Raw genomic sequence first — 111,126 nt, 5'->3', positions numbered from 1 at the left:
TGTGGGCCCACCCGGGCAAGCAGTTGCTGTTCATGGGGCAGGAGTTCGCGCAGGGCGCGGAGTGGTCGGAGAAGCAGGGCCCCGAGTGGTGGCTGCTGGACGAGGGCTACCACTCGTCGGGCGACCACCGGGGCGTGCAGGACCTGGTGCGCGCCCTCAACACGCGCTACGGGCGGACCCCGGCCCTGTGGCAGCGCGACACCGACCCGGCCGGTTTCCGGTGGGTCGCCGTGGACGCGGCCGAGGACAACGTCTTCGCGTTCCTTCGGTTCGCCAAGGACGGCTCCCCGCTGCTGGCGGTGTCGAACTTCTCCCCGGTCGTGCGGCACGACTACGGGCTCGCCGTCGGCGACGACACCGGTGCCTGGCAGGAGGTCCTCAACACCGACGCCGAGGAGTACGGCGGCAGCGGCGTCACCAACCCGGACCCGGTCAAGACGGAGGACGGCTGCCTCCGGATCACGCTGCCTCCGCTGGCCACGGTGTGGCTGACGCCCTTCGGCAGGTGAGCCGCGAGGGCCCCGCCGGGTGTCCGGCGCTCTTCCGGGGGCAGTCGGGGTCCGACGGCCGGAACACCCCGGTCCGTCGCCCCGCAGTCCTCGGAAAGGCGGCATCAGGTGCGCACTGTCGGAGTGGAGGAGGAGCTCCTCCTGGTCGACCCGGAGAGCGGTGAGCCGCGGGCGCTGTCCGCTGCGGTGCTCGCCCGGGCCTCCCAGGAGGACGCCGGGCAGGAGGTCTTCGAGAAGGAACTGCACGAGCAGATGCTCGAGTTCGCCACGCATCCGCAGGCGGACATGGAACGCCTGCACGCGGAGATCGCCCGCTGCCGTGAGGAGGCCGGGAGGCACGCCGGGGGCATCGGCTGCGCCGTCGCCGCGCTCGCCACCTCCCCGCTGCCGGTCAGTCCCGCCGTCGGCATGAACCGCCGCTACCGGTGGATGGCCGAGCAGTACGGCGTCGTGGTGCAGGAGCAGCTCGTCCTCGGCTGTCATGTGCACGTGTCCGTGGAGTCGGACGAGGAGGGCGTCGCGGTGATCGACCGGGTGCGGCCCTGGCTGCCGGTGCTCACCGCCCTGAGTGCCAACTCGCCGCTGTGGCAGGGCAAGGACTCGGCGTACAGCAGTTACCGCAGCCGGGTCTGGCAGCGCTGGCCGTCGGCCGGCCCGACGGAGCTGTTCGGGTCGGCGGAGAACTACCACCGGCGGGTCGCGGACATGGTGGCCACCGGCACCCTCCTCGACGAGGGGATGATCTACTTCGACGTCCGGCTGTCCCGGCGGTACCCGACGGTCGAGTTCCGGGTCATGGACGTCTGTCTCGACGCGAGCACCGCCGTCCTGATCGCCGCCCTGGCCCGCGCGCTGGTCGAGACGGCCGCCCGGGAGTGGCGGGAGGGCGTGGAGCCGGCCGGGCACAGTGTGAGCCTGCTGCGGCTCGCCGCCTGGCGGGCCGCCCGGTCCGGGCTGACCGGGGAGCTGCTGCACCCCGCGACGATGCGGCGCATGCCGGCCGAGACGGTCGTACGGGCCCTGCTGGAGCACGTGCGGGAGGCGCTGGCCGACGCCGGCGACCTGGAGCGCGCCCGGGAACTGGCCGGCGGACTGCTGCGGCACGGCAACGGCGCCCGGGTGCAGCGCGAGCTGCTGGAGCGCACCGGCAGCCTGCGGGAGGTCGTCGCCGCGTGCGTGCGCCGCACCCAGGCGGCCTGAGCCGGCCCGTGACCGGCCGGGCCGGCCGCGTCCTCGTCGGCCTCGTCTCCGTCGCCGCTCAGAGCATCAGGGCCAGGGCGTAGGCGAGGAAACCGGCCGCGATCAGCACCACGAGGGCGAGGATCAGGGTCAGCGGCCCCTTGGCCCAGCCCTTCGTGGGGTTGTGCACCTCGCGCGGGCCCGCCTCGGGCAGGCTGCTCTCCGCGGGCGGGGTCTCGCCGGGAGGTACGCCGCCGCCCGGTTCCAGGCCGGTGGTGCGTTCGGGATCGGGATCGGGGTTCGTATAGCTCATGCCGACCGGGTCCCCCGATCCGCCGGGATCACCGGGCGGGATCACTTCTGCCGTCCCGGCCTCCCCGCCGGCGCGGCTCGGCTACATTCGAGCCGCGCCGACGACGGTGGCCGTCGGCGAAGCCACCCCCCGTACATGTCAGGAGCAGCGCATGCGCGACCTCGCTCTCGCTCCCCCGGCCGTCCCGCCGCCCCTGACCGGAGGGCTCGCCGACAGTCTCTTCGACACGGCGGCCCGCACCCCCGGTCTGCCGATGCTCGCGCGCCGTTCCGCCACGGCCCCGTCCGGGTGGGAGGAGGTGACGGCCGCCGGGTTCCGCGACCAGGTGGCCGGCCTGGCCGGGGGACTGATCGCGTGCGGGATCCGGCCGGGCGACCGGGTGGCGGTCCTGGCCCGCACCCGGTACGAGTGGACGGTCTTCTGCTACGCCCTGTGGACGGTGGGCGCCGAGGTCGTGCCGGTCTACCCGACGTCCTCGCGGGACCAGGTCGAGTGGATCCTGCGGGACGCGGGCTGTGTGGCCGTGGTCGTCGAGGACGAGCAGGGCGTGATGACCGTCGGCTCGGTGTGCGCGTCGCTGCCGGCGCTGCGCCACGTCTGGCAGCTGGACACGGGCGCGCTGGAGACGGTGACGGCACGCGGCGGGTCCGTCCCGTACGCCACGGTCGACTCGATGCGGCGCATCGTGCCGCCGGACGCCACCGCGGTCGTGGCCTACACCTCCGGGACCTCGGGCCGCGCGCTGGGCTGTGCGCTGAGCCACCGGAACCTGGCCAGTCCGTGCGACACGCTGCTCGCCGGCTGGGGCCACACGGTGGCGCCCGCAGGGGAACAGGGCGCGGTCCTCGCCTACCTGCCCTTCTCCCACGTGTACGGGCTGATGATCCAGACCCTGTGCGTCCGGGGCGGGCTGCTCATGGCGCACGAACCCGCGATGACCGAGGAGGCGCTGGGCGCGGCCCTGCGCTCCTTCCGGCCCACGTACTTCTACGCCGTGCCCTCGGTCCTGGAGAAGATCTACAAGGATTTCCTGCGCACCGCCCAGCAGGCGGGGCGCGGGGCGCTGTTCGAGCGGGCCGCCGCCACGGCCCGGGACTTCGCCGTGGCACTGGAACGCCGGCGGCTCGGCCGGGGGCCGGGACCCGGCCTCGACCTGCGGCTGCAGCACGCCCTGTACGAACGGACGGTGTACCGCCGGCTGCGGACGGCACTGGGCGGCCGGGTCCGGCGGGCGACCTGCGGCGGTTCGCCGCTCAGCCGGGAGCTGGCCCTCTTCTACGAGGGCATCGGCATCCCCGTGCACGACGGCTACGGTCTGACCGAGACCGGCGGCGGGCTGACGATGCAGCCGCTGGGCCGGGAGAAGTCCGGCACCGTCGGGCAGCCGCTGCCCGGCACGGATGTCCGGGTGGCCGACGACGGGGAGATCCTGGTGCGCGGTCCGTCGCTGTTCCAGGGATACGTCGGTGACGAGGCCGCCACCCGCGCCGTGCTGCGCGACGGCTGGCTGGCCACCGGGGACCTCGGGCATCTGGACGACGAGGGGTATCTGGCGATCACCGGCCGCAAGAAGGACGTCATCATCACCAGCGGCGGCAAGAGCGTGGCCCCGGCCGCCCTGGAGCAGCGGCTGCGCATGCATCCGCTGGTCCACCAGGCGGTCGTCGTGGGCGACAACCGGCCCTGCGTCGGTGCGCTGATCACTCTGGACCCGCAGTTCCTGACGCACTGGCGGGCGGGGCTCGCGCTGCAGGGCGACGCGTCGGTGCGCGAGGCGCGCGAGGAGAACGCGCTGCGGGAGGAGATCGGCCGGGCGGTCGCGGCGGCCAACAGCGCCGTCTCACGCTCGGAGTCCATCCGGGTCTTCCGCATCCTGCCGGAGCCGTTCGGCGTCGGCAACGGGCTGCTGACGCCGTCGATGAAACCGCGCCGGGACGAGATCGTGCGCGCCTACGCCGACGAGATCGACGCGATGTACGCGGCGCGTTCACGCCGTCGCCCCTCGGTCCCGGCGCCGGAGCCGGCCGGCTGGGAGGACTCGGACAACGTCTTCTTCCGGTGACCGGGAGCGCCGCCGGCGGTGCGGCGCGCCGTTACCCGGCACACACACGCGCGTAGCCTCCGCCGGCTCGGGAACTAACAACGGGAAGGGACACACGGAAAGGACGACGCCCGGTGGACGCCGGGCCGGGAAGGCGAAATGGCAGCCGAGCCGCGTTGGGACAGGACACTGGCTTCCGAGGAGATCACCAGCCGGACCGCGGGCTTCACCGGGGAGTTGCACAATGTGACCGGTGCTCGCCTCGTCGCGGAGGAGTTCCTCTACGACCTGGCGCGCCTGTCACCTCCCTCGGCGCCCGAGCACTGGGACGACATCCTGCTGGTGGTCACGGAGCTGGCGGCCAACGCGGTGCAGTACGCGCCGGGCCCCTTCGAGCTGCGGATGCGCCGGACCTTCGACGGCGTGCACGTGGTGATGCACGACACCAGCACCACGAAGCCCGCGCCGCGTCCCTTCCATCCGAGCACCGGCGGCGGCGGTATCGGCTGGCATCTGATCCACACCCTGTCCGACCAGGTGAGCGTCGTCACCGGTGAACGGGGCAAGGACATCCACGTCTTCCTGCCCTGGTGACCCGGCGGGCCGGCGCCCTGCTTGCGGCTCCGGCCACGGTGGGCGGTCCGGTCAGGCGCCGGCGGCCGGGCGCATCGGGACCAGCACGCCGATCGTCTTGCCGCCCTCGGGCCGGGGGGTGACGGAGATGTCCCGGGCGAGCCTGGCGACGAGCGGCCAGCCGTAGCCGCTGCCGTGATGCCGGGTGGGGAAGGCGTCCGCCGCCCGCGGGATCACCGGGCTGTGGTCGTGGACGGCGATCCACACACCCTCGTCCACGATCCGCACGTCGAAACCGGCCAGTCCGCCGCCGTGCCGGATCGCGTTGGTGACCAGCTCGGAGACGACGAGCAGCAGATCGATGACGTCCTCGTCGCGCACCGCGCGGCCGCTCCGCCCGCGCACCACCGCCTCCGCGAGGGCACGTGCCTCACCGGCGGTGGTCACGGTGCCCGTCGCCGGTGTCGCGGAGGGCGCGGCGCCGGACGCGGCCGGTGTCCCCGGAGGCACGGCGCCGGACGCGGCCGTGGCGGTCTGTTCGGTTCGTTCCATGTCTGTGGTGTCCCTGACGTCGGCCGTGCGGTCCCCCGGCACGGATCAGCCGGCCGCGGTCTCCCTCGGCGGCAGCCGGTGGTAGTACTCCCCCACGGCCGCCAGATAATCCCGGTCCATGGTCTCGCTGTCGGTCCGGAAGCGGGGCGCGGCCTTGATCTCCGCCCTGGTGCAGGCCAGGGTGACCGTGCGGGCCCCGGGGTCGATGCCCTGGACCATGCCGACCGGCACCAGCACGCTGCGGCCGAAGATCCAGACGCCGGTGTCGACGACCAGGTGCCGCATACCGAAGTGGTCGCCCTGCCGGTCCACGTGACCGACCGTGCCGTCGCTCGCGTGGACGGCGCAGCCCGTGAGGTCCTGCTCCTGCGCGTGGCCGCTGTCCGCCGCGTACGACCAGATGTTGTCCGTCGGCACGCTGTCCCTTCCTCCCGCATGGATCGGCGACTGACGGGCCGGGCGCGGACGAGGCGGTCCCGACCGGCTCCACAGCAGCGGATACCCGGCCCGGGCCGCCCCATTCGGGGCGGGTGCCCGGACGGCGGCACGAGCGCCCGCCGCGGCGCCCGCGCCCGGCGGGAACACGCCGTGCGCCCCCTGTCCGCGCCGCACGTCGCAGCGGGCGCCCCGCTTTGTCCGCCGCTGCACGCGTGCGTTAGCCTCTGACGTATTTTTCTCATCGAGCACTTCCGTGAACAGCGGAAACGCACACACGACAGGCCGGGCCGACCGACAGGTCCGGAAGGGGTTCCGAGTCCTCGGGTGCCGAGGGCTCCTGGGGAGCGGAACGAGGGTGCGCATGACCAGCGACAGCACCGGGACCGTGGACACGGTGCCGGGCGATCAGGAGTTGCGGCGCCTGCTGGCCGGTCTGACGGCCGTACGCGACGGCGACTTCGGCACGCGCCTGCCGGACGAGGCGGACGGCCTCATGGGGGACATCGCCAAGGTCTTCAACGGCATGGTGGACCAGCTGTCCGTGTTCACCTCCGAGGTCACCCGGGTGGCCCGTGAGGTCGGCACCGAGGGCACCCTCGGCGGACAGGCCAAGGTGCCGGGCGTCTCGGGCACCTGGGCCGATCTGACGGACTCGGTCAACGCCATGGCCGGGAACCTGACCACGCAGGTGCGCGACATCGCCCAGGTGGCCACGGCGGTGGCCGAGGGCGACCTGTCGCAGAAGATCGACGTGGACGCGCGCGGCGAGATCCTGGAGCTGAAGAACACCATCAACACGATGGTCGACCAGCTCTCCGCCTTCGCCGACGAGGTCACCCGCGTCGCCCGCGAGGTCGGCACCGACGGACGGCTCGGCGGCCAGGCCGACGTCCAGGGCGTCAAGGGGACCTGGCGCGACCTCACCGACTCGGTGAACTTCATGGCGGGCAACCTGACCAACCAGGTCCGCAACGTCGCCCAGGTGGCGACCGCCGTGGCCAAGGGCGACCTCTCCCAGAAGATCACCGTGGACGCGCGCGGCGAGATCCTGGAGCTCAAGAACACCATCAACACGATGGTCGACCAGCTCTCCGCCTTCGCCGACGAGGTCACCCGCGTCGCCCGCGAGGTCGGCACGGCCGGCAACCTGGGCGGACAGGCCCAGGTGCGCGGGGTGTCGGGCACCTGGAAGGACCTCACCGACAACGTCAACGTGATGGCGTCGAACCTGACGGGGCAGGTCCGCTCCATCGCCCAGGTCGCCACCGCGGTGGCCCGCGGTGACCTGTCGCAGCGGATCACCGTCAAGGCCGAGGGCGAGATCGCGGCCCTGGCCGAGGTCATCAACACGATGGTCGACACGCTCTCCGCGTTCGCCGACGAGGTGACCCGGGTGGCCCGCGAGGTCGGCACCGAGGGCCGGCTCGGCGGGCAGGCGCACGTGCCGAACGTGGCCGGGACCTGGAAGGACCTCACCGACAACGTCAACTCGATGGCCAACAACCTCACCGGCCAGGTGCGCAACATCGCGCTGGTGACGACGGCGGTGGCCCGGGGCGACCTGTCGAAGAAGATCGACGTGGACGCGCGCGGCGAGATCCTGGAGCTCAAGACGACCATCAACACGATGGTCGACCAGCTCTCCGCCTTCGCCGACGAGGTCACCCGGGTGGCCCGCGAGGTCGGCACCGAGGGCCGGCTCGGCGGCCAGGCCGAGGTGGAGGGCGTCTCGGGCACCTGGAAGCGGCTCACCGAGAACGTCAACGAGCTGGCGGGCAACCTCACCCGCCAGGTCCGCGCGATCGCCGAGGTGACCAGCGCGGTCGCCGAGGGCGACCTGACCCGCTCGATCAACGTGGAGGCGTCCGGCGAGGTCGCCGAGCTCAAGGACAACATCAACGCGATGGTGCAGTCCCTGCGCGAGACCACCCGGGCCAACCAGGAGCAGGACTGGCTCAAGACCAACCTCGCCCGTATCTCCGGCCTGATGCAGGGCCACCGGGACCTGCCCGTGGTCGCCGAGCTGATCATGGACGAGCTGGTGCCGCTGGTGTCGGCGCAGTACGGCGCCTTCTATCTGGCCGAGGACGGCGACGACGGCCCCGAGCTGCGGCTCGTCGGCTCCTACGGCTATCCCGAGGACGCGGACCGGCCCACCCGGATCGCCTTCGGCCGCACCCTGGTCGGCCAGGCCGCGCGCAGCCGGCGCACCATAGTGGTGGACGAGCTGCCGCCGGGCTACGTGACCATCTCCTCCGGGCTCGGCCAGGTGGTGCCCACCGCCCTGGTGCTGGTGCCGATCGTGGTCGAGGGCCAGGTGCTCGGCGTGATCGAGCTGGCGTCGGTCACCGCGTTCACGCAGATCCACCGGGACTTCCTGGAACAGCTGATGGAGACCATCGGCGTCAACGTCAACACCATCGTCGCCAACGCCCGCACCGACGAGCTGCTCGCCGAGTCCCAGCGCCTGACCGCCGAACTCCAGGCCCGTTCCACGGAGTTGCAGGTGCAGCAGGAGGAGCTGCAGCGCTCCAACGCCGAGCTGGAGGAGAAGGCGTCCCTGCTGGCCGCCCAGAACCGGGACATCGAGGCGAAGAACCTGCAGATCGAGCAGGCCCGGCAGGAGCTGGAGGCCCGCGCCCAGCAGCTGTCGCTGGCCTCGAAGTACAAGTCGGAGTTCCTGGCGAACATGAGCCACGAGCTGCGCACCCCGCTCAACAGCCTGCTGATCCTCGCCCAGTTGCTCGCCCAGAACCCGTCGCGCAACCTCACCCCGAAGCAGGTCGAGTACGCGGGGATCATCCACTCGGCGGGCTCGGACCTGCTCCAGCTGATCAACGACATCCTGGACCTGTCGAAGGTCGAGGCCGGGAAGATGGACGTCTCCCCGGAGCGGGTGACGCTGCGGCAGCTCATCGAGTACGTCGAGGCGACCTTCCGGCCCATGACGACGCAGAAGGGGCTGGAGTTCACGGTGACGACGGCGCCGGGCGCGCCGGCGGACCTGCTGACCGACGACTCCCGGCTGCGTCAGGTGCTGCGCAACCTGCTGTCCAACGCGGTGAAGTTCACCGAGCGGGGCGGGGTGGAGCTGGCCATCGAGCCGGCGCCGGACGACGAGGTACCCCGGGGCGTGGTCCGGGGCGGCGCGGTGGTGGCGTTCCGGGTGAAGGACACGGGCATCGGCATCCCGGAGCAGAACCTGGAGTCGATCTTCGGTGCGTTCCAGCAGGCGGACGGCACGACGAGCCGCAAGTACGGCGGCACCGGGCTCGGTCTGTCGATCACCCGGGAGATCGCCCAGCTGCTGGGCGGGGCCGTCTCGGTGGACAGCACGCCCGGCCGGGGCAGCACGTTCACGCTGTTCCTGCCGGTGGCCCGGCCCGACTTCGAGGAGCTGCTGGGCCGGGGCGGCGAACCGGCGCCGGCCGAGTCGCCCGCGGGCGCGCTCGCGCGTCCGGCCGCACCGTCCGAGCCGGTCCTCGGGCACCGGCAGCGTCCCCGGCGCCTGCTCGTGGTGGAGGAGCGGCCGCGCGGCCTGCTGACCCTGGTCGCGGAGAGCGTGGTCGCGGACCTGTCGCACGGCCGGGACGACGCGGGCGGCAGGCCCCCGCTGGACGTCATCACCGCCGTGGGGGCACAGGAGGCGGCGGGTGCGCTGGCGGCCGAGCCCTGCCACTGCGTCGTCCTGGAGCTGGGCATGCCGGACTCCGAGGCGTCCCGTTTCCTGGAGGCGCTGCGGGGCGACTCGGCGCTGGCGAGCGTGCCGGTGCTCGTGCACAGCGGTCACCGCGCGGACGCAGCGCTGGAGGAGAGGCTGCGCTCCGCCGCGGGCGGCGGGGCGCTGGAGTTCCTCTCCAGCCTCGACGAGCTGCGGGAGCGGATCGCGCTGCACCTGGCCGCCGAGGAGCCCGGCGACGTGCTCTCCCTGGTCCGTCCCGAGGAGCCGCAGCGCCTTGCGCCGCCGCCCCTGGAGGAGTCGCCGTCGGGCCGTACCGTCCTCGTCGTGGACGACGACGCGCGCAACCTCTTCGCGCTCAGCGGGATCCTGGAGCTGCACGGGTTCCGGGTGCTGCACGCGGAGAACGGGCGCCGGGGCATCGAGACCCTGATGGCCCACCCGGAGGTCGGCCTGGTCCTGATGGACGTGATGATGCCGGAGATGGACGGCTACACGGCGACCGCCGAGATCCGCCGGATGCCACAGTACGCCGAGCTGCCGATCATCGCGGTGACGGCGAAGGCGATGCCCGGCGACCGGGAGAAGAGCATCGCCTCGGGCGCCAGCGACTACGTCACCAAGCCGGTCGACACCCAGGACCTCATCGCCTGCGTCCGGCGCTGGCTGCCCGCATGAGCACGCCCGCTCCCGTCCCGTACACCGGAGGGCCGGGCGGCGCGCGGCGCGTCCCGCCGTGCGCCGTGACGGTCCCCAGCCGAGGAGTGACCCGACCGTGAGCATCTTCGAGCAGCCGCGCGAACCGGGCGCCGGCGAGCCGCCCCCGTCCCGCGCGGCCGGCGGCGCCGGCGGCGACCTGCGCGGCATGTCCCCGCAGTCGCCCGTGGGCAGGCTCGCGGCCACGGTGGAACGGCTCAGCCGCGAGGTGCGGGCCGCCCAGGCGGAGGCCGAGGGCCGGGCCCTGATCGAGCTGGCCAAGGGCATCCTGGTCGCCCGGCTGGGCTGCGGTCCGGCGCAGGCCGCCCGGCAGCTCGCCGAGCTGGCCGAGCAGTCCCAGGTGACGCCGCTGGAGTTCGCGGTCGACGTGATCAACCAGGCCGCCCGTGACCGGATGTCGGAGGTCACGGACGCGTTCCTCGCCGCCACCGCCGCCGAGGAGGCGGAGAAGACCGACGGGACCGACGGGCCGGAGGAGGCCGGACGGCCGCCGGCCGGGTCGGCGGCCGTGCGGCTGCGGGCCGCCGAGAGCGGCGCGCTGGCCGCGAACGACACCCAGGCGGTCGCGGACGCCCTGCTGGAGCAGGCGCTGCGCCCGCTCGGCGCGGTGGCCGTCGCCATCTGGGCGGCCGGCTCCGACGGGTCGCTGACGCTGGCGGGTTCCGCCGGTTTCCCACCCGCCGAGGCCGCCCGCTGGCGCTATGTGCCGCCGGACGTGTCGACGGTGGCACGGCGCGGCCTGACCGAACGCGCGGGCCAGTGGATCACGTCGCTGGACCGGACCGGGCTGCCCAGCGTGGGCCGGCACCAGTACCCCGAGGGCGGCCGTGCCGCCGTGCCCGCCGGCACCGGGGGCCGTGTCCACGGCGTGCTGGAGATCGCGTGGGCGCGGCCCCTGCCCCCGCAGCCGCCGCAGGTGGTGCGCCAGGTGGAGGCCCTGGCCGAACTGTGCGCGCACACGCTGGAGACGTACACGCCACCGCACGCGGCCGGGCTCGAGCCGCGGGTCATGCCGGACGCCGCGGAGTTGATGGACCTGGCCGACGGCCTGCACGACCCCGCGCTGGTCCTGGTGCCGCACCTGGACGCCGAGGGGCATCTGGCGGACTTCCGCATCCAGCACGTGAACAAACGCTTCATGGACCCCGCCGGGCGGCCGCGTGCCGTCGTGGGCGGCGCGCTGCTGCTGGAGGCCTATCCGATGGCCGCCGGGGACAGCGAGCTGTTCCGGAGCGTGGAGCGGGTGTACGCGACGGGGGAGCCGTTCCGGGCCCGGCGGATGAACCTGACGGCCCTGGTCGACCAGGTCCCGCTGTCGGCCGTCGCGGACATCAGCATCAGCCGGCACGGCAACGCCGTGCTGCTGATCTGGCGCATCGAGGACGAGACCGCCCGGCTGGCCAGTCTCCTGCAGCACGCCCAGCGGCTCGGCCGCATCGGCGGTTTCGAGGAGAACCTGCTCACGGGCGAGATCACCTGGAACGGGCAGCTGTTCGACCTGTACGGGCGGCCGCAGACGAGCACCCCGGTGCCGCTGGAGGAGCTGACGGCCCACGCCCACCCGGACGACGCCGTGCCCATCGGCCGGTTCCTGCGCACGCTGCTGCACCACCGCAGGCCGGCGTCGGCGGCCTTCCGGCTGCAGCGGCCGGACGGCGTGACCCGGCATGTGCGGGTGGTGGCCGAACCGGTCCTGGACACCGACGACCGCCTGCTCGTCGTACGCGGCGCCTACCAGGACATCTCGGCGCAGCACTGGACGGAGGTGGCGCTCGCCGCGACCCGCGACCAGCTGGCGCACACCGAGCAGCAGGCCATCGAGCGCAACCGGCTGACGCTCCAGCTGCAGCACGCGATCATGCCGCCCGCCCACACCCCGCTCACGGTGCCGGATCTCCAGGTGGCCGTCCGCTACCGGCCGGCGGAGACGGAGCAGCTGGTGGGCGGTGACTGGTACGACGCGGTGCTGCTGCCCAACGGGATGGTGCTGCTGTGCGTGGGGGACGTGGCAGGGCACGGCATAGAGGCCGCGACCAGCATGGTCGTCCTGCGCAACGCGCTGCGCGGGCTCGCGGTGACGGGCGCGGGCCCGGGCCAGCTGCTGTCGTGGCTGAACATCGTGGCGCACCACCTGACGGGCGGGGTCACGGCGACGGCGGTGTGCGGTCTGTACGACCCGGCCCGGCGCACCCTGCGCTGGGCGCGGGCCGGACATCTGCCGCCGGTGCTGGTGCGGGGGCCCGAGGCGGAGCCCCTGCCGCTGGTGCGGGGCATGCTGCTGGGCGCGGTGGCGGAGGCCGCCTACGAGGAGGACGAGATCCAGCTGGCCGCCGAGGACACGCTGCTGATGTACACCGACGGCCTGATCGAGCGCCGTGACCGCCCGGTGGAGGAGTCGCTGAAGCATCTGCTGGGCACCGCCCGGCCCTCCCCCGCCTCGCTCGACCAGCACCTGGACCGTCTGCTCACCTACAGCCGGTCGGACACGGACGACGACACGTGTCTGGTGGGCATCCGGGTCGGGTGACGTGTGCGGAGCCGGATCGGGGGTATGCGCCGGGCGCGGTGAGGGTGTCCGCGGACGGAGGGCACGGCGGCGGTGGGACATCGGTCACCGTCCGTGCCCTCCGTCCGCGGGCTCCCCGCCGTTCGCGGGGGTGGACCGGCCCCTGGCTGTCAGGATCGTTGGAGGTACACGTGCCCATTGCCCCGAACCCGCTGTCCGTCGAGGTGACGCTGCCCCGTGAGGACGTCGCGCTGCTCAAGGTGAAGGGTTATCTGGACGTCGACACCGCGACCGAGTTCCAGCACCACCTGGCCAACCAGCTCCACCACGGCCGGCGGCACTTCCTGCTGGACCTCTCGGACGTCCCGTTCATGGACTCCTCCGGGATGAACATCGTCCTGCGGGTCTACCAGGAGGCCCGCGAGCTGCCGGGCAGCGTGCACATCATCTCGCCCACCCCCGCGGTGCTGCGCATATTGGACCTCACCGGTGTGAGCATCACGGTGCCGGTCTCGGACACCGTCGAGGAGGCGCTGGCCCGCGTCGACGGGCAGCCGCAGGGGCCCGGGGTGCCGGGGGCCTGAGCCGGCCCCGCACCCGACGCTCCTTCGGACCGCGCGTACGGGAGCAGGTGTCGTACGAGGTCGACGGGTGGTTACAGTTGTCGCCCGGCAGAGTCACGTCGCCGTCACGTCGCCCCAGGGGCCGGTGCGGCGCAACGCGGATGAGGAGTGGAACAGGTGCCGGAACAGGCGGAGGGTACGGCCGGATCGGCGACGCAGGAGGTCAGGGAGTTCCTGCGGCGCCGCCGGGAGCAGATCGCCCAGCGGTGGGCGGACGAACCTCTGTTCAGGGCGGTGTTCACGGTTTCGCGCGACGAGGCCGTCGAGGCCGGCAAGTCCGTGGTGGACGCGCTGGCCCAAGTCGCGGACGCGGCCCGCGTGGAGGACCCGGACGCCGCGGGATTCACCACGGTGCGCGAGCAGTTGGCGCGGATGGGCGCGGCCCGTTCCCGGGCCGGTCTGAGCACCGCCCAGGTGTCGAGCGAGCTGGCGGCCCTGCGGCCGCCGGTGGAGAAACTGCTGCTGTCCGATCTCCCGGACGCCTCGGCGGACCACGCCCGGGACTGTGTCACCACGCTGAGCGTGCTGATGGGCACCCTGCGGGTCGTGGTCATGCAGACGACGCTGAACGAGAACCAGGCCCTGATCGACCGTCAGCGGCTGCAGCTGCTGGAGGTGGCCACGCCCGTCATCAAGCTGTGGGACGGCATCGTGGCGGTGCCGCTGATCGGGACGCTGGACAGCGCCCGCAGCCAGGTGGTGATGGAGACCCTGCTGGAGTCCATCGTCGAGCAGCAGGCGCGCTACGCGATCCTGGACATCACCGGGGTCCCGACGGTGGACTCGCTGGTGGCCCAGCACCTGATGAAGACGGTCGCGGCGGCCCGGCTGATGGGCGCCGAGTGCATCGTCTCCGGCATCCGGCCGGCGATCGCGCAGACGATGGTCCACCTCGGCCTGGACCTGGGCACGGTGGTGACCCGGGCGAGCCTCGCCGACGCGCTGGGCTACGTCCTGCACCAGCTCGGCGTCGGCATCGTGAACCCCGTGGCGAACGGTCCGGTCACGCGGTGAACGAGGCTTTCCCCGGACCCCGCCCGGGTCCCGTGTCAGGTCATGTACCGGTACTGCGGCTCGGTGACGTCCTCCTGGTCACCCTGCAGGGCGACCTGCACGACAGCACGGCGCAGCAGCTCCAGGAGGACCTCGCCGAGACCATCGTGCGCACCGGCGCCACCGGTGTGATCATCGACATCTCCGGTGTGGAGATCGTCGACTCCTTCCTGGGCCGGGTGCTGGCCGAGATCGCCGGGCAGACCGACCTGCTGGCCGCCCGTACCGTGGTGGTCGGCATGCGGCCGGCGGTCGCCATCACCCTGGTGGAGCTGGGTCTGACGCTGCCGCGGGTGCACACCGCGCTCAGCACCGAGGTGGCCATGGAGCTCCTCGCCCGGCATGCTCCGTCGTCCCGCTACGGCGGACTGCGCCAGGAGAGTCCGTGATGCACACTGCCGCGGGCGCTCAGGCCCGCCTGCCGATCCGTTCGGACATGGATCTGGTGTGGGTGCGACAGCATGTGCGGCAGGCCGCCGCCCAGCTCGGCTTCGGGCTGGTGGACCAGACGAAGCTGGTCACGGCCGCCAGTGAGCTGGCCCGCAACACCCTGGTGTACGGGGGCGGCGGCACCATGGACACCGAAGCCCTCACCGAGGGCGGGGTCCGGGGACTCCGGCTCACCTTCAGCGACGAGGGGCCCGGGATCCCGGACCTGGAGCAGGCGCTCAGCGACGGCTACACCTCGGGGGAGGGACTGGGCCTGGGGCTGGGCGGCGCCCGGCGCCTGGTGCACGAGTTCTCCATCGACAGCACCCCGGGCGCCGGCACCACCGTGCGGGTGACCTCCTGGGTGGGCCGTCCGCCGCGTCCGCGGGAGGAGCTCTGATGCCCCGCGTGTGGGACGTCCCCGTGCACGACTCGACCCGGGTGCGCGACGCCCGGGTGGCCGCGGAGCACGCGGCCGGCCTGGCCGGGCTGGACGACCAGTGCACGGCCTCGGCCGCGCTGGTGGCGACCGAGCTGGCCACCAACCTGCTCAAGCACGCCGACGGCGGCCAGGTCCTCATCGACGTAGTGTCCCCGCCCCTGCTGACCGCGGGCCGCGAGGAGGCCCGGGCCGTGCAGATCGTGACGGTCGACCACGGCCCGGGGATCCCCGACGTGTCCGCGGCCCTGAGCGACGGCTTCACGACGACGGGCTCGCTCGGCGCGGGCCTGGGCACCTGTGCGCGCCTCGCCGACGACTTCGACCTGCACAGCGTCCCGGGCCGGGGCACGGTGGTGCTGGCCCGGATCGGCGGCGCGCCCCGCGGCCGGGACGCGGGCACGGGCGCGGACCCGGTGTCCGGGGTGCGGGCCGGCGGCGTGAACGTGCCCTTCGGCGGCGCCGACTGCTCGGGCGACGCCTGGGCGTGGGTGCGGACCGGGGACCTGGTGACGCTCATGCTGGCCGACGGGCTGGGCCACGGCCCCGAGGCGGCCCGGGCCTCGTCGGCGGCGGTGGAGGCACTGCGCGGCGCGGCCCACCTGGCGCCCTCCGAGGTGGTGAAGCGGCTGGACGCGGCGCTGGCCCGCACCCGGGGCGCGGCCGTCGCCGTGGCGCAGGTCGACCCGCGCGCCGGACGGCTCAGGTTCGCCGGTGTCGGCAACATCGGGGCCCGGCTGTGCGCGGGCGGCACCTGGCGGACGCTGGTGTCCCAGCCGGGCATCGTCGGCACGCACCGGCCCACCACCGTGCGCGACGAGGAGCGCGAGTGGGCGCACGACCGGGTGCTGATCCTGCACAGCGACGGTCTGCCGAGCCGCTGGACCCCCACGCCCGACGCCTGCGCTCCGGGCGTCGACCCGGCGGTGACGGCCGCCGTGACGATCCGTGACGCCAGCAGTCCGGCCCGCCCCGTGCGGGACGACACCGCCGTGGCTGTTCTGTCCCCGACCCCGCCGGATGGCCCATGACCCGTACCTGGCAGATCACCGGTGTCACCGACGCCGCCCGGGCCCGTATCGCCACCGCCCGGCTGGCGGCGGCCTACGGTGTGCCGCCGCTGGAGCGCACCCGGCTGGCGGCGGCGCTGAGCGCGCGGCTGCGGCAGTGCCTGACCAAGGGCGGCACCTGGCGGCTGACCCTGGAGGCGTCCGCGGCGCCCGCCGGCACGCCGGAGGCGGGGCAGGGGGTGCTGCACGCCGTGGTGACGCCGGCCCTCGGGGCCGCGGCCGACGGTGAGCCTCCGTGGCGGATGACGGTGCCCTGCCCCGAGGCGTCCCCGGCCGCCGACGAGGGCGTCGTGACGGACGACCCGGCGTCGCTGGCGGAGGCGCTGCTGGGGGCCGACGAGGACACGGCGCTGGTGCTGGACCGGCTCGCCGAGCAGGAGGACCTGGTCGCCTTCCACCGGGAGGAACTGCACCAGACCAACCAGGGCGTCGTGGCGCTGCACGCCGAGCTGGACGCCGCCGGGCGGGCCCAGCGGGAGGCGTTCGCCGCCGAGCGCAGGGCGCGCACCGAGGCGGAGAACGCCCGCCGCAGGCTGACCTTCCTGGCGGACGCGAGCGCGGTGCTCACCGCGTCGCTGGACCATCACGAGATCGTGCGCCGCCTGCCGGACCTGCTGGTGCCCGAGTACGCCGGCAGCGTCGACGTCTGGATCTTCGACCAGGACGGCGACCGGAACCGGCCCCCGGTGCACGCCGCCGCGGCCGTCCTCGCGGCCCGCACCGGCAGGCCGCAGTACGCCGCCGAGCACCCGGGCGGGCTGCCCGGCGTCGACGACCAGCCGCCCTCGGCCCTGGCCCCGGACCGGCCGCTGCTGTGCATCCCGCTGCCGACCCGCGGGGCGCCGCTCGGGGTGCTGACGCTCACCCCGCCCGGGGAGCGCTGGGACCCGGACGACGCGGTGATGCTGATCGAGCTGACCCGGCGGGCCGCCATCGCGATCGACCACGCCCAGCGCTACCAGCACAACCGCGACATCGCCGAGACCCTGCAGCGCGCCCTGCTGACCGAGCTGCCGGCACCGCCCGGTCTGAGCCTGGCCGCGCGTTACCTGCCGGCCACGCACGGGCTGAACATCGGCGGCGACTGGTACGACGCGTTCCGCCAGCCCGACGGCGGCGTGATCGTCGTGGTCGGCGACGTGACCGGGCACGGGCTGCGGGCGGCGGTGATGATGAGCCAGCTGCGGACCGCGCTGCGGGCCTACGCGGTCGACGGCGGCAGCCCCGGCCGGCTGCTGACCCGGCTGCACACGTTCCTGCACCACCTGCAGCCGGACCTGTTCGCCACCGCCGTCATCGCGCGGTTCCACCCGGACGACCCGACGATGACGTGGGCCGCCGCCGGGCACCCGCCACCCGTGCTGCGTACCCCGGACGGCCGAGTGCGGACCCTGGACGCCAGACCGGGGGCGATGCTCGGCATTCCGCTCGAGCAGGAGATCGCCGACCACACGGAGCTGCTCGCGCCGGGTTCGACGCTGGCGCTGTACACGGACGGTCTGGTGGAGCGGCGGGCCCGGGGCATAGACCCGGGCATCGAGCGGCTGGCCACGGCCCTCGGCTCGTTCACGCCCCGGCAGCTGGAGGAGGACCTGGAGGGTTCGGCGGACGGGATCCTGCGGCCTCTGCTCAGCGACTCGGAGCGCGACGACGACGTCTGCCTGCTGCTGTGCCACCTCGACGGCACCGGCTGACCGGTCTGCCGTACCGCTTCGGCGGCCCCGGCGGCCGGCCGGCCGTCGCCGCTCCCCGCCGGACGGTCCCCCGCCGTTCACGCCCGTCCGGTGCGCTTCGGCCCCGGGCGGGGCATGGTGGATCCCGGGGTGTGTAGCCCGCCCGGCACTCCCCGCTCGCCGGACCGCCGCGGACGCGGTGGGATCGACGAGGTGCGAAGCAGCGATCCAGGGGCAGGCGAATGGCGTTCGCGGCAGACCGCCTGGAGCAGAAAGGGATGAAGACCGTGACACGACCCAGGATCCTGGTGGTCGGCGCAGGTTTCGCCGGCGTGGAGTGCGTGCGCCGGCTCGAGCGCAGGCTCTCCCCCCACGAGGCCGACGTCACCCTGGTGGCGCCGTTCTCCTACCAGCTCTATCTGCCGTTGCTGCCCCAGGTGGCCTCGGGGGTGCTGACGCCGCAGTCGATCGCGCTGTCCCTGCGCCGCAGCAGCCGGTACCGCACGCGGATCATCCCGGGCGGGGCCATCGGCGTGGACCTCAAGGCGAAGGTCTGCGTGGTACGGACCATCACCGGCGAGATCGTCAACGAGCCGTACGACTACATCGTGCTGTCCCCCGGCAGCGTCACCCGCACGTTCGACATCCCGGGGCTCACCGATCACGCCTTCGGCATGAAGACGCTCGCGGAGGCCGCCTACATCCGCGATCACGTCATCTCGCAGCTCGACCTCGCCGACGCCAGCCAGGATCCGGCCGAGCGCGCCTCCCGGCTGCAGTTCGTGGTGGTCGGCGGCGGTTACGCGGGCACCGAGACCGCGGCCTGCCTGCAGCGGCTCACGCACGCGGCCGTCAAGCGCTATCCGCGGCTGGACCCGGCCCTGATCAAGTGGCATCTGATCGACATCGCGCCGAAGCTGATGCCCGAGCTGGGCGAGAAGCTCGGGCGCAGCGCCCAGGAGGTGCTGACGCGGCGGGGTATCGAGATCTCCCTGGGCGTGTCCATCGAGAAGGCCGGCCCCGAGGAGGTCACCTTCACGGACGGCCGGGTGGTGCCCACCCGCACGCTGATCTGGACCGCCGGCGTGGTCGCGAGCCCGCTGATCGCCACGCTGGGCGCGGAGACGGTCAAGGGGCGGCTCGCGGTCACCGCCGACATGTGCCTGCCGGGCCACGACGGGGTGTTCGCGCTCGGCGACGCGGCGGCCGTGCCCGACCTCGCCAAGGGCCAGGAGGGCGCCGTCTGCCCGCCCACCGCGCAGCACGCGATGCGCCAGGGCAAGCACGTCGCCGAGAACATCATCGCCACCCTGCGGGGCCAGGCGATGCGGCCGTACGTCCACAAGGACCTCGGTCTGGTCGTCGACCTCGGCGGCACCGACGCGGTGTCCAAGCCGCTCGGCGTCGAGCTGCACGGCCTGCCCGCCCAGGCCGTGGCCCGCGGCTACCACTGGTCGGCGCTGCGCACCGGCGTCGCCAAGGCGCGCGTGGCGGCCAACTGGATGCTGAACGCGGTCGCCGGCGACGATTTCGTGCGCACCGGTTTCCAGGCCCGCAAGCCGGCCAAGCTGAAGGACTTCGAGTACACCGACGCCTACCTGACGCCGGAGCAGGTCCGCGAGCAGGTCGAGGGGGCCGGCCGGGCGCAGTCGTGACCCGCCGCCCGGGGTCCGCTCGCGGCATGGCATGCTGGCAAGTGGATCTTTGCGTGAACCGGAGCTGAATCGGGAGAGTGTGCGGCGGCGTGAGGCAGGCGGGGCGCTCGGTGCGGACACGGCTGCGGGACCGCGCCGCCGCGTCCGATCCAGGTCTGCTGCGGCTGACGGCCGGCCTGCGGACGGTGGGCGCCATCGCCCTGGCGCTGGCCGTGCTGGCCCTCCTCGGCGCGGACGTCAAGCACCTGGTGGCGGGCGCCATGTCGGCGATGGTCGCCACCTTCGCGATCCGGGAGAAGCAGCCCGGCGCGCAGGCCGTCACCCTGGCGCTGGGTCTGCCGGTGGCGCTGGCGTCCGTGTCGGTGAGCGCGCTGCTCGCCCAGCGGGTCGTCGTCGGTGACGTCTTCTTCGTTGCCCTGATCTTCTGCGCCGTCTACAGCCGCCGGTTCGGCGACCGCGGCAACGCCCTGGGCCTGATCGGCTTCCAGGTCTACTTCGTGTCCCTGTTCGTGGGGGCGAAGACGTCGGGGCTGCCGTCGCTGTGGGCCGCGATCGCCGTGGCGTTCGCGTGCAGTGCCCTGGTGCGTTTCGCGATCGTGCCGGCGACGCCCGCACGCGTGCTGCGGCGGCTGCGCCAGGCCTTCCGGGCCCGGCTGGCGCAGCTGATCTCGGCGCAGCTCGAGCTGCTGGACGCCGGGCCGGACGAGATCGACAGGGCGCTCGGGCATCTGCGGGACGGCACGGCGCGGCTGCACGAGACGGCCCTGATGATCCAGTCCCGGCTGGAGGAGGGCACCCCGGACGCGTCCACGGCGCGGCTGGTGCAGCGCCGTATCGCGGACGCCGAGATCGCCGCCGAGCGTCTCGGCCTGCTGCTGCTGAGCGCGCGCAGCGCCGAGCGCGCGGACACCCTCACCCTGCATCTGCCGGGCGCGCCGGCGCCCTCGGTGGGGAGCACGCCCGCGCCCGGCGAGGCGACGGCGGTCCTGCGCCGGGACCTCGGCGCGCTGCGCGCGCTGGTGCTGCGTCCGCCCTCCGAGGCCCGCGGCACGGCGCTGTCGCACCTGCGCAACCGGCTGCTCGGCTACCGCGACGAGGAGAATCTGCCGGAGGCGACGCCGGCCGTGCAGGACGTCTTCCGCGGCATCGGTGAGACCGCCCGGGCCGTGATGGGCCTGAGGATCGCGCTGGACGGGCCGCAGGACGACTCGGACGACTCCCCCTCGACGGCGCGCTCGCGCGAGGAGCTGGACGCCGAGGACGCCGCCATCGACGCCGGCGAGGAGGAGTCGGCCCAGGAGGAGCCGACCGGGCTGCGGCGGCCCACCACCCGCGCGGCCGTGCAGGTGGCGGTGGGATCCTCGCTGGCCATCGTCGGCGGGGAGTTCCTGTCCTCGCAGCGCTGGTACTGGGCGGTCCTCACCTGCTGGATCGTCTTCCTCAACACCGCCTCCACCGGCGAGATCCTGGTCAAGGGCTACCGCCGGCTGCTGGGCACGATGCTGGGGGTGGTGGCCGGGATCGTGCTGGCCGGGCTGGTCGGCGGCCACACCTGGACCGCGTTCGGGCTGGTGCTGCTGTTCATCTTCGCGATGTTCTACACGGCGCCGCTCTCCTACACGCTGATGTCGTTCTTCGTGACGGCCATGCTCGGGCTGCTGTACACCCTGCTGCACACGTACAGCATGTCGGTGCTGCTGCTGCGGGTGGAGGAGACGGCGCTGGGCGCGGCCTGCGGGATCATCGCGGCGGCGCTGGTGCTGCCGATCCGCACGGACCGGCGTACGAACGAACTGCTGGGCACGGTGCTGGAGCGGCTGGTCGACGTCACCGAGGGTGCCGTGGACCAGCTCAGCGGCGGGCCGGCCGCCGATCTGCTGGACACGGCGCGGGACCTGGACCAGGCGCTGGGGGATCTGCGGGGCGCCACCCAGCCGCTCACCCATCCGATCACGCCGCTGCGGTCCCGCCGGAACACGGCCCAGTACGTGGTGGCGCTGCTGGAGACGTGCGCCTATCACGCGCGGTCGCTGGCGGCGACGGCCGAGCTGCTGCCCACCCATCCGTCGATCGCGGCCGATCCGAGGCTGCGCGGGGCGGTGCGGCGCACGGTGCGCAACATCGAGGCGATCGCCGCCCACGTCGCCGACGAGCACGCCGGCACGGAGGTGGAGACCGGGCCCAGCATCGCCTCGCTGCTGGAGCCGGGGGGCGCGGGGGTGTCGCGGTACGGACGTGTCACGGGGCGTGTGCTGCGGCATCTGGAGCGGCTGGACGAGGCCGTGGTGGGCCTCGCCCGGCCGCTGGGTGTTCCCGTCGCGGCGCCGAAGCGGTGACGGGCCCGGAAGGAAGCGGTGACGGGCCGGGGGCCGGGGTCAGAAGTCGCTGGGCATGCCGCTCGCCTCGGCTATGCCGCGCAGTTCCTCGTTCTGCCGGTGGCGTTCCTTGAGGTAGTCGGCTATCTCGCCGAGGCGCTCGGGGTCGCAGGCGGTGTCCGCGTCCGTGACGACGCGGACGGGGCCGGTCTCGTCGGTGCTGATCTCGACGACCTCGTTGTCGAGCCGGCCGGTGACGGCGGTGGCGATGACCAGGGCGGCCTCGTCCCGGATCTCCTGGGGCAGTGCTTCGGTGCTGTCGCCGTCCAGGGAGAAGTCGATGGTGGGCATCTGGTGCTCGTCGATCGCCTGGAGGACCGGTTCCACCACGCTGAGCAGCAGCTGGTAGTCGTCGGTCTCCATGCGCAGGCGCAGGAGGTCCAGGTAGACGTCCACGGGACGTCCGTCCGGCGGAGGAATCTCGTGTTCGTTCATCCGCCCCGTGTTCCCCGCGCCGGGCGGCTCAGACCTCGTTCACACCCTGCGCCAGCGGGCGAGGGCGAAGGAGAAGACGCCGAACAGCATCAGACCTGCGGCGACGCAGACCAGCAGCCACGGTCCGAGCGGGGTGCCGGCGAAGGCGCGCAGGGTGTCGTCCAGGCCCTTGGCCCGGTCCGGTTCGTAGTCGACGGCGGCGCGCACCGCGAAGGCGCCCGCCGCGGCGAAGACGACGCCGCGCGCCGTGCCGCCGCCGACGCCGGTGACGTCGACGAGCCGTCGCATCGGCCGGCTCAGCTCGCCGTGCTTGAGCTTCTTGTGGTAGCTGCGCCGCAGCGCCTGGACGGCGATGACCACTCCGGCGACCACGATCGCGGCCCCGGCAACGCCCACGGCCCACCGTCCGGCGGGCAGCTCCAGCACCTTGGCGGTGACGTCGCGGGACTGCCGGTCACCGGTTCCGCCGCCGCTGCCGCGGGAGCCGGCCGCGAAGGCCAGGACGGAGTAGGCGACGAACGCGTAGAAGACGCAGCGGGCGGCGGCGGGCAGCCGCTTCTTCGCGGTGCGGCCGTCCTCGCCCACGGTGCCGAAGAGCGCCTCGGAAAGGCGCCACAGGGCCATGCCGACGAGACCGGCGCCCAGCGCCCACAGCAGGACGGCGCCGAACGGCTTCTCCGCCAGTTCGGCGAGGGCGCCGCCGCGGTCGGCCTGCCGCTGTCCGTCGCCGAAGGCGATCCGCAGGGCCAGCAGGCCGACCAGCAGGTAGATGACGCCGCGGGCGGCCAGTCCGGCCCTGGCGGCCCCCTCGGCGGCCGTTCCGTCGGCCGCGCGCCGTACCCGGCCGTGGCCGGTGCGTGTCAGAACACTCATGCGAGCCTCCCCTCCGGGACTCCGCATGCCCCGCGTTCCTCCCCGCAATCCGCAGGGGGCGGGTGTGTCCCGGCCGACGGGACACGCCCGTGCGCCCCGTACGCCCGGTCAGGCGTACGGGGCGCACGGCATCACGCCTTCCCGCACCTCACGAGCCGGCCCGCGGCGGTCCCGGCGGCCGCCGGGACGGCGGACCGCGGTCCGGGCGGCGTCACCGCCCGGGGGGGCCGTCACGCCGTGGCGCGCCTGCGGCCCGGGCGCCGGCCCATCGCCTCGTCGCGCACCCGGGCGCAGCTGCGGCTGATGAGCCGGGAGACGTGCATCTGGGAAATGCCCAGGCAGTCCGCTATGCGGCTCTGCGTCATGTCCTCGAAGAAGCGCATGTAGAGGATGGCGCGCTCGCGTTCGGGCAGCCGGCGCAGGCCCTCCTTGGCGGACTCGCGGTCGATCACGGTGTCGTACGAGGTGTCCGCCGTGCCGAGGGTGTCCGCGAGGCTGTAACCGTCGTCGCCGGCGGACAGCTCGGCGTCCAGCGACAGGGTGCTGAAGCTCTCCAGCGCCTCCATGCCGGCACTGACCTCGTCCTCGGTGAGCCCGGTGTGGGCGGCCAGGGCGGCGACGGAGGGTTCGGGGCTGCCGGGGCTCTGGGTGAGCTCGCGGCGCGCGACCCGCACCTTGTTGCGCAGTTCCTGCACCCGGCGGGGCACCCGCAGTGCCCACATCCGGTCGCGGAAGTGCCGCTTGACCTCGCCGGTGATGGTGGGCACGGCGTAACTCTCGAAGGCACCCCGCTCCGGGTCGAAGCGGTCGATGGCCTTCACCAGCCCGAGCGCCGCGACCTGGCGCAGGTCCTCGATGGACTCGCCGCGGTCGCGGAAGCGGCCGGCGATCCGGTGGGCCATGGGCAGCCAGGCGGTGACGAGCTCGTCGCGGACGGCTTCCCGCTCGGGCCCGTCCTCCAGTTCCGCCAGCCGGCTGAAGAGGGCCACGGTGTCCGGTGCGTCGTCGTGCCGACGACGGGCCGTGGTGGTGGGACCGGCGTCGGGGGCGTTCGTGGCCTCGGGGGTTCCGGGACGGACGGTGGGCGTTTCGATGGGCATGCGGATTCGCTCCTGAACGGTGGTCTCAGGGGAACTTTCCGCGGAAGCGGCGCTGTCCGGGGCCGCTCGGAAGGGCCGAAGCAGCCATACCGCTCCCGCTGCTGCGCCTCCGGTCCGAAGCACGAACTTGCGACTGCCCTCACCCCGGTGGAACAAACTCCGCTTTTGCAAAAGTACTCGGAACGGCCGAACGACCGCGGTGCTGAGCTTGCCCTGCGGCGGAAGGCATGCCGTGTGCACGCCGGGCGCCGCCGGAGGGTTCCGGCCGGTTTCCGGCCGCGTTCCGGAACAGCGGTCCTCCGTGCGGGCCGGCGGGCCATCCGGGCGCCGTGCGGGGGTACGCGGAAGGCATGACGGATGTTGTGGACTCGGACGAACTGCTGCGCCGTATGCACCGCGCGAGGGCCTGCGCGCTGGAACAGGAGCGGACGTGGCGGACGCGGAGGGAAGAGCTGCGCTCGACCGACCCGGAGGGCTCCCGCGAGGCGGCCGTGCGGACGGTGGCGTACGAGGCCGTGCTGCGGGTGCTGGACGAGGTGCTGACGCCGGGGCGGCGCACGGAGCCAGGCTGACCGGCGGCCGCCGGGACGACGGATTGGCGGGGCGCGCACCGGGAAACCGGGTCGGCATGACAGCCGACCACACCCGCGCACCGGTCCTGGAAGCCCTCGCCGACTACCGCCGTGAGGGACGGTTGTCGTTCACGCCCCCCGGCCACAAACAGGCGCGCGGCGCCGATCCGGCCGTGCGCGAGGTGCTGGGGGACGCGGTCTTCCACAGCGACCTCCTGGTGACCGGCGGACTCGACGACCGGCTCACCCGCGGCCGGGTGCTGCAGCGCGCCCAGGAACTGATGGCCGACGCGGTCCACGCCGACCACACCTTCTTCTCGACCTGCGGGAGCAGTCTGTCGGTGAAGGCGGCGATGCTGGCCGTGGCGGGCCCGCACGAGAAGCTGCTCATCGGCCGGGACGCCCACAAGTCGGTCGTGTCGGGGCTGATCCTGTCCGGCATCGAACCGGTGTGGGTGGAGCCCCGCTGGGACGCCGGGCGGCATCTCGCCCACCCCCCGTCGGCCGAGGAGTACGAGCAGGCGTTCGCCGCCCATCCCGACGCGAAGGGCGCGCTGATCACCAGCCCCACGCCGTACGGGGCGAGCGCGGACCTGCGGGCCGTCGCCGAGGTCTGCCACCGGCGTTCGGCGCCGCTCGTCGTGGACGAGGCGTGGGGGGCGCACCTGCCCTTCCACCCCGATCTGCCCACCTGGGCGATGGACGCGGGCGCCGACATCTGCGTGACCAGCATCCACAAGATGGGCAGCGGTCTGGAGCAGGGTTCCGTCTTCCATCTGCGCGGCGACCTCGTCCCGCCGGAGCTGCTCGGCATGCGGGCCGATCTGCTGGGCACGACCAGCCCGTCGGCGCTGATCCTCGCCGGACTGGACGGCTGGCGCCGCCAGATGGCGCTGCGGGGACGGGAGGTGATGGGCGCGGCGCTGGAGCTGGCCGCCGAGGTCCGCGCGGCCGTCGAGGAGATCGACGGGATGCACGTCGACGACCGGGAGGACTTCTGCGGCCCGGGGGCGGCCCACGGCTTCGATCCGCTGCCCGTCGTCATCGACCTCGACGGTCTCGGCGTGTCCGGCTTCCGGGCGGCGGACTGGCTGCGCGAGAACCGCTCCGTCGTGGCACATCTGACCGACCACCGCCGTATCGGCGCGCAGATCACCCACGGTGACGACCGGGAGACCGCCGGCGAGCTGCTCGCCGCGCTCAAGGACCTGGCCCGGGCGGCGCCCACCCTGGCTCCCGCGCCGCGCGTCGAGGTGCCCTCGCCGGCCGGGCTGAGGATGCCGCAGGCGATGCTGCCCAGGGACGCGTTCTTCGGCCCGACCGAGGACGTGCCGGTGGAGCGGGCCGCCGGGCGGGTGGCCGCCGAGATGATCACGCCGTACCCGCCCGGCATCCCGGCCGTCCTGCCCGGTGAGCGGCTGTCCGAGCCCGTGCTCCGGTACCTGCGCACCGGCCTGGAGGCGGGGATGTACCTGCCGGACCCGAGCGACCCGTCGCTCGGCACGGTGAGGGTAGTCGCGGGTGATGCCGGGTGACGCTTCCTCACCGTGTGCGACGGGGCAGTGAAACAGGTCACGCGACCCGGTTTCCGGTTCCCCGGACACCGGGAGATGGTTTAGCGTTCACTCACACGTGGCGGCGGAGTCGACGACAGGTCCTCCGGACGTCACCGCTCACGGCCCTGGCTGGTTTCCCCCGTCCAGCCAGGGCTTTTTCATGCCCGGCGCCGGTGCCCGCCGGACCGGCACGGAATCCCCTCGGGAACCGTCGTCCGCCGAGGTGCCCGGGGCGCCGGCGGCGGCTGAAGATGGACGTAGGGAAAGCACCGGAACCGAACCGTCGGCGAGGAGCCCCACACCATGACCAAGGCGATCAAACTGCTCACCGCCCTCCCCCCGCCCCAGCGGGCCCGTCTCATGGAACTCGCCCAGGAGGTCTCCTTCCCGGAGGACGTCCGGATCTTCGAGGCGGGAGGCAGGGCCGACCGCTTCTGGGTCATCCGGTCCGGCGCGGTCTCCCTGACCCAGCAGGTGACGCCCCTGCAGCGGGTGACGGTCGCCAGCCTGGGCGCGGGCGACCTGCTCGGCTGGTCCTGGCTGTTCCCGCCCTACGAGTGGGACTTCGGCGCCGAGGCCTTCAGTCCGGTGCGCGCCTACGAGTTCGAGGCCGCGTCGGTCCTCGCGCTGTGCGAGCGGGATCCCCAGCTCGGCATCGTGCTGGTGCGGACGGTCGCCGAGATCCTCGCCCACCGGCTGGAGGCCACCCGCGGCCGCCTCATGGAACACGCCGCGCTGCACGGGCGCGGCGCGCTGTGAGGCGACCGCGCGCCGTGCCCGTGCCGCGCACCGGGTGACGGCCGCGCCTCGCCCCCGGTTCAGGCGCCTGCGACGAGGGTGAGACCGAGGGCGATCATGACGGCCGCGACCAGCCCGTCCAGGACGCGCCAGGCCGCGGGCCGGGTGAGGAACCGTCCGAGGTGGCGGGCGCCCAGACCGAGCGCGGCGAACCAGCACAGGCTGGCCAGGGCGGCCCCCAGGCCGAAGGTCCAGCGCAGCGGTCCGCGGTCGGCGGCCACGGAACCCAGCAGGAAGACGGTGTCGAGGTAGACGTGCGGGTTGAGCCAGGTCAGTGCCAGGCAGGTGAGCACCGCCCGCCGCCGCGAGCCCGCCGCCTCGCCCTGCGTCCGCAGCGCGCCGGCCGGGCGGAACACGCGCCGGGCGGCCAGGGCGCCGTAGCAGAGCAGGAAGGCGCCGCCGACCCAGCCGACGACCGTCAGCGCGTCCGGCCAGGCCACCACCACCGCGCCGACGCCCCCGACCCCGAGGGCGATGAGGACCGCGTCGGACAGCGCGCAGATGGCGACCACGGTGAGGACGGCGTCACGGCGGACGCCCTGCCGCAGGACGAAGGCGTTCTGGGCGCCGATGGCGACGATCAGTGAGAGGCCGGTGCCGAATCCGGCGGCCGCGGCGGTCAGGGCATTGCTCATGACCTCGAAGCTAGACGCGCGATCACCGCACGTACAGCTAAAGATTCTTACGTATCCTTAGACCTTCTGAAGAGATCTCCTGGAGAGATCTCCCGAGGACGGCGCCGGGACGACGGCGGAAGAGGGCGGGGCGGCAGTGACGACGGAACCGGCGGCGGCGTTCGCGGACCTTCCCCTGGACCAGGTGCGCACCCTGCTGACCGTGGTGGACGAGGGCACGTTCGAGGCGGCCGCCGCCGCGCTGCACGTGACGCCGTCCGCGGTCAGCCAGCGGGTGAAGGCGCTGGAGCAGCGCACCGGACGGGTCCTGCTGCTGCGCACCAAGCCGGTGCGGCCCACCGGGTCCGGGGCGGTGCTCGTGCGCCTCGCCCGTCAGGTGGCCCGGCTGGAGCGGGACGCGTACGCGGAGCTGGGGCTGAGCGGGGCCGGGGAACCGACGCGGGTGTCGGTGGCCGTCAACGCCGACTCGCTCGCGACCTGGTTCCTCGGCGCCCTCACACGGGTGCCGCAGGAGCCCCGGCTCTGTTTCGATCTGCGCCGCGAGGACGAGGACCACACGGCGGCGCTGCTGCGCGAGGGCGTGGTGATGGCCGCGGTGACCTCGTCCCCCGACCCCGTGCCGGGCTGCACCGTCCGGGCGCTCGGCCGCATGCGCTACCGGCCGTGCGCCGCGCCCGGGTTCGCCGGCCGGCACCTGGACGGGCGGCCCCTGCGGGAGTCGCTCGCCGAGGCGCCGGTGGTGTGCTTCGACCGGCGGGACGACTTCCAGGACGGCTTCGTGCGGCGGCTCGGGGCGGCCGGCGCCGGTGCCGCCCGGCATCACGTACCGACCCCGGAGGGCTTCGTGGACGCGGTGGCCGCGGGGCTGGGCTGGGGCATGGTGCCGCAGCCCCAGGCCGAGCCGCTGCTGCGCGCCGCCCGCCTCGTCGACCTGGCCCCGGACCTGACCGTCGACGTCCCGCTGTACTGGCAGCAGTGGAAGCTCGACTCCCCGGCGCTGGCGGCCGTGGCCGACGCGGTGGTGTCGGCGGCGGCCGAGGCGCTGCGGTGGTAGACGCGCACGGCGCCGTCGGTCACGGGCGGTTTCGCCCCGGTGCCGGCGGGTCACCCGGACGGAGCAATGCATTCACGAAGGCGCGAACGATTCGATCGCAGGTGACTTTGATGGACAACTGGCGAGAGCACGCCGCGTGCCGTACGGAGGACCCCGACCTGTTCTTCCCGATCGGCGCCACCGGCCCGGCCCTGTTGCAGACCGAGCAGGCGAAGGCGGTCTGCCGGCGCTGTCCGGTCCAGGAGCAGTGCCTGCAGTGGGCGCTCGACACGGGACAGACCCTCGGCGTGTGGGGCGGGACCAGTGAGACGGAGCGCCGGGCGCTGAAGCGGCGCGCGGCGGCACGGCGGCGGCACGGCTGACGGCCGCCGCCGGCAGGCCCGAGCGCGTCGGGGCCCGCTGCGCCGCACCGCCCCTCCTCAGCGGGCGGTGCGGCGCAGCGGGCCCCAGGGGCGTTCCTGGCGTGCCACCTCCGTGCGGGCCTCGTCGATGACGCCGGGCGCGATCCAGCACAGCGGCCGGACGTCGGCCACCAGCGGCTCGTTGTCCGGGCCGCGGCCCGTCTCCCGGCCGGTGAGCACCCAGGGCCGTACGCCGGGGCCCTTCTCGTGCGGCAGATGCGCGTAGTCGTGCAGCCGGCGCGCCGCCCACACCCGTACGGGCCGGTCCCCCCACCACTCCTCCACGTCCAGCGGGTTCGCGGACAGGCCCGGCATCGGTACGCCGGTGAGTTCGTCGGTGCTGGAGGTCCGGGCGAGATCGGCGCGGGGGCCGCGCGACCAGCGCACGTACAGGCACTGCCGGCGGGCGACCAGATCGGCGAGCCCGGCGAGTGTGCGTACGACCGGCAGGTCCTCCGGTGCGCCCATGCGCTGACCTCCCTCGTCGGCGGTCCGTCAGGCCGACGGAGTACCCGGGCGGCGCGCGGGGGAATCACGCCGGGAAGTCCCGTTCCCGGCGCCCCCCGGGCGGCGGTGCGCGGGTGCCGGCGGACCGGCTGTGGCCGAGGGGCGCGGCGGCCGGGCGGTTCAGGCGGTCTGCCGCGCCGCGGCCCGGCCCGCCGCCCGTCCGGAGAACAGGCAGCCGCCGAGGAAGGTGCCCTCCAGTGCGTTGTAGCCGTGCACCCCGCCGCCGCCGAAGCCGGCCACCTCACCGGCCGCGTACAGTCCTTCGACCGGTGTGCCGTCGGCGCCCAGGGCGCGGGAGTCCAGGTCGGTCTGGATGCCGCCGAGGGTCTTGCGGGTGAGGATGTGCAGCTTGACGCCGATCAGCGGGCCCGCCTCCGGGTCGAGGATGCGGTGCGGGCCGGCGACGCGGCCGAGGCGGTCGCCGAGGTAGCGGCGGGCGTTGCGGATGCCCTGGACCTGGGCGTCCTTGGCGTACGGGTTGGCCATCTGCAGGTCGCGGGCCTCGATCTGACGCCGGATCGAGGCGGCGTCCAGCAGCGGTTTGCCGGTGAGCCCGTTCATCCGGTCGACCAGCAGTTCCAGGGTGGGCGCGGTGACGAAGTCGGGGCCCTTGCGCAGGAAGGCGTCCACCGGGCCGGGGGCGCCCTTGCCGATGAGGCGTTCGCGCAGGAAGCCGGCGCGGTCCTTGGCGGTGATGTCGGGGTTCTGCTCGGAGCCGGAGAGCGCGAACTCCTTCTCGACGATCTTCCGGGTGAGGATGAACCAGGAGTGGTCGTGGCCCGCGAGACCGTCGGCGGTGCGCAGGTGCCGCAGGGTGCCGAGGGTGTCGTAGCCGGGCAGGTACGGCGAGGGCAGGCGGCGGCCGAGGGCGTCGAACCACATCGACGACGGCCCGGGCAGGATGCGGATGCCGTGGCCGGGCCAGACCGGGTCCCAGTTGCGCACCCCCTCGGTGTAGTGCCACATCCGGTCGCGGTTGACCAGGCGTGCGCCCGCCTCGGCGCTGATGTCGAGCATCCGTCCGTCGACGTGGGCGGGGACGCCGGTGACCATCTCGGCGGGCGGGGTGCCCAGGCGTGCGGGCCAGTGACGGCGCACGATGTCGTGGTCGGCGCCGATGCCGCCGGAGGTGACGATCACGGCCCGGGCGGTGAGGTGGAACTCGCCGACGGCGTCCCGGTTGGAGGCGACGCCCCGGGGCGAGGTGTCCTCGGCGAGGACCGTGCCGCGCACGCCGCGCGCGGTGCCGCCCTCGACGACCAGGTGGTCGACGCGGTGGCGGTGGTGGAAGGTGAGCAGCCCGTCGCGCGCGGCCTGCTTCGCGTACCGCACGAACGGTTCGACGACCCCGGTGCCGGTGCCCCAGGCGACGTGGAAGCGGGGCACCGAGTTGCCGTGCCCGCCGGCCGTGAGGTCGCCGCGCTCGGCCCAGCCGACGGTGGGCAGGAAGGTGATGCCGTGCCCGGCCAGCCAGGACCGCTTCTCCCCCGCCGCCCACTCGACGTACGCCCGCGCCCAGCGCACCGCCCAGGCGTCCTCGTCCTCGGTCCGGTCGAAGCCGGCGCTGCCCTGCCAGTCGCTCCAGGCCAGGTCGAAGGAGTCCTTGACGCCGAGGCGCCGCTGCTCGGGCGAGTCGACGAGGAACAGTCCGCCGAAGGACCAGAAGGCCTGTCCGCCGAGGTTGGCCGCGTTCTCCTGGTCGACCAGCGCGACCCTGCGGCCCCTGCTGGTCAGTTCGTGCGCCGCGACCAGGCCCGCGAGGCCCGCTCCGACCACGATGACGTCGGCGTCCATGGCGACCGTCCCTTTCCTCGTCCGTCCCGTCGGGTCGGGCGGCACCCCGGTGACGCGGACCGCGACGAGGGCGGTGCGTTCGCGGTGAAGAGCGAGGAACGGTCCCGTCGTGGCCGCCGGAACCGGAGAAAAGCATGTTCACGCCACCCGCCGCCGAGTACGGGAATGTATCGGATGCACCGGCGTGCCGGAAGGGCCGGGACGGATCCGGGGCCGTTCCCGGTCACGGGGGTGTGCCGGGCGTCGGGCACCCGTGCGCGTGCCGTTTCTGGTTGGGTGTCCCCGTCGGGCAGCCACCTGGGAATGCGAGGTCGTCGATGCGCGCGGACGTGCGGCAGGTCGCGGACGGCACCTATCTGGTGCACGGGAGCCACACCAACTGGGTCCTCCTGGCCGAGGGCGACGCGGTCACCCTCGTCGACACCGGTTACCCCGGCGACCGGGGGCTGCTGCTCGACTCCCTCGCGCGGATCGGGAGTTCGCCCGAGGCGGTGACGGCCGTGCTGATCACCCACGCCCACAACGACCACCTGGGCTCCGCCGAGCACCTGCGCGCCGCCCACGGCACCCCCGTACTGCTGCACGAGGCAGAAGTGCCGCACGCCCGGCGGGACTTCCTGCAGCAGGTGTCGGTCGGCACGGTCCTGCGCAACGGCTGGCGTCCGGGCGTGCTGCCGTGGGCGGTGCACGTGATCCGCCGCGGCGGCACCGAACACCACCCGGTGACCGCGCCCGCCCCCTTCCCCGCGGACGGCGCGCTCGACCTGCCCGGCCGGCCCGTGCCCGTGCACACCCCCGGGCACACCGACGGGCACTGCGCCTACCACCTGCCGGACGCCGGGGTGGTGATCTCCGGCGACGCGCTGGTCACCGGGCACGCCACCTCGCGGCTGCGGGGGCCCCAGCTGCTGCCCGGCATGTTCCACCACGACCGGGAACGCGCGGCGGCCTCGCTCGACGTCCTCGCGGAACTCGACGGCGACGTGCTGCTGCCCGGGCACGGCCCCCTCCACCGCGGGCCGGTGGGGGACGCCGCGCGACAGGCGCGGGAACGGACGTTCTAGAGTCGGGGCATGGCCTTGCAGATCAGTGCCACCAATCCGGAGCACCCCGCGCTCCTGCTCGAACTGCCGTGGCAGCTTCCGCTGGAGGAGTGGCCCGAGGAGTACCTCGTGCCGCTCCCCCGCGGCATCTCCCGTCACGTCGTCCGCTACGCCCGGGCCGGCGACGAGGTGATCGCCGTCAAGGAGCTGGCCGAACGGCCCGCGCTGCGCGAGTACGAGCTGCTGCGCGACCTGGACCGGCTCGCCATCCCCGCGGTGGACGCGCTGGGCGTGGTCACCGGCCGCACCGACGGAGCCGGCGAGCCGCTGGAGCCGGTGCTGATCACCCGGCACCTCGGCGGTTCCCTGCCGTACCGGTCGATGTTCGAGACGACACTGCGGCCGGCGACCATGCACCGTCTGATGGACGCCCTCGCCGTGCTGCTGGTCCGGCTGCACCTGGCGGGGTTCGCCTGGGGCGACTGCTCGCTGTCCAACACGCTCTTCCGGCGCGACGCGGGCGCCTACGCCGCCTACCTGGTGGACGCCGAGACCGGCGAGCTGCACCCGAGGCTGAGCGACGGGCAGCGCGACTACGACCTCGACCTGGCCCGGGTGAACATCAGCGGCGAACTGCTCGACCTGGAGGCGTCGGGGGCGCTGCACCCCTCCGTGGACCCGGTGGACTTCGGCAGGGAGATCTGCGCCCGCTACGGCCGCCTGTGGCAGGAGCTGACCCGCACCTCCGTCTACCCGGCCGGCAAGCACCACTACATCGAGCGCCGCATCCGGCGCCTCAACGACCTCGGTTTCGACGTGGCCGAGATGCAGATCGAGCACGCCTCCAACGGCGACACGGTCACCTTCGTGCCCAAGGTCGTCGACGCGGGCCACCACCAGCGCCAGCTGCTGCGCCTGACGGGTCTGGACGCCGAGGAGAACCAGGCCCGGCGGCTGCTGAACGACCTGGAGTCCTGGATGGCCACCCAGGACGACTACGCCCCGGGCGATCCCCTCGGCGCCCGCCCGGAGGTCCTCGCCCACCGCTGGGTGCGGGAGGTGTTCCGGCCGACGGTGCGGGCGGTGCCGGTGGAGCTGCGCGGCTCGATGGACCCGGCGGAGATCTACCACGAGCTGCTGGAGCACCGCTGGTACCTGTCCGAGCGGGCCCAGCACGACATCGGCCTGGACACCGCCGTCCAGGACTACATCACGAACATCCTGCCGAAGGCCCGGGAGACGCTCCAGCCCACGTCGGACTGAGCCGTCCCGCGGGCGGTTCAGCCGTGCGGGACCACCGCCACCGGGCAGTGCGCGTGGTGCAGCACGCCGTGCGCCACCGAGCCGATCCGGGCGCCGACGGCACTGCGGCGGGCACGGCGGCCGACGACCATCAGCTGGGCGCCGGGGGCGACCGACAGCAGGACCTGTCCCGCGCTGCCCATCTCCACGTGCTCGGTCACCGGGACGTCGGGGAAGCGCTCGCGCCACGGCCCGAGCGCCTCGCCGAGAGCCTTCCGCTCGTACTGCTCCAGGCCGCCGGCCTCGTCGGCGAGCCGCATCGAGCCCGGGCTGTAGGTGAACACCGTCGGCAGGGTCCAGGCCCGTACGGCGCGCACGGCGGCGCCGCGCGCGGCGGCGGTCTCGAAGGCGAAGCCGATCGCGTCGGCGCTGTCCTCCGGCTCCCCCTGCTGGCCGACGACGATCTCGCGGCCGGCGGCCTCCGACGCGGCCTCGTCCCCGGCCCGCACGAGGACGACGGGCCGGGTCGCCCCGGCGATCACCTGCCGGCCGACCGAGCCGAGCAGGAAGCCGACGACCGCTCCGTGGCCGCGCGAGCCGAGCACCAGCGTCCGGGCCTCGGCCGCGGCGGCGAGCAGTACGGCGACGGCGTCGTCGGCCTCGGTGACGTCCGTGGTCACCGTGAGCCGCGGGTGCCGTTCGGTGACGGTCCGGACCGACTCGGCGACCGCGTCGCGGATCCACCGCTCCTGCGTGTCCCTGTCCCCCGCGCCGGCCGTCTCCGGCCCCGCCCGCCAGGCGTGCACGACGTGCAGCGGGGCTCCCCGGCGGGCCGCCTCCCTGGCGGCCCAGGCCAGTGCGGCCAGGCTCTCCTCGGATCCGTCCAGCCCTGCCGTGATCGGGCGCGTCATGCGGGCCCCTCCCTGTGTCGCGGTCACGTCCATGGGGGCCAGTCTTCCCCGCACCGTGCGTGTGACCCCGTGAAGGGAGGGGAGGCGGGACGGACTTGGCGGAGGCGGGCGCTCCGGGACAGGATGCCCGCATGAAGGGTGATCTTTTCTCCAGCGAGTACGTGGTACAGCCCGCCGCAGCGCCGGGCATGTCCGTCGAGAACGCCAAGTGCCTGCGGTACGTGGTGGACGGCGAGATGCTCGCCCGGCAGGGGGCGATGATCGCCTACCGCGGCAGCCTGCAGTTCGAGCGCAGGAGCCAGGGCGTGGGCGGCATGCTCAAACGCGCGGTCACCGGCGAGGGACTGCCGCTGATGACGGTGCGCGGGCAGGGCGAGGCGTGGTTCGCGCAGGAGGCGCAGAACTGCTTCGTCGTGGAGGTGGAACCGGGCGACGAGTTCACCGTCAACGGCCGCAACGTCCTGTGCTTCGACGCGTCGTTGGCGTACCGCATCGCCACCGTGAAGGGCGCGGGCGTCACCGGCGGCGGGCTGTTCAACAGCGTCTTCACGGGCCACGGCAGGCTGGGGCTGGTGTGCGAGGGCAACCCGCTGGTCATCCCGGTGTCGCCGCAGTCCCCGGTGTACGTCGACACGGACGCGGTCGTCGGCTGGTCCGCGGGGCTGACCACCTCCCTGCACCGCTCGCAGTCGCTCGGCTCCATGCTGCGCGGGGGCTCCGGGGAGGCCGTGCAACTGGTGCTCCAGGGCGAGGGACACGTCGTCGTACGGCCGAGCGAGACGACGCCGCAGAAGCCCCAGCAGCACTGAGCCCCACCGGGCGGCCCGGGGACCCGTGCCTCACCGTCCTTGTCCCGGGGCCCGGTTGACCCGGGGCACGACGCGCGAAAGGCTGCCGGACGGCGTGGACCGCCTCCCGCGCCGGAAGGACGAACGCCTTGATCGGGATCGATCGGATCGAAGCCGCCGCCGAGCGGATCGCCAACCATGTCGTACGCACCCCGACCGTGCCGAGCCCGGGGCTGACCGCGCTGCTCGGCGTCCCGGTCACCGCCAAGCTGGAGCTGCTGCAGCGCACCGGGTCGTTCAAGGCGCGCGGCGCGACGGCGAAGCTGCTGTCGCTGACCGAGTCCGAACGGGCCGCCGGCGTCGTCGCGGTCAGCGGCGGCAACCACGGCGTCGCCGTCGCGGTGATGGCCGCCGCCCTCGACGTGAAGGCGACGGTGGTCATGCCGCGCACGGCGCCCGCGCGTTCGGTGGAGACCGCCGAGGCGGCGGGCGCGCTGGTGCGGCTCACCGACGACATGGACGGTGCCTTCGCTCTGGTGGCACGGCTGCGGGAGGAGGGGCTGACCCTCGTCCACCCCTTCGACGACCCGGTGGTGATCGCCGGGCAGGGGACGGTGGGACTGGAGTTCGCCGAGGACGCCGGGGAGCTCACGGACGTGCTGGTGAGCATCGGCGGCGGGGGCCTGATCGCCGGTGTGGCGGCCGCGCTGCGGGCCCGCCGGCCGGGCGTGCGGGTCTGGGGCGTGGAGACGGAGGGCGCGGAGGCCATGTCCCGGGCGCTGGCGGCGGGCGGCCCGCTGACGGTCCCGCTGTCGTCGGTCGTCACCACGCTCAGCGCCCCGGCCGTCTCGCGGTCGACGTACGACCATGTGTCGGAGCTGGTCACCGAGGTCCTGGTGGTGCCGGACCGGGAGGCCGTCCGGGGGTCGCTCGAGCTCGCCGAGCACGCCAAGGTGTGGACCGAGCCGGCCGCCGGCTGTCTGCTGCCCGCCGCCCGGCAGGTGGTGCGGCGGGTGGGGAACGGCGCCCGGATCGGGCTGGTGGTGTGCGGGGGCAACGCGACGACCGCCGACATGGCGGCGTGGGCGGACCGCTTCGGGCTGCGCTGACCCGCCCGGGCGGGCCGTGGACGTGCCCCGCGCCGTGGCCCGTTTTCGCTCCGCGCGGGCGGGGACTCGCCCCTCATGGTGCAGATCGGATACACGATGATGACCGAGCAGGCCGGTCCCCGTGAGCTCGTCGACCACGTGGTGCGCGCCGAGCAGGTGGGCTTCGACTTCTCGGTGACCTCGGACCACTACTTCCCGTGGCTGCGTTCGCAGGGGCACTCGCCCTACGCCTGGGCCGTGCTGGGCGCCGCGGCGCAGGCGACGTCCCGCATCCCGCTGATGACGTACGTGACGTGTCCGACCTTCCGCTACCACCCGGCGGTCGTGGCGCAGAAGGCGGCGACGCTGCAACTGCTGTCCGGGGGACGGTTCCGGCTGGGGCTCGGCTCGGGAGAGAACCTCAACGAGCACGTGGTGGGCGGCGGCTGGCCGACCGCCGACGTGCGCCACGAGATGCTCCTGGAGGCCGTGGAGATCATCAGGGCGCTCTTCGGGGGCCGGCACGTCAACCACCGCGGCACGCACTTCGACGTCGAGTCGGCCAGGCTGTGGGACCTGCCGGACGCCCCGCCGCCCATCGGCATCGCCGTCTCCGGGGAACGCTCGTGCAGACTGGCGGGCGAACACGCCGACCTGGTGATCGCCACGGAGCCGAAGGCGGACCTGCTGGAGGCGTTCGACCGGCACGGCGGCAAGGGCAAGCCGCGCGTCGGCCAGCTGCCGGTCTGCTACGACCCGGACCGGGACGCGGCGATCGAGCGCGCCCACTCCCAGTTCCGCTGGTTCGGCTGCGGCTGGAAGGTCAACTCGGAGCTGCCGCACCCGGACTCCTTCGACGCGGCGACCCGGTTCGTCACGCCCGACGACGTGGCGCGGTCGATCCCGTGCGGTGACGACCCGGACGCCTTCGTCGAGGCCGTACGCCCGTACGCGGAGGCCGGGTTCACCGAGATCGCGCTGGTGCAGATCGGCGGCGAGTCCCAGCCGGCGTTCCTGGACTGGTCGGAGAAGACGCTGCTGCCGGCGCTGCGCGACGCCCTGGGCGGCTCCTGACGCCGGGCGGCCGCGGATTTCACCCGGTTGCACGGGCATCTTGTGCGACAGCCGGGTATGAGAGGGCCCTACGTCCGCTCTCCCGGAGGCCTCCGCCATGAACTCGCTCGTGCACAAGACCGTGGTCGTGCAGCTCCAGACGGGTGACGCCGACCGTTTTCCGGTGCTCGCCCACCTGAGCTACGACCCCGCGGACCCGTTCGCGCTCACCGTGGTGTTCAGCCACGACGGCCGCGTGCTCGCCCGCTGGACGCTGGACCGGGAGATGGTGGGCGACGGGCTCACCCGCCCGGTCGGCATCGGCGACGTACGGCTGCGGCCGCAGGCGCGGGGTGTGTGCGAGGAACTGCGCATGGAGTTCCTCGGCGACACGCGGCCCGACGGGGGGCGTCATCGCGCCGTGGTCTTCGTGTGGGCGACGGCGGTCGCGGCGTTCCTGCGCGAGACGCACGCGGTGGTGCCGCCCGGCGAGGAGGAGGTGTGCGTCGACGACTTCCTGGCCGACCTCATGGCGGAGGGCTGAGCGGGCGGCACGGCCGGTCAGTCGGTGCGTGACGTGTGCCGGTACCGGGTCCACATCGGTATCCCGAACCAGCACAGCAGGTACCACAGCACCACGCCGGCCACGAGGTAGGGCACGAAGCCGTCGTGGGACGCGACGCGCAGGATCAGCAGGAGCGAGGCGGTCGTGGTGGCGAGCAGCAGCACCAGGCCGAGCAGGGTCAGCCTGGAGGCCCACCGCACCGCCTGGGGTTTCACCCGCCGTCCGGACACGAGCCGGTGCAGGGACACCGGCCCGATCAGGGCGCCGGTCGTCACGGCCCCGAGGACGACCGTCACCAGGTAGATCGTCCTGTCGGTGTCGGACAGGTCGTCGTACTTCGGGGTGAACACCACCGTGAGCAGGAAGCCGAAGAGGATCTGCACGCCCATCTGCGCGACGCGGACCTCCTGGATCAGCTCCGTCCACATCCGGTCGGCCCGCTCGTCCTCGGTCTCGTTGCGCCCCCTGCGCCGGTCCGGCCGGTTCGCCGTGCCCGTGTCCCTGCCCATGTCGGCCACTGTTCCTCCCGGGTCGCCGCTGCCTCGAGTCCTCTTCCCTGTTCCCGGGTTCCCCGCGGACAGACGCCGGGCCGGGGCGGCGTCCGGTTTGGGCGGTCGCGGGACGGTTACACGGGGCGGGTACCACACCGAGGCCGAGGAGGATGGCGAAGGATGTCCGACACTCAGCTCACCGTGACACTCGACGGTGGCGGCATCGACGACGCGCGGGCGGTCGTACGCGCGCTGGAGGGCGCCTTCGGGGCCCCCGACGATCTTCCGGCCGACGAGCGGGCGACGGTCCGCACCGCGACCTTCAGCTCCCCGCCCTCCCCGGAGGCGGATCCCGCGCCGCCGGAGGCGGGTGCCAAACTGTCGGCGCCGGTGACGGTCACCCTGCAGGGCACCCCGCAGGCCGTCGAGGCCGCGAGCAGGACGCTGACCAGCGCCTTCTCCGCGCGGGACGAGGGGGTCTCCTCCGGCGACCAGGAGCGGGAACGGCAGCTGCTCCTGGCGCCGTGAGGCGTGCGCGGCAAGCCCGGCCCGGCTACCAGCGGCTCTCCACCTGCGCCCTGATGCGCCGGTCGTAGAGGTCGCGGACCGCCGTGAGCGTCTCCTCGGACAGCTCCGGCAGCCGGGCCGCTTCCGCGTTGGCGCGGGCCTGTTCGGGAGAGCGGGCGCCGGGGATGACGGTGGTCACCCCGGGCTGCCGGACGATCCAGCGCAGCGCCAGCTGTGCCGGGGTGTATCCCTCGGGGGCGAGGGCGGCGAACTCGGCGGCGGCCTCCACGCCGGTGGCGAAGTCGACGCCGGAGAAGGTCTCGCCCCGGTCGAAGGCCTCGCCGTGCCGGTTGAAGGTGCGGTGGTCGTTGGCGGCGAAGACGGTGTCCCTGGTGTACTTGCCGGACAGCAGGCCGGAGGCGAGCGGCACCCGGGCGATGATGCCGACGCCCGCTTCCCGGGCGGCCGGCAGGACCTCGCGCAGGGGCTTGGTCCGGAACGGGTTGAGGATGATCTGCACGCTCGCCACGTTCGGCCGCGCGATGGCGGTGAGCGCCTCCTCGCACGTCTCGACGCTGACCCCGTACGCCTTGACGCGCTCCTCCTCCACCAGGGTGTCGAGCGCGTCGAAGACCTCGTCGCTGGAGTAGACCGGGGTGGGCGGGCAGTGCAGCTGTACGAGGTCGAGGACGTCGACGCCGAGATTGCGCCGGGAACGGTCGTTCCAGGCGCGGAAGTTGTCGAGGACGTAGTTCTGCGGGATCTGCTCGACGCGGCGGCCCATCTTGGTGGCGACCATGACGCGCAGGTCCGGCCTGCCGCGCAGGAAGGCGGCGATGGTCTCCTCGCTGCGGCCGTCGCCGTAGACGTCGGCGGTGTCGAAGAAGGTCACGCCGGACTCGGCGGCCGCCTCCAGCACCGCGAGGGCCTCCTTGTCGTCGACGTCTCCCCAGTCGGCTCCCAGTTGCCAGGTGCCGAGGCCGATCACCGAGGCACGCTGCCCCGACCTGTCGAAAGTGCGTTCGTCCATGTCGTCAGTGTGTCATCCGGCGCCCCGCGGCCGTGCCGGGACGGCCGGTCCACGGCTCACCGGGGGCGGGTGGCCTGTACCCGTGCCTGCACGCCGCGCGCGATCCTCGGTCCCAGCCAGCGCTTGAACCGGCGCAGCGGCTCGAGCTGCCCGGCCGCCCGGTCGAGCCGGTAGTACAGCTGGGGCGGGACGTAGGGCAGCAGCGGCGAGTGGCGCTGGCCGAGCAGGGCGAACATCCGCTCCGGGGGGAGGTGGATGTAGCGGGGGAGGTTCTCGTACCACTGGGCGCTGTGCCGGGCGGCGCTCTGCACCGGCAGCAGGGCGGCTCTGCGTTCGCTCTCGTAGCGGGCGAGGGCGTCGGGGAGGGCGGTGTGCTCGCGCAGGGCGGCGGACAGGGCCATGGCGTCCTGGAGGGCGAGGGTGGTGCCGGCGCCGATGGAGTAGTGGGTGGTGTGGGCGGCGTCGCCGAGCAGGACGAGGTTGCCGCGCGACCAGGTGCGGTTGGTGAGGGTGCGGAAGGTCAGCCAGGAGGCGGCGCCGGCGGCGGGGGTGGCCCTGCCGGACAGCGGGTGGCCGTCCAGGACGTCGGCGAAGAGCTTCTCCAGCAGGTTGAGCCCCTCCGCCTCGTCGGCCCGGTCCAGGCCGAGGCCGGTCCAGGTCTCGGGGGCGCACTCGACGACGCAGGTGCTGCCCTCGGGGCCGAAGGCGTAGCCGTACGCCCAGATCCAGCCGTGGTCGGTCTCGGTGAAGGCGAAGGTGAAGGCGTCGAAGACCTTGGTGGTGCCGAGCCAGATGTAGTGGTTGCGTCCGGCGCTGATCTCGGTGCCGAAGTGGCCGGCGTGGTGGGTGCGCAGGGCGCTGCGCACACCGTCGGCGGCGACCACGAGGTCGGCTTCGGGCGGGTCGTCGCCGGAGATCTCGTCCTCGTGGCGCAGGTGCACGCCCAGGGAGCGGGCGCGGGCGGCGAGGATCTCCAGCAGCCGGTGGCGGCCGATGCCGAAGCCCTCGTCGCCGCGGTGACGGGTGGTCATGTCGTGCACATGAGCGACGCCGTCCCGCCAGCGCACGGAGTGCTCCTCGACGGTGCGGGCCGACTCGGGGTCGTGCGCGTGGAGTTCGTCCAGCAGACCGCGCCAGTAGGTCACGCCCCAGCCGTAGGTGGAGCCCTCCGGGCTGCGTTCGTGGACGGTGATGTCGTGGGACGGGTCCTGCAGCTTGAGGAGGATCGAGAGATACAGACCGGCGGGCCCGCCGCCGACGCAAGCGACCTTCACACTCACCCCTGAAATGCACTCAAAACGGTCATGTGGCCCGCAGATTAACAAAACTGACGGATCATATTCCCGCCTCTCCGGGGCGGCGCGGGGTGATTCGCCGTCCGGCCGCCGGGTACCCGTGCGGCTCCGTCCGACGAAACGAAGGAGGAGTACAGCGTGTCGCAGGTTCAGGAAACCATCGAGGTCGGCGTCCCGGTCCGCACCGCCTACAACCAGTGGACCCAGTTCGAGTCGTTCCCCGAGTTCATGAACGGGGTGGAGCGCATCGAGCAGCGCGGCGACACCCTCACGCACTGGGTGACCAGCGTCGACGGCGTGCACCGCGAGTTCGACGCGGAGATCACGGAGCAGATCCCCGACGAGCGGGTCGCGTGGACCACGGTGTCGGGCGAGACGAAGCAGGCCGGTGTGGTCACCTTCCGCCCGCTGGACACGGGCCGCACCGAGGTGCGGCTGCGGATGGAGTTCCACCCGCAGGGCGTGACCGAGAAGATCGGCGACAAACTCGGTGTCGTCCAGCGGCAGACCAAGGGCGATCTGGAGCGGTTCAAGCGGTTCATCGAGAGCCGCGGCCGCGAGACCGGGCAGTGGCGCGGCACCGTCGTGTGACCCGGCCGGCCGAGGCCGCGGGCTATCCGGCCGCCGCCGTGCGGCACTCCGGGTGGCCCCAGCTCTGGCCGTTCCTGGCGATGGACTCCCCCGCCGCGTACGAACGGCCGCACGCGCAGCGTCCGGGGAACTTGGCCTTGATGGTCCGCGCGGAGGCGCCGGCGCTCCTGCGGGCGCCTCCGGCGGCCCGGCGCGGCGCCCTGCGGGCCGCCGGGGCGTCCGGCGCGGGCGGGGGTTCCGGTGAACCGAGGCCGCTGCCCGCGGGCTCCTGGACGGTCGCCGCCTGGCTGGCGGCGCGGTCGGCGAAGTCGTTGAGCCGGTCGCCGTCGACCTGGTGGGCGGGAACGTAGCGGAACTCGACCGAGCGGCCGGCGAGCAGCTCATCGATGCGCACGACCAGCTCCTGGTTGGCGACCGGCTTGCCGGCGGCGGTCTTCCAGCCGTTGCGCTTCCAGCCGGGCAGCCAGGTGGTGACGGCCTTCATGGCGTACTGGGAGTCCATGCGGACCTCCAGCGGCACCTGCGGGTCGGTCGACGCCAGCAGGCGCTCCAGGGCGGTGAGCTCGGCGACGTTGTTGGTGGCCCGGCCCAGCGGGCCCGCCTCCCAGCGGGCCGGGACCTCCGCGTCGTCGGCCACCACCCAGGCCCAGCCGGCCGGACCCGGGTTTCCCTTCGAAGCCCCGTCGCACGCGGCCACCACACGTTCACGCATGGCCCCGATCATGCCATGGGCCGGCCGTCCCCACGGCCCTCAGGTCACGGGCCGCAGCTTGGGCATGTCCCCCGCTGTCTTCGTGATGTCGATCACGGAGAAGACCGCGCCCTGCGGGTCGCCGAGCGCCGCGAAGCGGCCGAAGGGCGTGTCCATGGGCCCGAAGTGCAGCACACCCCCGAGCCGGGTGGCCCGGGCCACGGCGTCGTCGCAGTCGGGGACCGTGAAGTACACGTTGATGTAGGGCGGCACCTCGGGCGGGAAGTCCTCCGTCATCCGCATCCGGCCGAGGACGGGGCTGTCGCCCAGCTCGAAGAGGCGGAAGTCCACCTCCGCGTCCTCCATCTGCTTCGCCGTGTAGGGGAAGACCGCGGGGAAGAACGCGTCGGACTTCCCGGGCTCGCGGGTGAAGACCTCCGCCCAGCAGTACGCGCCGGGCTCGGCCGTCGCCTCGAAGCCCTCGTGGGTGCCGGCCTGCCAGACGCCGAACATGACGCCGCTCGGGTCGCGGGCCAGGCACATGGTGCCGAAGTCGTCGACCTGCATCGGTCCCATCAGCAGCTCGCCGCCGGCCTCGCGGACGCGGCCGGCGGTCGCGGCGGCGTCCCGGGAGGCGAAGTAGAGGCACCACTGGGGCCGGTCCTCCTGGCCGGGCGGCGGCGGCACCACCGCGGCGACCGCCTTGCCGTCGGAGTAGCACTGCGTGTAGCTGCCGTACTCCGACGGCAGCTCGTGGAAGGTCCAGCCGAGGACGTCGCCGTAGAAGCGCTTGGCCTCCTCGACGTCACCGAACATCGCGTCGGCCCAGCAAGGGGCTCCCTCGGGTTGCACGGCCATGTCTGCCGCCTCCGCTCACTGAATGTTCCGGATGGTGATGGTGGTGGGAGGGTGCGGGAAGGCCCGCTTCCTCGTGCTGTGCGTCCGGGCCCCGCTCCGTGCGCCGGGTGCGGCGCCGCGGCGGCCCGGACCGGTCCGCCGTCCCCGGCGGCGGCCGGCTCACTGTCCCGCGTACGCCTTCTCGAGCTCGGCGATGTCGAGCTTGCCCATCGACATCATCGCCTTGAAGGCACGCTCGGCCCTGGCCGGGTCCGCGTCGCGGAACATCTCGTCGATCCCGGCCGGTACGACCTGCCACGACACTCCGAACCGGTCCTTGAGCCAGCCGCAGGGGCCGTGCTCGCCGCCGCCCTCGACGAGCCTGGCCCAGTAGTGGTCGACCTCCTCCTGGTTCTCGCACATGACCTGGAAGGAGACCGCCTCGTTGAACGTGAACCGAGGTCCGCCGTTGAGGGCGACGAACTTCTGGCCGTTGGCCGTGAAGTCGACGGTCAGGACGGTGCCGGCGGCGCCGGGTGCTCCCTCCGGGGTGCGGGTGACGGAGCCGATGGCCGAGTTCTCGAAGACCGAGACGTAGAAGTCGGCGGCCTCCTCCGCCTGCCCGTCGAACCAGAGACACGTGACGAATCCGTCGGTGGTCATGAGTACCTCCCGGGAGCGGGCGTGGAACGCGGTCATCACTGTCGACCGGTGCGGGGCGCGGAACTCATCGGTCGTGGCGCCGGGAATCTCGGCGGGGCCGCGTGAGCGCTCTGCTCACGGCGAATCTGCCGCGGGCAGAGAAATCCCCGCGGGGGCCGTCCCCCGGCCGAGAGTGGAGGAACCGCGGCGGTCCGGCCGCTCGCGGCTCCCCCGACGACTCGACGAGGAGCGCCGATGTCTCCACTCATCGCCGGCCCGGCGCCGGCCGTGTTCCAGCCCCGCGCGGAGGAGGGTGACACCCCCGTCACCCGCTTCGACGACCACCTGGCCGCGCAGCTGCTCGCACAGCGCATTGTGCTGCTGGGCACCCAGGTCGACGAGGTCTCCGCGAACCGGGTCTGCGCGCAGCTGCTGATCCTGTCCGCGGAAGACCCGCGCACCGACATCAGCCTGTACATCAACAGCCCCGGCGGTTCCGTGCACGCGGGGCTCGCCGTCTACGACACGATGCGGCTGATCCCCAACGACGTCTCGACGCTCGCCATGGGCTTCGCCGCCAGCATGGGGCAGTTCCTGCTCAGCGTCGGCGCGGCGGGCAAGCGCTACGCCCTGCCGAACGCGCGGATCATGATGCACCAGCCGTCGGCGGGCATCGGCGGCACCACCGCCGACATCGAGATCCAGGCGGACAACCTGGAGTTCACCAAGCGGACCATCGAGCGGATCACCGCCGAACACACGGGCCAGAGCCCGGAGACCATCTCCCGGGACGGCGACCGCGACCGCTGGTTCACGGCCGAGCAGGCCAGGGAGTACGGCATGGTCGACCGGGTCGTGGAGTCCCTCGTGGACGTCCGTCCGGCCGCCTCGCGGCACAGGATGGGGCTGCGGTGATGGGGAGCTACACGATTCCGAACGTCGTCGAGCGCACCCCGCAGGGCGAACGCTCCTACGACGTGTTCAGCCGGCTGCTGTCGGAGCGGATCGTCTTCCTGGGCACCGAGATCGACGACGGCGTGGCGAACGTCGTCATCGCGCAGCTCCTGCACCTGGAGTCGGCGGCCCCGGAGAGCGAGATCGCGCTCTACATCAACTCCCCCGGCGGCTCGTTCACCTCGCTGATGGCGGTCTACGACACGATGACGTTCGTGCAGGCGCCGATCTCGACGTTCTGCGTCGGGCAGGCGGCCTCCACGGCGGCCGTGCTGCTGGCCGGCGGTGATCCCGGGCGGCGGTTCGTGCTGGAGCACTCGCGGGTGCTGCTCGGGCAGCCGGCCAGCGGCGGGCGCCAGGGCACGGTCTCCGATCTCGCGCTGCAGGCCAAGGAGATGGTGCGGATCCGCTCCCAGGTCGAGGAGGTGCTGTCCCGGCACACGGGGCACGACCCGGCGAGGCTGCGCGCGGACATGGACCGCGACAAGGTGTTCACCGCCGAGGAGGCCGTGGCCTACGGGCTGGCGGACGAGGTGCTCAGCCGGCGCCTGGCGAGGACGTGAGACACCGGTCCGGCGCCGCACGACGGGACACGCGTGCGGCGCCGGACCGTACGACCGCCGGACCGTACGGCGAAGAGCGTCCGTCAGGCCGCCAGGCACATCCCGTCGAACCGGGCACCGGAGGGCCGGGAGACGCGGCCGGCACCGGTGTGCCGCGCGGTGACGCGCACCAGCTCTCCCTGGACGCGGGCCAGCAGGCCGGCCAGGGAGATACCGAGGGCGTCCGCGGCCGCGGCCAGGACCTCCGACGACGCCTCCTTGCGGCCGCGCTCCACCTCCGACAGGTACGGCATGGAGATCCGGGCGGCCTGTGCCACGTCCTTCAGCGTCCGTTCCTGGGCGAGGCGTTCGCGTCGCAGGGCGTCACCGACCAGGTCGCGCCACAAGGGCTCTCCGGCGGCGGGGCGGCCGGGACGGACAGGGGCGTCGGGGCCGTCGGTGCGGCGGTCGGATCGCTCCCCCGGGCGCGCGGCGGGCGGGCGCAGGGCGATGACGCGGGCTTCGTTCGGCACATGGCTGGTCACCTCTCCAGCGTAGGAACGGAGCGGCGCGGGACAAGAGCACGGCGTTCCGCCCTCAGGGGAATCCCCCGCCGGGCGCCGCCGCCCACGGGCCGGCCGGCCCGTGGGCGGAACGTGCGCACACATGCCGGCCGGCCGCCGCGGGCATACCCTGGAAGAAGATGTGTCACCCCGTGCAGACGCCGCGGTCACCGATCCCGTGCCGCCCGGAGAACCGGGTGGCATGCATCGCCACGCCCCGGGTATCCGCCCGCAGGGAGAACCTGGGAAGACGTCCGACCGTGACTTTCGTGGGAGAGGCAATGGAGACCGCCGTGATCCGGCCGAAGGCGCAGATCGTCGAGAGGACGACCTCGAGCGGGACGGACGACGGGGCACTGCCGGGGGTCGCGGACCCCCGCGCCGTGGCCCCGCGGGACGCGCGGCAGCTGTCCCGCCAGTTCTTCCAGCGGCTGGCGGAACTCGAGGAGGGCACCCACGAGTACCAGTACGCGCGCAACACCCTGATCGAGATGAACATGTCCCTCGTGCGGTTCGCCGCCGGCCGGTTCCGCGGCCGCGGCGACGACATGGAGGACATCGTCCAGACCGGCATGATCGGCCTGATCAAGGCCATCGACCGGTTCGAGCTGTCGCGCGAGGTCGAGTTCACCTCCTTCGCGCTGCCGTACATCGTCGGCGAGATCAAGCGGTTCTTCCGGGACACCACCTGGGCGGTGCACGTGCCGCGGCGGCTGCAGGAGCTGCGGGTGGAACTGGCCAGGGCCCACGAGGAACTCTCCAGCCGCCTGGACCGCGAGCCCACCGTCGCCGAGCTCGCGACGCTGATGAACATCAGCGAACGCGAGGTGATCGAGGGGCAGATCGCGTCCAACGGCTACAACTCGTCCTCGCTGGACGCCGCGCTGACCGGGGACGGGCCCGAGACGGGCGAGTCCGTGCTGGCCGACTTCATCGGCGTGGAGGAGGAGGGGCTGCGGCTCGTCGAGGACTTCCACTCGCTCGCCCCGCTGATGGCCGAGCTCAGCGAGCGCGACCGGCAGATCATCCACATGCGGTTCGTGGAGGAGGCGACGCAGGCGGAGATCGGCGAACGGCTCGGCTGCTCGCAGATGCACGTCTCGCGGCTGATCAAGCGGATCATCACCCGGCTGCGTGAGGGCATGCTGGGCGAGCTGGGCTGCGCCTGACCGGGCACGGCACCGCCCCGGGACGCGGGTCCCCGGGGCGGTGCGTCGTTCAGCGGGTCATTCGGCGGTGAGGCTCAGCGTCGCGCGCACGCGCTTGCCGACCGGCACCCGCTCGACGACGACCGCGTCCGCCAGGGCGTGGACGATCTCCAGACCGTGCCGGCCGACGCGTTCGGGATCGCGGGGGAAACGCCGGGGCACCGCGCCGCTGCTGTCGTAGACGCTCACCGTCACGGAGGCGTCCGTGCCCTCCAGCTCCAGGATGTACGGCCCCTGGCTGTGCCGGTCGGCGTTGGTGACCAGTTCGCTCACCACCAGGAGCACCGCGCCGTCGGCCCGCCGGCCGATCGTGGCGCACCACTCGGTCCTGAGCTGTTCCAGGAAGAGCGACGCGAAAGCACGCGCCTCGGCGATGCTCCCGGGCTCCCCGGAGTAGTGCGCGGCCCGCCTCAGCGGTTCCACGGGTACGTCGAAGCCAGTCGGTATCACTGCCCCGTCCAGGTGTTCGGTCATACGTTTCTCTCTCGGAAGCCGGACTGGCCGGACGCCACTGCACCAGTCCTCGTACCCCGGGCCCGGCGGGGCAGTCCCCCTGTTCCGGCAGTGCGGACATTCTCACAGCCCGCCGGGGAACCCGGGACACGGGAAGGGTGTGCGATGAACGAACTGATGGGTGCACGCAGTCTCACCACCCGCCCGGTGGTCACCCTGGGCGGGGACGCCGTCGCCCACGTCAAGGACACCGTCCTCGACGCCGCGGTCGCGCGGATCACCGGTTTCACGCTGAGCGGACGGCGCCTGTGGAGCGGTCCGATGAAGGAGGCTCTCCCGTGGCCGGCGGTGTACGCGCTCGGCCACGACGCGGTGATGGTCCGCGACCGGCGGGACCTGGTGAGCGCCGCGGTCCTGACGGGGCAGCAGGAGACGCTGCGGGCCCGGCTGCTGGGGGCGCGGGTGGTGACGGACGCGGGCACCGAGATCGGTACCGTCCTCGACGTCGTGGTGGAGGGCGGCATCGGCGGCCGCGGCCGTGTCGTCGGCTTCCGGACGGTGGCGAGCAGGCGGTTCGCGCCCGGCCCGGCCCACCGCCGCAGGGTCTTCGTGCCCCGCGGGCAGACGCTGACGGTCGCGGGGCGGACGCTCGTCCTGCCCGAGGAGACCGTCCGGCACGTCACCGGCGACCTGCCGGGCTTCGCGACGCCGGCCGGTGTGCCCGGCGGCCGGCGCGGGGTGTGGCCGTGATGCTCTTCTCCGCGGTGCGGGGCCTGCCCGTGCTGCGTCTGGACGGGGACGGCAGGCTCGGCACCGTGTCGTCCCTGTCGGTGGACGTCCGCGCCGGGACGGTCAGCCACGTCCGGTTCCGCACCGGCCTCCTCCGGAGGGAGACGGTGCTGCCCTGGGAGGCGGTGCGGTCGGTCGGCCCGGGAGCCGTCCGGGTCGTCCCGGCGGCCCTCCCCGGCACGGCGCCGGCCGGGCACGCCCTGCTGGGACGTCTGGTGCTGACCGAGACGGGCACGGAGCACGGCACGGTGCTGGACGTGGCGTTCGATCCGCGGACCGGACGCGTCCTCGCGGTGTTCACCACGCGGGGCGAGGTGCCGGCCGGCCGCATGATGGGCCTCGGCGACCACGCGCTGGTCGTCGGCTCGGCCTGACGTGGGGCGTACGGGACGCCGGTCCGGGAAGCGGCACGCCCTTCCGGCGGTCCCGCCGGACGGCCCCGCCGGAAGGGCGTGCCCGGTGGCCGCTGCTTAGCGTGGCCGCGTGAGCGCGCGAACCCCCTCCCCCTCCGGCCGGACGGTGCCCCGCCACGGCTGGGCGCAGGCCCTCGGCACGGTACTGGCCGCACTGGTGGCCATGGGCGTGGTCGCCGCGGCCGGTCTGTGGGCGGCCGGCGCCACGGGCCTGCCGGACCGCGCCTTCCCCCGGGTCGTCACCGCGACCGTCGTCGCCGCCGTCGGCGGTGCGCTGGAGCTGACCGGAGAGGCCGGCGGGCTCGCCGGCACGGACGCGGGGCTGACCGTGATGCCGCTGTCCGTCACGCTGACGGGGGCACTGGTGATCGCGGCGGGGTTCCTGCGGCCGTTGCGCCACCGGGCGGTCGCGGGGATGCCGGAGCTGGCCGGCTGGGCCGGGCGGATCGCGGTGCTGTGGCTGCTCGCCCTCCTCGGGGCGGCCCTCGCCGCGCGGCAGACCTTCGAGGTGCCGCTCGGCGAGGGCGTCGTCGACGACCTCGCCGACCTGTTCGGCGTCACCCCGCGGATCGGCTTCACGGCGGACGTGCCGCTGACCGTCCTGTCCGGGCTGCTGTGGCTGGCGGGTGTGCTGGCGGTGGCCCTGCTGGTGGCGCGCGAGGCACCGCTGCCGGGGCGCCTGGCGGGGTTCCGGGCGTCGGCGCGGCCGGTGGCGTGCGCGATGGTGTCGCTGCTGCTCGCGTACGTCGTCATCGGTGTCGTCGTCGGCCTGGTCGTCGCCGGGACGCGGGGCCGGCCCGCGGACACCTTCGCCGTGCTGCTGCTCGGCCTGCCGAACCTCGTGTGGCCGGCGCTGACCATCGGCATGGGCGGTGCCTGGAACGGGCGGGTGGAGGGGCCGTTCGGGCTGCCGATGCCGCAGGTGCTCGACCGGGTGCTGCGCACGCCGGACGTGTCGACGGTGGATCTGGGCACGCTCACCGCGCAGGACGGGCGGATGTGGTGGCTGCTGGTCACGGCCGCGGTGCTGCTGCCGGCCGCCGGGTGGGCGGCCGCGGTCCTCTCACCGGTCCGGACGCCGGCCTGGCGGCACGCGCTGCACATGGCGGCCGCGCTGGCGCTCACGGCCCTGACGGTGTGTCTGGTCGGCCGGATCTCGGCGTTCTACGGGCTGTCGGTGCTCGGGATCGGGGATCTCGGCGGGGGTCTGTCCGGGCGGCTGTTCCTGCGTCCGCGGCTGTGGGGGGCGGTCGGTCTCGCCGTCGTGTGGGGTCTGGCCGCCGGGTTCCTCGGCGCGCTGCTCGCGCGTGCGGCGGGCGGCACCGGCCGACGACGACCCCGGTAGGGAGCCGCGCTCTCCGGCGGGCCGCTCAGCCGACGGGGACGACCAGTGACGGGGAGGCCCGCTGCATGCGCAGCGCGTCCACGGACTCCGCCAGCAGTTCGTACTCGGTGGTCTCGTCGCTGGTGGCGACGCGTATCAGGCGCCCCGCTGCCAGTTCTTCGGCGACTCGTTCCTGCTGGTCGCCGTCCGCGCACCAGGCGCGCAGGACGCGCGGTACGTCGGGAGCGTCGTCGGCGACCGGGGTGAGGGCGCCGCGCGGTAGGCGGGGGCTGTCGGGCTGGGGGTCCAGGCGCTCGGCGATCCAGGACGCGCGGTCGCGCAGCCACCACAGGGCGAGGGCCAGCGTGGGGGCGCGATAGGTCCCCAGGGGCACGCCGATGCGCCGGCCTTCGCAGACACCGTAGGCGGTGACGTGGCACAGGAATTCGTCGTGCACTGCTCCCCTCCCCGTCGCGCGGCCCGTCCGCCGGTGGGCGGGACGTCCGTGCGGCTCGCGTGCGGTGCGTGAGGGCGCTGTCGCGTGGTGTGAGAGGCCCCAGAGGTGAGTATGTTCACTGCTGAACCACTGTCACCATGGGTTTTTGGCCAGTCTCCTGGCATATTCGCGGCATTTTCCGGCCGGAAGCACTGGCGTCCCGGAGCCCCGGGGCCCGGAGGCCCGTGCACGCACCGGGGCTCCGGAGGCGGTGTGCCTCCGGAGCCCCGGGCGGGTGTCCTGCTCCGCCTGCCTGCTCCGCCTAGCCGGCGACGATCTTGTCGATCCGGGCCAGTTCCTCGGCGTCGAAGGCGAGGTTCTTGATGGCCGAGACGCTGTCCTCCAGCTGCTGCGGGCTGCTCGCACCGACCAGGGCGGAGGTCACCCGGCCCTCGCGCAGCACCCAGGCGAGGGCCATCTGGGCCAGCGACTGTCCGCGGGACGCGGCGATCCCGTCCAGCGCGCGGAGCTTGCCGACGAGTTCCCCGGTGACCGCGTCGGAGCTGAGGAAGGGGCTGTCGCCCGCGGCGCGCGAGTCCTCGGGGATGCCGTCGAGGTAGCGGGCGGTCAGCAGGCCCTGCTCCAGCGGGGAGTAGGCGATGGAACCCACCTTCAGCTCGTCGAGGGTGTCCAGGAGGCCGCTGGTCTCGGGGCGTCGGTCGAGCAGGGAGTAGCGCGGCTGGTGGATCAGCAGCGGGGTGCCCAGACCGGCGAGGATGCGGGCGGCCTCGCGGGTCTGCTCCGGCGAGTAGTTGGAGACGCCGACGTACAGCGCCTTGCCCTGCTGCACCGCCGAGTGCAGGGCGCCCATCGTCTCCTCCAGGGGAGTCTCCGGGTCGGGGCGGTGCGAGTAGAAGATGTCGACGTACTCCAGGCCCATCCGCTTCAGGCTCCGGTCGAGCGAGGAGAGCAGGTACTTGCGCGAGCCCCACTCGCCGTACGGGCCGGGCCACATGAGGTAGCCGGCCTTGGTGGAGATCACCAGCTCGTCGCGGTACGGCGCGAAGTCGGCCCTCAGGGCCTCGCCGAGCGCGGACTCGGCGGCGCCGGGCGGCGGGCCGTAGTTGTTGGCGAGGTCGAAGTGGGTGACGCCGAGGTCGAAGGCGCGGCGCAGGATGGCTCGCTGGGTCCCGACGGGGCGGTCGGGGCCGAAGTTGTGCCACAGGCCGAGCGAGAGCGCGGGGAGCTTCAGCCCGCTGCGTCCGGTGCGCCGGTAGGGCATGTCCGCGTAACGGTCGGGGTGTGCGGTGTACAACGCGACTCCAGAGAGGTCGATCCGGGGGGTGGCCCCCACTCTGTCGTGACCTGCGGGCAGAGGTCCAACAGAAGAATCCGATGGGATTGTGCGCCTACGCTTCTGAGTCATGGAACTGCGTCATCTCCAGCATTTCGTGGCGGTCGCCGAGGACCGGCACTTCACCCGGGCGGCGGAACGGCTGCTGGTGTCCCAGTCCGGTCTGTCGGCGTCGATCCGGGCCCTGGAGCGGGAGTTGCGGGCGCCGCTGTTCGTGCGCACGACGCGCCGTGTGACGCTGACCGAGGCCGGGCGGGCGCTGCTGGGCGAGGCGCGGCGCGTCCTGGCACAGGTGCGGGCGGCGCACGAGGCGGTCGCCGCGGTGCAGGGGGTGCTGCGCGGCACGCTGTCGCTGGGCAGCGAGCAGTGCATCGCCGGGGTACCGGTGGCGGGGCTGCTGGCCGCGTTCCGGCGCCGGCACCCGGACGTGGAGATCCGGCTGCGGCAGGCGGGTTCCGGGGAGCTGGCGGAGGAGGTCGCGGCCGGGCGGCTGGACCTCGCCTTCGCCTACCGGACGCGGGCCGACACCGACCAGCTGCGCTCGGTCTCGCTGGCCGGCGAGCCGATGACCGTCCTGTGTCACCCCGGCCACCGTCTCGCGAAGGGCGGCGCGGTGCCGAGCCCGCACGATCTCGCCGACGAGGTCTTCGTCGACTTCCACCCGGACTGGGGCCCGCGCCGCGTCACCGACGCGGCCTTCGCCGCGGCCGGCGTACGGCGGACCGTCGCGCTGGAGGTCAACGACGTGCACGGGCTGCTCGACCTGCTCGACGAGGACCTCGGCATCGCGGTCGTGCCGCGCCACTTCCGGCACAAGCGGGCCTCGCTCGCCTCGCTGCCGCTGAAGGGCTCCGACGGCACGGCGTACGAGACCGTCGCCCTGCTGCCGCCCGCCGAGGCCACCAGCCCCGCGGCCCGGGCGCTGATGGGACTGCTGGAGACGGGGAGCGCCTGAGGGAGGAGTGCGCGATGGTGGACCCATGCATGCGAAGGACATCCTCATCGAGGGCTACGGCCGCGTCCGGGAAGAGGTCCACGCCGCCGTCGAGGGGCTGGACCCCGACGGCCTGAACGCCCGCCCGTCCGGCGACGCCAACCCCGTCGCCTGGCTGGTCTGGCACCTCACCCGGGTACAGGACGACCACATCGCCGACGCCTTCGGGCTCGACCAGGTGTGGCGGTCCCAGGGCTGGGAGAAGCGGTTCGGGCTCGGCCTGCCGCCCGGCGACACCGGGTACGGGCACACCCCGGCGCAGGTCGCCGAGGTCCGGGTCGGTTCGGCCGGCCTGCTGACCGGCTACTACGACGCCGTCCACGAGCAGACGCTCGGCGCCCTGCGGTCCCTGACCGCGAAGGACCTGGAACGGGTCGTGGACGAGAACTGGGATCCGCCGGTGACGCTGGCCGTGCGCCTGGTCAGCGTCCTGTCCGACGACCTGCAGCACGTCGGGCAGGCCGCCTACGTGCGCGGGCTCGTCCGGAGCGCGGCCTCGTAGCCCGGCAGGACGACGTCCCGGATCAGGGCGTTGCGTTCGTCGAAGGGGATGAAGGCGCTCTTGAGGGCGTTCACCGTGACCGTGCGCAGGTCCTCGAGCGTCCAGCCGGCCTGCTCGACGAGGAGCGACATCTCACGGGTCATCGTCGTGCCGGAGACGAGGCGGTTGTCGGTGTTGAGGGTGACGCGGAAACCGAGGTCCTTGAGCGCGGTGATCGGGTGCTCGGCGATCGAGGCGGCGGCGCCGGTCTGGAGGTTGGAGGTCGGGCACATCTCCAGGGCGATGCGGCGGTCGCGGATCCAGGAGGCGAGGCGGCCGAGACGTCCGGCGGCGAGGTCGGGGATGTCGTCGGTGATGCGCACGCCGTGCCCGATGCGCTGGGCGCCGCACACCTGGAGGGCCTGGTGGATGCTGGGGAGCCCGTGGGCCTCGCCGGCGTGGATGGTGAAGGGCACGTTCTCGCGGCGCAGGTGGGCGAAGGCGTCGAGGTGGTCGGCGGGCGGGAAGCCGTCCTCGGCGCCGGCGATGTCGAAACCGACGACGCCCGCGTCCCGGAAGGCGACGGCGAGGTCGGCGGTGGCGCGGGTGCGGTCGAACATCCGCATGCCGCACAGCAGGGTCCCGACGCGGACCGGGGTGCCGTCCGCCGCCGCCTTGGCCATGCCGGCGGCCAGGCCCTCCTGGACGGTCTCGACGACCTCCGCGAGGCTCAGCCCGCCGTTCGTCATCAGCTCGGGGGCGTAGCGGACCTCGGCGTAGACGACTCCGTCGGCGGCGAGGTCGAGGACGTACTCCTCGGCGGCGCGCAGCAGGCCCTCGCGGTTCTGCATCACGGCGAGGGTGTGCTCGAAGGTGGCGATGTAGCGCACCAGGTCGCCGGAGTTGGCGGCCTCGTAGTACCAGGCGGCCAGCTCGTCGGGGTCGGTGGTGGGCAGGGGGTGGCCGACGCTCCTCGCCAGTTCGACCACGGTCGCGGGGCGCAGGCCGCCGTCGAGGTGGTCGTGGAGCACCGCCTTGGGGAGGCGGCGGAGGGTGTCGGCGTCTATGCGCGTAGATGTCATGTTCGGCGGTTCCTCGGCGGGTCGGTGCGGAAAGGGCGGGCGGATCAGGTGGCGGCGGGCTGCAGCAGGTCCCAGCGGTTGCCGTACAGGTCCTGGAAGACGGCGACCGATCCGTAGGGCTCGTGCCGGGGCTCCTCCAGGAAGGTCACGCCCGCGGCCGTCATGCGGGCGTGGTCGCGGACGAAGTCGTCGGTGTGCAGGAAGAAACCGACGCGTCCGCCCGTCTGGTCACCGATCCTGGCACGCTGCCCCTCGCCCTTGGCGCGGGCCAGCAGCAGGGCGGTGCCCTGCTCCGGGGCGCCGGGGGTTCCGGGCGGCTCGACGACGACCCAGCGGGAGCCGTCGGGCCTCGGCGCGTCCTCGGCGAGCCGGAATCCGAGGGCCTCGGTGTAGAAGCGGATCGCCTCGTCGTAGTCGTCGACGACGAGGGTGACCAGGGCGATGCGTGCCATCGGATCCTTCCGGGACGGGCGATTGACGGGAGAGGTTATACGTAAAACCCGTCGCGGCGCCAGTCTCCTGGCCCTACGTCCCGGCCCCGAGGTGCGGACGCGGCCCGTCCACTGCCGTCACGGCCGCGAGGATCACCGCACCGCCGCGCGAGCCCGGGCAGTGCGGGCAGTGCGGGCAGTGCGGGCAGTGCGGGCAGGACATGCTCGACCGCCTGGAACAGGAGAGGGGCATCCGGGGGGCCGCGGCGGATGCCGGCGGACCGCCGCGCACGGCCCCGCTGTGGTTCGTGCGGCGCAGGAAAACGGTCCGGCTGTGCACGCGGCTGACCGGTCCGGCCGGTCCCGGCCGGCCGCCGCCTCTGGGACGGCGGCCGGGGACGGCCGGCGCCGGGTCAGGCCAGCGGCTTGCTGAGGACCGCCTTGCGGTGGCTGAACGTCTCGAGGGAGTACCGGCCGTGGTAGTTGCCCATGCCGCTCTCCCCCACGCCGCCGAACGGCAGGTCGGAGACGGTGAGGTGGGCCAGCGGCAGCCCGTGGCCGAGTCCGCCGGAGGACGTCTCGGCGGCGAACCGCTCGCGGGTGGCCGCCGACTCGCTGAAGACGTAGAGGGCGAGCGGCTTGTCCCGGTCGTTGACGAAGCCGATGGCCTCGTCGATCCCGGCGACGGTGACGACGGGCAGGATCGGGCCGAAGATCTCCTCGGCCATCACCGGCGAGTCGGGCGCGACGTCGGCCAGGACGGTCGGCGCGATGTACTTCGCGGACCGGTCGGTGCGGCCGCCCACGACCACGCGGCCGGAGTCCAGCAGGGCCGCGAGCCGGTCGAAGTGGCGTTCGTTGACGATCCGGCCGAACTCGGGCGACCGGGACGGGTCCTCGCCGTACAGGGCTTCGACGGCCCGGACCAGCGCGGGCTCCAGGGCCGCGGCGGTCTCCGGGTCGGTCAGCACGTAGTCGGGGGCCACGCAGGTCTGCCCGGCGTTCAGGAACTTGCCGGCCGCCAGCCGGGCGGCGACGGCGTCGAGGTCGGTGCCGCGGTCGACGAACGCCGGGGACTTGCCGCCGAGTTCGAGGGTGACCGGGGTGAGGTGCTCGGCGGCGGCGCGCATCACGATGCGGCCGACGGTGCCGTTGCCGGTGTAGAAGATGTGGTCGAAGCGCTCGGCGAGCAGGGCGGTGGTCTCGGGGATCCCGCCCTCCACCACGGCGACGGCCTCGGTGTCGAGGTAGGCCGGCAGCAGCCGGGCCAGCGCGGCGGAGGTGGCGGGGGCCAGCTCGCTCGGTTTGGCGACCACCGCGTTGCCCGCGGCCAGGGCGCCGACCACCGGGGCGAGCAGCAGCTGCGCGGGGTAGTTCCAGGGCGCGATGACGAGGACGACGCCGAGGGGGTCGTACTGCGTCCAGGCCGTCGCGTCGGCGCCGAGGTGGGCCGGGACGGGGGCGGGCTCGGGGCGCAGCCAGTCGGTGAGGTGTTCCAGGGTGTGGTCGATCTCGCGCACGGTGAAGCCGATCTCGGTGCGCTGGGCCTCGGTGGCGCTCTTGCCCAGGTCGGCGTGGAGCGCGGCCTCCAGCTCCGGCCCGTTCTCCGTGAGCAGGGCGCGCAGCCGGCCGAGCTGCGCGGTGCGCCACTCGACGGGCTTGGTGCGGCCGGTACGGAAGGTGGCGCGCAGCCGGGCCACGACGTCGGCGGGCTGCTCGGGGGCGGGGTGGTTCACGGTGCCTCACTGTGGTCGACGGCCGGGTCGGCGACCGGGACGGCCACCGACTGGATGTATTTGCCAACCTTTCAGGCACCGAAATGTATTCCGGCGCGTCCCCGGCATGCCGCGACCGCTCTCCACCTGCACGCGACGCCCACCGCCCAGGCCCCCGCAGTGCCCGCCCCCGCTAGCCGGCCCGGCGGCCCGTCGGCTTCTCGCGGGTCGGGACGACCACCAGGAAGGCGTCCGTCACCAGGTCCATCACGACGGTGGCGGGCTCACCCTCGGCGCGGCGGCGTGCCGCGTACTCCTCCGCCGGCCACGACCCGCGCGGGGAACCCGCCGGGAACCTCTCCAGCACCTTCGCACCCGTCACGGCCGCCACCTCCACCGTTCCGCCGTGTCAGTCGATCGCTCCGTACGTCTGCGTCTGCCCCCGATCCGGGGGGACATGTGCGGCCCGCCCACCTCTACACATAAGAGAAAAATAAGAGCACAATTACCACAGGCGGCATTACCGCACCATTTCGGGCGCGGTCGGCCCGGCAAGTCGAAGGAGACGACTCATGGCCAACGTCTCGCACACCAGAGGTGACCTCAGCAGCCACCCCGACGCCCCGGAGATGCAGGCGCGCTACGCCCGCATGCTCGGTGGCCGTGACGTGGCACTCGTGGACGGGCCGGTGTTCCTGCTCGGCCTGTACTGTGCCGTGTCCCCGTGGATACTCCACTTCACCACGAGCCAGCCCTCGCTCGTCGCGCACAACCTGATCATCGGAATCGCGATCGGCCTGCTCGCCCTGGGCTTCACGCGAGCCCCCGAGCGCATGTACGGCCTCAGCTGGGCCATGTGCGCGCTGGGCGTGTGGATGATCATCTCACCGTGGATCGTCGGCACGAGCCCGGACGCCGGCGTCATCTGGAACAACATCGTCATCGGCGCCCTGGCCCTGGTCCTGGGCATGGTCTGCGCCGGTACGGCGGCGAAGAGCGTCCCCAGGCCGTAGCCACAGGGGGGCCGCCACCCGTTCCGGAGGGCGGCCGGACCGCTCCGAGCGGCGCGCCGGCGGGTTCCGGCGCGCCGCTCTCGTTCGCCCGCACCGGTGCGCCGGCCGGACCGGGTCCGGTGCCGGTGCGGTGGACGCGCCGGGACGGTGAGGCCCGGCCGTGGGGGGACGTAGGGTGCGGGGCGATGATCCCGTCGTGAGGAGGGCAGTACGCCATGGTCGTGAAGGACGCCGAGCTGCGGTACCTGCGCCGCTGTGTGGAGCTGGCGGCCGAGGCGCTGGAGGCCGGGGACGAGCCGTTCGGGTCGGTCCTGGTGGGCGCGGACGGCACGGTGCTGGCCGAGGACCGCAACCGGGTGGCCTCCGGCGACCTCACCCGGCACCCGGAGTTCGCGCTCGCGCGCTGGTCCGCCGGCAACCTGAGCCCGCGGGAGCGGGCCGGGGCGACGGTCTACACGTCGGGCGAGCACTGCCCGATGTGCGCGGCGGCGCACGCCTGGGTGGGGCTCGGGCGCATCGTCTACGTCGCCTCTTCGGAACAGCTCGGTTCCTGGCTCGCCGGGTGGGGGGTGCCTGCCCCGCCGGTGCGGACGCTGCCGGTCCACGAGGTCGCGCCCGGTGTGGCGGTGGACGGGCCGGTGCCGGAACTGACGGAGGAGATCCGCGCCCTGCACCGGCGGTTCCACGAAGGACGCGCGGCCTGACGCCGTCGCCGGCAGGACGGGCGGGGCGGGGCCGTGTCCGCGCCCGTGCGGCGAGGGGCTCCCCGGTCCAGGGCGGCTGCGCACGGTGCCGGCTTCGGCCGGGTGAGTTCCCCGCCGGGTACGGGGGGCTTCGGCTCCTCCGGGCCCCGCGGTTCCCCGGGGCGGTCGCCGGAGGTGTTCGCCGGCTCGTCGCCGAAGGCCGGGCCGCCGGTGCCGACCGCGTTCACGCTGTCGCCGCCGGTGTGCACCGGGAAGCCGGCCGGCGGCCGGGACATCCAGGGCGCCCGCGGGCCGGGGAAGAGCGCCCGGAGGCGGGCCGCCGATGCCCCGCTTATGGTGTTCGAGGGCGCCGACCACGGGTCCGCGACGGGGCGTCCGGGAGGCATCGATGCTGGCCAAGCTGTCGATTCGGCCGTCGGCCCGGGGGTGCGCGGTCACCGGTGCGCTGGGGCTGGCACTGCTGGGGGCGGGACTGCCCGCCGGGGCCGCACAGGACACCGAGCCCGATCTGAGCCGCTTCTACGACCAGAAGATCACATGGTCGGCGTGCAGAGGCATGGAGATGCCGAAGGACCTGCAGTGCGGCAAGGTCACCGTCCCCCTCGACTATGCCCGGCCCGAGGGCGGCACGCTCGATCTGGCCCTCGCCCGGTACCGGGCGACCGGCGACTCGCGGGGCTCGCTGCTGCTGAACTTCGGCGGGCCGGGCGGTTCGGGCGTCAGCGAACTCTCCGTCGGCGGCAAGCCCTTCATGCACCTGACCAACGGCTACGACGTGGTGTCCTTCGACCCCCGCGGCGTCGGCCGGTCCTCACCGGTCTCCTGCGGACCCGCCACGACGAAGATCATGGAGGCGACGGACGGGGACAAGGAGATCGAGGAGCCGCGGGCGGTGCTGCGGCGTCTGCGCGACGCGGCCGCCGAGTGCGCGAAGCACTCCGGTCCCGTGCTGCACCGCATGGGCACGGTCGACGTGGCCCGGGACATGGACGTGATGCGCGCGGCGCTCGGCGACGACCGGCTCAACTACCTCGGTTTCTCCTACGGGACCCGGCTCGGCGCGGTCTACGCCGCCCGGTTCCCCGACAAGGTGGGCCGGGTGGTGCTGGACGGCGTGGACACGCTCACGGAATCGCTGGCCGAGCAGGGGCTGGCCGGCGCGCGGGGGCAGCAGACGGCGCTGGAGAACTTCCTCGACTGGTGCGTCGAGGACATCGCCTGCCCGTTCGGGCAGGACGTCCGGGAGGCCCGGCGCGAGGTGGTGCGGCTCGTCGCCTCGCTCGACGCGGACCCGGTGCCCACCGCCTTCGGGGAGGCGTTCGACGGGCAGGACATGGTGGGCGCCATCGGTCAGGCGCTCTACAGCAGGGAGCTGTGGCCCTCGCTGGAGCGCGCGCTCGCGCAGCTGGTGGAGGACGGGGACACCCGGGGTCTGGAGAGCTTCTCGTCCGGCGGCGTGACCTTCCCGGTGCGCGAGGAGGACGGCGGTGGCGGCCTCGCCGGCGAGGAGGAGATCCCGATGGACAACCTGCCGGCCGCCCTGATGGCCGTCAACTGCGCGGACGACCCCGACCGTCCCACCGCCGAGCAGGTCACCCGGTCCCTGGGACGGCTGCGCGAGCGGTACGAGGAGGCCTCGCCGGTCTTCGGGCGGTACCGGCTCACCCAGGTGCTGATGTGCTACGGCCGCCCCAGGGGCACCGACTACATCCGCGAGGACGTGAAGGACGTCGACACGGCGAAGATGCTGCTGATCGGCACCCGCGGCGACCCGGCTACGCCGTACCGCTGGACCGAGGAGACGGCCCGGCGGCTCGGCCCCTCGGCCGTGGTGCTCGACAACAAGGGCGAGGGGCACACCGGTTACGCCTCCTCCGAGTGCGTGCACCGCAAGGCCGACGACTTCCTGCTGTACGGCTCCCTGCCGCCCGACGGCAGTTCCTGCGGCGCGGAGGACGAGGACGACTGAGCCGCCGGGGCGTGCCCGCCCGGCTCCCGCTCCCGTGACACCCTGTCCGCCGTACACGCACCCGCCCCGGGTGCGTGACCGGCAGGAAGGAGCGGTCGGAGCGTGAGCGGACTTCTGGGTGTGGCGGTGCTGGGCGCGGGACACATGGGCGCCGATCACGTACGGCGTCTGGACCGGGTGGTGAGCGGCGCCAGGGTCGCGGCCGTCGCCGACCCCGACGCCGAGCGGGCGAAGGAGGCGGCGGACGGGATCGACGGGGTCGTGGTGCACACGGACGCCGAGGCCGCGCTCGACGCGCCGGGCGTCGAGGCCGTTCTGATCGCCTCGCCCGGCGAGGCGCACGAGGAGGCGTTGCTCGCCGCCTTCGCGCGGGGGCTGCCGGTGCTCTGCGAGAAGCCGATGGTGCCCGGTTCGGCGGGCGCGCTGCGTGTGGTGGAGGCGGAGGCGCGGCTGGGCAGGCGGCTGGCGCAGATCGGGTTCATGCGGCGGTACGACCCCGAGTACCGGCGGCTGAAGTCGCTGCTGGACAGCGGCCGGCTGGGACGTCCCCTGATGCTGCACTGCGTGCACCGCAACGTCTCCTCCCCGCCGCACTTCACCTCCGCGATGCTCATCGACAGCTCCGTCTCGCACGAGATCGACGCGGCCCGCTGGCTGCTGGGCCAGGAACCGGCCGCGGTGACGGTGCTGCGGCCGCGGCCGTCGTCCGGGGCGCCCGAGGGGCTGCTCGACCCGCAGTTCGTGCTCTTCGAGACCGACCGGGGCGCGCTGGTCGACGTGGAGGTCTTCGTCAACTGCGGTTTCGGCTACGAGGTCCGCTGCGAGGCCGTCTGCGAGGCGGGCAGTGCCCGGATCGGCGAGGCGCGCTCCATGACGGTCACGGCGGCGGGCGCCGCCCGGGAGGAGGTGCCGCAGGACTACCTCGTGCGCTTCGCGGAGGCCTACGACCGCGAGGTGCAGGCATGGGTCGACGCCACCCGGCGGGGGCGGGTCACCGGCGCGAGCGCCTGGGACGGGTACGCCGCCTCCGTGGTCGCGGAGGCCGGCGTCCGGGCCCTGGAGACGGGTGCGCGGACCGCCGTCGTGCAGGCCCCCCGCCCGGCCCTCTACGACCCGTCCTAGAACAGGGGTGCGACGAACGCCCGGGCGACGACGGGCAGGGGTGCCGGGAGCCCTCAAGTCGCGTAGCTCTCCTACGACTTGACCGTTCACCCGCTTACGCCGTTCGGGTGCCGGAGTCGCTCGGGGAAGACTGTGGCATATGCCGGAAGCACCACCGTATCGTGTGTCGCCGAATCCCTTACGGGGCGTCGCGGGCTGTGCCACAGTCGTAACGGTCCTTCCGCCACCCCCTGGTTCGTATCGGCCGTACCGTCTGCACATCGGAGTGCGTCATGTCGTCCCCCCTCTCCGCGGACCACCCCGCCGCCCCGCCGCCCGCACGCGGTTCGGTCGAGTCGCTGATAACGCAGGCCCGGCGGCTCAGGGGTGACGTGGACGCCGTCCGGCGGGACAGCGGGCACGACGCGGCGGACCCGCGGGGGCGCTGGCAGCGCGCGCTGTACGACCTGGCGCTGCACCAGCTCAGCGATCTCGACGAGCACCTGGCCCAGCTGCGGGACGGCCCGGAGCCCGCCCCGCGGGCCGGATCGCTGCTCAGCCGGGTCGGCAGCGCCGAGTGGAATCTGCTGACCGACGAGGCCGAATGGTCCGGGGAACTCTTCCGGATCCTCGGTCTCGACCCTGCCACCGCCCCCCTCAGCCTCGACGAACTGCCGTCCCTGGTACTCGCCGGGGACCGGCCGAAGCTGACCGCGATGGTCACCGGCTGTCTCGTCGACGGCCGGCCCATCGACGGGGAGTTCCGCGTCGTGCGCCCCGACGGGGGCGTACGGACGGTGCACATGATGGGCGAGCCCGTGCTCGACGCCGACGGCAGCACCGCCTCGATGTGGGCGGTGCTGCGGGACGTCAGCGAACTGCGCCGCTGCCGGAGGGCGGTGAGCGAGACCCGTGACTCGCTCCACCGCCCCCCACCGGGCGCGGACACCGGGCAACGGGCCTCCACGGAACCGCGGGAGGGCGTGCCGCCCCGGCACGCCCTCCTGCGGTTCCCGGAGCGGGGCCGGTCCGGCCTGGACCTCGCCGCCGCGCACCTGCCGCCGGCCGGCGCCCCCGAGGGGACCGGCTGGTACGACGTGTGCGCCCTCGGCGACGACGGGACGCTGCTCGCCGCCGGCGACCTCGACGGCCCCGCACCCGAAGGGACGGGGAGCACGGAGCTGCTGACCGGTGCCCTGCGCGGACTGGCGGCGGCGGGCACGCCTCCCGGCCTGCTGCCCGCACTGCTGGCCCGCTCACTGCGGGACACCGCCCTGCCGCCCCTCGCCGGCACCCTGTGCTGCGGCTACCGCCCCGGCACCCGCACCCTGGAGTGGACGCGCACCGGGCGCCCCGTCCCGCTGCTGTTCCGCGACGGCACGGGGCACGCGCTGGACGGACGGACGACCGAGGAGACCCTCGAGAGCGGTGACCTCGTGCTCCTGCACACCGGCGGACTCGGGCCGGCGGCCGTGCACCGCCTCCTCGCCCTGGCCCCCCGGCTGACCGGGGAACGCCCGGTACAGGAGTGCCTGCGCATCGTGATGGAGGAGATGGGCGAACCGCCGCACCGGGAGGACACCTGCGTACTGGTGGCCCGGGTGACGACGCAGTAGGGCGTCGCTACGCCGGTGCGGTGGCGCCGCCCTTCCCCCCGCCCTTGGCCGGCTTGCCCTTGGGCAGCGCGAGTTCGATCTCCTCCCGCAGCTCCTGGATCTTCGGGTACCCGGCGTACTCGGCGGTGAGCCGGTACATCTGCCGCAGCCGGTCCCAGGTCCGCCGGGAGGAGTTGGAACCCATCGACACCAGGGCGAGACGCGCGTAACGGTCGGCCTGCTCCGGGTCGTCGGCGAGGAAACAGGCCGAGGCCATCGACAGATAGTCGAAGATCTTCGACCGCTGCCGGCCGTCGACCCTGAGGGCCAGGGCCTTCTCCGCGTAGTACTGCGCGTGCGCGGCGGCACCCGGCTCGAACTCGGCGAGCGTCCGGTAGGCCAGGGCCTGCATGCCGTACAGATCCTCCTCCTTGAAGGTCTGCATCCAGTCCGGCGGCGGGACGTCGGCCTTGTCGGAGACGAAGAGGTCCTCGGCGCGTCCCAGGGTGCGGCGCATCGCCTGGCCCTTGCCCATGGACGCCTGCGCCCAGGCCTCGATGGTGTACAGCATGGCCTTGGTGCGCGGCATCACCTGCTCGCCGGAGCCGGACTGGGCGAGCTTCATCAGATCCAGTGCCTCGTCGGGCCGGCCCAGGTGCACCATCTGCCGGGCCGCCCGGGAGAGCGCCTCGCCGGCCCGGGGCCGGTCGCCGCCCTCGCGCGCGGCGTGCGCGGCGATGACGAAGTACTTCTGCGCCGTGGGTTCCAGGCCCACGTCGTGCGACATCCAGCCCGCGAGGACGGCGAGGTTGGCCGCGACGCCCCACAGGCGCCGCTGGAGGTGGGGCGGGTGACGGTAGGCGAGCATGCCGCCCACCTCGTTGAGCTGGCCCACCACGGCCTTGCGCTGGAGCCCGCCGCCACGGGCGGCGTCCCAGGCGCGGAACACCTCCACCGAGCGCTCCAGTTCCTCGATCTCCTGGGACCCGACGGGTGCGGCCTCGTAACGGTCGAACCCGGCGGGGTCGGCGTGCAGGGAGTCGGTGGCGTGGGATGCGTCGGCAGCCAGAACAGGGTCGGTGTGCAGCCAGTCGTGCATGGCGCTGCTGAGTGCGGAGCCCGCGGCGAGCGCGGCGCCCGCGCCCACCAAGCCGCGTCGGTTGAGCATGAGGTCCATTCCCGTGAATTCGGTGAGGACCGCCGCGGTCCGCTCGGGCGCCCACGGCACTCCGTCGGGATGTTCCTCACTCCCGCCGCGCTGCCGTTTCCCCGCACGCCCGTGCCTGACCAGACCGAGGTCCTCGATGGTCACGACACGGCCGAGACGCTCGGTGAACAGGGCCGCCAGCACCCGCGGCACCGGATCGCGCGGGATCTCTCCCATGTCGATCCACCGCCGCACCCGCGAGGTGTCGGTCGCCAGCTGGGGGTGGCCCATGGCCGCCGCCTGCCGGTTGACCAGCCTCGCGAGTTCGCCCTTGGACCAGCCGGCGAGGCCGAACAGGTCCGCGAGACGGGTGTTGGGTTCTCTGCTCACGTCAAGCCCCCAGGTTCTCGGCTGAGTTGACAGTAGCTCCGTGCGGGTTGCCGGGCGACTATTCGCCACCGTTCGCCAGGGTGCGCCAGATGGTGTGCCACGGGCGGCCGGGTGTCAGGTAGGAAAGCGCCATCCCGACCCGGTCGCCGCGGGGTACTCCCCAGGGTGCCCCGGCGGCCGGGGCGGGTGGTGCGACGGCTTTCGGAGGGCGCGCCCGTTCCGGCGGGCGACGCCCCCCAGTCAGGCACAACAGGCACACGAAGGGATCTGTTCGCCCATGTACGCAGCATCGTCCTCCGTGTCCGCCCCCCAGCGATCGCTCCACCCCCGCCCGGCGGCGGGCGGCGGCCCCTACCTCGCCCCCGCGCGTCCGGCGGTCCCGGTGCCCGGGACGGGCAGGGTGCGGCGCGGCGCGGGAGCCGGCACACAACCGCTCAGCGGCAGGATCGACCTGTCCGGCGCCCAGGGCACCCAGCTGCGCACGGCGATCGCCGCCGTGCACCGGATCTGCCCGGAGTTCGCTCCCGTGCAGGTGCTGCGCCGCAGCGGGCGTTCCGTCCTCCTGGTCGGCACGACCGGACGCGCCACGGCGGTCGCCAAGTGTTTACTGGACCACTCCCCCGCCTGGTCGGAGCGGGTCCGGCACGAGATAGGGGCATACCGCTCGTTCGTCCGGCACCGCCCGCCGGTGCGGGTGCCGAGGCTGATCGCTGCGGACCCGGACAACGGCACCCTGGTGATCGAGCGGATGGCGGGACGGCCCGCGGCGCTGCAGCGGCACCCGGTGGAGGCGCCGCCGCGGGCGGACATCAGGGCGGTGCTCGGCGCGGTCTGCCGGCTCAACGCCTGGCGCCCGCCGGCCGGCACCTTCGACGCCCCGCTGGACTACGCGGCCCGGATCTCCCGCTACCACGAGCTCGGGCTGCTCACCGACCGGGACCTGGACGACCTGCAGAAGCTGCTGCACGGCATCGCCCTCGCGGCCGGGCGTCAGGGCATGGGCCAGTTCTGCCACGGCGACGCGCTGCTGTCCAACATGCTGATGTCACCGGCCGGTCCGGTGCTGGTGGACTGGGAGCACGCGGGCTGGTATCTGCCGGGCTACGACCTGGCGACGCTCTGGTCGGTGCTCGGTGACGCCCCGGAGGCACGCCGGCAGATCAGTCAGATCGCCCAGGCTCAGGGGCCCGCGGCGCGCGACGCGTTCCTGGTGAACCTGATGCTCGTGCTGACCCGGGAGATCCGTACCTACGAGACGGCCGTGCAGCGGTCGATGCACGAGGCGCCGTCGGTCCCGGCGGCGGTCCCCCCGGGTGCCGTGCCGTCCGGCGAGGAGCAGCGGCTGCTGCTGCGACGGCTGCACGACGACTGCCAGATGGCCCGGCGGGCCGTGCGCGCGGCGGTCGGCACGCGCTGACGAGGACGTGGACTCCGCGGTGTGCCCTCGAGGGCCGCACCGCGGATTTCGTGTGTCCGGGAGGCGTCCGCCGGGTCAGCCCTGCTGGAAGAGTTCCGCCGGGAGCGGCTTCAGCAGGGCGTACAGGTCGTCGGTGATGGGGCGGTCCCAGGCGGCGATGGTCACCAGGACGCCGTCGCTGCGGTCGAACTGCACGCAGGAGATCCGGCTCTCGGAGAGCTTGAGACGGCGCACGATCAGCAGGTTGTCACCCTGCATCACGGGGACGTCCTCGGTGCCGACGACGGTGATCTCCTCGTCGTTCTCCAGGGCGAGCAGCAGCTGTCCCACCTCGAAGGGGACCTCGCCCTCGGGGACCTCGCGGGCCGGGGAGCCCTCGGGGAGATTACCGATGATCATCGCGGGGCCGCGGCCGCCGAACAGGTCGTAGCGCAGGAAGACGCCCTGGCAGCTGCCGTCGGGTGCGGGCAGCAGACCGGCGCCGAGATTCCCGGGCCAGTCGCCCGGGTCCATGGCCAGTACGTCGAAGTCGGGCCCGGCGGGCGTGGCACTGCGGCGGCGGAGGAACGACATGCCGCCATGGTACGTGGCCTGGGCCCTCGAACGGCGTGCGGGCGGGCGGCCCGTTCGCGCGGTACCGGCCCCGGCGCGTCCCGGTGTCCGGCGGGCCGGACGTGCTCACGTCTCCGGTGGGGCGGGCGGCACCACCGCGACCGGGGACGCCGCGTGCAGGAGGACGGCGTGGGTGACCGAGCCCAGCATGCGGGCGGGTGCCAGCAGGCGCCGGCGGTGGCGGCCGACGACGACCAGTTCGGCGTCCCGCGAGGCGGCGACGAGGTGTCCCGCGGCGTCGCCGTCCATGACGTGCGTGTCGGCGCGGACCTCGGGGTGGCGGCTCCGCCAGGGGGCGAGGAAGCCGTCGGCCAGGGCCCGCGTCTCGCTCTCCACGGAAACCTCGTCGATCACCTGGGGCACCGTCTGGCCGGCGGCGGCCCAGGTCCGCACCGGCCACGGGTGGGCGGCGATCACCTGGAGGCGGGCGCCGCGCCGCGCGGCCTCGGTGAAGGCGAAGGACAGCACGCCGTCGTCGGGGCTGTCCACGTGCAGGCCGACGACCACCCGCGGGCCGGGTCCGGCCGGCGGCTCCCCGTGCACCTCGCGGCCGGGGCGGGGCACGACGACGACGGGGCACTCGGCGTCGCGGGCGGCGGCCAGCCCGTTGGAGCCGAGCAGCAGGCTCGTGAAGCCGCCGCGTCCCCGGGAACCGAGCACCAGCAGCTGGGCGTCGGCGCCCAGCTCCGGCAGCACGGCGCCCGGTACGCCCTCGACGGTGAGGTACTCCGTCTCCGGCGCGTCGGCGCGTTCCCGCAGGCGGGCGCGGGCCTCCTCGATCGCCGGGTCCTCGCCGGTGTCCGCCGGCCCCGCGACCAGCACGTCGGCCTGGGCCCAGACGGCGTACTGCCGCACGTGCGCCACCCGCAGCGGCGCCCCGCGTGCGCGGGCCGCGTCGGCGGCCCAGTCCAGGGCGCGCAGGCCGTCCTGCGAACCGTCGACCGCGGCGATGACCGGCAGGGTGCTCATGGGTTCCTCACCTTTGGAAGTACGACCTCCCCCTGGGGCGTCAGCCTCGCTCAGGCGTCGTGCCCGAGGGGGCGCTCATGGCCGTGTGTCCGGAGAAACGGGCGGAACACCCCCGGTTCGGCCGGACGGGACCGCCTCGGCGGGTCCGGCCTCCGGCGGGTCAGGTGAGGTCGAACTCCCCTTCCCGTGCCCCCGACACGAACGCGCCCCACTCCGCGGGGGTGAAGATGAGGGAGGGACTCTCCGGGCTGCCACTGTTGCGCATGGCGATGAATCCCTCGACGAAGGCGATCTGGACATCCCCCAGTCCCCGGCTGCTGGACTGCCACTGCGCGTTGCTGAGATCCAGCTCCGGCTTGTGCCAGCCCGTGAGCGGGCGCTGGTGGGTGGTGCTCTCGGCCACGTCCGTGCTCCTCCCGGTTGCGTCGTCCGCGGGCCAGCCTAGCGACCGGGCCAGGCCGCCGACAGGCCACGCGGCGACCCCCTTCCGGGAGCCCGGCGCCGCCCTCCGGGCATGCCCGCCGGTCCCCGGGGCCGCCCCGGCCGCTCAGCCGCGTCAGGTGCCGGTGAAGCGGTCGCGCAGTTCGCGCTTGAGGATCTTTCCGCCGGCGTTGCGGGGCAGGGCGTCCACGAACAGGACGCGCTCGGGGGCCTTGAAGGCGGGCAGCCTCTCGCGGGCGTGGGCGATCAGTCCGTCCTCGGTGACCTCGCCGCGGCGGACGACGACCGCCGTGACGGCCTCGGCGGAAGGCGGCCTCGGTCCCCTCCGGCCTGTCCCAGCAGCCCTCGCACAACTGCGGGGAGCGGTAGGCGACTTCGCCGGGGATGCCGTCGGGGACGTCCTTGCCGTCCTCGTCGACCACGCGCGCCTCGACGAACAGGACGGGCACGGGCATGACCGACGCGCCGTAGTAGGCCTTGCGCAGGCCGTCGAGGTCGCGGGTGGCGAAGTCGGCGGGTTGACAAGGCCGGTCCTCGGCCGGGGCGCGGGGCCGGTCGAGGGGCCGGTCAAGACGTGTGCGGGCGACATCCCGGCTCCTCCTGTCATGCCACTGACACGAGCACATACCGGCTGGTACGCTCTGCCGCTCCTTCCCCGAAGACGCCGGGAGGCACCATGCGCATCCGCCCGGGACGACTCGTCGTCACGGCCCTCGCCCTGCTCACCGCGGCGACCGCCCTGCCCGCGGCCGCCGCGGGCGGACGCCCGGGCGACGGGCCCGGACACCCGTCCCACGGCGGCCTGTCCGCCGTCGTCCGGTACACCGAGTACGGCATTCCGCACATCGTCGCGAAGGACTACGCGAACCTCGGCTTCGGCACCGGCTGGGCGCAGGCCGCCGACCAGGTCTGCACCCTGGCCGACGGCTTCGTGACCGTGCGCGGCGAACGCTCCCGCTTCTTCGGCCCGGACGCGGCGCCCGACCACTCCCTCTCCTCCGCCGCCACGAACCTCTCCAGCGACCTGTACTTCTCCGGGGTGCGCCGGGCGGGCACGGTGGAGAGGCTGCTCGCCCAGCCGGCGCCGCGCGGCCCCAGCCGGGACGCGAAGGAACTGATGCGGGGCTTCGCCGCGGGCTACAACGCCTGGCTGGCACAGAACCGGATCACCGACCCGGCGTGCCGGGACGCCGCCTGGGTGCGGCCGGTGACCACGCTGGACGTGGCCGCACGCGGCTTCGCCCTCGCCGTGCTCGGCGGACAGGGCAGGGCGGTGGACGGCATCACGGCCGCCCGGCCGCCGTCCGCACCGGCCGGGACCGGCACCGCGCAGGGCCCCGACGCCGAGGCGGCCGCCCGCGCCGCCCGGGAGCTCTTCGCCGCCGGCGACGCCGACATGGGCTCCAACGCGGTCGCCTTCGGCGGCACCACCACGGCGAACGGCCGCGGGCTGCTGCTCGGCAATCCGCACTACCCGTGGCAGGGCGGGCGCCGCTTCTGGCAGTCCCAGCAGACGATCCCCGGACGGCTGAACGTCGCCGGTGCCTCGCTGCTCGGCTCGTCGACCGTGTCCATCGGGCACAACGCGCACGTCGCCTGGAGCCACACCGTCGCCACGGGCGTCACCCTCAATCTGCACCAGCTGACGCTGGACCCGGCCGACCCGACGGCCTACCTGGTGGACGGCAGGCGCGAGCGGATGACGCAACGGTCCGTCACCGTCGCCGTGAAGAACGGCGCGCCGGTGACGCGGACGCAGTGGTGGACCCGGTACGGGCCGGTGGTGACCTCGCTCGGCGCCTCGCTGCCCCTGCCGTGGACGGCGACGACCGCGTACGCGCTGAACGACCCGAACGCCGCCAACCTGCGCGGCTCCGACACCGCTCTCGGGTTCGGCCGGGCCCGCGGCACGGACGACGTCCTGGACTCCCTGCGGCGCACGCAGGGGCTGCCGTGGGTGAACACGATCGCCGCCGACTCGCGCGGCCGCACCCTGTTCACCCAGTCCCAGGTGCTCCCCCGCATCACCGACGACCTGGCCGCGCGCTGCTCCACGCCGCTCGGCAGGGTGACGTACCCGTCCTCCGGGCTGGCGGTGCTGGACGGCTCGCGCGGCGACTGCGCGCCGGGCCGGGACCGGGACGCGGTCCAGCCGGGGATCTTCGGTCCGTCGAGCATGCCCACGCTGAAGGACGCGCCGTACGCGGAGAACTCCAACGACAGCGCCTGGCTGGCCAACGCGGACCGGCCGCTGACCGGTTACGAGCGGGTCTTCGGCACGGTCGGCACCCAGCGGTCGATGCGCACGCGGGGTGCGATCGAGGACGTGGCGGCGATGGCGGACCGGGGCGGTCTGACCGTGGCGGACCTGCAGCGGCAGCAGTTCGCCGACCGGGCGCCCGCCGGCGGCCTGGCCGCGGCCGACGCCGCGAGGGCCTGTGCCGCCCTGCCCGGTTCCTCCGCGACGGGCAGCGACGGCCGGGCCGTGGACGTGCGGGAGGCCTGCGACGTGCTCGCCGGCTGGGACCGCACCATGGACACCGGCAGCCGGGGAGCGCTGCTCTTCGACCGGTTCTGGCGGGCGCTCACCAGGACGGTGCCGGCGGGAGAGCTGTGGAAGGTGCCGTTCTCACCGGCGGACCCGGTCCGCACCCCGCACACGCTGAACACCGGGGCGAAGGGTTTCGCCACCGCCCTCGCGGACGCGGTCGGCGAGCTGCGGGCCGCGGGCATCCCGCTCGACGCGCCGCTCGGGAAGCACCAGTTCGTCGTCCGCGGCAGCGCCCGTATCCCGGTCGGCGGCGGCACCGAGTCGCTGGGCGTCTGGAACAAGATCGAGCCCGTCTGGGACCCGGCGCACGGCGGCTACACCGAGGTGACCACCGGCTCCAGCTACATCCAGGCCGTCGGCTGGGACGGCGGACCGTGCCCGGTGGCCCGTACGCTGCTGACCTACTCCCAGTCCTCCGACCCCGCCTCGCCGCACCACGCGGACCAGACCCGGCTGTTCTCCGGGGAGAGGTGGGTGACGTCCCGCTTCTGCGAGCGGGACGTCCTGGCGTCGCCCGCGCTGCGGATCGTCCGGGTGAGCCAGCGCTGAGCGGCACCGTCCCGCGGCCCGTCCGGTGGCACTCCGGGCGGGCCGCGGGACGTCGCTCCCGTGTCCACGGCCCGTCGCGGGTCCCGCACGCCCCATTGACACGGCCTGCCGCTGACAGGAAAGTTTCACTCCGCACGGCGGTCCGGGAAAGATATTTTCAGCGTCGGTGGCGGGAGGGTCTTCCATGGCCGGTCAGGGGATGAACGGATTCACCCGGCGGCGACTGGGCGCGGGAGTGCTCGCGCTGGGCGGCGCGCTGGCGATCGCGCCGTTCGCGGCCGGTCCCGCCGAGGCCGCCGCGGACAGGGCCGCCCGCCCGACCCTGAGACGCGGCTCGGCCGAACGCGCCGGACTGCTGCCCGGGCATCTGCGGCAACTGGTCGCCGACGCCGAGGCGTTCCTCGGCCCGTCCCCGAAGCACCCGTGGTACGCGGGCGCCGTGCTGCTCGCCGGGCGCGGGGGCACGGTGGTGCTGCACGAGCCGATCGGCATGGCGGTGCGCTACCGGGCGTACGACGAGAAGACCGACACCGGTGTCGAGTTCCCGGCCGGGGAGCAGATCCCGATGGCCGAGGACACGGTGTTCGACCTCGCGTCGATCTCCAAGCTGTTCACCTCGCTGCTCGCCGTGCAGCAGATCGAGCGGGGCGCGCTGGAGCTGGAGGCGCCGGTCGCCTCCTACCTGCCGGACTTCGGGCGGGCGGGCAAGCAGGGGGTGACGGTCCGGCAGCTGCTGACGCACACCTCCGGGTTCCGGGCGTGGATCCCGCTGTACAGCGTGCCGACGTACGAGGAGAAGGTCCGGCTGGTCTTCGACGAGGCGCCGGTCAGCCCGCCCGGCAGCGCCTATCTCTACTCGGACCTGAACATGATCTCGCTCCAGCTGGTGCTGGAGAAGGTCACGGGCCGGGCGCTGGACGTGCTGCTGCGCGAGGAGATCACCGCCCCGCTGGGCCTGCGCCGCACCCGCTACAACCCGCCCGCCTCCTGGCGGCCGAAGATCGCGGCCACGGAGGACGCCCGCCGGCCCTGGTCCGGCCTGGACCGGGGGCTGGTGTGGGGCGAGGTGCACGACGAGAACGCCTTCAGCCTGGGCGGCGTCGCCGGTCACGCGGGGGTGTTCTCCTGCGCGTGGGACCTCGCGGTGCTGGGCCGTACGCTCCTCAACGGCGGTTCCTACGGGCGGGCGCGGATCCTGCGGCCGGAGTCGGTGGAGCTGATGTTCACCGACTTCAACACCGCCTTCCCCGGCGACGAGCACGGCCTCGGCTTCGAGCTCTACCAGCACTGGTACATGGGCGCCATGGCCACCCCGCGCACCGCGGGGCACACCGGTTTCACCGGCACCTCCCTGGTGCTCGACCCGACGACCGACTCGTTCCTGGTGATGCTGGGCAACTCCGTGCATCCGGTGCGCGGCTGGCGGTCGGGGTCGGCTCCCCGGGTGGCGGCCGCCACGAATCTGGCGCGGGCGGTGCCCGTCCGCCCGGCGCACGGGCGTACCGCCTGGTTCTCGGGGACCGCGGGTTCCGCGTCGGCCACGCTGACGCTGCCGGCGCTGGACACGTCCGCCGGGGGCGCGCGGCTGCGCTGTGCGCTGTGGTGGGACACCGAGCCCGGATCGGACCCGCTGGTCCTGGAGGCCACCGCGGACGGCGGCGCCACCTGGCGGCCCGTCCCGTTCACGACCTCGCGCCGCGGGGCACGGGCGCAGGCGCATCCGGCGGGCTCGGTCAGCGGCTGGTCGGGCCGCGTGTGGCACCGGCTGACGGCGGACCTGCCGGCCGCGCGCGGGCTCGTCCTGCGCTGGCGGTACACCACCGACCGGCTGTACGTGGGCCGCGGGGCCTACGTCGACGGACTGCGGGCCGAAACGGCCGGCGGCGTCCTGTTCGACGAGGCGCGCCCGGCGGACGCGGCGCGGATCGAGGCGGTGGGCTGGACGCCGTCGGCCGACTAGAGCGGGTGCGGCCGGGCCCCGGACGGGGCCGCTAGCCGTTGAACACGGCCTTCTGCACCTCGTTCGGTCCGTCGAAGGTGTTCTCCTTCAGACCGTCGAGGCGGCTCACGACCTTGTCGTCGGCCTTGTTCTCGCGGGCGCGGTCGACGAGCGCCTTCTTGTCCGCCGGGTAGTCCACTCCGCTGAGGGCCTTCTGCAGGTCGATGGGGCTGAGGTCCGCCATGGCAGGCTCCTTGTCGTCGCGCGTACGGAATGTCCGTCATGTCGCGGTACCCCGTCCGTCCGCGCGCATGCGCCGTCGTTCCCGGGCGGTCAGGGGGCGACGGCCCGCCGGAGCACGGACACGCTGCGGTGCAGCTCCACCGCCTCCGGGCCGCGGCCGAGACGCTCCAGGCAGTGCGCCTCGTCGGCTCGGCCGGCGAGGGTGTCGGGATGGTCGGGGCCGAGGACCCGCTCGCGGGCGGCGGTGACCACGCGGTACTCGGCCAGAGCGGCCGACCAGCGGCCCAGCCAGCCCAGGCACACGGCGACCTCGCGGCGGCTGACCAGGGTGTCGGGGTGGTCGGCGCCGAGGACCCGCTCGCGGACCGCGCACACCTCGCGGGAGACGGCGAGCGCCTCCTCCCAGCGGCCGAGGCGGCCCAGGTTGACGCCCATGCCGTGCCGGGCCCGCAGGGTCTCGGGGTGCTCGGGGCCCTGGACGCGGGAGCGGTCCGCGACCAGCTCGCCGTACAGGGCCAGCGCCTCGGCGCTGCGGCCGAGGCGGCCCAGGCAGATGCCGGTCTCGTAGCGGGCGGCGAAGGTGTCGGGGTGGTCGGGGCCGAGGACACGGGCGCGGGCCTCGGCCACGTCCCGGTACGCCCCGAGCGCCTCCTGCCAGCGGCCGAGGCGGCCCAGCTCGTAGGCCACCTCGTAGCGGGTGACCAGGGTGTCGGGGTGGTCGGGGCCGAGGACGCGTGCACGGTCCTCGGCGACCTCGCGGGCCATGCGGTGGGCGTCCGCGGCGCGGCCGAGCCGGCCCAGGGTGAAGGCCAGGTTGTGACGGCAGCGCAGGGTGTCGGGATGACCGGCGCCCATGGTGCGTTCCCGGGCGGCGAGGACGGCCGTGTAGACCCGGTGCGCGTCGGCGTACCGGCCCAGCCTGCCCAGGACGTACGCCATCTCCTGCCGGGTGGCGAGGGTGTCGGGGTGGTCGGCGCCCAGCGCCCGGATCCGGGCCTCGGCCACTTTCTTGTACACGCGCAGGGCGTCCGCGGCGTGGCCGGTGCGGCTGAGGGCGAAGGCGAGTTCGTAGTGGGCGGCGAGGGTGTCGGGGTGGTCGGGGCCGAGGAGGTGTTCGCGTTCGCCGGCCACCGCGCGGTGCAGTTCCGCGGCCTCGGTCCAGTGGCCGAGGCGGCCGAGACGCAGCGCCGCCTCGTGCCGTCCGGCCGGCGCGGTCAGCGCCTCCGTCTCCGCCTCCCTCTCCGTGTCCGACGGCGCCGCCGGGGCGGCCTGTCCCCCGGTGTGCGGTGCCGTCGCCCCGTCGTCGGCGGACGGCCCGGCGGCGGGGCCGGGCGGCGAGGGGCGCGGCCCGGTGCCGGCCGCCCCGGGGCCGGTGTCCGTGTCCCGGCTCCAGGACGGCGGGGCCGTTCTCCCGCCGCCGACCGGTTCGGGCGCCCGCGCGGCCGCCGGGGACACCGCCAGGACCGGCACGTGCACCGGCGCCGCGCGGCCCGCGGCGAGCCGGCGGCCCAGGACGCGGGCGTCGGCGGGGCGCCGCGCGGGATCCTTGGCCAGCAGGTCCAGGATGATCCGCTCCAGGTGGGCGGGCAGGCCGGGGCGGTGCCGGCTCGGCGGCTCGGGTGCGGTGTCGCGGTGGCCGGCGAGGACGGCCCAGGCGTCGTCCAGGTCGAAGGGCGGGACGCCGGTGGCGATCTCGTAGAGCACACAGCCCAGCGAGTACAGGTCGCTGCGCCGGTCCACCTCGTCGCCGCCGATCTGTTCGGGGGACATGTAGTGGGGGGTGCCCAGGGCGATGCCGGTGCCGGTCAGGCGGCTGGTGAAGCCGACGTCGTGGCCGAGCCGGGCGATGCCGAAGTCGCAGATCTTCACGGTGCCGTCGGTCAGCCGCACGATGTTCGCCGGCTTCAGGTCGCGGTGCACGATGCCCTGTTCGTGGGTGTAGGCGAGGGCGGAGGCGACCTGTTCGGCGATGTCCTGGACGTCGGGGACCGGCAGCGGGTGGTGTCTGTTGTCCTCCAGGAGCCGGCTGAGGTCACGCCCTTCGAGCAGCTCCATCACGAGGAAGAGCACCCCGTCGCTCTCGCCGAAGTCGTGCACGACGGTCACCCCGCGGTGCTGGAGCGCGGCGGCCACCCGGGCCTCGCGCCGGAACCGCTCCCGCAGCACGCAGGTGAAGGACCGGTCGTGCTGTGTCCCCAGCGGCTTGAGGCACTTCACCGCGACGTGCCGGCCCAGCGACTCGTCCCGGGCCCGCCAGACCTCCCCCATGCCCCCGCGCCCTATCCGGTCGAGCAACCGGTACCGGCCCTGGATCAGCGCACTGTCCCCCGTCACCACGCCCACCCCCGTGAGTCTGTCCGCACCGCCCTCCCCTGGCCGGTCCAGTATGGCGGCTTATGGCCCGGATCTGTACGGTGCGTGCCCGGCGTCCGGACCCGTCGGTCGAAGGGTGTTTGGGCGAGGGTGCGGGGCGCGGACGTGCGCGGATCGCGGAGGGCGGGCCGCCGGAGCACGCGGTCCGCGGGGCACGGCGGCGGGGTACGGGGCCGCCTCGCCGTACTTCCCGTGGCCGCGCGGGCGCAGCGGCGGGTACGCCGGATGCTGCAGTCGCCGCCCCGCCGGAACGCGTGCCGGGACCGGGACGGTCCGGGGAGGAATTCCTCAGCGCAGCGTGGTGAGGAACTCGTCGCAGGCCCGGGCGCAGGCGCGGCACGTCTCGGCGTCGCCCTCGGCGCCCTGCTGCCCGTCGAAGACGTGCGCGGTCTCCAGGCACACCTGCCGGCACCACTCCACCTGGACGCGGATCGCGTTCTCGTCCACCTGGTTCTGCTCGGACAGCACCCGGCAGGTGGCGTCGCACACCTCCGCGCACATGATGCCCTTGCGCCGTACGAGTTCCTGGTGTTCCGTCCCGTCCGGATCCACGAGGCTCGCCCGCAGCGCGCACGCCCGCGCGCACTCGCTGCACGCCTGTGCACACGCGAAGCGGTCCTCGAGGAAGCGGAACAGTTCCTGCTGTGAGGTCTTCGTCGATGTCACACCGCGCGGGTTGCCGCCACGGCCGGCGCCAAACCCCGCACAGGCCCGTGTTCCCAAGGGGTGCGGCCGTTTTCTCCGGCGTGCCGACGGGCACCCGGTACGTCTCGCGGAGCGAGGACGCGACGACACGCGGAGGTGCACGACATGCCGGGACGTCAGGAACTGCCGTCGACCCTGGAGCGTTCCCCCGAGGAGGCGCAGCACACCTGGATCAGGGCCCACGACTCGGCCGTCGAGGAGTACGGCGAGGGCGAACGCGCCCACCGGGTGGCGTACGGGGCGCTCAAGCACACCTACGAGAAGGTCGGCGACCACTGGGAGCGCAAGGAGGGCGGCCGCAAGGGTCCTTCCGACCCGCGGTCGGCGCGGCCGCGGCAGCAGGGCGGACGCAGCGGCGAGGGCGTCGACGAGCAGGCGTCCAAGGAACACCTCTACGGCGTCGCCAAGCACCTCGGCGTGGCCGGGCGGTCACGGATGACCAAGGCGGAGCTGCTCTCCGCGATCCGGAAGGCCAACCGTTCGCGGACGCGAGCGGCCCGCTCGGGCTGAACAGGTTGGTCACGCGCGCCGGGGGTACCCGCGCTCCATGACTAGCGCATGGATGAACATGGCCGCGAGCTCCGGCACCGCCGGCACCGTCTGGCTGGTGGTGGCGGCCTTCGCCGTCGTGGTGGTGCTGATCGGCGCGTTCGCCTGGGGGAGCCGCCTCAGGCGCAAGGAGTCGCCGCCGCCGCTCCCGGAGGAGCAGCCGCGCATGCCGGACGGCGGGCCGGTCCGTGAGGTCCGCGAGAACCGGGAGCCCGAGGAGATGCCGCGGGGCGACGACCGGACGCTGCCGCACGAACTGCGGCACCAGGGCAGCCGTACCGCTCCCGGCCAGGAGCGGCCGCGCTGGGGCGAGGGCACCAGCGGTTCGTTCGGCGGTGGCGGTCCGGGCGGCGGACGCTGACCCCGTCGGCCGCCGCATCCGGCGGACCGTTCGGTGACCATGCGTGATCCCCGGTGACGCGGAGGTAGTTTCCGGCAGCGGCGCCGGGGAACCCATGGCGCGTGCTGTTGAAGAGGAGAAGGGCCCGCGCCGCCGCGCGGGCCCGTGACGCGGCCGGACGCGCCGTCGACCGGGCCGACGCGCGGCTGCCCGTGTACGAGGGCGGAGGGCTGCTGCGCAAGGCCTTCCCGGAGCACTGGTCGTTCCTGCTCGGCGAGATCGCCCTCTACAGCTTCGCCGTGCTGCTGCTGACCGGCGTGTGGCTGACCCTGTTCTTCCACCCGTCGATGACGCAGGTCGTCTACGACGGCTCCTACCGGCCGCTGTCCGGGGTGCGCATGTCGGAGGCGTACCGCTCGACGCTGGACATCGGTTTCGAACTGCGCGGCGGGCTGCTGATCCGGCAGATGCACCACTGGGCGGCCCTGGTGTTCCTGTCGGCCATCGGGGTGCATCTGCTGCGGGTCTTCTTCACGGGCGCGTTCCGCCGCCCCCGCGAGGTCAACTGGCTGATCGGTGTCACCCTGTTCGCACTGGCGCTCGCCGAGGGCTTCGCCGGCTACTCGCTCCCCGACGACCTGCTGTCCGGTACGGGGCTGCGCATCGCGCAGGGCGTCATGCTGTCCCTGCCGGTGGTGGGCACGTACATCGGCATGTTCGTGTTCGGCGGCGAGTATCCCGGCCACGACATCGTCCCCCGGCTGTACTCGGTGCACGTCCTGCTGCTGCCGGGGCTGCTGCTGGCGCTCGTCACGGCCCATCTGATCCTGGTCTTCCATCTGAAGCACACCCAGTGGGCGGGGCCTGGCCGCACCGGGCGCAACGTCGTCGGCAAGCCGATGTTCCCGCAGTTCGCGGCGGGCTCGGCGGGGCTGTTCCTCATGGTGTCCGGGCTCCTGTCGGTGCTCGCCGCGGTGGCGCAGATCAACCCGGTGTGGGTGTACGGCCCCTATCGGCCCGACGTCGTCTCGACGGGCTCGCAGCCGGACTGGTACGTCGGCTTCCTGGAGGGCTCGCTGCGCCTGATGCCGCCCTTCGAGACGACGGTCGCCGGGCACACCCTGATGTGGAACGTGCTGGTGCCGGCGGTGCTGCTGCCGCTCCTGCTCTTCGCCGTGCTGTACGCCTACCCGTTCTTCGAGCGGTGGGTGACGGGCGACCACGGGGAACACCATCTGTGCGACCGGCCCCGGGACAGGCCGGTACGGACCGGTCTCGGCGTCGCCGCGATCGTCTTCTACGCGGTGCTGCTCCTCGCGGGCGGCAACGACGTCCTCGCCCACACCTTCGACGTCTCGCTGAACCTGCTGACGTGGGTGTTCCGGGTCTGTCTGGTGGTGCTGCCGCCGGTGGCGTTCATGGTGACCAAGCGGGTCTGCCTGGCGCTGCGGGAGTCGGAGCGCGCGCGTCTGGCCGAGGGCGAGGAGACGGGCGAGCTGCGGCAGACCCTCGCGGGAGGCTACACCGAGAGCCATGAGCCGCTGAGCCCCGGCAAGCGGTACGTGCTGCGGTCGGGGAAGGAGCCCGAGCCGCTCGCGCGGACGGCGCCCGGTGAGGAGGCGCCGCGCGTCGGGCGGCTGCGGGCGACGCTGAGCCAGTGGTACTACGGCGACCGGGTCGACGCCGGCGAGGAGGCGGAGCCGGAGCCGTCCTCGGGCGGACTGGAGCGCTGAACGCCCCGGTCCGCGTACTGGAGGACCAGGCCGCCGACTCCGAGGGCGAGGACGCCGAAGCCGATCAGGGCGAGCCACAGGCCCCACACGACGCCGAGCGCGATCACCAGGGCGCCCAGCGCGGTCGTGATCGGCCAGGGGCTGTGCGGCGGGAAGAAGTCCAGCGGGCCGGCGGCGTCGGCGACCTCGGCGTCGTCGCGGTCCTGTGCCCGGAAGCCGCGTTTGTGGTGCTGGACGCGCAGGAAGAACGCGACGAGCGAGGCCATCAGGAAGGCGACGGTCAGGGCGGCGGTGCCGGCGGGCTCGGCCGACCACCAGCCGTACAGGACGGCGGTGGCGGCGAAGAAGGCGGCCACACCGGTGAACAGACGGGCTTCGGTCCTCACTGCACGTGCCTCTGGTCGTGTCGGGTGATGTCGGGGTGGTGCAGGTCGAACGCCGGGGACTCGGAGCGCACCCGGGGCAGCGACGTGAAGTTGTGGCGCGGCGGCGGGCAGGAGGTCGCCCATTCGAGGGAGCGGCCCCAGCCCCAGGGGTCGTCGTGCTCCACGCGGGTGCCGTACCGGCGGGTGCGCCACACGTTGTAGAGGAAGGGCAGCGTGGACAGGCCCAGCAGGAAGGCGCCGACGGAGCTGACGGTGTTGAGGACCGTGAAGCCGTCGGCGGCCAGGTAGTCGGCGTAGCGGCGGGGCATGCCCTGTTCGCCGAGCCAGTGCTGGACGAGGAACGTGGTCTGGAAGCCGGTGAAGAGCGTCCAGAAGTGGATCTTCCCGAGGCGTTCGTCGAGGAGCCTGCCGGTGAACTTGGGCCACCAGAAGTAGAAACCGGCGAACATCGCGAACACGACCGTGCCGAACAGCACGTAGTGCAGGTGGGCGACGATGAAGTACGAGTCCGTCAGGTGGAAGTCCAGCGGCGGCGAGGCGATGAGGACGCCGCTCATGCCGCCGAGCAGGAAGGTCACCAGGAAGCCGAGCGACCACAGCATGGGCGTCTCGAAGGACAGCGAGCCGTGGATCATGGTGCCGATCCAGTTGAAGAACTTCACTCCCGTCGGCACCGCGATGAGGAACGACATCACCGAGAAGAACGGCAGCAGCACGGCCCCGGTGGCGAACATGTGGTGGGCCCACACCACGGCGGAGAGCATGGTGATGGCGATGGTGGCGCCGATCAGGCTGACGTAGCCGAAGATCGGTTTGCGGCTGAAGACCGGGATGATCTCGGAGACGATGCCGAAGAACGGCAGCGCGACGATGTACACCTCGGGATGCCCGAAGAACCAGAACAGGTGCTGCCACAGCAGTGCCCCGCCGTTGGCGGCGTCGAAGACGTGCGCGCCGAACTTCCGGTCGGCCTCCAGCGCGCACAGAGCGGCCGTGAGCACGGGGAAGGCGGGCAGCACCAGGATCGACGTGAACAGCACGTTCCAGGTGAAGATCGGCATCCGGAACATGGTCATGCCGGGTGCGCGCAGGCACAGGATGGTGGTGATGAAGTTGACCGCGCTGAGCGTGGTCGACACGCCGCTCACCACCAGCCCCATGGTCCACAGGTCGCCGCCCGCCCCCGGGCTGAACGTCGCGCTGTTCAGCGGCGCGTAGGCGAACCAGCCGAAGGAGGCCGCCCCCGACGGGGTCAGGAAGCCGGAGACCACCATCAGGCCGCCGAACAGGTACAGCCAGTAGGACAGCGCGTTGAGCCGGGGGAAGGCCATGTCCGGGGCGCCGATCTGCAGCGGCATGACCGCGTTGGCGAAACCGGCGAACAGGGGCGTCGCGAACAGCAGCATCATGATGGTGCCGTGCACGGTGAAGAGCTGGTTGTACTGCTCGGCGGAGAGCAGCTGCAGCCCGGGACGGGCGAGTTCGCCGCGCATCAGCAGGGCGAGGACGCCGCCGAGGAGGAAGAAGCCGAACGCCGTCGTCATGTAGAGATTGCCGATCACCTTGTGATCGGTCGTCGTCGTCCACCGCACCAGTGCCCGCCCGAGCGTGCGGTCCGTGTGCCGCCGCGCCGGTGTCCGGCGCGGCGGCCCGGTCGTCTCGTCCACCGCCATGCGGCGGAGGGTACCCAGGGGCCCGGGTACCAGGCGTACGGCCACGCCGCGGCGGTGTCAGGTGTCGTGCCGCTCGCCGGCGCGGAACACCTCCTCGGTGTGTTCGCCCAGCTCGGGCGGGGCGAGCCGGTACTGCGCCGGGGTGGCCCCGAGGCGGACGGGGTGGGCCACCTGGCGGGCACTCAGGCGGCGGGGTGGTACGGCCGCTTCGGCACCGGTGGCGCCGGAGGGGTCAGGGCACGGCGGCGGGGCGGCCGTCCGGCATGTCCGGGCAGTCCTCGCTGGACCGGCCGGCCAGCCGGCCGCCGGGCTGCTCCACGGTCACCTGCGCGCTTCCCAGTTCCGGGTCCTGGCGCAGCCGGGCGCCGGCGACCGTGCAGGCCAGCTGGTCGACGGCCGTGTCGCTCAGCGGGGCGGCGGCCGGGGGCAGCTCGACGGTGACCGTCGCCCCGTCGGTCCGTACGGTGGGCGCGGCGCCGGCGGGCGGCAGCTCGGTCGTCAGTCCCCTCGCCCGCTCCCCGGCGTCCGGGCCCCGGAACAGCAGCATCACCGTGCTGCCGAGTTCCGCCCCGCCGGGCGGTGTGCGGGGGACGGCGACCAGGGAACCGCCGGAGACGAAGTACAGCGGGACCGTGACGGCCGGCGCGGGCCGGGTCCGTCCGGGTGCCGGGGCGGTGTCCGGCGCCTCGAGGACGCCGGTGGCGGGTTCGCCGGCCTCGACGACCCCGGTCGCGGGGATGTCGCAGGCGGACAGGGCGAGGGCCGCGGTCAGCAGGACCGGCAGGGCCGGCAGTGTGCGCCGGACGTTCATGGCCGGCTCTCCTTCGCCGGGTTCCGTTTTCCGTCCGCCGCGCCGTCCCGGCGCAGGGGGAGGACGACCGTGAAGACGGCGCCGCCCTCCGGGCGGTTGGCCGCCCGGACGGTGCCGCCGTGCAGGCGGACGTTCTCCGCGGTGATGGCCAGTCCGAGCCCGCTGCCCTCGCTCCGGACCCGGGCGGTGTCCGATTTGTAGAAGCGGTCGAAGACGTGCGGCAGGACGCTGCCGGGGATGCCGTCCCCGCTGTCGCGGACCTCGACGACCGCCTGCCGGCCCGCTTCGGGGTCGTTGTGCTCGTGGAGGCGCAGGTGCACGGGGGGACGGCCGTGGCGGAGGGCGTTCGCGACGAGGTTGGCGACGACGACGTCGAGGCGGCGCGGGTCGACGCGGCCGCGCAGCGTGCCGGGTTCCGGCAGGGCGGTCTCCACGGCGCCGGTCCAGCCACGGGTGGCGAGGGTGCGCCGTACGGACTCGGCGAGGTCGATGTCGTCCAGGTGGAGGGCGGCCGCGCCGGCGTCGAACCGGGAGATCTCCATCAGGTCGTCCACCAGGGCGGCCAGTTTGGTGGTCTCCTCGCTGATGAGGCGTACGGCCGTCGCGGTGTCGTCGTCCAGGCCGGCGGCGTCCTCGTCCAGGACGTCGGTGACCGCCGTCATCGCCGCCAGCGGGGTGCGCAGCTCGTGCGAGACGTCCGCGGCGAAGCGCCGGGCCCCGGCCTCCATGCGCCGCAGTTCCGCGACCGAGTTCTCCAGTGCCTCGGCGGTCTCGTTGAAGGTGCGGGAGAGTTCGGCGAGTTCGTCGGTGCCCCGCACGGCGAGCCGGGTGTCGAGCCGGCCCTCGGCGATGCTGCGGGTCGCCCGGCGCAGTTCCCTGACCGGCCGCAGCACCCCGCGCGCGGCCAGCAGGGCGAGGAGGACGGCCAGGACGAGGGCGGGCACGGTGGCGCGTTCGACGGCGCTGACCAGGGCTTCGACGTATCCCTGTTCCTCGTCCTGGGGGACCGTGAGGTAGACCTCCAGTCCGGAGGCGGGTTCGGCGGTGGCGTACGGGCCGGCGAAGGTGACGGGCGTGCCGACGACGAGGGCGGGCCGGCCGTCGCTCGTGACGCGCTGGAAGACCGTGACGCGGCGCGAGCGCACGGACTCGCGCATCCGCGGGGTGAGTTCGCCGAAGGCGTCGCCGGGGCCGGAGGTCGCGCTCGTTCCCCGGTAGGCGGCCAGCACCCGCCAGTTCTGGGACCGTCCGCCGCGCGCCACGTCGGCGGCGAACGACTCCAGGTCCGCCCGGTCGGGCGGGAAGCGGTAGTTGGGCACCAGGGTGTCGACCCGGTCCCGGAAGTCCTCGATCACCGTGTCCTGGCTCTGCTGGAGGATGCCGGTGCGTGCCTCGCGGAAGGTCAGCGCGCCCGTGGTCACCGTGGCCGTGGCGGCGACGAAGGCGAAGGCCACCACCAGCCGTACGCGCAGTCCGCCCAGTGCGCGCGGCAGCCTCACCGTCCTCACCGGGGTCCGAACCGGTAGCCGAAACCGCGCACGGTGTGGATGTGGCGCGGCCGGTCCGCGGGCTCGCCGATCTTGGACCTGAGACGTTTGACGCAGGCGTCCACGAGCCGCGCGTCCCCGTGGTAGCTGTGCTCCCACACGGCTTCCAGGAGCTGCCGGCGGCTGAACACCTGGCCGGGCGCGGCGGACAGGGTGAGCAGCAGGCGGAGCTCGGAGGGGGCGAGGGCGACGGGCCGTCCCTGGTGGGTGACGGTGAGTCCGGCGCGGTCGATGGTCAGGTCGCCGTGCTGTTCGGTGCGCGGCGCGCCGTGGCCGTCCGCCGGGCCGCCCGCGCGGCGCAGCACCGCCCGGATGCGTGCGTCCAGGACGCGGGCGCGGACGGGCTTGACCACGTAGTCGTCCGCTCCGGCCTCCAGCCCGACGACGACGTCGGTGTCGTCGCCGCGGGCGGTGGCCATGATGATGGGCACCTGGTCGTGCGCGCGGATGCGGCGGCACACCTCCAGTCCGGACATGCCGGGCAGCATCAGGTCGAGGACGACGGCGTCGGGCCGGAACGTCCGCAGTTCCCGCAGCCCGTCCTCGCCGGTCGCGGCGGCGGCGACCTCGTGCCCCTGGCGGCGCAGGGCGAGGCGGACGCCCTCCCGGACGGCGCGGTCGTCTTCGATGATCAGGACCCGTGGCATGCGTCCCAGTATGTACCGGGGGGAACGGGTGTTCGCGCACGGGCGGGCGGCTGTTACAGAGCGGTCCACAAGCGGTCCACGGGCGATCACACGGCCGCGGCAGGCTGCACGGTCATGAACGCGCACCGATCGACGCCCGCACCGCCCGCCGACACCTCCCGCCCGCACCGGCCCGGGGAGCGCGCCCGCCGCGGGCGGGGCCGGAGGAAACCGGCCCTGTGGGCGGGGCTCGCGGCCGCCGTCGTGCTGCTGCTCGCCGCAGGAGCGGCCCTCCAGGGAGGCACGCGGGCGTCCGAAGGCCCCGCCGGGCGGGAGGAGCAGGAGGATGAGTACTCCCCGGACGACTCGGGGATCCCGTCCGAGGGGCCGGGGACGTTCACCGTCGCCGGGGGCGGCGGCGAGCGGGTCGGCGGGAAGGGGCGCACGCTGACCTACGTGGTCGAGGTCGAGGACGGCATCGGGCTCGAGGCGGGGGACGTCGCCGCCGAGGTGGACCGGATCCTCGCGGACGAGCGGGGGTGGACGGCCGGCGGCGAGGTGGGTTTCCGCCGTGTGACCGGCGACACGTCGGACTTCCGGGTGCGGCTCGCCACGGCGGCGACGGTGGACCGGATGTGCGGCTACTACGGTCTGGACACCGGCGGCGAGGTCAACTGCAACGTCGGCCAGGACGTCATGGTCAACCTCAAGCGGTGGCTGCTGGCCACGCGGTACTACGCGGACGACGTGGCGTCGTACCGGGCGCTCATCGTCAACCACGAGGTCGGGCACTTCCTGGGCCACGGCCATGAGGGGTGCCCGGGGCCGGGGCGGCCCGCGCCGGTGATGATGCAGCAGATCAAGGGGCTCCACGGCTGCACCACCAACGTCTGGCCCTACGACGACGAGGGCCGGCGCATCACCGGTCCCCCGGTCGCCTGACCCGCGTCCGGCTCGCGACCGGCTCGCCTCCCGCCCCGCCGGCCCGGGGCGGGAGGCCCTCGTCGTCCGTTTCGGACGCGCGCGCCCCGGGCACCCGTAGCCGGGCCCGGAAGGGCACCACCGGGCCACCCGGGCCGGTGAGCCGGACGCCGCGAGCGGCAGGGGCGTGGAGGTACGGGCATGACCGAGGAGAACGCCGGCGCCGTCCGGACCGGCAGGCGCGCACACCGGTTCGCCGGGCCGGAGCCGGACGTGGCGGCCGCGGCCGGTCACCCCGATCCCCCGCCCCGCGTCGGCTTCTTCACCGACACCTCCGTGTGCATCGGCTGCAAGGCGTGCGAGGTGGCCTGCAAGGAGTGGAACGCCGTCCCGGAGGACGGCCTGCTGCTCACCGGCATGTCCTACGACAACACGCAGGGGCTCGGCGCCGACACCTGGCGGCACGTCGCCTTCATCGAGCAGCGGGAGCCGCCCGGCGGCGGGGATCCGGGGGCCGGTCACGGGGACGTGGACGTGTTCGAAGCCGCCCGGGGCCTGGGCTCCCCGCCCTCCTCCCCCGTGGCGCCGGACGGGCGTACCGAGCTGCGCTGGCTCATGGCCTCCGACGTGTGCAAGCACTGCACCCACGCCGCCTGTCTGGACGTGTGCCCCACCGGGTCCCTGTTCCGCACCGAGTTCGGCACGGTCGTCGTGCAGGAGGACGTCTGCAACGGCTGCGGCTACTGCGTGCCCGCCTGCCCGTACGGCGTCATCGACCAGCGCGAGGGCGACGGACGCGCCTGGAAGTGCACGCTGTGCTACGACCGGCTCGGCGTCGGCATGGAACCGGCGTGCGCGAAGGCGTGCCCGACGGACTCCATCCAGTTCGGTCCGCTGGAGGAGCTGCGGGAGCGGGCGGCGGCCCGGGTCGCGCAGCTGCACGCGGCCGGGGCGACCGACGCCCGGCTGTACGGGGAGAGTCCGGACGACGGGGTCGGCGGCGACGGCGCCTTCTTCCTGCTGCTGGACGAGCCGGAGGTGTACGGGCTGCCGCCCGACCCGGTGGTCACCACCCGGGACCTGCCCACGATGTGGCGGCACGCGGCGGCGGCCGCCGTCTCGCTGGCCGCGATGGCCGCCGTGGGTTTCGCCAGGAGGCCGCGGTGAACGGCCAGGAGTCACCGACGGGCGGTCAGGGATCCTCGACGGGGGGTCAGGGCGCCCCGACGGGCGGTTCGGAGTTCCCGACGGGCGGTTCGGACGTCACCCGTGACGGTGTCCGGGGCGCCCGGCCCGGGCGGGACGCGCCGGCGGGTGCGCACGCCGGGCGCCGGCGGCGGCGCCGCGGGCGCGGTGAGCAGCCGGTGGTCCCGGACGCCGAGTTCTCCTCGTACTACGGCAGGCCGGTGCTGAACACGCCGAGGTGGGCGGCGCTCGACATCGCGGGCTACCTCTGGCTGGGCGGGCTGGCGGGCGCGTCGTCGCTGCTGGCGGCGGGCGGGCACGCCACGGGACGCCCGGCGCTGGCGCGGACGGCGAAGCTGGGCGCGGCGGGCGCCGTCTCGCTGTCGCTGGGCGCGCTCGTGCACGACCTGGGGCGGCCGGCCCGGTTCCTGAACATGCTGCGCGTCTTCAAGCCCACCTCGCCGATGAACATGGGCTCCTGGCTGCTGGCCGGCTACGCCCCGCTCGCCCTGGCCGCCGCGGCGTCCGACGCGACCGGCCGCCTCCGGCCGGCCGGGGCCGCCGCCACGGCGGGCGCCGCCCTGTTCGGCCCGGCGGTCGCCACGTACACCGCCGTGCTGGTCGCGGACACCGCGGTGCCCTCCTGGCACGGGGGCCACCGGGAGCTGCCGTACGTCTTCGCCGGTTCGGCGGCGGCCTCGGCGGCGGGGCTGGCGCTGGCCGGGGTGCCTGCGGCGCAGACGGGACCCGCGCGGCGGGTGGCGGCGCTCGGCGCGGTCCTGGAGCTGGGTGCCTTCCGGGTGATGAAGCGCCGGATGGGCATGGTGGCCGAGCCCTTCGAACAGGGCGGGGCGGGCCGGCTGCTGCGCGCGGCGGAGGCGCTGACGGCCGGCGGCGCCGTACTGGCGGCCGTGGCGGGCCGGCGCCGGGGCGCGGCCGCGGTGGCCGGGGCGGCGCTGCTGGCCGGTTCCGCGGCCCTGCGGTTCGGCGTGTTCCACGCCGGGGTGGCCTCGGCCGAGGACCCGAAGTACACGGTCGTACCGCAGCGGGAGCGGATGCGGGAGGGCACGCCGGGGGATTGAAGCGCCGGGAATGGGACACCCGGGCCGGCGGAGCCCACCGAGAGAGGACCGCGAGAGGGCGGAGGAGAGCATGGGCGTACGCACCTGGATCGACTCCTGGCCGGTCTACCGCCAGCTCAAGGGCACCGACCCGCTGGGCCGCGGCGCCGCCGCCAAGAGCGGGAAGAGCGCGCGGCTCACCCCGCGGGTCGCCTCGGCGGACGAGGTCGTGAAGTCCGTCTGTCCGTACTGCGCGGTCGGCTGCGGCCAGAACGTGTACGTCGAGGACGGCCGCGTCACCCAGATCGAGGGCGACCCCGACTCCCCCGTCTCGCGCGGCCGGCTGTGCCCCAAGGGCTCGGCGAGCCTCCAGCTCACCACGGGCGGCGCCCGCGAGCGGCACGTCCTGTACCGGCGCCCGTACGGCACCGACTGGGAGCGCCTGGACCTGGACACGGCGATGGACGTGATCGCCGACCGGGTGATCGAGGCGCGCCGGGCGGGCTGGCAGTGGGAGGTCGACGAGACCCGCACCCGCCGCACGCTCGGCATCGCGAGTCTCGGCGGCGCGACGCTGGACAACGAGGAGAACTACCTGATCAAGAAGCTGTTCACCGCCCTGGGCGCGGTGCAGATCGAGAATCAGGCGCGTGTTTGACACTCCTCCACCGTTCCCGGTCTGGGAACCTCGTTCGGCCGCGGCGGCGCGACCACCTTCCAGCAGGACCTGCAGAACTCGGACTGCATCGTCATCCAGGGCTCCAACATGGCCGAGTGCCATCCGGTCGGGTTCCAGTGGGTGATGGAGGCCAGGGCCCGGGGCGCGAAGGTGATCCACGTCGACCCGCGGTTCACCCGCACCAGCGCGCTGGCCGACGTGCACGTGCCGCTGCGCGCGGGCTCGGACATCGCCTTCCTCGGAGGGATCATCAACCACGTCCTCAGCAACGACAAGTACTTCCGTGACTACGTGGTGGCCTACACCAACGGTCCCGTCGTACTGCGGGAGGACTTCCGCGACACCGAGGACCTCGACGGCGTCTTCTCCGGTCTCGACCCCGACAGCCGCAGCTACGACAACGGCAGCTGGCAGTACGAGGGCACCGAGATGCAGGCGGCGTCCGGCGAGCGCGACCTGGAGTACGAGAACCGCGCCGGTCCCGCGGTGACAGAGGCGGCGCGCGGCGAGTCCCACGGCTCGGGCGGCCCCGACATCGGCGAGGGCCGGATCGAGCGGGACGAGACGATGACGCACCCGCGCTGCGTCTTCCAGGTGCTGAAGCGGCACTACGCCCGCTACACGCCCGAGATGGTCGAGCGGATCTGCGGGGTGCCCGAGGACCTGTTCCGGCGGGTGTGCGAGCTGGTCACGGAGAACTCCGGCCGCGACCGGACCACCGCCTTCGCCTACGCGGTCGGCTGGACCCAGCACACGGTGGGCGTGCAGTACATCCGCGCGGCCTCCGTGCTGCAGAGCCTGCTCGGCAACATCGGCCGGCCCGGCGGCGGCATCCTCGCCCTGCGGGGACACGCCTCCATCCAGGGCTCCACGGACATCCCGACCCTGTTCAACCTGCTGCCCGGCTACATCCCGATGCCGCACGCCCACCAGCAGGAGGACCTCGACTCCTTCGTACGGGGCGAGGCGGCCCGCAAGGGCTACTGGGGCAACATGCGCGCCTACCTGGTGAGCCTGCTCAAGGCGTACTGGGGCGACGCGGCGACGGCGGAGAACGACTTCTGCTTCGACTACCTGCCGCGCCTGACGGGCTCGCACTCCACGTACGAGACGGTCATGGAGCAGATCGCGGGGACCTGCAGGGGCTACTTCCTGATGGGCGAGAACCCGGCGGTCGGCTCGGCCGACGCGAAGATGCAACGGCTCGGGATGGCGAACCTGGACTGGCTGGTGGTGCGGGACTTCTCCCTCATCGAGTCGGCGACCTGGTGGAAGGACGGCCCGGAGATCGAGACGGGCGAGATGCGCACGGAGGACATCGGCACCGAGGTGTTCTTCCTGCCGGCCGCCGCCCACACCGAGAAGGACGGCAGCTTCACCAACACCCAGCGGCTGCTGCAGTGGCACCACCAGGCGGTCCCGCCGCCCGGCGAGGCGCGCAGCGACCTGTGGTTCACCTATCACCTCGGCCGGATCATCCGCCGCAAGCTCGCGGGCTCGACCGACCCCATGGACCGGCCGCTCATCGACCTGACCTGGGACTATCCGGTCAGGGGCGAGCTGTCCGAGCCGGACGCGGAGGCGGTCCTCGCCGAGATCAACGGCCACGACGCCGACGGCACCCCCCTGTCCTCCTACGAACAGTTGCGCGACGACGGTTCCACGGTGTGCGGCTGCTGGATCTACTGCGGCGTCCGCGCCGACGGGGTGAACCAGGCCGCCCGCCGCAGGCCGGGCGGGCAGCAGGACTGGGTGGCGGCCGAGTGGGGCTGGGCGTGGCCGGCCAACCGCCGGGTGCTGTACAACCGGGCCTCGGCCGACCCCGAGGGCAGGCCGTGGAGCGCGCGCAAGGCACTGGTGTGGTGGGACGAGGAGCAGGAGAAGTGGGTGGGGCACGACGTCCCGGACTTCCCTCCCGGCAGGGCCCCCGGCCATGTGCCGCCGCCGGACGCCACCGGCCCCGATGCCCTGTCGGGCACCGACCCGTTCATCATGCAGGCCGACGGCAAGGCCTGGCTGTACGTGCCCTCCGGTCTCACCGACGGGCCGCTGCCCGCGCACTACGAGCCGCAGGACTCCCCCTTCCCCAACCTGCTCTACGGTCAGCAGCGCAACCCGGTGCGGCACCTGCTGCCCCCGCACCCGGACAACCGCTACCAGCCGAGCGCGGGCGCCCCCGGCTCCGAGGTGTTCCCGTACGTCGCCACGACGTACCGGCTCACCGAGCACCACACGGCGGGCGGCATGTCCCGCTGGCAGCCGTACCTCGCCGAACTGCAGCCGGAGTTCTTCTGCGAGGTCTCCCCCGAGCTGGCCGCCGAGCGCGCCCTGGAGCACACCGGCTGGGCGACGATCGTCAGCGCCCGCGGCGTGATCGAGGCGCGGGTGCTGGTCACCGACCGCGTGCCACCGCTGACCGTGCACGGCCGGACCCTGCACCAGATCGGGCTGCCCTACCACTGGGGCCCCAACGGCTACAGCACGGGCGACGCGGCCAACGAGCTGCTGCACATGTCCCTCGACCCGAACACGCACATCCAGGAGGCCAAGGCGCTCACCGTGGACATCCGGCCGGGCCGGCGGCCGCGGGGCCCGGCCGCCCTGCGGCTGGTGCGGGAGTACCGGGCCCGCGCGGGCATCGACGAGCACACCGGCACGGAGCTGTGACGCCGGGCGTCCGTCAGTAAGCGTCCGCCCGCCGGTCAGCGCAGGACGACCGAGTGCGGCCCGCGCGCGACCAGTTCACCGATCACCGGCGCCCCCGGCACCTCCCCGGCCACCAGCAGCCCGCCCGAGGTCTGGGCGTCGGCCAGCAGGAGACGGGTGTCGGCGTCGGTGTCCCCGAAGTCGGTGTGCGGCGCCACCCATTCCAGGTTACGCCGGGTGCCGCCGCTGACGTAGCCGTCGCGCACCGCCTCCCGGGCGCCGTCCAGGTAGGGCACGGCGGCGGTGTCCAGCACGGCGGTCACCCCGGAGGCGCGGGCCAGCTTGTGCAGGTGGCCGAGGAGGCCGAAGCCGGTGACGTCGGTGGCGCAGACCGCCCCGGCGTCCAGGGCGGCGGCGGCCGCGTCCCGGTTGAGGGCGACCATGGTGGCCACCGCCTGCTCGAACCGTTCCCCGGTCGCCTTGTGACGGTTGCTCAGCACCCCGAGCCCCAGCGGCTTGGTCAGCGACAGCGGTACGCCGGGGCGGCCCGCGTCGTTGCGCAGCAGCCGGGCGGGGTCGGCCAGGCCGGTGACGGCCATGCCGTACTTCGGTTCCGGGTCGTCGACGCTGTGCCCGCCGCCCACGTGACAGCCGGCCTCGGCGGCGACGTCCAGGCCGCCGCGCAGCACCTCGCGGGCCAGCTCGAAGGGCAGGACGCCGCGCGGCCAGGCCAGCAGGTTGACCGCGAGGACGGGGCGGCCGCCCATCGCGTAGACGTCGGAGAGCGCGTTGGCGGCGGCGATGCGTCCCCAGTCGTAGGGGTCGTCGACGACCGGGGTGAAGAAGTCGGCCGTGGAGACCAGGGCCTGCGCGGCGGCGCCGGGCGGCGCGGGCAGGGTGACTACGGCCGCGTCGTCGCCGGTGGCGAGCCCCACCAGCAGCGGCGTGTCGCTCACGGCGGCCCGCGCACCGGCCAACTGCCCGAGCACGTCCTCCAGTTCCCCGGGCGGGATCTTGCAGGCGCAGCCGCCGCCGTGGGCGTACTGGGTGAGGCGTACGGCGGTCTCGCTCGTCGATGTCATGCCGGTGCTCCTTGGTGGTGGGGACTCGGTGGTGCCGCGGCTCGGTGTCTGCCTGCCCTGCGGTGACGGTGCGGCGGCCGGACGTCCGTGTAGCCTGGCCGGGCGGTGGAGGCGTGCGGGTGCCTGGTGGCCCTCCCGGTCTTCAAAACCGAGGTGTCCGAGGATCTCGGACAGGCAGGTTCGATTCCTGTCCGCCTCCGCTCTCCGCACCCTCCTGACCTGCGGGGATGTATAGCCCTCTATCTCATGGCCAAACCGTGGCCAAACATGGGCCCCGGAAAGGGCGGGTGCGCCGGTGCAGGTGGTGCCGCCACAGGGAGGTGGAGGACTACTGCCGAACCGGAGGCCGAGGCGGGCCCCGCCTCCCTTTCGCTTCCGTTCTAGTGGGGGCCGTTTCACCGTGCTCGGATACCCTGCCCGCATGATTCGCGCCGTGATCTTCGACGTGGGCGAGACCCTCGTCCGCGACGACCGCTACTGGGCATCGTGGGCCGACTGGCTGAACATCCCCCGGCACACCGTCTCGGCGCTCGTCGGCGCTGTCGTCGCCCAGGGGCGCGACAACGCGGACGCCCTGCGGTTGATCCGCCCCGGCATCGACATCGCCGCGGAGTACGCCGCGCGTGAGGCCGCCGGCCGCGGCGAGCACCTGGACGAGACGGACCTGTACGACGACGTCCGGCCGGCCCTCACCGCACTGCGCGACCTCGGCATCCGCATCGTCGTCGCCGGCAACCAGACGATCCGGGCGGGTGAGTTGCTGCGCGCCCTGTCACTTCCGGCCGATGTGGTAGTGACGTCCGGAGAGTGGGGCGTGGCCAAGCCGGACCCCGAGTTCTTCCGGCGCGCGGTCGAGGCCGGGCAGGCTGCGCCGAGCGAGACGCTGTACGTCGGCGACCATCCCGACAACGACGTGATGCCCGCAGCAGCGGCCGGGCTTCGTACCGCACACCTCCGCCGCGGCCCGTGGGGGCACCTGTGGGCGGACGCCCCGAACGTCGTGGCGACCGCGGACTGGCGTATCGATCACCTCACGGACCTACCGGCCCTCCTCACCTCGTAGGAGGGCGTACCGCCCGTTCGCGCGCCCGACGCGCGACCGCATGGGTACGGTGCGGGTATGTCCACCGCCAGCAGGCGCGAGGTAGGCCGGCGCATCGCCACCATCCGCCGCGCGCGCCGGATGACCCAGGCCGACCTCGCCCGCGCCGCCTACGTCTCCCTGCCCACTGTCAAGGCCATCGAGGGCGGCGCCCGCTCACCCAGCGACGACACCCTCGACTCGATCGCCGCCGCGCTCAGCGTCGACCCGAGCCGCATCGTCACCGGCAGCACCCGCACCGACAGCCGTGTCCACGCCGCCCTCCCCCACATCTCCGCGGCGATCGCCGCCTACGACGTCCCCGCCGACGTCCAGCCCCGCCCGCTGTCCGAACTCGGAGCGGCCGTCGGCTCGTTGTCGCAGTGGCGGCTCGCCGCCCAGTACGCCCGCATCGCCGAGCACGCGCCTCGCCTCCTCACCGACACCCTCGCCGCACTGCACCACACCACCGGGGCCGAGCAGTTGCACGCAGCTCATCTCCTCGCCGGAACCGCCCGCTCTGCCGACGCCGTGGCCTTCAAGTTCGGCGCCCTCGACCTCTCCGCCCGCCTCGTGGATCTGATGCGCTGGGCGGCCGCCCGGACGGAGGACCGCATCGCCCTGGCGACCGCCGCCTACGTCCGCACCGAGACCTTCTTCGCCGCCCGCGCGCACGTCCCCGGGCTGTGCGCCCTGGAGCAGGCCATCGATGCGGGTCCCAGCCCGACCGGCCGGGCGTCGACCGCCGCTCGTGGTGCCCTGCACATGCGCGCGGCCGTCATCGCCGGCCGTGCCGGCGACGTGGACGCTGCCACCACGCATCTGGACGAGGCCCGGCGCCTCGGCGACACGGTGCCCGAGGGCGCCTACGACGGCACCCAGTTCGGCCCCGACAGCGTCCGCGCCCACGAGGTGTCTGTCGCGGTGAGCCTCGGCCAAGATCATGTACAGCGGGCCCTGGATGTCGCGGGCGAGTGGGCCCCGCCCGAGTCTCTCCCGGCCGAGCGGCAATCCGGGTTCTGGATCGAACTGGCCCGGGCGCAGGTGTGGGCCGGCCGGCCGGACGATGCGTTCGAGTCGCTGAAGGTGGCCAGGCTCATCGCGCCGCAGCACACCCGTGAGCACCCCTGGGCCCGAGAGTCAGCAGCCACGATCCGCCGACTGAAGCGGGCGGATGCCGAGTCTCTCACCAGCTTCACCGAGTGGATCGGCGCCGTCTGAGGGGATACTTCGTGTATCCCTTGGGCCCCTTGCAGCAGCCCATCATCTGTCTGTCCGCAGCAAGCAGGCAGGCAGGCAGATGGGAGACGGGGATGAGCCAGTGCGCCGGGTTGCTCCGGGTGGACGGGCCAGTGAGCGTCGCGCGGCTACACGGCCTCGCGTGCCAGTACTGCGGCGCCGTCGCGCGGATTCTCTCCGCGGTGGACAGTGTCCAGCGCTCGGTCGGCAACCGGGTGTGGACCGTCGTCTCGTGCGGCTGCCGCGCGAAGGCGGGAGCCGCACGATGACCGAGACCATCCGGCAAAGCCCGTCTGCCGTACTCGGTGTGCTGGGACTGCCCGCGGTCGATGTGCTCACTGCCGACCAGACCCGCGGTGCGGTCTGCGTCTGGTGCACCGAGCGGCTGACCGCTGAGACGGCCGTCGACCTCGGCGAGCGGTCCGGCCCGGACGGGCGGTGGTGGCCACGGGCCTGCCGCCCGCATCTCACCACCCGCGCCCTTCATGCCCTGTTCGAGCACGCCCCGGGCTGCGCCGACTGCCGGGAGACCCCGCCGCCCGGCGAGCGGAGCCGCTGCGAGGTGGGACGCGTCCTGGTCCAGCTCACGAAGGACCCCCGATGACGGAACGCACCCGGACCATGAGCCCGCCGGTGTACCTGGGTATGCCGCTGGACCCGCCGGCGCCCGTCGCCCACTGCCCGGTGTGCAACGAGGCGGACCGACATCGCGAGGCAGCCCGGGAGCGAGGAGACCTCGCAGCCGTGACGGACGCCAACGTGGTGATGCGGCGGCATCCGCACAACTGAGCAGGAGCCCCCCGGTGAACCTCGGTTTCCGGTGCACTGCCACGGCCGAGGTGGCCGACGAGATCCGGGCAGTGGCCCGGACGATCAGCTCCCCGTACCCGAGTTGGGAACCGCCGCCCGTATGACTCCCGCTGACGCCGGCGGGGCCAGCCGTCACCAGCGCGTCCCCGTGTCGCCGATCGCGCTGGTGACCAGCGGCCCGTCTCCGTCCCCCGCGGGGGCGGGCCGCTCATCCACCGCAGTCCCCTGTGCCGCACGGTCGTTGACACCACAGCAGCCCCCGATGATCGGAGACCCGACCCATGGCAGGAATCGAGTTCGAGGTGAAGGCCCTCGGCATCGACCCCGACAAGACGGCCCAGCGCATCCTCGACGCGGGCGGCGTACAGCAGACCGGATCACGCCTGATGCGCCGCTACGTGTACGACACCATCCCGGCCGTCCCCGGCCGGTGGGTACGACTGCGCGACACCGGGGCCGGCATCACCCTGTGCGTCAAGGAGATCCGCACGGACGCCGTGGACGGCACACACGAAACCGAGATCACCGTCGACAGCTTCGAGGAGACCGCCGCGCTCCTGCGCCTGACCGGCCTGACGCCGCGCAGCTACCAGGAGAACCGACGCGCCTCCTACACCCTCGGCGCTGTCCGCCTCGAAGTCGACGAGTGGCCGCGTATCCCGCCGTACCTGGAGATCGAGGCCGACACCGAAGCCCAGGTATGGGAGGCCGTCGCTGCCCTGGGCATCGACCGCTACCAGCTCACGTCGGTCAACACCACGAAGGTCTACAGCCTGTACGGCATCGACCTGGACTCCATCGCCGACCTGCGCTTCGAGTAGGCCGACACCAGTTGATCCCGGCCAGGGCACCGTGTCCCGGCCGGTTCGGAGAGGGGACACCCATGCACGACCTGAGCACCGTACCGGTGGAGGTGAAACCGGACCGCACACTCCGCGTGAAGATCATCGACGCGTGCGGGCTCGCCTGCTCGTTCTGCCACAACGAGGGGACACCCGTAGCCACCGACAACACCGGCCGCCCCGCCGACCGGTTCACCGGCTCACCGGGTCGCTCCGGCCGGGTCTCCCTCTACCTCCGCACCAACGGCGCCGGCTTCCTGCCCGCCCGGATCCCCGCCGACGCCGACTTCGCCCTGGCCCTCGCCGCCGTCCGCGGCAGCCTCCCGACCACCGAGGTGCACTTCACCGGCGGGGAACCCACGCTGCACCCCGACCTGCCCGGTCTGATCACCATCGCCCGCCGCCTCGGGCTCACGGTCGGCCTCACCTCGAACGGCGAGAACGGCGCCGGCGTCATGGCCGACTGCGCTGCGGCCGGCCTCGACCGGATCAACCTCAGCGTCTTCGGCACCACCCCGGCCGAGCTCGCCGCGGTACAGGCACCGGGGCTGTCCTCCCCGAAGCTCGCTGAGCGCAAACTGGCCGCCCTCGACGCGACGATCGAGGCGGCGACCGCGCACGGCATCAAGGTGTCCGCGAACATCGTGGTCCCCGACCGTGACCACGTCGGCCGTGTACTCCGCATCATCGAGCGTCACGGCCGCCCCGTCGTCGTCCGGATGCTCGTGTCGCTCGAGGACGGGGGCGCCTCCTTGGACGCCATGCAGGAGGTCGTCGACCACCTGGGTGCCGTGCCGGTCCGCCGCATCATCACGGCCGGGGCATCCGATCAGCGGCTGCGGTACCGCCTGCCGGACGGACGCACGCTGTACGCGAAGAGCATCAGGCCTGTGCGCTTGCCCGAGACGTGCACCGACTGCCGGTTCAACAACCCGGACGACTGCCAGGAGGGCTACTACGGAGTCCGTCTGTACCGTGCCGTGGACGGCCCGTTCATGGTCGGTGTGTGCATCCAGCGCATGGACCTGTGCCTGCCGCTCGGCGAGTTCGTGATGAGCCAGCGCTGCCGCGAGGTGGCCGCCTTCCGCGACGACGAGACGGCACGGCTGACCCGTCTGCACGCCACGAAAGTGATGGCCGATGACTGCTGAACGCCCGCGGTCGCCCCGTCAGCCGGCCAGGTCCCGCAGGGGCACGCCGAGGACGCGGGCGGTCCGCAGCAGCGTGAAGCAGGTCGGACTGCGGCGGCCGAGGACGTGGCTGTGCTCGTAGAGCCGGCTTGTCTCCGGGGGCTCGTTCGCGGCCGCTCGGCCATCGCCCTGCGGGTGCCCGCCCCGTGACGGAGCGGGCACCCGTGTCGTCAGCTCGTCTTGTGGAGGGAACCGGTGAGGGTGCCTTCCTGCTGTTCGTAGTGGGAGAGGGCGAGGCCGAGGCCGATGAAGGTGGGGGCCCATTCGCCGACGAAGATGCCCCAGCGGTCGGCGCGGTCGACGCCCTGGGGTTCGGCCTTGAGGCTGCACATCCAGGAGACGACGCTGAGGCCGATGGAGGCGACACCGGCGAGGTAGGCGTGTTCGCTGCGGATGCCCATGTCGTGCATCTTCTTGATGATCACGGCTGCTCCGTTCTGTGAGGGTCGGGAACGGAGTTCCACGCCGGGTATGTCCCACTCATGCCATTTGTGCGGTACCCGTCTCCTCGCCGTCCCGGCGGATGTGTCAGTCGAGGCAGAACTCGTTGCCCTCGACGTCCTGCATGACGATGCAGGACTCGTTCTCCTCGTCGGCGAAGAGGGTGCGCACGTGCACCGCGCCGAGCGCGACGAGCCGTGCGCATTCGGCCTCGAGCGCGGCCAGGCGCTCCTGGCCGGTGAGCCCCGTGCCGACGCGCACGTCGAGATGCACCCGGTTCTTGACGGTCTTGCCCTCGGGGACGCGCTGGAAGAACAGCCGCGGTCCCACGCCCGAGGGGTCGCTGCAGGCGAACCACGCGCCCCGCTTCTCCGGCGGCCGGGAGCGGTCGTAGTCGTCCCAGGAGGCGAAGCCTTCCGGCGGTGACGGGAGGACGTACCCCAGTACCTCGCACCAGAAGCGGGCGACGCGCTCCGGTTCCGCACAGTCGAAGGTGACCTGGAATTGTCTGATCACTGACATCGGCGCACTTTAACAAAGGGCCGCGCCGCCCGTCCCCCGGCCGGCGGGCCGGCAGCGCCGGTGCCGGTCGTCGACCCGCTCCGTCAGTCCTCGCGCGTCCAGGTGCTCCAGCAGGGGTACGGCCACCCTGCGCGTCGTGTCCAGGGCGCGGCGGGCCTCGCTGAGGGTGAACGGCTGCGGCAGGCGGGCCAGGATCTCGGCGGCCTCGGTGTCCGCGCCCGGCAGCAGCACGAGGAAGTCGCCGATCCGCAGGAGTGCTCCGGCGGCGACGGCCGCGGCCAGCGCCTTGCGGGTGAGCCCGAGTTCCGCCAGCCGGTCCGCCTCGGGCGCGCGGAAGGGCGCGCGGGTCAGGTCCCGGCGTACGGCGTCGACGGCCGCGCGCAGGGGCGGTGGCAGGGTGGGGCGGGTGTCCGGGCCGTAGAGGCGTCCCCGGCGGTGGCGGAGTGCGGTGGGGCCCGGTGTCCGGGCGAGGGCGTCGACCAGCAGCCGGTCGGGGAGGCCGAGCAGGTGGCGCGCGGCCTCGGTGGGCAGGCCCGGGTCCGTCGGGTGCCGGCGGGCGTGCCGCTCGACCTCCTCGGCGAGGCGGGCGCGCAGCCGTGCCCAGTGGCCGGCGTCGGCCAGCCAGTCCCCGGCGACGGGTTCGGCGGGCGGGGGCACGCCCATCGCGAGCAGTTCGCCGCGTCGTACGAGGCGGCGCCGGCGCAGTTCGGCGGTGCCGTCCGGGTGTCCGGTCATCGTGGCCAGTTCCCCGGCGCGGGCGCGGCCCGCTCCGCGCCGGGTCAGGCGCGGCGGGCGTACGTCGAGGACGGTGACCGCGCAGGGCACGCGGGTGCCGCCCGGTTCGCGCAGGACGGCGCGGTCGCCGACGCGCAGGGGCAGGGGGCGGGCGAGGGTGAGCCTGGCCGTGTCCTCGCCCAGCGGGCGGACGGTCGCCGGCACCGCGGCCGTCCCGATGTGCAGGGTGGACGTACGGGGCAGTGCGGCGGCCGGTTCCCCGGTGACGCGGACGTCGGTGAGCGCGGTGAGCAGCCAGCGGTCCGGTGCGAGCAGGACCTGGCCCCGGTGCAGGGTGCCGTCGGCGGCTCCGTGGACCTGGACCGCGACGCGGGCCACCGCGCTCACGGCGGCCCGGTCCTCGTGCAGGCACTGCAGTCCGCGTACCCGCAGCCCGGTCGTGCCGTCCCCGGTCAGCAGCCGGTCGCCGACGCGCAGGGTGCCCGCGCCGAGCGTGCCGGTGACGACCGTGCCGCGTCCGCGCACGGTGAAGGCGCGGTCGAGCCACAGCCGTACGTCGGCGTCGGCGGGCGGCACGGGCAGCGACCGGGTGAGACGGGCCAGTTCCCGGCGCAGTTCGCCGAGTCCGGCGCCGGTGACGGCACTCACCGCGACGGACGGCACCTTGCCGAGGGAGGTCGCGGCGAGGCGTTCGGCGGCGTCGGCCCGTACGGGTCCGGGGTCGGCGAGGTCGCTGCGGGTGACGGCGAGGACGGCGTGCCGGACGCCGAGGGCGTCGAGGATCGCGAGGTGTTCCTGCGACTGCCGCTGCCAGCCCTGGTCGGCGGCGACCACGAAGAGCACCGCGGGCACCGGTCCGACGCCGGCCAGCATGGTGGCGACGAACCGTTCGTGTCCGGGGACGTCCACGAAGGCCAGGTCCTCGCCCTCCTCGGTCCGGGTCCACACGAACCCGAGGTCGAGGGTGAGCCCGCGGCGGCGTTCCTCCTCGTGGCGGTCGGGTTCCATGCCCGTCAGCGCCCGCACCAGGGCGGACTTGCCGTGGTCGACGTGACCGGCGGTGGCCACTACCCGCATGCCGTCCGCCTCTCCGCCGCGGCGGCCCGCACCGCCTGGGCCAGCCGTCCGTCGTCCTCGGGGGGCACGGCGCGCAGGTCGAGCAGGCACCGGCCGCGTTCCAGGCGTCCCACCACGGGGGTCCGGCCAGTGCGCAGCGCGCCGGCGTACGGCTCCGGCAGGGACACGGCGGCGCTGGGCAGGGTGACGCCGGGGGCGCCGCCGCCGCCCACCGTCGCCTCGCTGGCGACGGCCCGCGCGTCGACACCGGCGGCGCTCAGCTCGGCGGCCAGCCGTTCGGCGCGGCGCGTGAGGAGCGCCGGGTCGGCGTCGAGGGCGTCGGCGGTGGGTGTGCCGGGGCCGGTCAGGGTGGCCTGCAGGGCGGCGAGGGTCAGTTTGTCCACGCGCAGGGCGCGGGCGAGGGGGTGCCGGGACAGGGTGCGTACGAGGGTGTCGTCGCCGAGGAGCAGTCCGCACTGGGGGCCGCCGAGGAGTTTGTCGCCGCTGGCCGTCACGAGGGAGGCGCCGGCCCTCAGCTGGCTCTCGGCGTCGGGTTCCCCGGGCAGCAGCGGGTGGGGGGCGAGCAGCCCGGAGCCGATGTCGACGACGACCGGGACGCCCAGCGCGGCGAGTTCGGCGGTGCCGGCGGCGCGGGTGAAGCCGGTGATGCGGAAGTTGGAGGGGTGGACCTTCAGGACGAAGCCGGTGTCGGGGCCGAGGGCGCCCGCGTAGTCGGCGACGGTGGTGCGGTTGGTGGTGCCGACCTCGCGGAGCCGTGCCCCGGTCGACACCAGCAGGTCGGGCAGGCGGAATCCGTCGCCGATCTCCACCATCTCCCCGCGGCTGATGACGATCTCGCGGCCGGCGGCGAGCGCGGTGGCGGCCAGGACCAGTGCGGCGGCGCCATTGTTGACGACGTGCGCGGCGCGGGCCGAGGGCACCCGGGCGCGCAGGGCGGCGAGCGCGGTGCGTCCCCGGCGGGCGCGTGCGCCGGTGGTCAGGTCGAGTTCGACGTCGGTGGGTCCGGCGGCCTCCTGCACCGCGCGCCGGGCGGCCGGGGACAGCGGGGCCCGGCCGAGGTTGGTGTGCAGGAGCACGCCGGTGGCGTTGACGACCGGCCGCAGTCCGCCGGCCGTGGACGGCAGCAGGGCGAGGGCCGTGTCCGCCACGTCCTCGGGCGGGACCGTTCCCGCACGGGCCTGTTCCTGGGCCTGCCGGACGGCCGTCTTCACCGTCTCGGGGCCGAGCCGCCGTACCGCCTCGGCGAGTCCCGGGTCCCGCAGCACGGCGTCGGTGCGGGGGACGCGCCGCCGGGTGTCCGTCGTCCTCGCCTCCCGGTCGTGGCCGCGACTGCGGGGGCGGGTGCCGGCCGTGGCCGGTCCGTCCGTCGGCGCGGTCGTCTCCCGTGCGGCCCGCTGGTCCACGTGCTCTCCCTGTCCGGCCGGTTCCGTGTCTGCCCGGTCCCGTGTTGCCCGGTTCTCTGTTGCCCGGTTCCCTGTCTGCCCGGGGCATCCCGGGGACCCCGTCGTCATCGTCCTCCGGTGCCCGGCGCGCGTGCCGTGACACGCGGGGGCGGTTCCGGCGCCCGCTCGGGGGTCCGGGGTGGCGCGCGCCGTGGTCGTGGTCATTCCGGGCGGGGCACCATCCGGTGCAGGCCCTTGCGGTCGTAGTAGCGGGTCATGAGGAAGCCGAAGACGAGGGCGGCGGCGACACCGACCGCGATCATGATCCAGGCGCGGACGAGGCCGGCGTCGCCGCGGGCGTCGAAGTACAGGATCGCCCGGACGCCGGAGACGAGTTGCCGCATCGGTTCGAAGACGCCGAGGAAGCGGTAGAAGCCGGGCACGGCCTCCAGGGGGACGGTCGCTCCGGAGGAGGGCAGGGCCAGGGCGATGAAGACGAACATCGACACGATCTGGCCGATGCTGGCGAACGCCGCGTTGATGGCCTGCACGCCGAGGCCCACGCTCAGGCAGGAGCAGTAGGAGAACAGCGCCAGCAGGGGCAGGTGGGACGCGTCCATGCCCAGGACGGCGATGCAGGCGAGCATGACCAGCGCGGTGACGGGCACGGACAGCACCGCCGTCATGACCATCTTGAGCAGCAGCGTCTGTGTGCGGCTGATCGGCACCGTGGGGTGCCGGGAGTGCCAGGGGCCGATCTCCGCGTCGGCGTAACCGAGTGCCGTGTCGACGCCGTTGTGGATGATGTTTCCGCCCAGGAAGCCGGCGAGGACGAGCAGCAGTACGTAGTAGAAGGCGCTCAGCCCCATGCCGCTGTGCGTTCCGATGGGGTGGCCGGGCTCGGTCTTCACCGCGACGGGGTCGGTGAGCAGCAGACGGGCCGTGGCGTCGGCTCCGGCGAACTCGGACGATGAGGAGAGCTGCTTGCCGAGGGCGAGGGAGGCCTGGTGGGCGGCCTGTTGAGTGATCCGTGACGCCATCGACGAACCGAGGCTGCCCATTCCTGGGTTGGTGAGCACGGTCAGGGTCGGCCGGGTGGCCTGCGCGCCGGACAGCGAACGCACGGTGTCGGTGAAGCCGGCGGGGACGACCAGGGCCCCGTAGATCTTCCCGGAGGCCAGCTGGTCGAGGGCCGCTCCGTGGCCGAGCCGGCGCCACTCCACGTCGCCGGGCGGCGTGGAGGAGACGATCCGGTCGCCGAGCTGTGCGCCGAGGTTCTGCCGCTGTCCGGGCAGCGGCTTGCCCGAGTCCTGGTTCACGAGGGCGACCGGCAGCCGGTGCAGACTGCCCTCCGGCGTGAGGATGCCGCCCATGTACAGCAGGGAGAGGACCAGGGCGACCAGGGCGCTGAGCACTCCCGGAGTGATCCACAGCCTGCCGTGGCGCAGCAGCTTCACGGTGCTCCGCACGGAGCCCGTGGGGTGTGGGGTGCCGTGCCGCTGCGGTGTTGTGGAACCCATACAACTCCCTGAGGTGCGGGGGCGTCGTCGGACCGGGGGCGCCCGTGGACGCGGCGAGCGTAGGCGCCGGGTCACCGCAGGGGCGCCGGTGACACAGGTCCGTCCCGCGCATCGCCCGGACGGCCCACCACGGCGCGCCGGGCGGGAGGTGCGAGCGGGGAGGGCGGGCTGCGGCGAAACCGGTTCGACGCGGACCGGCACGGTGTTCGATCATGCGTTCATGCCTGTGGACGAGACCCTTGCCCGAGTCGACGCGGACCTGGCCGCCGGCCGGATTCCGGTCGCGCGTCAGCGGCTGCGCGGCCTCGTCTCGTCCTTCCCCCGGGACCTGACGCTCCGCCGGCGTCTGGCCGAGGTGTACCGGCTCTACGGCGACGCCGCCGAGGCCGGGCGCTGGATGTACCTCGAGGAGGACCGCGACGCCGGCGAGACCGCCGCCTTCGAGGCGCGGTACGGGTCCGCCGGGCGGCGGATGCGGGCTCTCGCCTGGCGCGGTCCCGAGGCGATGGCCGCCACCGCCTTCGCGCGGGGGCAGCTGGTGGCGGTGCGCACCGCCTGCGCCGAGGCGCTGGGGCGTCCCGTCGACTGGGACGACCCCGCCTCCTACCGGGACGGCCCGGAGGAGGGTGCCGAGGAGCCCTCCGGGCCGCCGTCGGTGAAGGGGGTGCTGGCGGGCGTGGGCTGTCTGGTGGGGGTCCTCGCGTTCCTGGCGGTCTGGGTGAACGGAGTCGTCGCGCTCTTCGACTGACCCGGGGGCCGGCGCGGCCGGTGCCCGGCCGGCGGGTACGCGCCCGACGGGGGCACCAAAGGTCTCTCACCGGTGTCCGGGTCCGTCCGGTCCCGGTCCGGCCGGGTGCCACGGTGCGTCCGGGCGGGTGGGGCGGGCGCCGGCGGTGAGCCGCAGGGCGTACACCGGCTGTTCGCCGGGGACGGGGCCGAGGTAGGTGTGGCCGGTCATGTGGCACCAGGCGGGCAGGTCGAGCGGTGCGGCGGGATCGGTGGCGATGACGTGGACGACGGTGCCGGGCGGCTCGGCGTCGATCCGCTCGCGCAGGCGGAGCAGCAGGGTGACGCAGAGCAGGCCGGTGCCGTCGACGGTCAGGTCGGGCGCAGGCAGCGGCGACGGGTGTGCCGTCGGCTGTACGGGGCCCGAGCCTGGGCCGGGGGCGTCGGGGATGCCCGGGGTGTCGGCGTTCATGGGCCGCAGGCTACGGCCGCGTCCGGCCCGGCGACGTACGGGGGCGGCGGATGACTCCCGGTGCGTTCAGGTGAGGGAGGCCGGCGGTGGTACCTCGCTCGGCGGCCGCTCGGGCAGGGGCCGGGGCGGGACGGCCTGCTTCGTCACGATGGCCGGGTCGAGGCTCCGCACGCCCGGCAGATGGATGAGCACCGGCTCGTGGAGGCGCCGGCAGGACGCCAGGTCGGCGCTGACCATCCGGATCAGGTGGTCCGGCTCGCCGGACAGCCGCTGTGCCTCGACGGGCTCGGAGTTCGTGGTCGACGGCGGATACACCAGCCGGTGAGCGGCCGGGCGGCCCGCCCGGTCCCGCCGGGCCCGGGCCGCCGTCACCCCTTGCGCAGGTCGGGGGCGGGGGCCCCGAGGAGGCGGAGGCGGACCGTGTCCCACACCGCGCCCAGGGCGGCGGCGACGGCGGTGGACGCCGGGCCGAGGAAACGGACGGTGATTCCGCAGCCACCGGGCAGCTCGCTCGCCCCGGCGAGGACGCCGGGGTGGGCTCCGAGGGCGGAACCGACCGCGGCGCAGAGGCCGGAGGGTTCCTCCCGCCGGGTGAGCACGTGGAGCGCGGCGTGTACGCGGTGAGGACCGAGGCGGCCCGGCGACGCGGGCGGCGCGGTGGCCGGGACGAGGTTCAGCACGTCGCGGAACAGGGGTTTCCCGCCGGGTTCGCGTACCCGCACCTCGGACCAGTAGAGGTCGTAGTCGTGGCACTCGCCGAAGGCGACCCGGCCCGGCAGGAGGATCTCGCCGAGGATCACCGTGGCGCTGGGGTCGGCGGTCAGACAGGTCCGGCCGAAGAAGCGGGAGCCCCTGAAGGGGATGACGGGGCCGGGCAGGTACTCCAGGACCGCGTCGGGGCCCGCGTCCAGGTGGACGAGCTGGGTGGCCAGGTCGGCGCGCATGCCGTAGATCTTGGTGGCGGTCTGGGTGGTGAGGTGGACGGCTGACCCGGCCGCCGCCCGGACGTCGATGCGGTAGCGGTCCCCCTGCACCAGCCCGTCGCCGGCCTGCTGCAGGTAGACGAAGGCCATGTCCGGCCGGTGGGGGTCCAGGTGGATCGGCTGGAAGATGTACAGCGGGGCCTGGTGGTACTGCCCCACGATCCTGGTGGCCCCGGCGACCGGTGCCAGGTCGAGTTCGAGCAGCCCCGTCTTGCCCGCGCGGCCCGCCGCCGCGCCGGCCAGGGGGGTGGCGAACGCCTTCACCGCTTCGGGCAGGTGTGCCGGGGTGTACCACGCCTCGTCCCGGCGCTCCGGTCTCGCCGTCACCGCGGGAGGGCTCACCGGGTCGGGCCCGAGTGCCCGGACGGACCGGAGCCGCGCGGGGCGGCCGTACAGATGTGCTCGGCGACCTCGTCCAGGCCGGTGCCGCCGAAGCAGTCGGTGAACACGATCGGACGGCCCTCACGGACGGCGCGGGCGTCCCGGTCCATCACCGCGAGGTCCGCCCGTACGTAGGAAGCGATGTCGATCTTGTTGATGACCAGCAGATCGGAGTGGGTGACTCCGGGACCGCGCTTGCGGGGGATCTTGTCCCCCTCGCCGACGTCGATGACGAAGACGAAGAAGTCGGCCAGTGCCGGACTGTAGGTCAGCGTCAGGTTGTCGCCGCCGGACTCGAGCAGGACCAGGTCCGCGTCGGGGAAACGCGCGGTGAGCTCCTCGGTGGCGTCGAGGTTCATGGTCGGGTCGTCGCGTACCGCGGTGTGCGGGCAGGAGCCCGTCTCCACTCCCACCACCCGGGCGGGGTCCAGGACGCCGGCCAGCGTCGAGCGGACGTGCTCGGCGTCCTCCTGGGTGAAGATGTCGTTGGTGACCACGACGGGGGAACGGCCCTTCGCGAGGAGCTTGGGGACGAGCGCTTCGATGAGCGCGGTCTTCCCCGATCCGACCGGGCCGCCGATGCCGACCCTCGGCACGCTGCCGCCCAGCCGGGGCATGTCCTGCCCGGCGGCAAAAGCGTCGTCGTGAGGGTGGGGGTGGGGGTGGGAGTGCCCCATGGAGTTCCTCCTGGCGGGTTCGCGGCAGGTGTCCGGTCAGCTCATGAAGAGGCGCAGGGACGCGCGTTCGTGGCGCATGCTCATGATGTCGATCAACGGGGTGCAGGCGGTGATGTCGTCGACGCCCGCCGTGCACGAGGCGCGGGCCGTCTCCGCCAGGACGGGTGCGACCCTGTGGAGCAGGGCCTGGGCGGCGCGGTGGTCGATGACGGCGAGGCGGACCGCGGCGGTGAGCCAGCCGGAGGCGAAGGAGTACAGCTCCCCGGCGACGGCGTGTTCGCGGCTGATGCCGAGGGAGGCGGTGACCAGGCCGAGCACGACCGCGGCGTTGCCGGGCCGGCGGCCGGACCGCACCTGTCGGGCGTACGCGGCGACCGTCCCGTCACCGAAGGCCGCGGTGGCGGTGGCCAGCAGTGCCCGGCCGGTGCGCACCGAGCTCTCCCGTACCTCCCGCGGCAGTTTGACCTCGCTCAGCCGGGTGTCCACCCGTCCGGCCCGCGCCGTCGCGTCCGCCTCGCCTGCGGCGCGGTGCGCGCAGGCCAGTGCCGTCCCGTCGGAGGGGCCGATCCCGTGGCGGACCTGGTCGGCCAGCAGGTCCGCCAGCGTCTGCGGCGGGGTCGAGCGGTCGACCAGTCCGGCCTGGACGAACGCCTCCAGTCCGTGGGAGAGGGTGTAACGGCCGCTGGGGAAGGCGGAGTCGGCCAGTTGGAGGCTGCCGAGGAACGCCCGCAGCCCGTCGTCGTGCGGGCGGCGGCCGGGCGCGGCGCGTACCGGGGCCGTCCCGGACGAAGGGGTCTGCGGGCCGGTCATCAGACGATGTAGTAGAGCTGGGACATCGCCACCCGGTCGGCCGGGTCCACCGTGGCCAACTGCCCGTCGACGTACACCTGGTAGGTCTCGGGGTCGATGCGGATCTCCGGTGTCGCGTCGTTGCGGACCATGTGCTGCTTGCCCACGGTGCGGCAGCCGCGCACCGGTTCCACCCACCGGTCCAGGCCGAGCCGGTCGGGGACGCCCGCGTCGACCGCCGCCTTGGACATGAACGTCATCGAGGTGCGTCCGACGGCCTTGCCCTCGGCGCCGAACATGGGGCGCAGCATGACCGGCTCCGGGGTGGGGATGGAGGCGTTCGGGTCGCCCATGGTGCCCCAGGCGACCATGCCGCCCTTGATGACGTACTTCGGCTTGACCCCGAAGGTGTTGGTCGGCCACAGGACGATGTCGGCGACCTTGCCGGGCTCCAGGGAGCCGATCAGGTGCCCGACGCCGTGGGTGAGGGCGGGGTTGATCGTGTACTTGGCCAGGTACCGCAGGATCCGGTTGTTGTCGTGTTCCGCGGGGTCGCCCTCGAGCTTGCCGGTCTGGCGTTTCATCTTGTCCGCGGTGCGCCATGCCGTGGTCACGGTGTCCCCGATGCGCCCCATGGCCTGCGAGTCCGAGGAGAACATGGACAGCACTCCCCTGTCCTGCAGGACGTCCTCGGCCGCCTGGGTCTCCCCGCGGATGCGGGACTGGGCGAAGGCCACGTCCTCGGGGTTCTGCGGGTTGAGGTGGTGGGTCACCATCGTCATGTAGAAGAGGTTGTCGCTGGTGTCGACGGTGTACGGCCGGGTCGGGTTCGTGGAGGACGGCAGCACGTGGGGCAGCGCGGCGATCGCCATGATGTCCGGCGCGTGCCCGCCGCCGGCCCCTTCGGTGTGGTACGTGTGGATCGTCCGTCCGTCGATCGCGTCGATGGTGTCGGCGAGGTAGCCGCACTCGTTGAGGGAGTCGGTGTGGATGGCGACCTGCACGTCGTACTCGTCGGCGACGCCCAGCGCGCAGTCGATGACCGAGGCGGTGGCGCCCCAGTCCTCGTGCACCTTCAACCCGCAGGTGCCCGCTTCCAGTTGTTCGCGCAGCGCCGGCGGTCCGCTGCTGTTGCCCTTGGCGAGCAGGCCGATGTTCACCGGCAGCGTCGCGGTGGACTCCAGCATCCGGGCGATGTTCCACGGCCCCGGGGTGCAGGTCGTGCCCCGGGACCCGTCCGCCGGGCCGGTGCCTCCGCCGATGAGCGTGGTGATCCCGTTGGACAGCGCGTGCGGTACCTGTGCCGGGGTGAGGAAGTGCACGTGCGCGTCGATCGCGCCGGCGGTGGCCACCAGTCCCTCGCCGGAGATCACCTCGGTGCCCGGGCCGACCACCAGAGCGGGGTCCACACCGTCCTGCACACCGGGGTTGCCGGCCTTGCCGATCCCCGCGATCCGGCCGTCCCTGATGCCGATGTCGGCCTTGACGATGCCCAGCACGGGGTCCATGACGACCGCCGCGGTGATCACCATGTCCAGGACGCCGTCGGCGTTGCGCAGGCCCGGGGCCTGGCCCATGCCGTCCCGGGCCGTCTTGCCCCCGCCGTAGACGACCTCCTCCCCCGGCACCAGCAGGCTGCGCTCCACCTGGGCGATGAGGTCGGTGTCGGCCAGGCGGAACCGGTCGCCGGTGGTCGGCCCGTACAGGGAGGCGTAGGTCCGCCTCGGGATCGAGGTCATCGCCCGCCCTCCGCCACCTCGTCGGAAACGGTTCCGGAGCGCTTCGCCCCCGGGCCGCCCTCACCGGTGAACCCGTGTTCCGCCGCGCGCGCCTGTGCCCGCTCGACGGTCCGGCGGGCCGTGACCGCCCCGTCGACCAGTCCGTTGAAGCCGGTCACCCGTCGCGTGCCGCCGAACTCGACGAGTTCGACGTCCCGTTCGTCCCCCGGCTCGAAGCGGATCGCCTGGCCGGCGGGCACGTTCAGCCGCATCCCCAGCGCCTGCGTCCGGTCGAACTCCAGCGCCCGGTTGACTTCGAAGAAGTGGAAGTGGGAACCGACCTGTACGGGGCGGTCCCCGGTGTTGCGGACCTTCGTCCGCACGGTGCGCCGGCCGGTGTTGATCTCCACGGGCTCGTCGGAGAGCAGCCATTCGCCAGGGACGTTCACAAGGGCCTCCACAAAGGGGTCGCCGGCCCGGCTGGGGATCCGGCCTCGGTACAGGCGGGTGCGCCCGGTGGGCGGGGTGTCACGGGGCCGGGGGCCACGGGACGACGGGGCGCGGGAGAGGGTGTGCGGGATCGGGGTGTCACGGGATGGGGTGGGGTACCGAGACCAGCTGGGTCCCCGTCTTGAAGGTGGCCTCGACCTGCACCAGGGTGACCATGTCGGGCACCTCGGGCATGACGTCGTCCCGGGTCAGGACCTGTTTGCCCGCCTCGATCGCCTCGGCGACGGTCCTGCCGTCCCGGGCGGCCTCCATCAGCGCCTCGCAGATCAGCGCGATCGCCTCGGGGAAGTTCAGCCTGGTGCCCCGGCTCAGTCGCCGCCGGGCCAGCTCGGCGACCTGGTAGACGACCAGTTTCTCGGTCTCGCGCGGGGAGAGCATCAGGGAGGAGAGCCAGGTCTCGGTGCCCGGGGCCGACGCGCTGCGGACCGCCCCTCCTCCGTCCGAGGACTTCGCCGCCTTCTCCTTCCCCTTTCCCTTCCCTCCGTCCCGCTTCGACGAGGACCCTTTCGCGTCCTTCTTCACCGTCATCCGTACTTCTCCTCGTCTTCCGCCCACGGAGGGGGCCGGTCGCCGTCCCGGTGGTCCGTCGTGTGCCGCCGGAGAGCGCTTCCGGGAACGATCGCGATGCCGGTGCCCGGCCCCCGGGGCACCTGGAACATGGCGAGAACGCCATATGGTCGATGTATACCGTTCCGGACGGTGCCCGGTCGTCCGGGCCTGGGCCATCGGGTGACCGCCGGCCGGGTGCCGCCCCGGTCGCGGCTGGCGGGGACGGCACGGCGGGGCCCGCGGGCCGCTCCGCTTGCGGGGTCTCGGGGGACGCGTTTCGGTGGGAGTCCCCCTTCGCCGCGTCTGGAGCTGTCATGTCGATGTCGTCCTTCGATTTCGGCTCGCCCGACCCGTTCAGTGAGCTCTTCAACCGGTTCTTCGGCATGTCGCCCGCGTCGTCGCCGCCGGCGGTGCAGCGGGTGCCGATCGGACGGCTGCTGACCGAGTCCGCGCAGGAACTCCTCGATCTGGCGGCCCGGCGCGCACTGGAGGACGGGACGTCCGACCTGGACACCGAGCACCTGCTGTGGGCGGCCACGAAGGTCGACCCGGCGCGGGGGCTGCTCGCGCAGGCGGGCGCGGACCCCGACGCGCTCGCCTCCCGGATCGCGGCGGTGCTGCCCCGCGAGTCGGGCGAGCCGTCCGCCGAGCCGGGCCTCACCCCGGCCGCCAAGCGCACCCTCACCACCGCCTACGCCCGCTCCCAGGCGGCCGGGGTGTCCTACATCGGGCCGGAGCACATCCTCGGCGCGCTGCTGGACGGCGCCGACACGGGGGCCGCCCGGCTGCTGAAGGCCGGGGGCGAGGACGTGCGGAGGCTGGCCGGCCTCACCGAGCGGGCGGCCCGCGCCGAGGGACGGCCGGCCGAGCCGAAGCAGCCCGCGACGACGCTGGACGAGTTCGGCCGGGACCTGACCGAGGAGGCGAGGGCGGGGAGGCTCGACCCCGTCGTCGGACGCGCCGAGGAGATCGAGGAGACCGTCGAGATCCTGTCGCGGCGGTCCAAGAACAACCCCGTGCTCATCGGGGAGCCCGGCGTGGGCAAGACGGCGATCGTGGAGGGGCTGGCGCAGCGCATCGTGGCCGGCGAGGTCCCCGGCACGCTGAAGGACAAGCGGGTCGTCGCCCTGGACCTGTCCGGGATGGTGGCGGGCGCGCAGTACCGGGGGCAGTTCGAGGAGCGGCTGAAGAAGGTCATCGAGGACGTCCAGCGGGCACGGGGCGAGATCATCCTGTTCATCGACGAGCTGCACACCGTGGTGGGCGCCGGCGCCACGGGCGAGGGGGCGATGGACGCGGGAAACATGCTCAAACCGGCCCTCGCCCGCGGCGAGTTGCACGTGGTCGGCGCGACGACCATCGACGAGTACCGCAAGTACGTCGAGAAGGACGCGGCGCTGGAGCGCCGGTTCCAGCCGGTGACGGTGCCCGAGCCGACGGTCGAGGAGACGGTGCAGATCCTG

At 73.7% G+C, this 111,126-nt stretch carries 109 protein-coding genes, 1 tRNA gene and 1 pseudogene (2 of these 111 running past the window's edge); 59 read left to right on the top strand and 52 right to left on the bottom strand.

Going from position 1 to position 111,126, the window contains the following annotated elements; all coding sequences use genetic code 11:
- Both glgB and ACFYOJ_RS02030 read left to right on the top strand, forming a co-directional pair.
- Positions 1-509, top strand: the end of a protein-coding gene (gene glgB, locus ACFYOJ_RS02035) for a 1,4-alpha-glucan branching enzyme (RefSeq protein WP_356552558.1). The gene continues 1,717 nt to the left of window position 1, outside the view; the window shows 509 of its 2,226 coding nt (coding positions 1,718-2,226); its start codon lies beyond the left edge, outside the window; it ends in the stop codon at positions 507-509.
- Between the two features lie 108 nt (positions 510-617).
- Positions 618-1,709, top strand: a complete 1,092-nt coding sequence (locus tag ACFYOJ_RS02030) for a glutamate--cysteine ligase (protein ID WP_356552557.1) — start codon at positions 618-620, stop codon at positions 1,707-1,709.
- 58 nt (positions 1,710-1,767) lie between these two features.
- Here ACFYOJ_RS02030 and ACFYOJ_RS02025 read toward each other — a convergent pair whose 3' ends face one another.
- Positions 1,768-2,001 carry a DUF6480 family protein gene (locus tag ACFYOJ_RS02025; RefSeq protein WP_356552555.1) on the bottom strand — a complete coding sequence of 78 codons (234 nt, stop codon included), beginning with the start codon at positions 1,999-2,001 and terminating at the stop codon, positions 1,768-1,770.
- 151 nt (positions 2,002-2,152) lie between these two features.
- Here ACFYOJ_RS02025 and ACFYOJ_RS02020 point away from each other — a divergent pair, with 151 nt between their 5' ends.
- Both ACFYOJ_RS02020 and ACFYOJ_RS02015 read left to right on the top strand, forming a co-directional pair.
- Positions 2,153-4,063 (top strand): AMP-dependent synthetase/ligase, encoded by a 1,911-nt coding sequence (locus ACFYOJ_RS02020; RefSeq protein WP_356552553.1) that lies wholly within the window; start codon positions 2,153-2,155, stop codon positions 4,061-4,063.
- A gap of 138 nt (positions 4,064-4,201) precedes the next feature.
- Positions 4,202-4,636, top strand: coding sequence for an ATP-binding protein (locus tag ACFYOJ_RS02015; RefSeq protein WP_356552551.1), 435 nt, complete (start codon positions 4,202-4,204; stop codon positions 4,634-4,636).
- Positions 4,637-4,687: 51 nt separating this feature from the next.
- On the opposite strand, the gene ACFYOJ_RS02010 is transcribed toward ACFYOJ_RS02015, so the two are convergent.
- Together ACFYOJ_RS02010 and ACFYOJ_RS02005 are read right to left on the bottom strand one after the other, a co-directional pair.
- On the bottom strand, positions 4,688-5,167 hold the full coding sequence (locus tag ACFYOJ_RS02010) for an ATP-binding protein (protein WP_356552549.1): 480 nt from the start codon (positions 5,165-5,167) through the stop codon (positions 4,688-4,690).
- 45 nt (positions 5,168-5,212) lie between these two features.
- Entirely contained in the window at positions 5,213-5,584 is a 372-nt protein-coding gene (locus ACFYOJ_RS02005; protein ID WP_356552548.1) for a PRC-barrel domain containing protein, read from the bottom strand.
- 382 nt (positions 5,585-5,966) lie between these two features.
- Between ACFYOJ_RS02005 and ACFYOJ_RS02000 the strand changes: the two genes are divergently transcribed.
- From ACFYOJ_RS02000 to ACFYOJ_RS01955, 10 genes are all read left to right on the top strand, one after another.
- Positions 5,967-9,962, top strand: a complete 3,996-nt coding sequence (locus tag ACFYOJ_RS02000; protein ID WP_356552546.1) for a HAMP domain-containing protein — start codon at positions 5,967-5,969, stop codon at positions 9,960-9,962.
- Positions 9,963-10,149: 187 nt separating this feature from the next.
- Entirely contained in the window at positions 10,150-12,528 is a 2,379-nt protein-coding gene (locus tag ACFYOJ_RS01995; RefSeq protein WP_356552587.1) for a SpoIIE family protein phosphatase, read from the top strand.
- A gap of 170 nt (positions 12,529-12,698) precedes the next feature.
- Complete coding sequence (locus ACFYOJ_RS01990; RefSeq protein ID WP_356552545.1) at positions 12,699-13,091, top strand: STAS domain-containing protein; 393 nt, start codon at positions 12,699-12,701, stop codon at positions 13,089-13,091.
- Positions 13,092-13,247: 156 nt separating this feature from the next.
- Positions 13,248-14,144, top strand: coding sequence for an STAS domain-containing protein (locus ACFYOJ_RS01985; RefSeq protein WP_356552543.1), 897 nt, complete (start codon positions 13,248-13,250; stop codon positions 14,142-14,144).
- Positions 14,141-14,572 (top strand): STAS domain-containing protein, encoded by a 432-nt coding sequence (locus tag ACFYOJ_RS01980; RefSeq protein ID WP_356552541.1) that lies wholly within the window; start codon positions 14,141-14,143, stop codon positions 14,570-14,572. Before ACFYOJ_RS01985 ends, ACFYOJ_RS01980 begins: the two co-directional genes overlap by 4 nt.
- Positions 14,572-15,012: an anti-sigma regulatory factor gene (locus ACFYOJ_RS01975; protein WP_356552586.1), complete on the top strand. Its 441-nt coding sequence runs from the start codon at positions 14,572-14,574 to the stop codon at positions 15,010-15,012. The genes ACFYOJ_RS01980 and ACFYOJ_RS01975 overlap by 1 nt, the downstream gene beginning before the upstream one ends.
- Positions 15,012-16,082 (top strand): ATP-binding SpoIIE family protein phosphatase, encoded by a 1,071-nt coding sequence (locus tag ACFYOJ_RS01970; RefSeq protein WP_356552539.1) that lies wholly within the window; start codon positions 15,012-15,014, stop codon positions 16,080-16,082. Before ACFYOJ_RS01975 ends, ACFYOJ_RS01970 begins: the two co-directional genes overlap by 1 nt.
- Positions 16,079-17,815: a GAF domain-containing SpoIIE family protein phosphatase gene (locus tag ACFYOJ_RS01965; protein WP_356552537.1), complete on the top strand. Its 1,737-nt coding sequence runs from the start codon at positions 16,079-16,081 to the stop codon at positions 17,813-17,815. The genes ACFYOJ_RS01970 and ACFYOJ_RS01965 overlap by 4 nt, the downstream gene beginning before the upstream one ends.
- A 257-nt stretch (positions 17,816-18,072) precedes the next feature.
- On the top strand, positions 18,073-19,449 hold the full coding sequence (locus tag ACFYOJ_RS01960; protein WP_356552584.1) for an NAD(P)/FAD-dependent oxidoreductase: 1,377 nt from the start codon (positions 18,073-18,075) through the stop codon (positions 19,447-19,449).
- 89 nt (positions 19,450-19,538) lie between these two features.
- Positions 19,539-21,785 (top strand): FUSC family protein, encoded by a 2,247-nt coding sequence (locus ACFYOJ_RS01955; RefSeq protein ID WP_356552536.1) that lies wholly within the window; start codon positions 19,539-19,541, stop codon positions 21,783-21,785.
- A gap of 39 nt (positions 21,786-21,824) precedes the next feature.
- Here the strand turns inward: ACFYOJ_RS01955 and ACFYOJ_RS01950 are convergent, their stop codons facing one another.
- The 3 genes from ACFYOJ_RS01950 to ACFYOJ_RS01940 all read right to left on the bottom strand — a co-directional run bounded on the left by ACFYOJ_RS01950 (position 21,825) and on the right by ACFYOJ_RS01940 (position 24,232).
- Positions 21,825-22,259, bottom strand: coding sequence for a hypothetical protein (locus tag ACFYOJ_RS01950; RefSeq protein WP_356552534.1), 435 nt, complete (start codon positions 22,257-22,259; stop codon positions 21,825-21,827).
- A 39-nt stretch (positions 22,260-22,298) separates the two neighbouring features.
- Positions 22,299-23,132, bottom strand: a complete 834-nt coding sequence (locus ACFYOJ_RS01945) for a DUF1206 domain-containing protein (protein ID WP_356552532.1) — start codon at positions 23,130-23,132, stop codon at positions 22,299-22,301.
- Between the two features lie 230 nt (positions 23,133-23,362).
- Complete coding sequence (locus ACFYOJ_RS01940) at positions 23,363-24,232, bottom strand: SigB/SigF/SigG family RNA polymerase sigma factor (RefSeq protein WP_356552531.1); 870 nt, start codon at positions 24,230-24,232, stop codon at positions 23,363-23,365.
- Positions 24,233-24,582: 350 nt separating this feature from the next.
- On the opposite strand from ACFYOJ_RS01940, the gene ACFYOJ_RS01935 reads away from it, so the two are divergent.
- From ACFYOJ_RS01935 to ACFYOJ_RS01925, 3 genes are all read left to right on the top strand, one after another.
- Positions 24,583-24,804 (top strand): hypothetical protein, encoded by a 222-nt coding sequence (locus tag ACFYOJ_RS01935; RefSeq protein WP_356552530.1) that lies wholly within the window; start codon positions 24,583-24,585, stop codon positions 24,802-24,804.
- A 56-nt stretch (positions 24,805-24,860) separates the two neighbouring features.
- A complete protein-coding gene (locus ACFYOJ_RS01930; RefSeq protein WP_356552528.1) occupies positions 24,861-26,339 on the top strand; it encodes an aminotransferase class I/II-fold pyridoxal phosphate-dependent enzyme in 1,479 nt (492 codons plus the stop codon).
- A gap of 324 nt (positions 26,340-26,663) precedes the next feature.
- Positions 26,664-27,119: a cyclic nucleotide-binding domain-containing protein gene (locus ACFYOJ_RS01925; protein ID WP_356552526.1), complete on the top strand. Its 456-nt coding sequence runs from the start codon at positions 26,664-26,666 to the stop codon at positions 27,117-27,119.
- A 59-nt stretch (positions 27,120-27,178) separates the two neighbouring features.
- On the opposite strand, the gene ACFYOJ_RS01920 is transcribed toward ACFYOJ_RS01925, so the two are convergent.
- Entirely contained in the window at positions 27,179-27,793 is a 615-nt protein-coding gene (locus ACFYOJ_RS01920; protein WP_356552524.1) for a LysE/ArgO family amino acid transporter, read from the bottom strand.
- Positions 27,794-27,929: 136 nt separating this feature from the next.
- Here ACFYOJ_RS01920 and ACFYOJ_RS01915 point away from each other — a divergent pair, with 136 nt between their 5' ends.
- Positions 27,930-28,847 (top strand): LysR family transcriptional regulator ArgP, encoded by a 918-nt coding sequence (locus tag ACFYOJ_RS01915; RefSeq protein WP_356552523.1) that lies wholly within the window; start codon positions 27,930-27,932, stop codon positions 28,845-28,847.
- 110 nt (positions 28,848-28,957) lie between these two features.
- Positions 28,958-29,209, top strand: coding sequence for a WhiB family transcriptional regulator (locus ACFYOJ_RS01910; RefSeq protein ID WP_356552521.1), 252 nt, complete (start codon positions 28,958-28,960; stop codon positions 29,207-29,209).
- A 57-nt stretch (positions 29,210-29,266) separates the two neighbouring features.
- Here the strand turns inward: ACFYOJ_RS01910 and ACFYOJ_RS01905 are convergent, their stop codons facing one another.
- Both ACFYOJ_RS01905 and ACFYOJ_RS01900 read right to left on the bottom strand, forming a co-directional pair.
- Complete coding sequence (locus ACFYOJ_RS01905) at positions 29,267-29,716, bottom strand: DUF6098 family protein (protein ID WP_356552519.1); 450 nt, start codon at positions 29,714-29,716, stop codon at positions 29,267-29,269.
- A gap of 159 nt (positions 29,717-29,875) precedes the next feature.
- On the bottom strand, positions 29,876-31,549 hold the full coding sequence (locus ACFYOJ_RS01900) for an FAD-binding dehydrogenase (RefSeq protein ID WP_356552517.1): 1,674 nt from the start codon (positions 31,547-31,549) through the stop codon (positions 29,876-29,878).
- 317 nt (positions 31,550-31,866) lie between these two features.
- Between ACFYOJ_RS01900 and ACFYOJ_RS01895 the strand changes: the two genes are divergently transcribed.
- Together ACFYOJ_RS01895 and ACFYOJ_RS01890 are read left to right on the top strand one after the other, a co-directional pair.
- Positions 31,867-32,613 carry an MBL fold metallo-hydrolase gene (locus ACFYOJ_RS01895; RefSeq protein ID WP_356552515.1) on the top strand — a complete coding sequence of 249 codons (747 nt, stop codon included), beginning with the start codon at positions 31,867-31,869 and terminating at the stop codon, positions 32,611-32,613.
- A gap of 9 nt (positions 32,614-32,622) precedes the next feature.
- Positions 32,623-33,855, top strand: a complete 1,233-nt coding sequence (locus tag ACFYOJ_RS01890; RefSeq protein WP_356552514.1) for a DUF4032 domain-containing protein — start codon at positions 32,623-32,625, stop codon at positions 33,853-33,855.
- A gap of 17 nt (positions 33,856-33,872) precedes the next feature.
- Here the strand turns inward: ACFYOJ_RS01890 and ACFYOJ_RS01885 are convergent, their stop codons facing one another.
- Complete coding sequence (locus tag ACFYOJ_RS01885; RefSeq protein ID WP_356552512.1) at positions 33,873-34,745, bottom strand: universal stress protein; 873 nt, start codon at positions 34,743-34,745, stop codon at positions 33,873-33,875.
- 131 nt (positions 34,746-34,876) lie between these two features.
- Between ACFYOJ_RS01885 and ACFYOJ_RS01880 the strand changes: the two genes are divergently transcribed.
- From ACFYOJ_RS01880 to ACFYOJ_RS01865, 4 genes are all read left to right on the top strand, one after another.
- Complete coding sequence (locus ACFYOJ_RS01880) at positions 34,877-35,554, top strand: AIM24 family protein (RefSeq protein WP_356552510.1); 678 nt, start codon at positions 34,877-34,879, stop codon at positions 35,552-35,554.
- A gap of 128 nt (positions 35,555-35,682) precedes the next feature.
- Positions 35,683-36,642 (top strand): threonine/serine dehydratase, encoded by a 960-nt coding sequence (locus ACFYOJ_RS01875; protein ID WP_356552508.1) that lies wholly within the window; start codon positions 35,683-35,685, stop codon positions 36,640-36,642.
- 75 nt (positions 36,643-36,717) lie between these two features.
- Positions 36,718-37,695: an LLM class F420-dependent oxidoreductase gene (locus ACFYOJ_RS01870; RefSeq protein ID WP_356552507.1), complete on the top strand. Its 978-nt coding sequence runs from the start codon at positions 36,718-36,720 to the stop codon at positions 37,693-37,695.
- Between the two features lie 97 nt (positions 37,696-37,792).
- A complete protein-coding gene (locus tag ACFYOJ_RS01865; RefSeq protein WP_356552505.1) occupies positions 37,793-38,218 on the top strand; it encodes an SsgA family sporulation/cell division regulator in 426 nt (141 codons plus the stop codon).
- 17 nt (positions 38,219-38,235) lie between these two features.
- On the opposite strand, the gene ACFYOJ_RS01860 is transcribed toward ACFYOJ_RS01865, so the two are convergent.
- Complete coding sequence (locus ACFYOJ_RS01860; RefSeq protein WP_356552504.1) at positions 38,236-38,748, bottom strand: DUF6328 family protein; 513 nt, start codon at positions 38,746-38,748, stop codon at positions 38,236-38,238.
- Between the two features lie 162 nt (positions 38,749-38,910).
- Between ACFYOJ_RS01860 and ACFYOJ_RS01855 the strand changes: the two genes are divergently transcribed.
- Positions 38,911-39,258, top strand: a complete 348-nt coding sequence (locus tag ACFYOJ_RS01855; protein WP_356552502.1) for a hypothetical protein — start codon at positions 38,911-38,913, stop codon at positions 39,256-39,258.
- A gap of 25 nt (positions 39,259-39,283) precedes the next feature.
- Here ACFYOJ_RS01855 and ACFYOJ_RS01850 read toward each other — a convergent pair whose 3' ends face one another.
- Positions 39,284-40,267, bottom strand: coding sequence for an aldo/keto reductase (locus ACFYOJ_RS01850; RefSeq protein ID WP_356552500.1), 984 nt, complete (start codon positions 40,265-40,267; stop codon positions 39,284-39,286).
- A gap of 56 nt (positions 40,268-40,323) precedes the next feature.
- On the bottom strand, positions 40,324-41,547 hold the full coding sequence (locus tag ACFYOJ_RS01845) for an FAD-dependent monooxygenase (protein ID WP_356552498.1): 1,224 nt from the start codon (positions 41,545-41,547) through the stop codon (positions 40,324-40,326).
- A gap of 153 nt (positions 41,548-41,700) precedes the next feature.
- Between ACFYOJ_RS01845 and ACFYOJ_RS01840 the strand changes: the two genes are divergently transcribed.
- Positions 41,701-42,153 carry an SRPBCC family protein gene (locus ACFYOJ_RS01840; protein ID WP_356552496.1) on the top strand — a complete coding sequence of 151 codons (453 nt, stop codon included), beginning with the start codon at positions 41,701-41,703 and terminating at the stop codon, positions 42,151-42,153.
- A 22-nt stretch (positions 42,154-42,175) separates the two neighbouring features.
- Here the strand turns inward: ACFYOJ_RS01840 and ACFYOJ_RS01835 are convergent, their stop codons facing one another.
- The 3 genes from ACFYOJ_RS01835 to ACFYOJ_RS01825 all read right to left on the bottom strand — a co-directional run bounded on the left by ACFYOJ_RS01835 (position 42,176) and on the right by ACFYOJ_RS01825 (position 44,344).
- Entirely contained in the window at positions 42,176-42,877 is a 702-nt protein-coding gene (locus tag ACFYOJ_RS01835; protein WP_356552495.1) for a ribonuclease H, read from the bottom strand.
- Positions 42,878-42,904: 27 nt separating this feature from the next.
- Entirely contained in the window at positions 42,905-43,702 is a 798-nt protein-coding gene (locus ACFYOJ_RS01830) for a VOC family protein (protein ID WP_356552494.1), read from the bottom strand.
- Between the two features lie 159 nt (positions 43,703-43,861).
- Complete coding sequence (locus ACFYOJ_RS01825; RefSeq protein ID WP_356552492.1) at positions 43,862-44,344, bottom strand: VOC family protein; 483 nt, start codon at positions 44,342-44,344, stop codon at positions 43,862-43,864.
- 234 nt (positions 44,345-44,578) lie between these two features.
- Between ACFYOJ_RS01825 and ACFYOJ_RS01820 the strand changes: the two genes are divergently transcribed.
- Positions 44,579-45,238 (top strand): ATP-dependent Clp protease proteolytic subunit, encoded by a 660-nt coding sequence (locus ACFYOJ_RS01820; RefSeq protein ID WP_356552490.1) that lies wholly within the window; start codon positions 44,579-44,581, stop codon positions 45,236-45,238.
- Positions 45,238-45,840 (top strand): ATP-dependent Clp protease proteolytic subunit, encoded by a 603-nt coding sequence (locus tag ACFYOJ_RS01815; protein WP_356552488.1) that lies wholly within the window; start codon positions 45,238-45,240, stop codon positions 45,838-45,840. The genes ACFYOJ_RS01820 and ACFYOJ_RS01815 overlap by 1 nt, the downstream gene beginning before the upstream one ends.
- 83 nt (positions 45,841-45,923) lie before the next feature.
- Here the strand turns inward: ACFYOJ_RS01815 and ACFYOJ_RS01810 are convergent, their stop codons facing one another.
- Positions 45,924-46,364, bottom strand: coding sequence for a helix-turn-helix transcriptional regulator (locus ACFYOJ_RS01810; protein ID WP_356552486.1), 441 nt, complete (start codon positions 46,362-46,364; stop codon positions 45,924-45,926).
- A 299-nt stretch (positions 46,365-46,663) separates the two neighbouring features.
- Between ACFYOJ_RS01810 and ACFYOJ_RS01805 the strand changes: the two genes are divergently transcribed.
- Positions 46,664-47,551, top strand: coding sequence for an RNA polymerase sigma factor SigF (locus tag ACFYOJ_RS01805; RefSeq protein WP_356552485.1), 888 nt, complete (start codon positions 46,664-46,666; stop codon positions 47,549-47,551).
- A gap of 57 nt (positions 47,552-47,608) precedes the next feature.
- Here ACFYOJ_RS01805 and ACFYOJ_RS01800 read toward each other — a convergent pair whose 3' ends face one another.
- Positions 47,609-48,064: an ATP-binding protein gene (locus tag ACFYOJ_RS01800; RefSeq protein ID WP_356552484.1), complete on the bottom strand. Its 456-nt coding sequence runs from the start codon at positions 48,062-48,064 to the stop codon at positions 47,609-47,611.
- A gap of 144 nt (positions 48,065-48,208) precedes the next feature.
- Between ACFYOJ_RS01800 and ACFYOJ_RS01795 the strand changes: the two genes are divergently transcribed.
- From ACFYOJ_RS01795 to ACFYOJ_RS01785, 3 genes are all read left to right on the top strand, one after another.
- Positions 48,209-48,793: a PRC-barrel domain-containing protein gene (locus tag ACFYOJ_RS01795; RefSeq protein ID WP_356552483.1), complete on the top strand. Its 585-nt coding sequence runs from the start codon at positions 48,209-48,211 to the stop codon at positions 48,791-48,793.
- The gene (locus ACFYOJ_RS01790) at positions 48,790-49,206 is read left to right on the top strand and encodes a PRC-barrel domain-containing protein (RefSeq protein WP_356552481.1); all 417 of its coding nucleotides are present in this window, start codon (positions 48,790-48,792) and stop codon (positions 49,204-49,206) included. The genes ACFYOJ_RS01795 and ACFYOJ_RS01790 overlap by 4 nt, the downstream gene beginning before the upstream one ends.
- A gap of 109 nt (positions 49,207-49,315) precedes the next feature.
- Complete coding sequence (locus ACFYOJ_RS01785) at positions 49,316-50,590, top strand: streptophobe family protein (RefSeq protein ID WP_356552479.1); 1,275 nt, start codon at positions 49,316-49,318, stop codon at positions 50,588-50,590.
- Between the two features lie 25 nt (positions 50,591-50,615).
- On the opposite strand, the gene ACFYOJ_RS01780 is transcribed toward ACFYOJ_RS01785, so the two are convergent.
- Entirely contained in the window at positions 50,616-51,026 is a 411-nt protein-coding gene (locus tag ACFYOJ_RS01780) for a hypothetical protein (protein ID WP_356552478.1), read from the bottom strand.
- Between the two features lie 301 nt (positions 51,027-51,327).
- Positions 51,328-52,320, bottom strand: coding sequence for an L-glyceraldehyde 3-phosphate reductase (gene mgrA, locus ACFYOJ_RS01775; protein ID WP_356552476.1), 993 nt, complete (start codon positions 52,318-52,320; stop codon positions 51,328-51,330).
- A gap of 109 nt (positions 52,321-52,429) precedes the next feature.
- Between mgrA and ACFYOJ_RS01770 the strand changes: the two genes are divergently transcribed.
- Together ACFYOJ_RS01770 and ACFYOJ_RS01765 are read left to right on the top strand one after the other, a co-directional pair.
- Complete coding sequence (locus tag ACFYOJ_RS01770) at positions 52,430-53,314, top strand: LysR substrate-binding domain-containing protein (protein ID WP_356552475.1); 885 nt, start codon at positions 52,430-52,432, stop codon at positions 53,312-53,314.
- Between the two features lie 25 nt (positions 53,315-53,339).
- Positions 53,340-53,855: a DinB family protein gene (locus ACFYOJ_RS01765; RefSeq protein WP_356552473.1), complete on the top strand. Its 516-nt coding sequence runs from the start codon at positions 53,340-53,342 to the stop codon at positions 53,853-53,855.
- On the opposite strand, the gene ACFYOJ_RS01760 is transcribed toward ACFYOJ_RS01765, so the two are convergent.
- The 4 genes from ACFYOJ_RS01760 to ACFYOJ_RS01745 form a co-directional block, all read right to left on the bottom strand.
- Complete coding sequence (locus ACFYOJ_RS01760; protein WP_356552472.1) at positions 53,819-54,916, bottom strand: adenosine deaminase; 1,098 nt, start codon at positions 54,914-54,916, stop codon at positions 53,819-53,821. The two genes, ACFYOJ_RS01765 and ACFYOJ_RS01760, sit on opposite strands and share 37 nt — an antisense overlap.
- Before the next feature lie 44 nt (positions 54,917-54,960).
- Positions 54,961-55,368, bottom strand: a complete 408-nt coding sequence (locus ACFYOJ_RS01755; RefSeq protein ID WP_356552470.1) for a VOC family protein — start codon at positions 55,366-55,368, stop codon at positions 54,961-54,963.
- A gap of 392 nt (positions 55,369-55,760) precedes the next feature.
- Entirely contained in the window at positions 55,761-57,083 is a 1,323-nt protein-coding gene (locus ACFYOJ_RS01750; protein WP_356552469.1) for an aldehyde dehydrogenase family protein, read from the bottom strand.
- A gap of 172 nt (positions 57,084-57,255) precedes the next feature.
- Positions 57,256-57,444, bottom strand: coding sequence for a hypothetical protein (locus tag ACFYOJ_RS01745; RefSeq protein ID WP_356552467.1), 189 nt, complete (start codon positions 57,442-57,444; stop codon positions 57,256-57,258).
- A gap of 190 nt (positions 57,445-57,634) precedes the next feature.
- On the opposite strand from ACFYOJ_RS01745, the gene ACFYOJ_RS01740 reads away from it, so the two are divergent.
- The 5 genes from ACFYOJ_RS01740 (at position 57,635) to ACFYOJ_RS01720 (ending at position 63,465) form a co-directional block, all read left to right on the top strand.
- Positions 57,635-58,075 carry an SPW repeat protein gene (locus ACFYOJ_RS01740; protein ID WP_356552465.1) on the top strand — a complete coding sequence of 147 codons (441 nt, stop codon included), beginning with the start codon at positions 57,635-57,637 and terminating at the stop codon, positions 58,073-58,075.
- Between the two features lie 215 nt (positions 58,076-58,290).
- On the top strand, positions 58,291-58,779 hold the full coding sequence (locus ACFYOJ_RS01735; RefSeq protein ID WP_356552463.1) for a nucleoside deaminase: 489 nt from the start codon (positions 58,291-58,293) through the stop codon (positions 58,777-58,779).
- A gap of 388 nt (positions 58,780-59,167) precedes the next feature.
- Positions 59,168-60,748 (top strand): alpha/beta hydrolase, encoded by a 1,581-nt coding sequence (locus ACFYOJ_RS01730; protein ID WP_356552462.1) that lies wholly within the window; start codon positions 59,168-59,170, stop codon positions 60,746-60,748.
- A 102-nt stretch (positions 60,749-60,850) separates the two neighbouring features.
- Positions 60,851-61,870 (top strand): Gfo/Idh/MocA family oxidoreductase, encoded by a 1,020-nt coding sequence (locus ACFYOJ_RS01725; RefSeq protein ID WP_356552460.1) that lies wholly within the window; start codon positions 60,851-60,853, stop codon positions 61,868-61,870.
- 272 nt (positions 61,871-62,142) lie between these two features.
- Entirely contained in the window at positions 62,143-63,465 is a 1,323-nt protein-coding gene (locus tag ACFYOJ_RS01720; RefSeq protein ID WP_356552458.1) for a SpoIIE family protein phosphatase, read from the top strand.
- Between the two features lie 7 nt (positions 63,466-63,472).
- On the opposite strand, the gene ACFYOJ_RS01715 is transcribed toward ACFYOJ_RS01720, so the two are convergent.
- Positions 63,473-64,981 carry a hypothetical protein gene (locus tag ACFYOJ_RS01715; protein WP_356552456.1) on the bottom strand — a complete coding sequence of 503 codons (1,509 nt, stop codon included), beginning with the start codon at positions 64,979-64,981 and terminating at the stop codon, positions 63,473-63,475.
- A gap of 277 nt (positions 64,982-65,258) precedes the next feature.
- Between ACFYOJ_RS01715 and ACFYOJ_RS01710 the strand changes: the two genes are divergently transcribed.
- The gene (locus ACFYOJ_RS01710) at positions 65,259-66,398 is read left to right on the top strand and encodes an aminoglycoside phosphotransferase family protein (RefSeq protein WP_356552454.1); all 1,140 of its coding nucleotides are present in this window, start codon (positions 65,259-65,261) and stop codon (positions 66,396-66,398) included.
- Between the two features lie 75 nt (positions 66,399-66,473).
- Here the strand turns inward: ACFYOJ_RS01710 and ACFYOJ_RS01705 are convergent, their stop codons facing one another.
- From ACFYOJ_RS01705 to ACFYOJ_RS01690, 4 genes and pseudogenes are all read right to left on the bottom strand, one after another.
- Entirely contained in the window at positions 66,474-66,971 is a 498-nt protein-coding gene (locus ACFYOJ_RS01705; RefSeq protein ID WP_356552453.1) for a hypothetical protein, read from the bottom strand.
- 105 nt (positions 66,972-67,076) lie between these two features.
- Entirely contained in the window at positions 67,077-67,979 is a 903-nt protein-coding gene (locus ACFYOJ_RS01700) for a universal stress protein (RefSeq protein WP_356552452.1), read from the bottom strand.
- A gap of 160 nt (positions 67,980-68,139) precedes the next feature.
- A complete protein-coding gene (locus ACFYOJ_RS01695) occupies positions 68,140-68,382 on the bottom strand; it encodes a DUF397 domain-containing protein (RefSeq protein ID WP_356552451.1) in 243 nt (80 codons plus the stop codon).
- 153 nt (positions 68,383-68,535) lie between these two features.
- Positions 68,536-68,932, bottom strand: a pseudogene (locus ACFYOJ_RS01690) (acyl-CoA synthetase); the annotation flags it as partial.
- Between the two features lie 164 nt (positions 68,933-69,096).
- Between ACFYOJ_RS01690 and ACFYOJ_RS01685 the strand changes: the two are divergent.
- Entirely contained in the window at positions 69,097-71,520 is a 2,424-nt protein-coding gene (locus ACFYOJ_RS01685) for a penicillin acylase family protein (RefSeq protein ID WP_356552450.1), read from the top strand.
- 184 nt (positions 71,521-71,704) lie between these two features.
- Positions 71,705-73,480, top strand: coding sequence for a serine hydrolase (locus ACFYOJ_RS01680; RefSeq protein WP_356552448.1), 1,776 nt, complete (start codon positions 71,705-71,707; stop codon positions 73,478-73,480).
- A 31-nt stretch (positions 73,481-73,511) separates the two neighbouring features.
- Here ACFYOJ_RS01680 and ACFYOJ_RS01675 read toward each other — a convergent pair whose 3' ends face one another.
- The 3 genes from ACFYOJ_RS01675 to ACFYOJ_RS01665 form a co-directional block, all read right to left on the bottom strand.
- Positions 73,512-73,703: a DUF2795 domain-containing protein gene (locus ACFYOJ_RS01675; protein WP_356552447.1), complete on the bottom strand. Its 192-nt coding sequence runs from the start codon at positions 73,701-73,703 to the stop codon at positions 73,512-73,514.
- Between the two features lie 89 nt (positions 73,704-73,792).
- Entirely contained in the window at positions 73,793-75,970 is a 2,178-nt protein-coding gene (locus ACFYOJ_RS01670; protein ID WP_388596081.1) for a tetratricopeptide repeat protein, read from the bottom strand.
- 393 nt (positions 75,971-76,363) lie between these two features.
- The gene (locus ACFYOJ_RS01665; RefSeq protein ID WP_356552443.1) at positions 76,364-76,741 is read right to left on the bottom strand and encodes a ferredoxin; all 378 of its coding nucleotides are present in this window, start codon (positions 76,739-76,741) and stop codon (positions 76,364-76,366) included.
- 144 nt (positions 76,742-76,885) lie between these two features.
- On the opposite strand from ACFYOJ_RS01665, the gene ACFYOJ_RS01660 reads away from it, so the two are divergent.
- The 3 genes from ACFYOJ_RS01660 to ACFYOJ_RS01650 all read left to right on the top strand — a co-directional run bounded on the left by ACFYOJ_RS01660 (position 76,886) and on the right by ACFYOJ_RS01650 (position 79,402).
- Positions 76,886-77,290: a ChaB family protein gene (locus ACFYOJ_RS01660; RefSeq protein WP_356552441.1), complete on the top strand. Its 405-nt coding sequence runs from the start codon at positions 76,886-76,888 to the stop codon at positions 77,288-77,290.
- Positions 77,291-77,327: 37 nt separating this feature from the next.
- Positions 77,328-77,690, top strand: a complete 363-nt coding sequence (locus ACFYOJ_RS01655; RefSeq protein ID WP_356552440.1) for a DUF6479 family protein — start codon at positions 77,328-77,330, stop codon at positions 77,688-77,690.
- Positions 77,691-77,791: 101 nt separating this feature from the next.
- Positions 77,792-79,402 carry a ubiquinol-cytochrome c reductase cytochrome b subunit gene (locus ACFYOJ_RS01650; protein WP_356552438.1) on the top strand — a complete coding sequence of 537 codons (1,611 nt, stop codon included), beginning with the start codon at positions 77,792-77,794 and terminating at the stop codon, positions 79,400-79,402.
- On the opposite strand, the gene ACFYOJ_RS01645 is transcribed toward ACFYOJ_RS01650, so the two are convergent.
- The 5 genes from ACFYOJ_RS01645 to ACFYOJ_RS01625 form a co-directional block, all read right to left on the bottom strand.
- The gene (locus ACFYOJ_RS01645) at positions 79,333-79,788 is read right to left on the bottom strand and encodes a cytochrome c oxidase subunit 4 (protein WP_356552437.1); all 456 of its coding nucleotides are present in this window, start codon (positions 79,786-79,788) and stop codon (positions 79,333-79,335) included. The two genes, ACFYOJ_RS01650 and ACFYOJ_RS01645, sit on opposite strands and share 70 nt — an antisense overlap.
- Positions 79,785-81,506, bottom strand: a complete 1,722-nt coding sequence (gene ctaD / locus ACFYOJ_RS01640; RefSeq protein ID WP_388596054.1) for a cytochrome c oxidase subunit I — start codon at positions 81,504-81,506, stop codon at positions 79,785-79,787. Before ctaD ends, ACFYOJ_RS01645 begins: the two co-directional genes overlap by 4 nt.
- A gap of 187 nt (positions 81,507-81,693) precedes the next feature.
- Positions 81,694-82,272 carry a hypothetical protein gene (locus ACFYOJ_RS01635; protein WP_356552434.1) on the bottom strand — a complete coding sequence of 193 codons (579 nt, stop codon included), beginning with the start codon at positions 82,270-82,272 and terminating at the stop codon, positions 81,694-81,696.
- Positions 82,269-83,765: a HAMP domain-containing sensor histidine kinase gene (locus ACFYOJ_RS01630; RefSeq protein WP_356552582.1), complete on the bottom strand. Its 1,497-nt coding sequence runs from the start codon at positions 83,763-83,765 to the stop codon at positions 82,269-82,271. The genes ACFYOJ_RS01635 and ACFYOJ_RS01630 overlap by 4 nt, the downstream gene beginning before the upstream one ends.
- A gap of 11 nt (positions 83,766-83,776) precedes the next feature.
- Positions 83,777-84,466 carry a response regulator transcription factor gene (locus tag ACFYOJ_RS01625; RefSeq protein WP_356552433.1) on the bottom strand — a complete coding sequence of 230 codons (690 nt, stop codon included), beginning with the start codon at positions 84,464-84,466 and terminating at the stop codon, positions 83,777-83,779.
- A 114-nt stretch (positions 84,467-84,580) separates the two neighbouring features.
- On the opposite strand from ACFYOJ_RS01625, the gene ACFYOJ_RS01620 reads away from it, so the two are divergent.
- From ACFYOJ_RS01620 to fdh, 4 genes are all read left to right on the top strand, one after another.
- On the top strand, positions 84,581-85,387 hold the full coding sequence (locus ACFYOJ_RS01620) for a DUF3152 domain-containing protein (protein WP_356552431.1): 807 nt from the start codon (positions 84,581-84,583) through the stop codon (positions 85,385-85,387).
- Between the two features lie 180 nt (positions 85,388-85,567).
- Positions 85,568-86,533, top strand: coding sequence for a 4Fe-4S dicluster domain-containing protein (locus ACFYOJ_RS01615; RefSeq protein ID WP_356552429.1), 966 nt, complete (start codon positions 85,568-85,570; stop codon positions 86,531-86,533).
- Between the two features lie 197 nt (positions 86,534-86,730).
- Positions 86,731-87,633 carry an NrfD/PsrC family molybdoenzyme membrane anchor subunit gene (nrfD, locus tag ACFYOJ_RS01610; RefSeq protein ID WP_356552580.1) on the top strand — a complete coding sequence of 301 codons (903 nt, stop codon included), beginning with the start codon at positions 86,731-86,733 and terminating at the stop codon, positions 87,631-87,633.
- A gap of 70 nt (positions 87,634-87,703) precedes the next feature.
- Positions 87,704-90,958: a formate dehydrogenase gene (gene fdh, locus ACFYOJ_RS01605; RefSeq protein ID WP_356552428.1), complete on the top strand. Its 3,255-nt coding sequence runs from the start codon at positions 87,704-87,706 to the stop codon at positions 90,956-90,958.
- Positions 90,959-90,993: 35 nt separating this feature from the next.
- Here the strand turns inward: fdh and selD are convergent, their stop codons facing one another.
- Entirely contained in the window at positions 90,994-92,019 is a 1,026-nt protein-coding gene (gene selD / locus ACFYOJ_RS01600; protein ID WP_356552426.1) for a selenide, water dikinase SelD, read from the bottom strand.
- Positions 92,020-92,126: 107 nt separating this feature from the next.
- On the opposite strand from selD, the gene ACFYOJ_RS01595 reads away from it, so the two are divergent.
- The 7 genes from ACFYOJ_RS01595 (at position 92,127) to ACFYOJ_RS01565 (ending at position 97,142) form a co-directional block, all read left to right on the top strand.
- Positions 92,127-92,219, top strand: a tRNA-Sec gene (locus ACFYOJ_RS01595).
- A gap of 221 nt (positions 92,220-92,440) precedes the next feature.
- Complete coding sequence (locus ACFYOJ_RS01590) at positions 92,441-93,082, top strand: HAD family hydrolase (protein WP_356552424.1); 642 nt, start codon at positions 92,441-92,443, stop codon at positions 93,080-93,082.
- 57 nt (positions 93,083-93,139) lie between these two features.
- The gene (locus tag ACFYOJ_RS01585) at positions 93,140-94,321 is read left to right on the top strand and encodes a helix-turn-helix transcriptional regulator (protein WP_356552422.1); all 1,182 of its coding nucleotides are present in this window, start codon (positions 93,140-93,142) and stop codon (positions 94,319-94,321) included.
- Positions 94,322-94,604: 283 nt separating this feature from the next.
- Positions 94,605-94,943: a hypothetical protein gene (locus tag ACFYOJ_RS01580; RefSeq protein WP_356552421.1), complete on the top strand. Its 339-nt coding sequence runs from the start codon at positions 94,605-94,607 to the stop codon at positions 94,941-94,943.
- A complete protein-coding gene (locus tag ACFYOJ_RS01575; protein WP_356552419.1) occupies positions 94,940-95,128 on the top strand; it encodes a hypothetical protein in 189 nt (62 codons plus the stop codon). Before ACFYOJ_RS01580 ends, ACFYOJ_RS01575 begins: the two co-directional genes overlap by 4 nt.
- Before the next feature lie 302 nt (positions 95,129-95,430).
- Positions 95,431-95,970, top strand: a complete 540-nt coding sequence (locus tag ACFYOJ_RS01570; RefSeq protein WP_356552417.1) for a CYTH domain-containing protein — start codon at positions 95,431-95,433, stop codon at positions 95,968-95,970.
- 62 nt (positions 95,971-96,032) lie between these two features.
- Positions 96,033-97,142: a radical SAM protein gene (locus ACFYOJ_RS01565; protein WP_356552415.1), complete on the top strand. Its 1,110-nt coding sequence runs from the start codon at positions 96,033-96,035 to the stop codon at positions 97,140-97,142.
- Between the two features lie 18 nt (positions 97,143-97,160).
- On the opposite strand, the gene ACFYOJ_RS01560 is transcribed toward ACFYOJ_RS01565, so the two are convergent.
- The 6 genes from ACFYOJ_RS01560 to ACFYOJ_RS01535 form a co-directional block, all read right to left on the bottom strand.
- Positions 97,161-97,343 (bottom strand): hypothetical protein, encoded by a 183-nt coding sequence (locus tag ACFYOJ_RS01560; RefSeq protein ID WP_356552413.1) that lies wholly within the window; start codon positions 97,341-97,343, stop codon positions 97,161-97,163.
- Positions 97,344-97,351: 8 nt separating this feature from the next.
- Positions 97,352-97,606 carry a hypothetical protein gene (locus ACFYOJ_RS01555; protein ID WP_356552411.1) on the bottom strand — a complete coding sequence of 85 codons (255 nt, stop codon included), beginning with the start codon at positions 97,604-97,606 and terminating at the stop codon, positions 97,352-97,354.
- A gap of 103 nt (positions 97,607-97,709) precedes the next feature.
- On the bottom strand, positions 97,710-98,144 hold the full coding sequence (locus tag ACFYOJ_RS01550; protein WP_356552409.1) for a VOC family protein: 435 nt from the start codon (positions 98,142-98,144) through the stop codon (positions 97,710-97,712).
- Positions 98,145-98,153: 9 nt separating this feature from the next.
- A complete protein-coding gene (locus ACFYOJ_RS01545) occupies positions 98,154-99,956 on the bottom strand; it encodes a SelB C-terminal domain-containing protein (protein WP_356552408.1) in 1,803 nt (600 codons plus the stop codon).
- The gene (gene selA / locus ACFYOJ_RS01540) at positions 99,947-101,359 is read right to left on the bottom strand and encodes an L-seryl-tRNA(Sec) selenium transferase (protein WP_356552406.1); all 1,413 of its coding nucleotides are present in this window, start codon (positions 101,357-101,359) and stop codon (positions 99,947-99,949) included. The genes ACFYOJ_RS01545 and selA overlap by 10 nt, the downstream gene beginning before the upstream one ends.
- Before the next feature lie 200 nt (positions 101,360-101,559).
- On the bottom strand, positions 101,560-102,858 hold the full coding sequence (locus ACFYOJ_RS01535; protein WP_356552404.1) for a DUF3533 domain-containing protein: 1,299 nt from the start codon (positions 102,856-102,858) through the stop codon (positions 101,560-101,562).
- A gap of 220 nt (positions 102,859-103,078) precedes the next feature.
- Between ACFYOJ_RS01535 and ACFYOJ_RS01530 the strand changes: the two genes are divergently transcribed.
- The gene (locus ACFYOJ_RS01530) at positions 103,079-103,606 is read left to right on the top strand and encodes a DUF6584 family protein (RefSeq protein ID WP_356552403.1); all 528 of its coding nucleotides are present in this window, start codon (positions 103,079-103,081) and stop codon (positions 103,604-103,606) included.
- Between the two features lie 66 nt (positions 103,607-103,672).
- On the opposite strand, the gene ACFYOJ_RS01525 is transcribed toward ACFYOJ_RS01530, so the two are convergent.
- The 8 genes from ACFYOJ_RS01525 to ACFYOJ_RS01490 form a co-directional block, all read right to left on the bottom strand.
- Positions 103,673-104,056 (bottom strand): sulfurtransferase TusA family protein, encoded by a 384-nt coding sequence (locus ACFYOJ_RS01525; protein ID WP_356552402.1) that lies wholly within the window; start codon positions 104,054-104,056, stop codon positions 103,673-103,675.
- Between the two features lie 66 nt (positions 104,057-104,122).
- On the bottom strand, positions 104,123-104,428 hold the full coding sequence (locus tag ACFYOJ_RS01520; protein WP_356552400.1) for an Lrp/AsnC ligand binding domain-containing protein: 306 nt from the start codon (positions 104,426-104,428) through the stop codon (positions 104,123-104,125).
- Positions 104,425-105,366: an urease accessory protein UreD gene (locus tag ACFYOJ_RS01515; protein WP_356552399.1), complete on the bottom strand. Its 942-nt coding sequence runs from the start codon at positions 105,364-105,366 to the stop codon at positions 104,425-104,427. The genes ACFYOJ_RS01520 and ACFYOJ_RS01515 overlap by 4 nt, the downstream gene beginning before the upstream one ends.
- Before the next feature lie 11 nt (positions 105,367-105,377).
- On the bottom strand, positions 105,378-106,037 hold the full coding sequence (gene ureG, locus ACFYOJ_RS01510; protein ID WP_388596084.1) for an urease accessory protein UreG: 660 nt from the start codon (positions 106,035-106,037) through the stop codon (positions 105,378-105,380).
- Between the two features lie 96 nt (positions 106,038-106,133).
- The gene (locus ACFYOJ_RS01505) at positions 106,134-106,907 is read right to left on the bottom strand and encodes an urease accessory UreF family protein (RefSeq protein ID WP_356552397.1); all 774 of its coding nucleotides are present in this window, start codon (positions 106,905-106,907) and stop codon (positions 106,134-106,136) included.
- Positions 106,907-108,625 (bottom strand): urease subunit alpha, encoded by a 1,719-nt coding sequence (ureC, locus tag ACFYOJ_RS01500; protein ID WP_356552396.1) that lies wholly within the window; start codon positions 108,623-108,625, stop codon positions 106,907-106,909. The genes ACFYOJ_RS01505 and ureC overlap by 1 nt, the downstream gene beginning before the upstream one ends.
- Complete coding sequence (locus tag ACFYOJ_RS01495; RefSeq protein ID WP_356552394.1) at positions 108,622-109,053, bottom strand: urease subunit beta; 432 nt, start codon at positions 109,051-109,053, stop codon at positions 108,622-108,624. The genes ureC and ACFYOJ_RS01495 overlap by 4 nt, the downstream gene beginning before the upstream one ends.
- A 139-nt stretch (positions 109,054-109,192) precedes the next feature.
- On the bottom strand, positions 109,193-109,495 hold the full coding sequence (locus ACFYOJ_RS01490) for an urease subunit gamma (protein ID WP_356552577.1): 303 nt from the start codon (positions 109,493-109,495) through the stop codon (positions 109,193-109,195).
- Between the two features lie 482 nt (positions 109,496-109,977).
- Between ACFYOJ_RS01490 and ACFYOJ_RS01485 the strand changes: the two genes are divergently transcribed.
- Positions 109,978-111,126, top strand: the beginning of a protein-coding gene (locus ACFYOJ_RS01485; RefSeq protein ID WP_356552392.1) for an ATP-dependent Clp protease ATP-binding subunit. It continues 1,332 nt past the right edge of the window; 1,149 of the gene's 2,481 nt are visible here — the first part of the coding sequence; it begins with the start codon at positions 109,978-109,980; its stop codon lies beyond the right edge, outside the window.

It is taken from the genome of Streptomyces sp. NPDC006384, assembly GCF_042870695.1.
GTDB lineage: Bacteria > Actinomycetota > Actinomycetes > Streptomycetales > Streptomycetaceae > Streptomyces.
This window is presented reverse-complemented; position numbering and strand designations above follow the sequence as displayed.

Bases quoted from the DNA above. Each gene is read 5' to 3' on its own strand.
- ACFYOJ_RS01960 (WP_356552584.1), top strand. From the start codon at position 18,073: ATGAAGACCGTGACACGACCCAGGATCCTGGTGGTCGGCGCAGGTTTC.
- ACFYOJ_RS01850 (WP_356552500.1), bottom strand. From the start codon at position 40,267: ATGGACGAACGCACTTTCGACAGGTCGGGGCAGCGTGCCTCGGTGATC.
- ACFYOJ_RS01705 (WP_356552453.1), bottom strand. From the start codon at position 66,971: ATGTCGTTCCTCCGCCGCCGCAGTGCCACGCCCGCCGGGCCCGACTTC.
- ureG (WP_388596084.1), bottom strand. From the start codon at position 106,037: ATGCCCCGGCTGGGCGGCAGCGTGCCGAGGGTCGGCATCGGCGGCCCG.
- ACFYOJ_RS01720 (WP_356552458.1), top strand. From the start codon at position 62,143: ATGTCGTCCCCCCTCTCCGCGGACCACCCCGCCGCCCCGCCGCCCGCA.
- ACFYOJ_RS01820 (WP_356552490.1), top strand. From the start codon at position 44,579: ATGTCTCCACTCATCGCCGGCCCGGCGCCGGCCGTGTTCCAGCCCCGC.
- ACFYOJ_RS01735 (WP_356552463.1), top strand. From the start codon at position 58,291: ATGGTCGTGAAGGACGCCGAGCTGCGGTACCTGCGCCGCTGTGTGGAG.
- ACFYOJ_RS01680 (WP_356552448.1), top strand. From the start codon at position 71,705: ATGGCCGGTCAGGGGATGAACGGATTCACCCGGCGGCGACTGGGCGCG.
- ACFYOJ_RS01590 (WP_356552424.1), top strand. From the start codon at position 92,441: ATGATTCGCGCCGTGATCTTCGACGTGGGCGAGACCCTCGTCCGCGAC.
- ACFYOJ_RS01685 (WP_356552450.1), top strand. From the start codon at position 69,097: ATGCGCATCCGCCCGGGACGACTCGTCGTCACGGCCCTCGCCCTGCTC.
- ACFYOJ_RS01905 (WP_356552519.1), bottom strand. From the start codon at position 29,716: ATGGGCGCACCGGAGGACCTGCCGGTCGTACGCACACTCGCCGGGCTC.
- ACFYOJ_RS01870 (WP_356552507.1), top strand. From the start codon at position 36,718: ATGGTGCAGATCGGATACACGATGATGACCGAGCAGGCCGGTCCCCGT.
- ACFYOJ_RS01940 (WP_356552531.1), bottom strand. From the start codon at position 24,232: ATGCCCATCGAAACGCCCACCGTCCGTCCCGGAACCCCCGAGGCCACG.
- ACFYOJ_RS01815 (WP_356552488.1), top strand. From the start codon at position 45,238: ATGGGGAGCTACACGATTCCGAACGTCGTCGAGCGCACCCCGCAGGGC.
- ACFYOJ_RS01615 (WP_356552429.1), top strand. From the start codon at position 85,568: ATGACCGAGGAGAACGCCGGCGCCGTCCGGACCGGCAGGCGCGCACAC.
- ACFYOJ_RS02015 (WP_356552551.1), top strand. From the start codon at position 4,202: ATGGCAGCCGAGCCGCGTTGGGACAGGACACTGGCTTCCGAGGAGATC.
- ACFYOJ_RS02025 (WP_356552555.1), bottom strand. From the start codon at position 2,001: ATGAGCTATACGAACCCCGATCCCGATCCCGAACGCACCACCGGCCTG.
- ACFYOJ_RS01995 (WP_356552587.1), top strand. From the start codon at position 10,150: ATGTCCCCGCAGTCGCCCGTGGGCAGGCTCGCGGCCACGGTGGAACGG.
- ACFYOJ_RS02010 (WP_356552549.1), bottom strand. From the start codon at position 5,167: ATGGAACGAACCGAACAGACCGCCACGGCCGCGTCCGGCGCCGTGCCT.
- ACFYOJ_RS01925 (WP_356552526.1), top strand. From the start codon at position 26,664: ATGACCAAGGCGATCAAACTGCTCACCGCCCTCCCCCCGCCCCAGCGG.
- ACFYOJ_RS01505 (WP_356552397.1), bottom strand. From the start codon at position 106,907: ATGACCGGCCCGCAGACCCCTTCGTCCGGGACGGCCCCGGTACGCGCC.
- ACFYOJ_RS01865 (WP_356552505.1), top strand. From the start codon at position 37,793: ATGAACTCGCTCGTGCACAAGACCGTGGTCGTGCAGCTCCAGACGGGT.
- ACFYOJ_RS01895 (WP_356552515.1), top strand. From the start codon at position 31,867: ATGCGCGCGGACGTGCGGCAGGTCGCGGACGGCACCTATCTGGTGCAC.
- ACFYOJ_RS01755 (WP_356552470.1), bottom strand. From the start codon at position 55,368: ATGGCACGCATCGCCCTGGTCACCCTCGTCGTCGACGACTACGACGAG.
- ACFYOJ_RS01535 (WP_356552404.1), bottom strand. From the start codon at position 102,858: ATGGGTTCCACAACACCGCAGCGGCACGGCACCCCACACCCCACGGGC.
- ACFYOJ_RS01800 (WP_356552484.1), bottom strand. From the start codon at position 48,064: ATGACCGAACACCTGGACGGGGCAGTGATACCGACTGGCTTCGACGTA.
- ACFYOJ_RS01860 (WP_356552504.1), bottom strand. From the start codon at position 38,748: ATGGGCAGGGACACGGGCACGGCGAACCGGCCGGACCGGCGCAGGGGG.
- ACFYOJ_RS01565 (WP_356552415.1), top strand. From the start codon at position 96,033: ATGCACGACCTGAGCACCGTACCGGTGGAGGTGAAACCGGACCGCACA.
- ACFYOJ_RS01900 (WP_356552517.1), bottom strand. From the start codon at position 31,549: ATGGACGCCGACGTCATCGTGGTCGGAGCGGGCCTCGCGGGCCTGGTC.
- ACFYOJ_RS01530 (WP_356552403.1), top strand. From the start codon at position 103,079: ATGCCTGTGGACGAGACCCTTGCCCGAGTCGACGCGGACCTGGCCGCC.
- ACFYOJ_RS01655 (WP_356552440.1), top strand. From the start codon at position 77,328: ATGACTAGCGCATGGATGAACATGGCCGCGAGCTCCGGCACCGCCGGC.
- ACFYOJ_RS01970 (WP_356552539.1), top strand. From the start codon at position 15,012: ATGCCCCGCGTGTGGGACGTCCCCGTGCACGACTCGACCCGGGTGCGC.
- ACFYOJ_RS01880 (WP_356552510.1), top strand. From the start codon at position 34,877: ATGAAGGGTGATCTTTTCTCCAGCGAGTACGTGGTACAGCCCGCCGCA.
- ACFYOJ_RS01965 (WP_356552537.1), top strand. From the start codon at position 16,079: ATGACCCGTACCTGGCAGATCACCGGTGTCACCGACGCCGCCCGGGCC.
- ACFYOJ_RS01760 (WP_356552472.1), bottom strand. From the start codon at position 54,916: ATGACATCTACGCGCATAGACGCCGACACCCTCCGCCGCCTCCCCAAG.
- ACFYOJ_RS01885 (WP_356552512.1), bottom strand. From the start codon at position 34,745: ATGACGCGCCCGATCACGGCAGGGCTGGACGGATCCGAGGAGAGCCTG.
- ACFYOJ_RS01545 (WP_356552408.1), bottom strand. From the start codon at position 99,956: ATGCGGGTAGTGGCCACCGCCGGTCACGTCGACCACGGCAAGTCCGCC.
- ACFYOJ_RS01920 (WP_356552524.1), bottom strand. From the start codon at position 27,793: ATGAGCAATGCCCTGACCGCCGCGGCCGCCGGATTCGGCACCGGCCTC.
- ACFYOJ_RS01825 (WP_356552492.1), bottom strand. From the start codon at position 44,344: ATGACCACCGACGGATTCGTCACGTGTCTCTGGTTCGACGGGCAGGCG.
- ACFYOJ_RS01670 (WP_388596081.1), bottom strand. From the start codon at position 75,970: ATGGGGGAGGTCTGGCGGGCCCGGGACGAGTCGCTGGGCCGGCACGTC.
- ACFYOJ_RS01910 (WP_356552521.1), top strand. From the start codon at position 28,958: ATGGACAACTGGCGAGAGCACGCCGCGTGCCGTACGGAGGACCCCGAC.
- ACFYOJ_RS01950 (WP_356552534.1), bottom strand. From the start codon at position 22,259: ATGAACGAACACGAGATTCCTCCGCCGGACGGACGTCCCGTGGACGTC.
- ACFYOJ_RS01795 (WP_356552483.1), top strand. From the start codon at position 48,209: ATGAACGAACTGATGGGTGCACGCAGTCTCACCACCCGCCCGGTGGTC.
- ACFYOJ_RS01660 (WP_356552441.1), top strand. From the start codon at position 76,886: ATGCCGGGACGTCAGGAACTGCCGTCGACCCTGGAGCGTTCCCCCGAG.
- ACFYOJ_RS02020 (WP_356552553.1), top strand. From the start codon at position 2,153: ATGCGCGACCTCGCTCTCGCTCCCCCGGCCGTCCCGCCGCCCCTGACC.
- ACFYOJ_RS01835 (WP_356552495.1), bottom strand. From the start codon at position 42,877: ATGATCGGGGCCATGCGTGAACGTGTGGTGGCCGCGTGCGACGGGGCT.
- ACFYOJ_RS01730 (WP_356552462.1), top strand. From the start codon at position 59,168: ATGCTGGCCAAGCTGTCGATTCGGCCGTCGGCCCGGGGGTGCGCGGTC.
- ACFYOJ_RS01580 (WP_356552421.1), top strand. From the start codon at position 94,605: ATGACCGAGACCATCCGGCAAAGCCCGTCTGCCGTACTCGGTGTGCTG.
- ACFYOJ_RS01930 (WP_356552528.1), top strand. From the start codon at position 24,861: ATGACAGCCGACCACACCCGCGCACCGGTCCTGGAAGCCCTCGCCGAC.
- ACFYOJ_RS01620 (WP_356552431.1), top strand. From the start codon at position 84,581: ATGAACGCGCACCGATCGACGCCCGCACCGCCCGCCGACACCTCCCGC.
- ACFYOJ_RS01975 (WP_356552586.1), top strand. From the start codon at position 14,572: ATGCACACTGCCGCGGGCGCTCAGGCCCGCCTGCCGATCCGTTCGGAC.
- selD (WP_356552426.1), bottom strand. From the start codon at position 92,019: ATGACATCGACGAGCGAGACCGCCGTACGCCTCACCCAGTACGCCCAC.
- ACFYOJ_RS01585 (WP_356552422.1), top strand. From the start codon at position 93,140: ATGTCCACCGCCAGCAGGCGCGAGGTAGGCCGGCGCATCGCCACCATC.
- ACFYOJ_RS02000 (WP_356552546.1), top strand. From the start codon at position 5,967: ATGACCAGCGACAGCACCGGGACCGTGGACACGGTGCCGGGCGATCAG.
- ACFYOJ_RS01830 (WP_356552494.1), bottom strand. From the start codon at position 43,702: ATGGCCGTGCAACCCGAGGGAGCCCCTTGCTGGGCCGACGCGATGTTC.
- ACFYOJ_RS01575 (WP_356552419.1), top strand. From the start codon at position 94,940: ATGACGGAACGCACCCGGACCATGAGCCCGCCGGTGTACCTGGGTATG.
- ACFYOJ_RS01675 (WP_356552447.1), bottom strand. From the start codon at position 73,703: ATGGCGGACCTCAGCCCCATCGACCTGCAGAAGGCCCTCAGCGGAGTG.
- ACFYOJ_RS01805 (WP_356552485.1), top strand. From the start codon at position 46,664: ATGGAGACCGCCGTGATCCGGCCGAAGGCGCAGATCGTCGAGAGGACG.
- ACFYOJ_RS01550 (WP_356552409.1), bottom strand. From the start codon at position 98,144: ATGTCAGTGATCAGACAATTCCAGGTCACCTTCGACTGTGCGGAACCG.
- ACFYOJ_RS01625 (WP_356552433.1), bottom strand. From the start codon at position 84,466: ATGCCACGGGTCCTGATCATCGAAGACGACCGCGCCGTCCGGGAGGGC.
- ACFYOJ_RS01890 (WP_356552514.1), top strand. From the start codon at position 32,623: ATGGCCTTGCAGATCAGTGCCACCAATCCGGAGCACCCCGCGCTCCTG.
- ACFYOJ_RS01740 (WP_356552465.1), top strand. From the start codon at position 57,635: ATGGCCAACGTCTCGCACACCAGAGGTGACCTCAGCAGCCACCCCGAC.
- ACFYOJ_RS01710 (WP_356552454.1), top strand. From the start codon at position 65,259: ATGTACGCAGCATCGTCCTCCGTGTCCGCCCCCCAGCGATCGCTCCAC.
- ACFYOJ_RS01635 (WP_356552434.1), bottom strand. From the start codon at position 82,272: ATGAACGTCCGGCGCACACTGCCGGCCCTGCCGGTCCTGCTGACCGCG.
- ACFYOJ_RS01945 (WP_356552532.1), bottom strand. From the start codon at position 23,132: ATGAGTGTTCTGACACGCACCGGCCACGGCCGGGTACGGCGCGCGGCC.
- ureC (WP_356552396.1), bottom strand. From the start codon at position 108,625: ATGACCTCGATCCCGAGGCGGACCTACGCCTCCCTGTACGGGCCGACC.
- ACFYOJ_RS01700 (WP_356552452.1), bottom strand. From the start codon at position 67,979: ATGAGCACCCTGCCGGTCATCGCCGCGGTCGACGGTTCGCAGGACGGC.
- ACFYOJ_RS01525 (WP_356552402.1), bottom strand. From the start codon at position 104,056: ATGAACGCCGACACCCCGGGCATCCCCGACGCCCCCGGCCCAGGCTCG.
- ACFYOJ_RS01770 (WP_356552475.1), top strand. From the start codon at position 52,430: ATGGAACTGCGTCATCTCCAGCATTTCGTGGCGGTCGCCGAGGACCGG.
- ACFYOJ_RS01855 (WP_356552502.1), top strand. From the start codon at position 38,911: ATGTCCGACACTCAGCTCACCGTGACACTCGACGGTGGCGGCATCGAC.
- ACFYOJ_RS01935 (WP_356552530.1), top strand. From the start codon at position 24,583: ATGACGGATGTTGTGGACTCGGACGAACTGCTGCGCCGTATGCACCGC.
- ACFYOJ_RS01570 (WP_356552417.1), top strand. From the start codon at position 95,431: ATGGCAGGAATCGAGTTCGAGGTGAAGGCCCTCGGCATCGACCCCGAC.
- ACFYOJ_RS01765 (WP_356552473.1), top strand. From the start codon at position 53,340: ATGCATGCGAAGGACATCCTCATCGAGGGCTACGGCCGCGTCCGGGAA.